The sequence below is a fragment of the Pseudonocardia yunnanensis genome (assembly GCF_039534065.1).
Classification (GTDB): domain Bacteria; phylum Actinomycetota; class Actinomycetes; order Mycobacteriales; family Pseudonocardiaceae; genus Pseudonocardia; species Pseudonocardia yunnanensis.
In genome coordinates this window covers 113191-224177 of the sequence record NZ_BAAAUS010000024.1, presented here as the reverse complement: position 1 = coordinate 224177, position 110987 = coordinate 113191, and the positions used below count along the sequence as shown (strand labels likewise).

Below are 110987 nucleotides of genomic sequence, written 5' to 3'. Positions count from 1 at the left end.
GGCTATGCCGTGGGCGGCCTCGGTGGCGTGTTCGAGGGCCCTGCCGTCTTCGGCATGCCCGGCAGCGGAGGGACCGCCGCGTTCGCCGACAGGGCGAGCGGCACCGCGGTGGCCGTGCTGAAGAACCGGAACACGATCGGCGACTTCACCACGATGCACCAGGTCTCTGCCGCCGTCGCAAAGCGGCTGTAGACCTTCGCCTCAGCCGGTGACCACCTCGTCGTGCCCGAGCGAGAGCCGCGGGGCCAGCGCCCCCGAGCCTGCGGTGATCAGGGCGATCACCACGAGCAGCAGCGCCGGCGTCCACGACCGCCCACCGCTGACGGCGAGCAGCGCAGTGGCGACCAGAGGGACGAAACCGCTGATCACGCTGGCGATGTTGGCCGACAGCGCCACCCCGCTGTAGCGCAGCCGGGCCGGGAAGAGGTCGGTGAGCAGTGCACCGGACACGGCGTAGGGCAGCGAGAGGCAGGCCACGGCCAGCGTCACCCCGAGGATCACGAGCGTGGTCGACGCCGTGTCGATGAGCCAGAACGCGGGGAACGCGACCAGCGCCGACACCAGGCCGCCCACCACCGTCACGCGGCCGGGGCCGTGCCGCTCGGCCAGCCGCCCGCCGACGAGCAGCACGACGATCTCGACGCCTGCGGCGACGAGCGTGCCGCTGAGCAGGACTGAGCTGTCGACCCCCAGGTACTCGGTGCCGTAACTGATCACGAAGGTCGTGGAGAGGTAGAAGCCGCCCACTCCCAGCAGCGTGGAGCCCGCGCCCACCAACAGCTGCGGGAACGCCCGGCGAAACACTTCGGTGACGGGGGAGCGCGCCAGCTCGTCCTCGCGCAGCAGCTGCTCGAACAGTGGCGACTCCTCCACCCGCCGCCGGATCCAGAGCGCGATGCCGAGCAGCGGAAACGCGGCGAGGAACGGCAGGCGCCAGCCCCACGAGTTGAAGCTCTCGGGCGGCAGCAGCGACACCGCGAGGAACGCTCCGGAGGAGAGCAGGGTGCCGATCGGTGAGCCGATCTGCGGCATGGCCGCGTACCGGCCGCGGTGCTCCTTCGGCGCGTGCTCGACGGCGAGGGTGACCGCACCACCCCACTCGCCGCCGACCGCCACGCCCTGCAGGAGCCGCAGCAGCGTGAGGAGCACGGGCGCGGCGACGCCGATGGAGAAGTAGGTGGGCAGCAGCCCGATCACGCCGGTGACGAAACCGATCAGGGCGACCGTGATGATCAGACACGTCCGCCTCCCGATCCGGTCACCGAGATGGCCGAACAGGATCGCGCCGAGCGGCCGGGCGGCGAAGCCCACGGCGAAGGATGCGAACGCGCCCGCCGTGGCCACCACGGGGTCGTCACTGGCGAAGAACAGGTGGTTGAACACCAGCGAGGCGGCGGTGCCGAAGAGGAAGAAGTCGTACCACTCCAGGGCGGTGCCCACGAACGCGCCGAACGCGACCTTGCGGGCGTCCGCGTCGTTGACGGTCACCGGCCCGGCTGGTTCGGCCATGGTCACGCCTCCGGGTCGAGACCGACCGCCGCGGCTCTGTGAATGCAGCGCCCGCCGACGAAGGTGGCGACCACGCCGGTGGATCCGATCCGGTCAGCAGGCACCGTGCGCTCGTCGGTGATGTCGTCGGTGAGCAGCACGAAGTCGGCGAGCTTGCCGGGGGTGAGGCTGCCCCGCTCGGCCTCCTCGCCCGCGATCCACGCCGCGTCGAGGGTGTAGGCGCGCAGGGCCGTGGTGGCGTCGACACGCTCGTCGGGGCCGATGACCACGCCCGACGACGAGAGCCGCTGCACCATCGACTGCATGCCGAGCAGCGGTGCCCCCGCCGCGACCGGACGATCGGAGCTGCCGGGAACGCGCAGGCCTGCCCGCAGGAAGCTCGCGTGCCGGTAGAGGCCGTCGGCGCGGTCCGGCCCGATCGCGGCGGCCATCGTGTCGCCGATCTCGTACAGGAACCGGCACTGGGGCACAGGTGTGACGCCGAGCTGCGCCATCCTCGTGATCTGCGCGGGCGTGGTGACGGCGGCGTGCTCGATCCGCGGCCGCGCGTCCGGGCGCGGGTGGCGTGCCTGTGCCTCGGCGAGCACGTCCAGGGCCAGGTCGACCGCACGGTCGCCGATCGCGTGCGCCGCGATCCGCCAGCCCGATGCGTGCGCGTCGAGGATCCGGGCGCGCATGACCTCGGGGTCGTCCTGGAGGTAGCCGTGTGAGTGCCGGTCGCAGAACGGGTCGAGCATCGCGGCGGTGCGGGCCACCAGCGACCCGTCGAGGAAAATCTTCATCGGCCCGATCCGCAGCCGGTCGTCGCCGAACCCGGTGCGCACGCCCAGGTCCAGGCCGAACCGTACGGCGTCGTCGGCGTGGCCGGACAGCGGCCGCAGCGCATCCACGGTCGGCATCAGCTGCACCCGCACACCGAGCTCACCGGCCTCGCGAGCCTGCTGGTAGGCAGCCAGCTCGAGCGGTGACCGGCCGACCCAGCCGGCCCCGATCCCGCACTCGGTGACGTGGGTCAGGCCCTCCCCGGCGTAGACGGCCGACGCGCGCCCGATCGCCCGCGCCAGCTCGTCGACGGGGTAGGGCACCACGAGATCCACGACCAGGTTCTGCGCCTGCTCCTCGAGCACCCCGGTGGGCTCGCCGGCGCCGTCGGTGACGACCACCCCGCCGGTCGGCACCTTCGCCGAGCCGTCCAGCAGCCCGATCCGCTCCAGCAGCGGACCGTTCACCGTGCACACGTGCCCCGACCTGTGCTGCAGCCAGACCGGGCGCCCCCCGGCCGCCCGGTCCAGCTCGCGGCGGTGCGGGTGCCCGCCGATCTTGGTGTCGTCGTATCCCGTGCCGACGACCATCGCGCCCGTGTCCAGTGATGCGGCGCGGGTGGCCACGCGCTCGTAGAGCGTGGCGAGGTCGGTGAGTCCGGACAGGTCGAGGGCCGCGAGCCCTTGTCCGAACCAGGCCATGTGGTTGTGTGCGTCGCCGAAGCCCGGGACGAGTGCGGCGCCCTGTGCGTCGATCTCGGTGCGCCCGCGCAGGCCCTCGGCATCGAGGGCGAGCACGCGCCCGTGATGCACGGCGAGACTGCGGGCGCGCGGACGCTCGTCGTCCACAGTCACGACGGAGGCGTTGCGCACCACCAGATCGACATCCATGTAGGCGCGTCCTCATCCCAGGTGGTGCAGCCGCGTCAGCGGCAGCGTCGGCGATCGGTGCAGCGGGATCTCCCGGCCGTCGGCGCGCACCGGCACCGGCTCCGGCGCGATCTCCACCTGCGGGGTGGCGGTGTTGTACAGCATGTCCGCGCAGGTCAGGCCGCGGGTGCCGGCGATGGGTGAGTACCGGTGACCGGCGGGGAGCGCAGCTCGCGCGCCGGCGTCGTCGAGGCACGCCTGCGAGACGAACACGTGCGCGAGCCGGGCGGGTGCGGCGCCCAGCCCTCCGTAGAAGGGGCGCATCCGGCGGGGCTGGGTGAGCCGGGTGGACCCGGAGCCCGAGCCGGCCGCGCCCCAGGCCACGAAGCCGGACTTGATCACCAGCTCCGGCTGGGCCCCGAACCACGCCGGGTTCCACAGCACGATGTCGGCCAGCAGCCCGGGTTGCACGGACCCGACGTGCGCCGCCAGCCCGTGCGCGACGGCGGGGTTGTGGGTGAGCTTGGCCAGGTAGCGCAGGACCCGGGCGTTGTTGACGACGTCCGGGCCGGTCTCGCCGGCGAGCGCGGCCTGCACGTGCGCGAGCTGCCACGTACGGCGGGCGGTCTCGGCGACGCGGCCCATGCCCAGCGAGTCGGAGTTGACGATGCTGATGGCGCCCTGGTCGTGCAGCCAGTTCTCGGCGGAGATGGCGTGCTCGCGGATGCGGCTCGCGGCGATCGCCGCGTCGCTGGGCACGTGGGGGTGGCCCCGGTGCACGGTGAACGTCATCGGACCGAGCTCCGCCACCGTGGACGGCGTGAGCGGCAGCGTCGGCGTGGTCGACGAGGTGAGCACGTTCTCGCGGGAGACGATCGAGAGCAGGTCGGGGTGCCCGCCGCCGCCCTCCACGTGGTAGGCGTGCACCGCGCGGCCGTCCACTGCAGCGAGGGTGTCGGCGAGGTAGCCCGCCTCGTTCAGCGTGTCGGTGTGCAGGGCCACCGGCAGGTCGACCTGCTCGGCCACCGTGAGGCAGGTGTCGATCGCCGGGGGAGTGGCGCCCCAGTCCTCGTGCACCTTGAAGCCGCCGCAACCCGACAGCACCGCCTCCTCCAGCAGCTCGCCCGAGGTGGACGAGCCGCGTGCCAGGAACGCGGCGTTGACCGGAACGCCCGCCCAGCCGTCGATGAGGGAGTGCAGGTTGTGGCGGGGGTTGGCCCCGACGTCCCAGACCCCGCCGATGCCCATCCCGACGATCGTCGTGACGCCCGCCGACAGCGCCGCAGGCGCCAGGTCGGCGTTGGACAGATGGACGTGCGAGTCGACGATCCCGGGTGTCGCGATCATCCCCTCGCCGGTGATCATCGCGGTCTGCGCGTCGACCTCGAGCTCGACACCGTCCTGCACGTCGGGGTTGCCGGCACGCCCGACGCCCACCACACGCCCGTCCTTGATGCCGATGGACGTCTTGCGGATCCCGAGCACGGGATCGAGCAGCACGACGCCGAGCACGATCATGTCCAGCGCCGAGGCGCGGTCGGCGGAGCTGCTCACCAGCGCGCCGTGCCGGGCGGTCTTGCCGCAGCCGCCGATGAGCTCCTCACCGGGCTCGGTGTCGTCGGCCTCGACCTCGATCCAGAGGTCGGTGTCGGCGAGCCGGATCCGGTCGCCGGTGGTGGGTCCGTAGAGCTGCGCATACTCGGCCCGGGGGAGTGAAGTCATGCATCGCCGCCGATCCGGACGACCGCGACCTCACGCTGCGCTCCCGGGTCCACGCGCACCGCGGAGCCTGCTGCAACGTCGAGCCGGTAGCGGCCCGATGCGGGGAGCTGCACGTCGAGAGCGGGGTTGAGCCGGTCGAGCGGAACGTGCGAGGACACCCAGATCACCGACGGGCCGGTGTTGCGCAGCACCGCGGCGGCCCGTTCCCGCCCTGGCGCCAGCTCGATGTCCCCGGCGGCGGGCCGGACGGCCCCGGGCCCGTCCGCGGGCGGCGGACCGAACGGCGCGTCGACGTGCACGAGCACGCTCCCGTGTGGGAACAGCGCCTCCACCTGCAGCGCCGGGACCGCGGAGGGCACACCGTCGACGAGCTGCCCGGGGTGGACCACCTCACGAGCGCAGGCGACGACCTCGTCGTAGGGGAGACCGTCCCAGGCGAGCTCGCAGATCTCGTCGCACACCAGCGCCACCGCCTCGGGCGCGCCGAGCCGGGCGCCGCGCGCGAGCCGACGACGGGCCAGGTCGGCGCCGCTCGCCAGGAGCAGACGCTCCTGCTCCCGCGGCGTGAGGTGCATCGGATGAGCATGCGCCCTTTGGAACGGCGTTTGTAGCGTGATTCTGCACGGAAATCGCCGGTTACGTTGTGCAGATGCACGGTGGCGACCCTGAGGACGTCCAGCGGGAGCGCTGGACCGCGCTCATCGGCAGGCTGCGCGACGACGCGTCGGCGTTGGTGGTGGCGTTCATCGAACGAGTGCAGGTGATCCCGCCCTACGGGCGCGGCGTCGTGCCGATGGACCGGCTGGTGACCGACGCGACCCTCACCTTCGACGTCCTCCTGCGCAGGCTGGCCGGCCAGACCCTCCCCGACCGGATGCGCTCCATCGCGCCGTCGATCGGCCGTGACCGGGCCCGGCGCGGCGTGCCGCTGGACGACCTGCTCACGGCTGTCCGGCTGGACTTCCGTGTGCTCTGGTCGGCACTGCGCGATCGCGCCACCCCGGCCGACGAGGCACTGCTCGTGGCCCACGCCGAGGACGTCTGGAACGTCGTCGAGGACTACTCCACCCAGGTCCAGGTGAGCTATCAGGCCGAGGCAGCGCTGCTCGCCCGCGAACTACTGGGTGAGCGCACGATGCTCGTGGCGGCGCTGCTGGACAACGCGACACCCACGCGCGAGGAGGTGGCAAGGGTGGCCGTCGCCCTCGATGTGGATGTCGACGCCGATCTGCTCGTGGCGGCCGCCCCGCCGGCGTCGGGGCAGCTGCTCCGGCGCGCCGCCGACGGGCTCGGCGCCGGCGGCCGGGCGGTGCACGTGCAGTCGACCGGCCGGCACGTGGTGCTCCTCGCCCGCTGGGAGGGGGGCACCGGCGCACCGGTGCGGGCGGTGCTCGCCGGGGTGCCGTGCGGCGTTGGCCCGCTCGCGCACGGGGTCGCGGACGTTCCGCGCAGTGCGCGGCTGGCGGGCGAGCTCGCCGACGTCCTGCCCGGCCTCGACGGGCCGCGCGAGCTGCCCGACGCGTGGCTCCCGCTCGCCGCAGCGAGGCTCGCCGACACCGCCGACGAGCTCGTGCGAGCCGAGCTGGCCGGGCTCTCGCTCGCGCCGGTGCGCGAGCGGGACCGGCTGGTGGAGACCGTGCTCGCCTACGCCGCCACCGGCTCCGTCGCCGACGTCGCGGCGCGCCTGTACTGCCACCGCAATACCGTGCGGAGCCGGCTGCAGCGCTTCGCCGAGCTGACCGGGCGCGACGTCACGGTGCCCACAGACGCCGCGGTCGTTCTCCTCGCGATACAGGCTTCGGGGGACCACGGACGTCGACCGGCGTGACATCGATGCTGCGCGGAGACAGGACGCGTGGTCGACTCGGCGGTGGACGCCGGAGCGCGTCCGGAGATCGAGGAATGAACGTGACAGGAGCGAACGTGACGGAACTGTCCCCCTTCCACCTGGCCGTCCCCGTCGACGACATCGCGCGTGCCCGCGAGTTCTACGGCGGCGTGCTCGGTCTCGCCGAAGGCCGCTCGGATGTCCACTGGGTGGACTGGGACCTCGACGGCCACCAGTTCGTCACCCACCGGGCGCCGGGCTCCGGGCCCGTCGGCCACAGCGATGTGGACGGTCACCGCGTGCCGGTGCCGCACTTCGGGCTCGTGCTCACCGTGGAGCGGTTCCACGAGATGGCCGAGCGGCTCCGCGCGGCGGGCACGGAGTTCGTGATCGAGCCCTACCTGCGGTTCGCCGGCGAACCGGGCGAGCAGTGGACGATGTTCCTGCTCGATCCCGCCGGCAACGCGCTCGAGTTCAAGGCCTTCAAGGACCGATCACAGCTGTTCGCGAGGTAGGCGGCAGATCGCGGGGTTCCGCAGAGAGTCCGGTATCCGACCCGAGGTAGGTGTGTCCCTTCGCGGGTAGGGTGATCACGCATGAGCGATACCGGGACGGACACCGCTTTCTGGCACCCCTTCGCCCCGATGGGCGCGGTTCGCCACTCCGAGTTCGTGATCACCCGCGGCGAGGACGTGTGGCTCTTCGACGAGCAGGGGAGCCGCTACCTGGACGCCACGGCGAGCCTGTGGTGCGTCAACGCCGGGCACGGGCGCGCCGAGATCGTCGAGGCGGTCGCGGCCCAGATGCGCGAGCTCGCCACGTACCAGACGTTCGGCGACTTCGCGAACCGTCCGGCCCAGGAGCTCAGCCGCCGTCTTGCCGCGCTCGCGCCGATGCCCGGGGCGAAGGTCTTCCTGGCCAGCGGCGGCGGGGACGCGATCGACACCGCGGCCAAGATGTCCCGGGAGTACTTCGCGCGCACCGGTGAGCCGGAGCGCACGGTGCTGATCAGCCGCGAGTACGCCTATCACGGCACCCACGGTTTCGGCACGTCGCTCGGTGGCATGTCGGCCAACCGGCTCGCCGCGCCGTTCGTACCGGACGTCGTCCGCGTCGCCTACGACGACCCGGCCGCGCTCGAGAAGGAGATCGAGCTGATCGGGGCGAACCGGGTGGCCGCGTTCTTCGTGGAGCCGGTGATCGGTGCGGGCGGTGTGCTTCCACCGCCTCCTGGCTATATCGAGCAGACCCGCGATATCTGCAGCCGCCACGGCGTGCTGTTCGTGGTCGACAGCGTGATCTGCGGTTTCGGACGGCTCGGCGACTGGTTCGGCGTCGACCGTTTCGGTGTCGTCCCCGATCTCGTCGTTTTCGCCAAGGGCGTGACGAGCGGGTACCTGCCGCTGGGCGGAGTCGTGGTCCACGAACGCGTGGCCGCTCCGTTCTGGGAACCGGGCGCAGCCGCATTCCGGCACGGCGCCACCTACGCCGGGCATCCGACGGTCTGTGCCGCCGCCCTCGCCAACCTCGACGTCCTGGCCGACGAGGGCCTGCTCAAGCGGGCCGAGTCGTTGGAGACCACGCTGCACGCGGCTCTGCGTTCGCTGGGTGACCATCCGCTGGTGGCGGAGGTCCGCGGTGGCACCGGGGTGCTCGGGGCACTGGAGTTCGACCCCGAGCGGCTGGCGGCGGAACCGGGACTGCCTGCCGCGGTCGCACGCCAGGCGCGTGAACGGGGCGTCCTGATCCGACCCATGATCAGCACGGTCGCGTTCTCGCCGCCGCTCACCCTCACCGACGATCACCTCGACCTGCTCACCGCGGCCGTTCGCGGAGCACTCGACGCCGCCGCTTGATCGCTGTGATTACCCGGAGCGAACGACACGCCGAAGGGGCCGGTTCTGTCGTGGGTTGACGATCACATCGGGTGAGAAAGGTGGGACATCGCGCCCCGGGAATCGCCACAGGTGGTACCGGGTCTCACTCAGCCAGGCACCCTTCCGCCGGGACCGCGCCTTTTCTCGACATCGGGTCGTTGACCTGAGTGAGAAAAGGCCGGATGGCGGCCCTGGATGGGGAGTGTGCGATGGCCGGTGAGGTGGTAAGTGGACGGCCCTTGGCCCGGCACGCCGCGACCGATGACGGTATGAGCGGTGTGCTGGGTGACGGCCGCGAGAGCGTTCTGACCGAAGATCGTCCGTACATGGGGGATCTCCTCAGGACACCGCCCGTGAGCATGGAAGCGCTCGACGAGCTCGCCCGCAGGCGGGCCGCCGCGGAGCAGGCCGCCATGGTGGCCGAGATCGACGCCGCCGCCGCGGCGGCCAGGGCTGCAGCGGCCATCGCGGCAGCCGCGCGGGCGGCTGAAGAGGCGGAGGCCGCGGCGGACGCCGCCGGCCGGGCGTCCGACGAGGCGACGGCCGCGGCTGCGGCCGAGGAACGGACCAGCGCGGCGCTGCATGCCGGTCTCCGGCCGGGAGCACCTGCCGGACCAGGGCAGGCCTCGTGGGTGCTGGCCGGCGGGCCGGACGAGGGCCCGCGGTCATGGACCGTGATGCCGGGCGCGGCTCCGGGTATGGGTGCGCTGCCTCCGGGCCGTCCGATGCCCCCCGGGCCGGCATCGTCGTACCCCTCGATGTTCCCGGTCGGCCACCCCGAGCGGGCTCCGTGGGACGTGCCGCCGGACGAGACGCCCACGGTGGAGGGAGCGACGGGCGGTCGCCGTGCGGCTCGCCGGCACTCGGCCGAGGCCGCCGAGGCGGAGACCACCGTCTTCCCCGTCGACGACGGCGAGTACGACGCGGAGTATGCGGAGGACATCGACGTCGACGAGTTCGACGACGAGCCGGAGTCCGACGAGGACGCGGTCGAGGACCAGCGGGTGCGGCGGCTCGACCGCAAGCTCGCCGAGCAGCAGCCGCGGCGCTTCGGCCGGCGGCCGGTGCTGGTGGTCGTCGGGGTGGGTGCCGTGCTGGCGATCGTGGCCCTACTCGCCGCGCTGGTCAGTGCCGGGCCTGATCGCCGGCCTGCCGATGTCGGCTCGCCGGTTCCCACGGTGGCTCCGCAGGCTCCGGCAGTCCAGGTGCCGCCGCCCGCACCCGGCCCGGGTGCAGGCCCCGTCGAGGTCGACCCGACGAGCGAGAGCGCCGTGACCTTCCTGCGGGCGCTGCGTGCCGCCGAGATCCCGACGAGCCGGTCCGGCCGCGCGGAGATCGAGACTGCCGCAGTGATCTGCGAGGAGCTCGGCCAGGGCGTCACCGCGGACAAGATCGCGAGGACGGTGCCCGCCGCTCTTCCGTCGGTGCCGCGCAGGCAGGCGGCCGAGGTCGTCGACCTCGCGAAGGATCTCTACTGCTGAGCCTGGGGGGTCGGCGCGCTCTGCTCCCGTGGGGGGATCACGGGGGGCAGAGCGTTCCGGCTTGGGGGATGACCCCGTCCACCAGCATGGCGTCCACGACCGAGCTGACGCAGGGGGTGCGTGGATAGGCCCCCGTGCCGGAGCCCTGCCACCCGAGGAAGCGGGCGGATGCCAGGGAGTCGGCGGTGCGCCGGGAGCCGTCCTGCGGGCCGCGAGGATCGGCCGCCGTGCCGATGACCAGGATCGGGGGTGCGCCGTCGGCCTGGCCGGTGGCACGCATCGGACCGCCCGCCGGCCATGGGGCGCAGTCCAGCAGCCGGAGCGCGAACATTCCGCCGAAGATCGGGTACGTCGTGCGCCACCGCTGCGCGAGATCGCTGATCTCCCCCGGGGACAGTCGCCGCCGGGCATCGTTGCAGCTGGCCGCGAGCATGCCGTCGAACTGCCCTCTCGGCCCGACCAGCGGTGCGAGCCGGGTGAGCAGGGGAGCGGGGTCACCGGTGTTCGCCGCGGCCAGCGCACGGCCGAGCTCGGGCCAGTCCCGGGGCTCGGCCAGTCCGGCGAGCAGTTCCGTGACGGTGGCACCGGCGGTGAGCCGTTCGCCGTCGGCGCCCGCGAGGGGTTGCGTGCGCAGCCGCTGGAGCAGCGCGATGACCGTGGCACGCGGGTCCTGGCCGAGCGGGCAGTCGGCACGGGCCGTGCACGCAACGGCGAACGCCCCGAACGCCGCCTCGGCGGCCCCGGCTCGGCTCTCGCTGAGGTCGGGCTCGTCGAGCGTGGGGTGCGTGGGGCCGTCGAGCACGAGCCTGCCGACCGTCGTCGGTGTGGTTCGCGCCCAGTCGGCGAGCGCCGATGCCCCGTCGCCCACACCGATCGCGGACAGCCGGTCGACGCCGAGCGCGTCGCGGAGGAGTTCGATGTCCGACGCCGAGGCCGATGTGCGGTAGCCGCTGAGCCCGCCGTCGAGCGCGAGGTTGCACTCCTGCACGACCGCCCGGGCTTGCTCCAGCAGCGAGTCGAGCGTCGACTCGTCCGACTTCCCGGGATCGGCGTCGACGAGGGCGGCGCGGGCGTTGTCGGGCGCGCAGTCGAGCAGATCCTCGCCCGCGCCGCGGCGGTCCAGCCCGATCAGCGTGTACTGCTGGAGCACCTCGGGCGCCACCTGCTCCGCGAGCCGCACGGCGTTGCGGGCCGAAGGCACGGTCGCGGAGTCGCCCAGCGCGAGCAGCGGCGGGTTGTCCAGCGGGGACGAGGCCAGGCCGACGCGCACCACGCCGAGCGAGGCGGCGCCGAGTCCCGGCTGGTCGGGGTCGGCCGGCACCGTGAGCTCGCTGCACTCCACCCGTAGCGTCCGGTCCGCGGGGACGGGCGTGGGCAGCATCGCGAGCTCGTCCTCGGTGCAGTCGGTGAACGGCATCGAGGAGTGCTGCGGCTGCGGCGCGGGCAGCGAGACGTCGGGGAGCGGTGGCTGATCGGCCGGGCTCGTCGGCGCGGCCGGCATGTTCTCGCCGCGCACGGCCACCGGCGGGCGTTGTGACGGGCCGACGGTGCAGCCCGCGATGAGCGCGGCCAGGCAGACGAGCACTGCGGCGACCGCGTGCCGCGGTGGTCGTGCCACGTGCCCTCCCGATCCTGCTGGTCGGCGCACAGACTGCCCCACCAGCGGTGTGGGGAGAGTGAACAGAGGGTCAGGCCACCCGGGGATGGGGTGTCGAGGTGTCGAGCTCCAGCCGTACGGCGGTGGGCAGCGCCGCGATCCCGAGCGAGTCGCGGGCTACCCCGAGCACCTCGTCGTGGAGCCGGGCGAGCACGGATCGCACCTCGGCGTCGTCCGCCAGCCACAGCGTCAGGCGCAGGGCCGGCGCTTCGTCGGTGCCGACCAGCCGTGCCCTGGCCCGTCCCACACCGGGGATGGCGCTCACCTGGGCACTGATCGCGTCGGCAATGGCCGAGGAGCTGATGACGATCGCGGTGTCCGGTCCGCCGTCGAGCACGAGGTCGGGGTGCCGCTCGGGGCGCAGCGACCGCGCTGCCCACATCAGCCCGAGGAGCACCAGCAGCACGCCGGCGCCGAGGACCACCAGGCGCGCGACGTCGGGCTGGACGCGCATCGCGTCGACGATCAACGGGTCGAGGATCGGCCGTCCGGCCCGGGCGACGCCGAAGACGCCGTAGGACAGCAGAGCGACGAGTACACCCGCGGCCATGAGCACGAACCCGATCAGCACCGCGAGGGTGCGGTCGACCGCTGCCGACCTGGTCAGGGCTGCGCGGGCGCGTCTGTGCAGCACCGCGTCCGAGGGCGTCGGGCGTGCGGGACGCTCGGCCGGGACGGTGCCGTTCTCCGGCGCGACGGGCGTGGTCATCGGGTTCCCTGCCGTTCCTGGACGAGGACGGACACCCGCGGGCGGCGGTGCAACGGAAGCTCGTCGAGCAACTCCTCGACGCGGGCGCGGACGATATCGCGCAGCTCCGGATCCGCCGCGCCCCACGCCTGCGCGATCACCGACACGTGCCGCGGTGAGACGGTCACCGAGGCGCTGAAGATGTCGTCGGTGCCGCGGACCCGCCTGCCCACGAGCCGGGCCAGCACACGGGGTGCGGTGACGGCGGTGATCTCCGGCGCCGGGCCGTCGAGGTTGATGTGGGAGCGCCGGGCCAGCAGCCCGACCAGCAGCAGCAGGAGGCCGAGCACGGCGACCGTGATCGCGATCCCGGGAACGGGAGCCTCGTTCCACGACGTCATCTCGACCTGGGGCCGCCAGAGGTGCCACGGCACGACGAGCCCGGTGACCACGTTGCGGCGCAGCCACGCGGCGATCACCTCGATCACGATGAGCACCCCCGCCGCGGCCATGGCGAGACCGATCAGCAGGCCGAGCAGACGAAGCAGCATGCGCATGGCGTTCCTCCTGGCCTGGGGCTACCGCGGCCGTGGCCCGAGGTGATGGGCACCGCGCAGTCCGGACACGACCACCGTGCAGGCCCGCATGTGGTGCCCGGCGAGGCGGTCGAGCTCCTCGCTCACCCGCTCACGCACGGCGCTCACCACCGTGCGTACGGCTGCCGGGTACTGCAGGTGGAGTTCGAGCCGCACGTCGACGGCGGACGGGTCACCGGACCCGGTGGTGATCTTCGCGCTGGCCCCCGCCTCGCCGACGTCGATCCCGGCGAGCCGCCGCTCGTGGCGCAACGTGCCCGGCACCTGGTCCGCGGCGTGCTCGACGATCTTCCGCAGGACGACCGGGTTGATCTCGAGCCGCCCGCGCTCCTCGACCGCCGGGAGCGTCCGGCCGTTCACCGGTCCCGACCTCGGCCGAGCATGGTGTTGATGTCGAGCCTGCCGTCGACCACCGAGCCGATGAGGAGGCCCAGCACGCCGACGACCAGCACGATCAGGAAGACGCCGAAGCCGCCGAAGGCTCCGGCGAGGCCGAGGACGAGACCGGCGAGCAGGCCGGTCTGGGTGTAGTTCATCTGCTTCTCCTCACGGGTGCTACTCCACGCGGCGACGGCGCTGGCGGTGCCAGGTGCGGATCAGTGCGACCCCGACCCGGACCGCGAACGGTAACGGCGGGACCACCTCGACCGGTGCGTCGTAACGAGCGTCGGGATCGGTGGCGGGACTCGGTGGTACGGGGGCCGTGACGCCGAACCGGGCGAGCCCCGCCTTGAAGACCTCGGGATCGCCACCCCGGTCGGGATGGTGCTCGCGGACGAACGCGCGGAACTCCGACCTCTCCTGCTCGTTCACGGTGCCGCGGGCTCCGTCTCGCCCGGGAGCACCGCGTCGCCCACGGTGATGTCGACCGGTCCGCCGCCGCACATCGTCGAGACCTTCCGCCGCAGTTCGCGCACGACCTCCGGGATCGGCCGGTCGAGGCGGAGCACGACACCCAGCTCGACGGGCTCCTCACCCATGCCGATGCGCACCCCCGTGAGCTTGCGCCCCGGTAGGTAGGTGGCGACGTCACCGAACACCCCACCGTGCAGCCGCACGACCGACGGGTGCGAGGTCACGACCGCTGCCACCTGCTCGGCGAGCGACGAGGCCTCGGTTGTGGTCGGGACTGTCACGAGCACCTCTCCTGCGGGGGCGGGACGGATCACTCCACGCGCGCGGTCTGCACGGTCGGGATCTCCTCGTCGCCGTCGATGTCGGGCAGGTGGATGTCGTTGACGGCGATGTTGACCTCGATCACCTCGAGCCCGGTCATGCGCTCGACCGCAGTGATCACGTTACGGCGCACGGCGCGGGCCAACTCGACGATCGACGCGCCGTATTCGACCACAATGTCCAGATCGACGGCCGCCTGCTTCTCGCCCACCTCGACCTGCACACCGGCGATGTTGGCGGCGCCGCCGGCTCCGCCGCCGGGGATCCGCTCACGGATCGCGCCGAACGCTCGGGACACACCGCCGCCCATCGCGTGGACACCGGAGATCTCGCGCGCGGCGATGCCCGCGATCTTCTGGACCACGGAGGCGGCGATCGTGGTGCGGCCCTGCGACGACTCGTCCGCCAGCCGGGCAGGCGAGGAGACGGTGCTCTTCGGGGTGGCGGTGGTGGGGGTAGCTGTGCTTTCGGTCATGGTCCCTCCGTGCTCGACTGTGCGGGAGTGTTCGCCCGTCTGATGTCTGTACCCGCGCACACCTCACGGGAAGTCACCCGATCGGGGCAGCTCGGCAATACCGCAGGAGGAGAGTGCCGGCCTCGTGCAGGGCCCCGGCCAGCTCCATGGCACGCGGCTCGGTCCCGGGCGGCCCGGAGGAGATGCGCCCGGCGGTGCCGCCGGCCAGCAGCGGGCTGATGGTGAGGCAGAGCTCGTCCACTGCGTCGGCGGCGATGAGGCTGCCGAACAGCATCGGGCCGCCCTCGCAGAGCACCCGGTGCAGGCCGCGGCGGGCCAGTTCGGCCAGCACGAGGTCGGGGGTGAGCCGCTCCAGCACGACCACGTCGCCACCTGCCGCCGCCAGCGCATCGCGGCGCTGCGCCGGGGCTGCGGCGAGGGTGAGGATGATCGGGGGCACGACGGTCTCCGTGAAGAGCCTGCTCGCGGGATCCAGGTCGGCCGATCCCGTCACCACGGCGATGGGCGGCGGGGTGTCCCTCCCCATCGTCGGCTTCCGGGCGCCGCCGTAGTTCTCGGAACGCACGGTTCCGGCGCCGGCCAGCACGACGTCCGCGAGCCGGCGGAGGACTCCGAAGACCCGGCGGTCGGCGGCCGAGCCCAGACCGCCCGACCGGCCCTCCACGGACGCCGCCCCGTCGGCGCTGGTCACGAAGTTCACGCGCACGTAGGGCGCCGTGAGCCCGTCGGGATAGGCGTAGTGGGCCGCGAGCGCGGTGTCGTCGGGCGGGGAGGGCGTGGTGGCGTCGAGCGTGCCGGGGGAGGACGGCAGGAGGCGGTGCACGCCGTCATCCCAGCACGGGACGCGGGCCGTGGCAGCCCGACCCGCGGCACCCGGCGAGGCGGATCACGAGGCAGTCACAGATCACCCGCGCCCGATTTGCCAAGGCGAGCCTCACCTATGGTGATGCGGCATCGAACCGGTGCATGATCGGAACGCGGAGGACCATCTTGGGCGAGCACAGCGTGCTGACCCCTCCCGCGCCGTCCCCTGTACCCGGCGCCCTGCGGCGCCGCCGGCTGCTGGGGCTCGCGCTGCTGGTCGTCGTGCTCGTGGCCGGCTGCCTCGCCAGCATCGCCATCGGCACGAAGGCCATCCCGCTGGACGCCGTCTGGCACGCGCTCGTCGCGCCCACCGGCACCGAGGACGACATCGTGGTCCGGTCGCTGCGGATCCCGCGCACCGTCCTGGGCGTGCTGGCGGGCGCCGCTCTCGGGCTGGCAGGCGCCCTGATCCAGGGCCACACCCGCAACCCGCTCGCCGACCCCGGCCTGCTCGGCATCAACGCCGGGGCCGCGCTGTTCGTCGTCACGGGGATCTACGCCTTCGGCGTCACCGGCCTGCTGGGCTACGTGTGGTTCGCCTTCGCGGGGGCGCTCGTCGCCAGTGTCGCGGTGTTCGTTCTCGGGTCGGTGGGGCGGGGCGGCCCCACCCCGGTCACGCTGGCGCTCGCCGGGGCCGCGGTGTCCGCGTTGCTCGCCGCGCTCACCTCGTCGATCATCCTGATCGACGTCCAGGCGCTCGACGCCTACCGGTTCTGGGCCGTGGGCTCGATCGCCGGTCGTGACGCCGCGGTTGCGGGCCAGGTGCAGTGGTTCCTGCTCGCCGGGCTGGTGATCGGGCTGGCGAGCGCGCCCGCGCTCAACGCGCTCGCCCTCGGCGACGACGTCGCCCGCTCCCTCGGCCACTCCGTGCTCCGCACGCGGGTGCTCGGCATCGTCGCGATCACCCTGCTGGCGGGCTCGGCCACCGCGGCCTGCGGACCCATCGCGTTCGTCGGGCTCGTGGTGCCGCACATCGTCCGCATGGTCACCGGGCCCGACTACCGCTGGCTGCTTCCGGCGTCGGCGCTCGCGGGCGCCGCGCTGCTGCTCGTGGCGGACGTCATCGGGCGGGTGGTCGTGCGGCCGGGCGAGCTGCAGGTCGGGATCGTGCTGGCGCTCGTGGGCGGCCCGTTCTTCGTGTGGCTGGTGCGGCGGCGCAAGATGGTGGCCATCTGATGGCCGTGCTGGACAAGGCCTCGCCGTCCCGAACCGCCCGGGAGCGCGTCCCCGGTCGCCCCGCGCTGCGGCTCGGGCCCTTCTCGGTGGTCTGGCGGCCCCGCACGGTGCTCGTGCTCGGCATCGGACTCGTGGTGCTGCTGCTCGGCATGGCGCTCAACATCGGCCGTGGCGACTTCCCGATCAGCGTCGGGGAGGTGCTCTCGGTACTGGCCGGAGGCGGCGACCAGGGCCAGCGGTTCATCGTCATGGACCTGCGGCTGCCCCGCTCGCTCACCGGCCTGCTCGTCGGTGCAGCGCTGGCCGTGGCGGGTGCCATCACGCAGTCGATCGCGCGCAACCCCCTGGCCAGCCCCGACATGATCGGCTTCACGGCAGGGGCGAACGCCGCCGCGGTCGGCGTGATCGTGCTCGGTGGCTCCGGCTGGTTCCTCGGGGCCGTGGGCCTGCCGGTGGCCGCCCTCGTCGGTGGGCTGGTCAGCGCCTTCGCGATCTACGGGCTGGCCTGGCGGCGGGGAGTGCAGGGGTTCCGGCTGGTGCTGGTGGGCATCGGCATCGACGTGACCCTGACCGCCCTCGTCCACTGGCTGACCATCGTCGCGGGCGTCACCGAGGCCGCTCGCGCCTACGTGTGGCTCAACGGCAGCCTCAACGGCCGCGGGTGGGAGCACGTCGTGCCGGTGGGGATCGCGCTGGCCGTCCTGGTGCCGGCCGCACTGGTGCTCGCCCACGTGCTCGGAGGCCTCCAGTTCGGGGACGACACGGCACGCGGGCTGGGCATCCCGGTCGACCGCGCCCGCACCGCGCTGCTCGTCGTCGCCGTCGGGCTCGCGTCGGTGGCCACTGCCTCGGCCGGCCCGATCGCGTTCGTGGCCCTGGTGGCCCCGCAGATCTCGCAACGCCTCGTGGGGTCGGCTCGTCCGCCCATTGCGGTGTCCCTCGTCGTGGGGGCCACGCTCACCGTGCTCGCCGACCTGATCGCCCGCACCGCCTTCGGCGCCACCGAACTGCCGGTCGGCATCGTCACCGCCGTGCTCGGAGCTCCCTACCTGCTGTTCCTGATCGCCCGTTACGGCCGGGAGGCCCGCGCATGACCCAGGTGCACGTCTCATCGGAGGCCGGGATGCAGGTGGACCCCACCGTCCGGCTACGGGCGGAGCAGGTCCGGCTGGGCTACGGCGACCGCACCATCGTCGACGGGCTGGACCTCGACGTCGTCGCGGGCACGATCACCGCGGTGATCGGGCCCAACGGCTGCGGCAAGTCCACGCTGCTGCGGGCGCTCGGGCGGCTGCTCAAGCCGACCGCGGGGCAGGTCGTGCTCGACGGCAAGCGCATCGACCGGGTCCCCACCCGCGAGGTCGCGAAGGTTCTCGGGCTGCTGCCGCAGGCCCCGAGCGCACCCGAGGGACTCACGGTGGCCGACCTCGTCGCCCGGGGCAGGCACCCCCATCAGGCCTGGTACCGGCAGTGGTCGGCCGACGACGAGGACGCCGTCGCCCAGGCCCTGGACTGGACGGGTATCGCCGACCTCGCGGAGCGGCCGGTCGACCAGCTCTCCGGCGGCCAGCGGCAGCGCGCCTGGATCTCGATGGCGCTCGCCCAGGGCACCGACCTGCTGCTTCTCGACGAGCCCACCACGTTCCTCGACCTCGCCCACCAGGTGGACGTGCTCGAGCTCGTGCGGCGCCTGCACTCCGAGGCGGGCCGCACGGTTGTGATGGTGCTGCACGACCTCAACCTCGCGGCGCGCTACGCGGACCGGCTCGTCGCCATGCGGGAAGGACGGATCGTGGCCGCCGGGAAGCCTGCCGAGGTGATCACCGAGGAGTTGCTCGAGGAGGTCTTCGGTCTCGCCGCGAGGGTGATCCCGGACCCTGTTGCCGGCACTCCGCTGGTCGTTCCGATCGGCGGTTACCTGCGGTCGTCATGATGTCGCCCGATCGGGCGTGCCACCATGTGCGCCCGAGCACCGGGTGACGACCGAGAGGTGGGGGCTGTGGATCCTGCAGTGTTCGACCACGAGGGACCGTGGACCGAGGACGTGTTCCTGGACCTTCCGCACGACGGCCATGTCGAGGTGGTGGACGGCACCCTGTTCATCGGGCCGATTGCCACCGAGCAGCGCGCCGACGTGGTGAGCCGGGTGCGGGAGGCCGTCGAGTCGGCGTTGCCCGACGGGTTGCAGGTACGGGGGCAGGTACCGCTGCGCCTCGGCCCGGACTGCGTGCTGGTGCCCGACCTGGTGGTCACCGCCGCCGCTACGGAGAGTAAGAGCAAGGATGCCGACGGGGTGCTCGAAGCCGCGGCGGCTCTGATGGTGATCGAGGTGGTCGGACGGGACCACGGCATCGCCGACCGCTCGTTCAAGCCGCAGCTCTACGCCCGCAGCCGCATCCCGTACTCGCTGCTGATCGACCACGACGGCCCCACAGCGGTGGCCGACATGATCATCGGTGGCCGGTACCACGAGTACGCGCGGGCCGGGGCGGGGGAGCAGCTGCGCATCGAGGAGCCGTTCGTCCTCGAGCTCGACCTGGTGGCCGTGGCCGGGCTGGACGAGGGGCCGGAGGCTCGCGCCGGCGCGTAGCCACCGGGTGGCGGGGGCCGCTCGGACGACCACCACTCCAGCGACAACAGGCATGACACCGGGTCCGGCGGCCTACCCTCCACCCATGGGGACATCCGTCCGTGAGGCCTTCCGTGTCGTGCCCGCCGGGCCAGGCCTCTCGGGGATCGACCCCCGCGGCCGCCCGCTCGGCCCGAAGGACAAGAGCGCTGCCGCGGAGAGCACGGTCGATCTCGGTGAGCGTCTCGACGGCCTGCAGGAAGCCCTCTATGCGGAGGCGACCGCCGGGGGCAGGCGCGCGCTCCTGCTCGTGCTGCAGGGAATGGACACGTCCGGCAAGGGCGGCACGATCCGCCACGTCGGTGGGCTGGTCAACCCGCAGGGCCTGCACATCGCGTCGTTCAAGAAGCCCACGCCCGAGGAGCTCGAACACCACTTCCTCTGGCGGATCCGCCGGGAGGTGCCCCGTCCGGGCTTCATCGGCGTGTTCGACCGCTCGCACTACGAGGACGTCCTCGTTCCGCGCGTCGAGGGCGTGATCACCGAGGACGCCCTGCGCGAACGCTACGACGAGATCAACGCGTTCGAGGCCGAGCTCGCCGGTCAGGGGGTCACGGTCATGAAGTGCATGCTGCACATCTCGCCGCAGGAGCAGGCCGAGCGGTTGCTCGCCCGGCTGGACGACCCCACGAAGCGCTGGAAGTACAACCCCGGCGACCTCGTCTCCCGTGCGAAGTGGGGCGACTACCAGCAGGCCTACACCGACGCGCTGCACCACTGCGACTCCGACGCCGCGCCCTGGTACGTCGTGCCGTCGGATCGCAAGTGGTACCGCAACTGGGCGGTCGCCGCGCTGCTGGCCGAGACCCTCGCCGAGATGGACCCGCAGTTCCCCCAGCCCAACATCGACATCGACGCCGAGCGGGCCCGCCTCGCAGCGAGCAAGGTCTCCTGACCGTCGGAGCCGGGCTCGCGAGTGCCGCGATCGGGGGCGTGAGCACCCGCGCGATCGTCCTGCCCGAGCTGTTCAGCCGACGAGTGCGCGTCCGATGATCTCCTTCATGATCTCGTTGGTGCCGCCGTAGATCGCCTGCACGCGCGAATCGACGAACGCCTTGGCGATCGGGTATTCGAGCATGTAGCCGTAGCCGCCGTGCAGCTGCACGCAGCGGTCCACCACGCGCTTCTGCACGTCGCTGGCCCACCATTTGGCCTTCGCGGCGTCCTGCACCGTCAGGCGCCCGGCCACGTGCTCGGTGATGCAGCGGTCGACGAAGACCTGCGCGACGGTCACCTCGGTGTCCATCTCGGCCAGCTCGAAGCGGGTGTTCTGGAAGTTCGCGACCGGCCGGCCGAAGGCGGTGCGCTCCTTGGTGTAGTCGAGCGTCAGCTCCAGGGCGCGCGCCGCGCCCGCGACGCTGCCCACGGCGATCGAGAGCCGCTCCTGCGCCAGGTTCTGCATGAGGGACACGAATCCGCTCCCCGGTGCGCCCAGGACGTTCGCCGCGGGCACCCGTACGTCGGTGAACGACAGCTCGGCGGTGTCCTGCGCCTTCAGCCCGACCTTCTCCAGCCGCCTGCCGCGCTCGAAGCCGGGCATCCCCCGCTCCACGACGAGCAGGCTGAACCCGCGGCTCCCGGCGTCCGGGTCGGTGCGCGCGACGACGATCACCAGGTCGGAGAGGATGCCGTTGGTGATGAAGGTCTTCGAGCCGTTGAGCACCCAGTCGTCGCCCTCGCGGCGGGCGTGGGTCTGGATGCCCTGGAGGTCGGATCCCGCTCCCGGCTCGGTCATCGCGATCGCGGTGATGATCTCGCCGGAGCAGAACCCGGGCAGCCAGCGCTTCTTCTGGTCCTCGTCGGCCAGACGCAACAGGTACGGCGCGACGACGTCGTTCTGCAGCGGGAAGCCGATGCCGGTCGCACCCGCCCTGGTGAGCTCCTCGAGCAGCACGGCGTTGTACCGGAAGTCGGGCACCCCGCCGCCGCCGTACTCCTCGGGCACGTCCGTGCCGAGAAGCCCGGCGCGGCCCGCCGCCAGCCACACGTCCCGGCTGACCTGACCGTCACGCTCCCACTGGTCGTGGAACGGCGTGATCTCCTTCGCGATGAAGGTGCGCGCCAGGGAGCGGAAGGCATCGTGTTCGGCATCGAAGATGTCGCGCTGCATGGCGGGAGTGTCACACGATCGTCTCGACCCCGGCGTTAGCGCAGGGTTCTTCGCGGGAACCCGGGGGAGCGAGCCGCGGAGGTCACGGTCCACATCAGACCATGACCGGCCGGGTCGGAGGCCACTGTGGATTGGACGAACCGGACAACTTGTGTGCGCCTGGGCAACTCCTGTGACGAAAGCCCTATCTGAGCGGTTGGGCAGCATCCGTTCGCCGACTAGCGTCCCCGTCATGACCGTGGCCGGATCATCCGCCCCACCTGCGGTGTCACCTGAGGCGCACGCCGCTGCGGTGAAAGACCTCATCGGCAAGTACCGGGCACTGCCCCCGGGTGCCCGCGTGCGGCTCGGAAAGAAGTCGTCGAACCTGTTCCGGTTCGGCGCGGGAGCAGCAGCCGACACCACCCGGCTCGACACCTCAGCGCTGACCGGCGTGCTCGGCGTCGACGCGGAGTCCCGCACCGCCGAGGTGCAGGGTATGACCACCTACGAAGATCTCGTCTCCGCCACGCTGGCGCGCGGGATGATGCCGCTGGTCGTGCCGCAGCTGAAGACGATCACGCTGGGTGGCGCGGTCACGGGGCTGGGCATCGAGTCCACATCGTTCCGCCATGGCCTTCCGCACGAGTCCGTGCTCGAAATGGACATCCTCACTCCCGGTGGCGAGATCGTCACGGCCACGCCGAACGGTGAGCACGCCGACCTCTTCCAGGGCTTTCCCAACTCCTACGGCACGCTCGGCTACGCGCTGCGACTGAAGATCGAGCTGCAACCGGTGGCCCCGTACGTGCGGATCGAGCACCGGCGCGTGGCATCGTCCGATCTGGCCTCGGTGATCACCGAACTGTGCGATCCCGACGCCGCGGGCGGTCCCGATTTCGTCGACGGCACCGTCTTCACACCGGGAGAGCAGTACCTCACCGTCGGTAGGTTCACCGACGACCCGGGGCCGGGGCCGAGTGACTACACAGGACAGCAGATCTTCTACCGGTCGATCCGCGAGCGCACTGTCGACCATCTGACGGCGCACGACTACATCTGGCGCTGGGACACCGACTGGTTCTGGTGCTCGCGGGCCTTCGGAGTGCAGCACCCGCTGGTGCGCCGGGCGTGGCCTCGGCGCTACCGCCGCTCCGACGTCTACCGCAGGATCGTGGCCTACGACCGGCGCATCGGGTTCAGCAGCCTGGCGCACCGGCTCACCCGCACGCCGCAGGAGGAGCCGGTCATCCAGGACGTCGAGATCCCGGTGGAGCGGCTCGCGGAGTTCCTCGACGCCTTCCACACCGATGTCGGGATCACGCCGGTGTGGCTCTGCCCGCTACGGTTGCGCGGGAAGCAGCGTTGGCCGCTGTATCCCATGGAGCCGGGCGAGCTCTATGTCAATGTCGGGTTCTGGTCCACCGTCCCGGAGGTTCCCGGGCGGCCGGACGCGCACAACCGGCGCGTGGAGGAACTCGTCGCCGACCTCGGCGGACACAAGTCGCTGTACTCCACAGTGCACTACGACGAGGGTGAGTTCTGGAAGCACTACAACGGGCCCGCCTACCGTGCGCTCAAGAAGCGCTACGACCCGCACGGCCGGCTGCCCGACCTTTTCTCCAAGGTCACCGGTTCAGGGAGGGCATGATGCAGGTCGCTGAAATCATCTCGGACGTCCTCGGCCAGGACGTGCCGATTCGGGTCGTGGCGTACGACGGCAGCAAGGCCGGACCGGACAGCTCCGACGTCGCCCTGCGCATCCTCACGCCGCGGGCGCTCGCCCGGCTCGTCACGGCACCGGGGACGCTGGGGCTCGCCAGGGCCTACGTCACAGGTGAGATCGAGGTCGACGGTGACGTCTACGAAGTGCTCGACGCGATGGCCGACCTCACGCTGCACGACCTGACGCGCGCCGAGCAGGTGCGACTGGCCCGGCGTCTGCTGCCGCTCTGGCTCCGGCACCGCCAGCCGCCGCCCCCTCTCGAGTACCGGCCGCCGGGTCGCCTGCACTCCAAGGCGCGGGACCGGAAGGCGATCTCGCACCACTACGACGTCTCCAACCGGTTCTACGAGTGGGTGCTCGGCCCGTCGATGGCCTACACCTGCGCGGTCTTCCCCACGGCGTCAGCCACCCTGGAGGAGGCGCAGGCCGCCAAGCACGAGCTGGTGGCGCAGAAGCTCGGTCTGCAGCCCGGCATGCGGCTGCTGGACGTGGGCTGCGGATGGGGCGGGATGGTCATGCACGCCGCCGCCGAGCACGGCGTCAAGGCTCTGGGTGTGACGCTCTCCCGCAACCAGGCCGAGTGGGCCCAGGCCGAGATCGTCCGGCGTGGCCTCAGTGATCTCGCCGAGGTGCGCCACCTCGACTACCGCGACGCGCCGGAGTCCGAGTTCGACGCGATCAGCTCGATCGGGCTCACCGAGCACATCGGCAAGGACCAGCTGCCGAACTACTTCCGGTCCCTGTACGAGCGGCTCCGCCCGGGCGGGCGGCTGCTCAACCACTGCATCACCCAGCCGCGCACCCCGCTGACCCGCAGGCTCGACCCGTTCATCGCCCGCTACGTCTTCCCGGACGGGCAGCTGGAGCCGGTCGGGCACCTCATCTCCGTGATGAACGACTCGGGCTTCGAGGTCCGGCACGAGGAGAACCTGCGCGAGCACTACGCCCTCACGCTCGCCGGGTGGTGCGCCAACCTCGAAGCGCACTGGGACGAGGCCGTGGCCGAGGTCGGTGTCGGGCGGGCCCGGGTGTGGCGGCTCTACATGGCCGCGTCCCGGCTCGGGTTCGAGCGCGACAACATCCAGCTGCACCAGGTGCTCGGGGTGAAACTGCTCGATCAGGGACGGTCCGGCTTCCCGCTCCGGGGCTGGTAACCGCTCCCCTCGTTCGTGTGCGGGCATGCGTGCTGCAGCACCCATGCCCTTACACGATCGTGCTGGTCGGAGACAATGAACACCGTGCCGGATCGTCTCTCACCGCTCGACGCGTCGTTCCTCTTCGCGGAGCATCGCACCGCAGCGATGCACGTCGGCGCCGTGATGACGTTCGAGCCGCCGGAGCACGGGCGGTTCGACGCCGATGCGTTCACCGAGCTCATCGGCAGCAGGCTCGCGCTCGTCCCGCGTTATCGCCAGAAGGTGCGGGACGTGCCGGGCCGGCTCGGGCTGCCCGTGTGGGTGGACGATCCGGATTTCGACCTCGGCTTCCACGTGCGACGGTCGGCGCTGCCCGCCCCGGGCACCGAGGACGTGCTGCGCGATCTCGTCGGCAGACTGCTGGCGCGCCAGCTCGACCGCTCCCGTCCGCTCTGGGAGGTCTACCTCGTGGAGGGTCTGGCCGACGGACGCTTCGCCGTGGTCACCAAGACCCACCACGCCATGGTCGACGGGCTGGCGTCGATGGACATCGGGGCCGCGCTGCTCGATCTCACCCCGCAGCCACGCGAGAGCCCGCCCGACGACTGGTGCCCCGCGCCGGAGCCGTCGGCGCTGGAGCTCGCGGCGATGGCCGCGGCACACTCGCTGCGCCGCCCGCGCGCCGCGCTCGACGTCGCCGGCCGGGCGGTGGCCGACGTGCGGGAGGCCGCCTCGGCGGTCGGGCGCACGGTGGAGGCGGTGGTCGCCGCAGGGCGCAGCGCGGCGGCGACACGCCCGGTACAGCCCCTGAACGGCGCCACCGGTGAGCAACGCCGCTACGGCATGGAACGCACCACGCTGGCCGACCATCGGGCCGTCCGCAAGGCGTTCGGCGGCACCGTCAACGATGTGGTGCTCGCGGTGGTCGCAGGCGGGCTGCGCCGCTGGCTGATCAGTCGCGGGGAGCCGTTGACCGCCGACACCAGCGTCCGCGCGATGGTGCCCGTGAGTGTCCGGGCCCGCAGCCGCAGCGAAGGCTCGGGCAACAGCATCTCCGCCTACCTCGTGGACCTCCCGGTCGCCGAGCCCTACCCGCTGGCCCGCCTCATGGCCGTGCGGGACGCCATGGAGATCCACAAGCGCAGCGGCCAGGCCGTCGGCGCGTCCACGCTGGTCGGGCTCGTGGGCCTCGCCCCGCCGATCCTGCACAGCCTCGGTGCCCGGCTGGCCAGCCAGTTCTCCAGCCGCCTCTACAACGTGCTGGTCACCAACGTCCCCGGCCCGCCTCGCCCGCTCTACGCGATGGGCGCGCGGATGCTCGACATGTACCCGGTGGTGCCCCTCGCAGGCGGCCAGGCCGTCGCGATCGGGGTCACCTCCTACGACGGCGGCGTCCACTACGGCCTCACCGCCGACCGCGACGCGATGCCCGACGTCGACGTGCTCGCCGCGGCGATGGGCGACTCGCTGGCCGAACTGGCCGACCTGGCCTGACGCGGCCCCCCGTGCGTGAATTGCACCGTTCCGGCCCATCGGACCGGCCCGCGGGGGTCACAAAATCGCAAATGGACTAGCCCGATGCTCCGCTCGGCGGAGCGACGCGCCATCCTTTCGTGGTGCAGATCGAGGTGCGGCCGCTCCTCCAGGCCGAACTGGACGATGCGGACGGCATCCTGCGTGACGCGTTCGGCACCCTCCTCGGCATCGACATGAACGACGACACCGAGGTGTTCCGCACGCGTTTCCGCGCTCAGCACACCGTCGCGCTCGCCGGCCTGGTCGACGGCGTGCTGGTCGGCTCCACGCTGGTGACGCTGTGGGGCAGCGTGGGTTTCCTCGGGCCGTTGTCGGTGACGCCGCGCATGTGGAACAGCGGTGTGGGCACGCGGCTCGTCGGGGCGGCCACGGAGTTGCTCGACGCGCGGGGCGCCACCCACCAGGGCCTGTTCACGTTCCCGCAGAGCCCGATGCACCACTGGCTCTACCACAAGTTCGGGTTCTGGCCGCGGTATCTCACGGTGATCATGTCGCGCCCGGTGGGCGGGGAAGAGCCCGTGCTGGGCTGGCGTATGTCGGCTGCGGCGCCCGCGAGCCGTCAGGCGCTGCTGGACGCCTGCGCCGCCGTGACCGACTCGATCCACCCTGGGCTCGACGTCCGCGGAGAGATCACGGCCGTGCTCGACCAGGGTCTCGGCGAGGTCGTGCTCGTCGGCGCGCCCGACGCGCCGAGCGGGTTCGCCGTCTGCCATTCCGGAGCGGGCACGGAGGCGGGCAGCGGCACGGTCTACGTGAAGTTCGCCGCCGTACGGCCCGGTCCGCACACCGCCGCCGTGTTCGCCGCACTGCTCGGCGCCTGCCAGGGCTTCGCCGCGGGTGCCGGTGCTCGCCGGCTCACCGTGGGGGTGAACACCGCTCGCCACGAGGCCCACCGGCATCTCCTCGGCGCCGGATTCCGCGTCGACACGGCGGGCGTCTCCATGCACCGCCCCAACGAGCCTGCCTACGACCGCGCGGACATCTACGTTCTCGACGACTGGCGCTGAGCGCCCGCGCACCGAACGAGCGGCACTCTCGTCCGATAGGTCTGGGTGGACGTGTCGTTCGTCCGGAGTGGGCGGCTCAGCCCAGGCGTAGCGCCGCCCGTGCCGCCGCCACGGCCTGCCCGGCGTAGCCGCGGCCGAACAGCACCACGTGCACGAGCAGCGGGAAGAGCTGGTGAAGCGGCACTCGTTCGCGCCATCCCGCGGCGAGCGGCGCCGCCTCGTCGTACGCGCGCAGCACGGTGTCGAGCTGCGGGCAGCCGAACAGCGCGAGCATCGCGAGGTCGGTCTCGCGGTGCCCGCCGTGGGCGGCGGGGTCGATCAGCCATGCGCCGCCGGGCGACCACAGGACGTTGCCCGACCACAGGTCGCCGTGCAGCCGGGCGGGTGGCTCTGCCGGACCGGCGAGCGCGGGGAGCCGGTCGCACACCCGCTCGATGACCGCGGCCTCTTCCCCTGTCAGCTCCCCGGCGTCCGACGCTGCACGCAGATAGGGCAGCACGCGGTCGGCCGCGTACCACTCCGGCCAGCTCGGGGACGGCTCGTTGCGCATCGGTGCCCGCCCGATCCAGGCCGCGGAGGGCCCATCGGGCGGCGCGGCGCCGAAAGCAGGGGCCCCGCTGCCGTGCAGGTGGGCGAGGCTGCGGCCGAACGCCGCCGCGGCGCCGGCGCCGGGTGAGCCGCGCGGGACGAACTCCGTGACGAGCCGTTGCCGGTCGACGTCCAGCACGGCGGGCACGGATGTCCCGCCCGGCACCCGCAGCCAACGCAGCCCGGCCGCCTCGGCGGCGAGGGAGCTCTCCTCCGCGTTCTTGACGACGACGGTGCGCCCGTCGGCGAGTTCCGCGCGCACGGCCCCGCCACCGAGCGGTGTGCTGGTGCGCACCACGACGCCGAGGACGTTCACACCCGACTCCGCACCCAATCCAGCATTCCCGGCATGGCCGCCCGGATCATGGTGAGGACCTCGGTGAACCCGTCGGCGTTGCCGTAGTAGGGATCCGGCACCTCGGCCCCGGCGGGCGCGGCGGGGTCGAACGAACGCAGCAGCCGCACCCGCTCGGGCTCGCGGACCATCGACTGCAATGCGCGGCGGTGGGACTCGTCGAGCGCGACGAGCAGGTCGGCCGAGAGCAGCTCGGCGTCCACCTGACGGGCCGTGTGCTCGTCGGGGTAGCCCTCGGCGCGCAGCAACGCCGCGGCGCGTTCGTCGGCGGGTGATCCGATGTGCCAGCTGCCGGTGCCCGCGCTGCCGACCTCCACGGCGTGCGCCAGGCCGGCGCGCTGCAACTCGTGAACGAACACCTTCTCGGCGATGGGGGAGCGGCAGATGTTGCCGGTGCAGACGAAGACCACACGCAGCGGGCTCTTGGCAACGCTCATAGGACGAGTCTGGCCGGGCGACATCCTGGCCGTCCTCGCAGGGGCGCTGTCGTCCTCGCAGACCGCCCGGCGTCTGCGAGAAGACCGAAGACTCTGCGAGGAAGGGACGAAGCGGCCCGTAGGCTGCTGTGATGGATCACGCGCCGGATGGCCTCGCTGCGGATGGTGTCGCAGCGGATGGTGTCGCAGCCTTGCGTCACCACGGCGACGTCGACGCCGAACCCGGCCTGCTCGACTTCGCCGTGAACGTCCAGGGCACCGGACCGCCTGCGTGGTTGCGTGACCGGATCGCGGCGACGCTGGACGGGCTGGGCCGCTACCCCGCGGCCGCACACGACGCCCTCGCCCGCGAGTCCGTCGCGGCGCGGCACGGGCGCAGTCCTGACGACGTGCTGGTCCTCGCGGGCAGCGCGGAGGGGTTCGCCCTGTTGCCGGCCCTGCGCCCTCGGTTGGCAGCGGTGCTGCACCCGGGGTTCACCGAGCCCGAGGCCGTGCTGAGGGCTGCGGGAGTGCCGGTCGTGCGGGTCCTGACCAGCGAATACGACGGCCATCGGCTGCATCCCGGCGACGTCCCGGCCGAGGCCGATCTCGTCGTGGTCGGCAACCCCACCAACCCAACCGGCGTGCTGCATCCGGCCGCTGACGTCCGGGCCATGGCGGCGCCGGACCGGGTGCTGCTGGTGGACGAGGCGTTCGCCGACGCGATCCCGGGGGAACCGGAGTCCCTCGCTGGTGAGGCGGACGTCCCCGGGCTGCTCGTGTTCCGCAGCCTCACCAAGACCTGGGCGCTCGCGGGGCTGCGCGCCGGATACGCGCTCGGCGAGCCCGGCCTGCTGGCCCGGCTCGCCGCGCCCCGACCTCCGTGGCCCGTCTCGACGCCCGCGCTCGAGGCCGTGATCGCTTGTGCGGGCCCGGAGGCCGTCGCCGAGTCCCAGCGGGCCGCGGAACGGCTGGTCGCCGCCCGCGCCGAGCAGGCTGCTGCGCTCGCCGCTGTTCCGGGGGTCACGGTGCTGCCGGGCCGCGCGCCCTATCTGCTGCTGCGACTGCCCGAGGGAAGAGGGGAACGGGTGCGCGCCGTGCTGCGTGAGGCTGGTGTCGCGGTGCGTCGCGGGGATACCTTCCCGGGTCTCGGGCCGGACCACGTCCGTGTCGCGGTGCGTCCCGCGGCGCAGGTCGCCCGGCTCGCCGCCGCCCTGGCCGATGCGCTCATGGAGGTCGGCGCATGACCGCAACAGTCGCCGATGTGATCGCCGCGTTGGAGACCGCGTACCCGCCGTCGCTGGCGGCCGACTGGGACGCGGTCGGCCTTGTCTGCGGTGACCCCGCCGATCCCGTGTCGTCGGTGCTCTTCGCCGTGGACCCGGTGCCCGAGACGGTCGCCGAGGCGCTCGACGGCGACGAGGGCGGCGCCCAGATGCTCGTCACCCACCATCCGTTGCTGCTTCGTGGCGTGCACGGCGTAGGCGCGGACACCCCGAAGGGGGCGCTGCTGCACCGGCTGATCCGTTCGGGCACCGCGCTGTACACCGCGCACACGAACGCCGACTCCGCCGACCCCGGCGTCTCGGACGCGCTGGCCGCAGCGATCGGCCTGGAGGTCACGGGTCCGCTGGTCGGTGCCCCGGCCGAGCCGCTCGACAAGATCGTCACCTTCATCCCGGTGGGTCCGGCGATCACCGAGGTGCACGAGGCACTGTCCGCGGCGGGCGCGGGACTGGTCGGCAACTACAGCCACTGCTCCTTCGCCACGGCCGGCACGGGACAGTTCCGGCCCCTCGAGGGCGCCCAGCCGACGATCGGGTCGGTCGGCAAGCTGGAACGGGTAGCCGAGACGAAGCTCGAGATGGTGCTCCCGCGCAGCCGACGGGCGACCGTCGTCGCCGCGCTGCGAGCGTCGCATCCGTACGAGGAACCCGCGTTCGACGTGCTCGAGCTCGCCGACCTGCCCTCGGCGCTCGGCCTCGGCCGGATCGGCACGCTGCCGGCGGCGGAGTCGCTCGCGACGTTCGCCGAACGCGTGGCCGCGGCGCTCCCGGCCACGGCGTGGGGCGTGCGCGCCGCGGGAGATCCCGATCGCGTGATCGAGCGGGTCGCGGTCTGCGGCGGGGCGGGGGATTCCGCACTGGACGCCGCGATCCGCGCGGGCGTCGATGCCTACGTCACCGCCGACCTGCGCCACCATCCGGCGTCGGAGCACCTGCTGGCCGGCACGCTCGCGGGCCGCCCGACGCCGGCGCTCGTCGACGTCGCCCACTGGGCGTCGGAGTGGCCCTGGTGTTTGCAGGCGGCGGACATCGTCGGTAAATCGCTTGGCGGTAGCGTCGAGGTCCGCGTTTCGCACCACTGCACCGATCCCTGGTCGGTGGCGCCCCTGACCGGGAGGCAATGACAAATGGATGGGATGGATGTGATGGCCGCGTGAAGGCCGACCCTGCCGTCCAACGCCGGCTGCTGGATCTCGCCGAGATCGACGCCGAGCTGACGAGGCTCGCACACCGGCGCCGCAACCTGCCGGAGCACACCGAGCTGACCGACGCCGAGACGGCGGTCCGCACGGCCAAGGACAAGCTGGTCGAGGTGGAGACCGCCGCGGGCGACCTCGACCGCGACATCCGCCGCATCGAGCGTGACGTCGACGGCGTCCGCGCGCGCACCGAGCGCGACAACCAGATGCTCACCGGCGCCGGGATCGGAGCCAAGCAGGCCAACGACCTGCAGCACGAGCTGGAGACCCTGGCCCGGCGCCAGAGCGTCCTGGAGGACGAGCAGCTCGAGATCATGGAGCAGCGCGAGGCCATCGGCGCCGACGTCGACCACTCGCGTGCGGCGCTGGCCTCGGCGGAGCAGAAGCTCTCGGAGATCACCGAGCGGCGCGACTCGGCAATCTCCGACATCGACGCCGCGGAGACCGGGCGGCGCCGGGCCCGCGACGAGGCGCTCCCCGGCATCCCCGCCGAGTTGCTCGCCGCGTACGACAAGCGCCGCGAGCAGCGGGGCGTCGGCGCGGCGCTGCTGCTGCAGCGGCGCTGCCAGGCGTGCCGGTTGGAGCTGGACCGCACCGCCATCTCGGAGCTGCGGGCTGCGCCCGACGACCAGGTGGTGCACTGCGAGGAGTGCGGCGTGATCCTCGTCCGGACGAAGGAATCGGGTCTGTGAAGCTGATCGTCGAGGCCGACGGCGGTTCGCGCGGCAACCCCGGTCCCGCGGGCTACGGCGCGGTGGTACTCGATTCGGCCACCGAGGAGGTGCTCGCCGAGTGCTCGGAGGGGCTCGGGGTCACCACCAACAACGTCGCCGAGTACAAGGGCCTCATCGCCGGGCTGAGGGCGGCGATCGAGCTCGGCGCCACCGAGGTGGATGTCCGGATGGACTCGAAGCTGGTCGTCGAGCAGATGTCAGGGCGCTGGCAGGTCAAGCATCCGGCGATGAAGCCGCTGGCGCTCGAGGCGGGGCGGCTCGTACACGAGGTCGGCTCGGTCCGGTTCGGCTGGATCCCCCGTTCCCGCAACACCCGGGCCGACACGCTGGCCAACAAGGCAATGGACGCGCAAGCGGCCCGGTTGACGGGACCGTGAGCGAGCCCGCTCCCGGCGTCGCCACAGCTCCGGCGTCGGCTTCGTGGACGGGGCAGGTCGGCGCCCCGTCGCGGCTTCTGCTCCTGCGGCACGGACAGACCGCCCTGTCCGTGCAGCGCCGCTACTCCGGGCACGGCGACCCCGAGCTCACCGAGCTCGGCCTGCGGCAGGCCGCTGCGGCCGCTGTCCGGCTCGGCGCACTGCCCGACGTCGCCGCCGTGCTCAGCTCGCCTTTGCTACGCGCCCGGCAGACCGCGGCCGACGTCGCCGAGGCGACGGGTGCGCCACTCGTCGTCCGGCCGGGGTTGATCGAGACCGACTTCGGGGCCTGGGAGGGCCTGACGTTCGCCGAGGCCCGGGAGCGCGACCCCGAGCTGCACGCGTCGTGGCTCGGCTCCGAGGACGTGGCACCACCCGGCGGGGAGAGCTTCGCCGCGGTCGGCAGGCGGATCACGGAGGAGCAGGCCGCCGTGGTGGAGGAGTTCCCGGGCTCCACGGTGGTGGTGGTCAGCCACGTGACGCCGATCAAGATGCTGCTGCGCCATGCCCTGCAGGGCGGCCCGAGCATCCTCTACCGCCTGCATCTCGACCTGGCCGCCCTGTCCATCGTGGACTTCTACCCGGACGGCGGCGCCAGCGTCCGGCTGGTCAACGACACCAGCCACTACCCCCCGGGCTGATCACCGACGGTTTTCCGCTGCGGGTAGAATCGCTGCGCGGACGAGCTGGCCGGGCGGCCGCGTCGATGGCCTTCGGGCCACCGGCGAGGAAAGTCCGGACTCCGCAGGGCAGGGTGGTTGTCAACGGCAACCCGGGGCGACCCGCGGGACAGTGCCACAGAGAACAGACCGCCTCGGCCCGGACCCACGTCCGGGAACGAGGTAAGGGTGAAACGGTGGTGTAAGAGACCACCAGCACCCCGGGTGACCGGGGTGGCTCGGTAAACCCCACCCGGAGCAAGGTCAAGAGGCTCTCCGTCTTCGGACGGGGAACTGCGCAGGCGTTCGAGGACGGCCCGTCCGAGCTTGCGGGTAGACCGCTAGAGCCTGTCGGCGACGGCAGGTCCAGATGGATGGTCGCCGAACGGTGCGCCGCAAGGCGCCCGGGAACAGGATCCGGCTTACAGGCCAGCTCGTCCCACTTACCCGGTCTGAGCTGCGGAAACGCGGCTCAAGATCGCTAGAATGGCACACAGATGGCACAAGGACCCGCGATCTTGATGTAGCAAGATCAGTTAAGTGGTGCGCGCATCCACCATGGTCGATCTCCGCTCGTAATCGCGAATGACCGCTATCAAAGGGGAGCGGTCGGGCGTCGGTCCAGAAGATTCGCGCGCCTGGAATGACGGTGGGCGGGCAGCACGGCTCTGACGGGTTGGTGGTCTCCCGTTGGGCCTGGCGACGGGCCGGTCGCACTCGCGGCGAGGAGATGGGTGGCGGAGCCGCAGTACACGTGGGCGTCGGACTAGGAGCCCGCCTACCGCGAACTTTCGCTGGGGCGAAGCGTCATTCTCTACATCGAGAGGAGCGTGTTCAGGATCCGTGCGGCCTCGGCCATGGTGGCCGGTGCGAAGCGGATCAGGTCGGCCTCGCCTAGTTCGTGAATGCTTCTCAGCGCGCTGTGCCTGCCGTAGAGGGGAGTGCCGTCTCGGCCGGTGCCCGTCCACAGCTTGGCGGCTGGGTAGACGACGGAAGAGACAGTGGCGGTGAGTGCGCGCAATGCCGGGTCGCCGGGAGTCCAGAGCTTGCCGGTCTCGTTCTCGTAGGCGAAGACGATCCCGTTGCCTGTGCGCCAATCGGACATCTTGACGTTGTCACGACCGAGCGCGCCGTGCCGGACCAGGTTGGGGTGGTCGTTGAGGTGCTCTCGGATCGCTGCGTGCAGACCGATGGGCCCGACGGTGACTCGTGCGGCGGTAGGGCGCGGCCGTGGGGGCGCGGAGCCGGGAGTCCTGGCGGTGTCGGCGGACGCGCTGGGCGGGCAGACGCCGAGAGCGAGGCGAACACCAGCGGTGGCGTCGGCACGCTTGCGATGGGGCTCGTCGCTGATCCATGTGCGGAAGTGGTTCTCCGACAGGCGCGACGGGTGTTGGAGAAACGTCCAGACCACTCCAGCGGCGTGCACAGTGGTGGCATTGACGGCGCGAAACGTGGTCGGGTGTATGTCCCGGAGCCGAGCCGTGACCGCGGTGACGTAGCTGTCGGTTAGCCCGAGCAGTACGACGAGACGAAGCCGCGGATTGGGATGGATCAGCCAGCGCTGCATGCAGTTGCGCACCCACCGGTCAGCCGGTGTCGATCGCATTGCCCGCCCGAGTGGGGATCCGGAGCTCTTACCGTCGACAGTGCTGAGGCTGCACCGGACGAGCGAGGCGAACCCGAAGTACTCCTCGCTGGCAGTGAACCGGCTGTCGAAATCGGTGGTTCCCACCGGCACACCGACTTTGGTGAGAATGGCGCTGAGCCGGTCACGGATCCCCGCGAAGGCGACCGCATCGAAGTGGCCAGTCAAGGCCTGCCATTGGGTACGACCCTTGGATTGCCCGAGGACGAGGACGACGGGGTCAGGTGCACCCCAGTAGCCCGGGTCGTTGACGCGCCGAAATCCGTCAGTGTTGATTGCGTTGATGGCTGAATCGTGGCCGATGAAGCAGAGACGGCAGCTCAGCGGACCGTGCTGGATGGTGGTCATTGCGGGGTGGTCGCCCCCTTCGCGTCGTCTCTGACGGCTGTGCACGGTGGTCGTCGGACACTGGCGCGTCCGCGAGAGCTCTGACCGACCGCGGACCAAGCCGTGATCACCGAGGATGCCGCGACCATGTTAAGCCACGTGCAGGTGGGCGGGCGTTACTCAGTGGATTTGGTCGAGGCCGGGTTGTCCTGCGCGTGATCGACTCATGGCCGGGCCGCCGCGGGTCGGCCGTCCGTCCGCGGCGCGGCCGCCGGATGTGGCGTGGTCCGTGCCGGCGTGGTCGGTCGGAGGACGGCGTCGATCGCAGCGCGCGTGCGGTCCTAGGAGTCCGGCCACAGGTGAGCGTAGGTGTCGAGCGTCTCCGCCCCGGGACGCCACCCCCGCCGCAGTCGTAAGCGGAGCAATCTCCTTCGGCTGCTTCCTCGGGAGCTTCGCGCACCCGCACGGACGCTTTGACACGCCGATCCGAATTGCCACCGCGAAGATCGCGGCAAGAATGCCGGTCACCCAAACCTATGAGTGGGATCGTGTATATGAGTCGCTCTATCAGGGCCTCTGACTGAGAAGACCCCGTCACTCAAGAAATCTACCAGCGGGCCAAAGCTGCGTCGATGTTCGCCAGGGCAAGGTTGTTTCTCCACGGACCACAGCTTGCCGACTATCGCCCGGAACTCGGCTCGCGGTTCCTCGTTCAGTTAGGCGTACTCGGGCTCGGGGTGGGGTATCGGCACGACGAGGAGTGGGTGCCCTGTCGAGGCCACTGCATTGGCGTCGGCGACGAAGAAGAAGTAAGGGGCGCCCGTGTATGGTTCCGAGAGAAAACGGTGGCCAGAAAATCGTCCTCCGATGGAGCCCTGATGCCTGCGCAGAGGGCTTCCCGCGATCGCTCGTCTACTGAAGTCGGTGCGTATGAGAAGCGCGCACCCGGAAGGTAGCAGCGGGCGCGGTGCAGCAGGGTCACCGGGCGGCGGACCGCCGGTGAGACGCTCGGCAGATCATGACGTGGCCGTGCTCTCGGTGTTCGCCGACTTGACGCTGAGAACCGTGTGGAGGTAGTCGGCGATCGCGTCTCTGTTGCGGGTCAGGAACTCGATGCGTTCGGACAGCCGGGCTTGTTCGCGTTGCATTGTGGCGATCATTTCGGGTGTCACGTAGGGGACGTAGATGGTGTGCGGCTTGTCCAGGCACGGCAGGAGCTGCTGAATGATGCGGGTAGGTAGTCCGGCATCGAGCAGTCCCTTGATCTGCAGCACGGCGTCTACGTGTGACTCTCCGTACTCACGGTAACCATTGGGAGCGCGGCTGGGTGTGATCAGCCCCTGCTCCTCGTAGTAGCGCAGTAGCCGACGGGATACGCCGGTCCGCGCCGCGAGGTCTCCGATTTTCATGTGTTCAAGCCTACACTTGACCCTCACATCAGTGTGAGTGTTCAGGCTCGCTGGTGGACCGAGAACAGCCGAGATCTGCACTCTGCCTGGAAAGCGGGTGTATGTCTCAGGCTCGGCTCAGTTCCGGCGGCGCCACGACAATCACGACATCGGAGGTTTCACATGAAGCTCGGCCTTCGTCTTCCCCAGAGATTGGGAGTCGACCTGCAACACGACCTGGTCGAGGCAGCCAGAACGGCCGAAGCGGCCGGATACGCCAGTTTGTGGACGTACGAACAGCTGCTGTTCGCGGAGACGCCCGTCGAACCCTATGCCCCGCCGAACGTGCCGTGGCCGGAAAGCGGGCGGCAGACCGCCGACCCCCTGGCGGTCCTCACGGCAGCGGCGGTGGCGACCGAAAGGGTGCGCCTCGGTACGGCCGTTCTGATCGCTGCCCTCCACACGCCCGTCCAGCTTGCGAAAGCACTGGCCACGGTCGATCAGATCAGCGGCGGCCGCATCGTCGCAGGTATGGGCGCCGGCTGGTCCACCGACGTACTCCAGGCCACTGGCGCCACCCGAGCGGATCGCGGCGGCTTCCTCGACGAGACGCTGGACGTCTTCGATGCCGTGTGGGGGCCCGACCCCGTGACCTTCCGGAGTCCTCGCGTCATCATCAACAACGCCTCGATCCTGCCCAAGCCCGCCTCGAAAATCCCCGTGATGCTCGGCGGCGGTGGCAGCAACCTGGGCCGTAGCACCAGTTCCAAGGCCGTGCAGCGCATCGCCCAGCGGGCAGACGGCTGGCTGCCGCTACTTACCACCACCGGGCCGGCCGGAGCCGCAGAACTGCGCGCAAGCTGGGACCGTATTCGGGGAATGGCTTCTGAGTACGGCCGGGACACGAGCCGGATGGAGATGGTGGTGGTGGGAAACGTCACCTTCACCGACCGTCCGGCAGGGCCTGACCGGTCGGCTTTCGTCGGCACTCTCGACCAGATCATGGACGACATCCACACGGCCGCAGAAGCGGGCGCAGACGAGCTCATCGTGGATCTGAATCTGCAGGACTGGTTCACCAGCACTCGGCAGATGCTCGAGACAGCGGTGGAGATCCGCGAAAGGGTCGCAGCCGCATGACCGATGTCGCCATCGCCGTAGACGGCGGGCAGTACTCGGGAGGCTGCCGGACTGAGCAGGGGGAACCCGCCTAGCCCTCGCCCTGGCTGACGTCGGTGGTCCAGGCCGGCGCCGCGGCCCACGGCATGACCCGCTGCTGGGCCGGCGCGTACGGGGTCGGGTTCTCTTGCATGCTCCGGTCCATCGGCACGAACAGGCGCCCGAAGGCTCCCATGTCGGAGGTGAGGTCCCTGCGGTTGAACAGCTCCGTCAACTCCCGCCCCAGGTGCTTGGTGTCGCTGCGGCTGGCGAGGAAGTAGTTGAGGACGGGAACCATGTTGTCGGCGTGCCGGGCCACCCGCTCGCGGGAACCGCGGCCCAGGTCCTTGTTGCCTGCAACGTCCCTATCGGCGTGAGTAATAGCGCTCACCATTCTGGCGAGACTCGATAAAGGGGAATGTTGACAAGCGGCCGCAACGCTGCCATGGCGTATCCCGTCCCGCGCCTCGATCAGCTCGTCCGGTCACGTGCCGGCAGAGGGCCAGGGGCCGCAACGGCCCGGTGGATGCGCAGCAGCGCCGGGACGTCCTCAGGGGGCCTGCGGCCGAAGCCGCACTCCGTCGCCACGCCGAACGCGTCGAGGTACCGGCTCGCGGCGCGGATTCGCTCGCGCGTGCCTTCCGCGCCGTCGGTCAGGTGGACGAGTCCCAGATAGAGCTCGGTCTCCGGATGCAGCTGCAGACCGGTGAGCGGCGCGAAGTACTCATCGTCGGTGCGGTCGCGCGGCACCGGGAGGTGCAGCCAATTGATCGGTCGGGCCACGACCTCCGCGATTGCGTTGGCGAGGGCGACAGCGATGCCGGTGTCCTTCGGCTGCACGAAGTGGCGGTGCTGCGCGTCCCCGTAGCACAGGTGGAAGCCGAGCTCCGCCTCGTCGGGAACGGCAGCCGCCAGCCGCGCGAGCCGCGCGACGGTCTCCACCCGGGGATCCCCGTCGAAGAATGGCTGGAAGAAGCCCTCCCACGTCCCGATCTCGTGGGGGGCATCCCACTGGACCGCCAGATCCTCGTGTGGGACGGCCGCAGCGATCGTCGCGAGCTCGGTCAAAATCGCCGCCTCGTACGCCGGCTCCAACGCGGCACGGTGGTCGGCCTCGATGAACCGGTTGATCGGCGCCAACGGCGTCGGCATCGCCACCATGAAGCGCCAGTGGCGAGGGACGAAGCCTGCGTCCCTGGCGGCTCGGAACTCCGCGTACGAACGCAGCGCATGACTCGCGTAGCCCAGCGCGCCGAACCGTAGCTGGGCCGGGTCGACGCCCGGCCGTGGGAAGAAGCGGGTGCGCAACCACGACCCGTACTCCCCGTCGGCACCGGTCGCCTCGGTCTCCACGAGGCCGGGCTGGCTCCTGAAGACCGACGCTTGCCAGTCGATCCAGCCACTGCGAACACCGGTCTCCCCATCGGAGACGCGCCGGAGGTGCTCAGGTAGAACCTCGCCGGCGGCAAGGAACACCGCAGCGGCGCTCTGCAGCGGAACACTTCCGACCAGGTGAGCTCCCCGGGCCCGGCTTCCTTGCGGAGAAAGCTCTGGCATCGGTGAAGGCTTGGGCATCGTGACGACTCCTTATTCGGGGTCCCGTTAGGGTTCTCAGCTTCGGCCCGCGAATTCCGATCGGTCTGGTGCTGCTTCTACTCGTGCTCGGGCCGACGTTCTCGGTCGGCGAGTTCGCCGCGAACCTCCAGTCACCACGGCGACGATGCGTTCGAGCAGGTCAAGCCGGTCCTCAGCTTGCCGGCGGCCACGTTGCACGGCCACGCCGAGCCCGAACGAACAGCTTTCGACTCCGGCCACGCGGGGCAGGGAGCAGCGGGCGGACCGGTTTCGTTTCATAACGCTGACGATGCGTTCTATGCGTGCTCCGAGAATTGGCCCGAAATCGCCGCACCTGATGACTCCGGGTCTGCGATGCCGATCTCTGTATCGGTGCAGTGGTCGACGGTCGCCGTGCGGCGATCCCCGAGCGCTGCCCGAGGTGCCGGGATGCCTCACGAGAGCCGTTCGCGCAGGTCGCCGATCGTTTTCGGGCGGGAACAGACGTTCGATACGGGCACTGGACCGAGGGGGTGAGATGCGGCCGAGTTTCTTGTTCTGTAACGCCCAGGATGGAAGATGGCCAGATGCTGTTCATCGGGCCTTGTGACGACGAGCCTGCGGACGGGCACGAGGGTTACGTGGCGGGTCGGTACCGCAACGGAACGTACAGCGACAGCTGGACGGATGTCGCGCGGTGCGCAGAGCAGACATTCACGGCATACGCGCCTGCCTGCAAGTGTGGATGGCGTGGCCCCGCTCAGGAGGCCACTGACGTCGGTTATGCGGCGTGTCAGCGCGTCCTGCTCCGTGATCACCTCAAGCTTCTTGATGGAGGCCGCCCGGTCCTGGGCAAGATCGACAGACCGATCCGGGTGGCCGACTTCCTGCCCTGAAACCTCGGAGAGCAGCGTCGCGTCAGAGATCGCTGGGGAGTCCGCCGCGACAGAGGTCGAGGACGTCGTTCGTCGCTTCGAGGGCTTCGATGACTTTCGGGCTGGGAGCGGTGAACAGCCGGTGGTAGTCGCGTTCGCCGAGTTCCGGGCGGACCGGCCAGGCCAGGCGTTCTTCGCCGAGTGAGAACTGGGCGTCGATGCCGGGCTTGTTGCCACGGGCGTCTTGCCGGTGCCAACTCCCGTCGAGGAACACGGCGACAAGCCCGTGCAGCATGAAGGTGGCTCCGTCGTCGGTCAGCCGCTGGTAGCAGAAACCGGTGGGTATGCCCTGGGATCGAAGGATGGCGGCCAACAGGTGGGACTTGGCGAAGCAGAGGCCGGTGCCGTGGGCGAGCGTGTCCGATGCACTGATGGACATGCGGGTGTCCTGCACGTCCCACGAGTGCCGGATGTTGTCACGCACGTGCTCGAAGGCGGCTCGGGCGAAGTCCACGTCGTCCGTGTGGCGCGAGCGGAGGCCGCTCGCGAGCTCGCTGATTGCGGGCCGGCCGAAGTCGACGACCGCGTCCTGGCCCAGGTAGGCCTCCGGGGCGTCCGAGTCCACTGTCACCGGCGGATGGTAGGCAGCCACCGGGTCGTGTCGCCTGTGATTAATCGATGCCGGTCGCCGAGCTCCACACGACAACATGCGCGCAGCATGGATCCCGCGGAGCCGGCCATGCAGTTGATGTCGGGCTACCTCGGGCGATTGTTCGAAGTGGCTGACAAGCGCACCGCGCCGCAGCGGCTGGACGCCAGGCGGACCGCGATCGAATTGCTCGCGATGGTGCTACGGGACGTGATGCCTTCCGTGCCGGGCGGAGACGGCCCGGAGGAGGTGTTGCTCGAGATGATGCGAACGCACGTCCGCGAGCACCTGGCGGACCCGGACCTGCGGGTCGGGATCCTCGACCGCGGGACGTTCGAACGGGCATTCCGGCGGCAGTACGGGACGACGCCGGCCGGCTGGCGGCGCGAGTACCTCTACGCGGGATCCGCTCCCGCAACCCTGGCGTAGGGAATGCCTCGACGCCGAGCGGGAAACATCCCGGCGAAAAGTGGACCTGCGTCGGTCGTCGAGCGCTGAGGCGGCCCGATGGTCACCGAGTTGCGCGCAGCGTCTCGCCCGGCAGTTCTCCGAACTCCCCTTCGTGCGCGGCGGCGAAACGGCCGAGGTGGGTGAATCCCCACTTGTGCGCGACGGTCGCGACGGTTGTGTGGAAGGGGTCGGCCGTGCGGAGCTCGTCGTGTGCCCGGTGGAGCCGGATCCGACGCAGGTACGTCGTCGGCGACATGCCGACATGGCGCTGGAAGCCCTCCTGCAATGTGCGGACGCTGACGTGGCATCTCGCCGCGAGCACCGAGGTGGTCAGCGGTACCTGTGGATCGGCCTCCATGATGTCGATCGCCGCGCGAACCGCGGACGGACGGCAGGGCGACGCCGGCGTGCTCAGTTCCTTCGAGTAGGGATGCTCGGCGGCCAGCAGGAACCCTCGCACCACGCTCTCCGCGAGGGGGCCGGCGACCAGCGGTTGCCGCACGATGCTGTCGCTCCACGCGAGTTGGTCGTTGAGCGTCAGGAGCAGCTGTGCCCAACTTCGGGCGGCGCCGCTCCTGATGTCCATGGCCGCGGCGAAGGCGATCCGTCCGGGGACCGGACGCCCCAGCAGGGCTTCCAGGGTGTGGTCGACCGCTGCCCGGTCGAGCTTCACGCACAACTGCCGGCAATCAGCGGCCCAGCGGGTGAGGATGACCTCGCCGTCGGGCCGGTACACCGCGGCCCGCTCCCGCGTCGCGACCACGTCCACCCCCCGGTGCCGGGACTCCAGACAGCCGGCGACCGGCAGGTTCACGTGGTAGCTCGAGCCGAGCTCGTCGAGCTCGAGTCGGACGTCCCGGCCGTAGGTGATGTCACCCATCGTGATCGGCCCGATCCAGCTGAAGCGATGTGCCTCGCCAGACCGGCGTTCACCGAGAATGTCGAACCGCGCCGGATAGAAAGCGGAACGGCATTTCTGTGCCAGGTTCGCCGAAGCTTCGACGGCCGGCGGCGAACCTGCTCGCCCGACATCGTGCGGCGATTTCTCGCTCATGTGCCAACCAGGGTCCGGTCCGGCTCGACGTGCGCTCTTGCCGCCCATGTTATGACCGTGATCGTGGTTCGGGTCCGGGTGACCTATGATTCCTGTCACGACAATGTCGGATTCGCTGAATGTCCGGCCTGCGGGGTTTGCGCCGCCCTGCCCCGTACGCTTATGCGAAACCCTGCATGAGCGGCGAATTCAAGGCTCTGCGGCGCACATCACTGTGAGCTGTCGGAAAGCTGTTGATCTCCTGTGAAGTTTCCGAGGGCGGCAACGGACAGACGTTGCCCAACGTCATCAAGGTGTGGAGGGAAAACGTCGACGCGCACCTAAGAGGTCAGCCCTGCTCGTGGTGCTTCTGGCCGTGTTCCTGGGGGCGGGCGCCTTCTTGGCGGAGGGCAGCACGGACGCGGGTGCAAGCCCGGAATCAGTCGTGTCGCGGGCCAACATGGCGCCCGCGGCGATGCCCGCTCTCAAGGCCGGCAACGCCGCCGGGATAGCGGCGGCCTCATCGGCCGCGGTGAACAGTGCGGTGCAGGCGGTCGATGCCGTCCACGCGGCCAACCCGGGCACTCAGATCGGGGCGGCTGTACTCGACCGGAAGACCGGGATGCTTGCGCTCGGCACCGACGGGACCACCCGGTTCTATTCGGCGTCGGTGGTGAAGCTCTACACCGTGGTCGCGATCCTGCACCGGGTCGACGCGGGGGAGTTGACGCTGTCGGCCACCGATCGTGACGACATCCAGCGGGCCCTCGTCGCCAGCGACGACAATGCGATGGATGCGCTCTGGGTGAAGTTCGGTGGCGCTCAGACGGTGTCGCAGACGATCAGCCTGGTCGGCCTCAAGGACAGCAAGCCGCCGGCCGATGCGTCGCAGTGGGGCGAGACCAAGATCTCCGCGCGCGATGTGACCGCCGTCTACAACTACGTGCTGCAGTCGATGTCACCGGCCAGCCGCAACATGATCATGGACGCTCTCGGCCATGCGCAGGACAAGGGGGCCGACGGGTTCGACCAGGCCTTCGGCCTGATCGCACCCCCGCGGCAGTCGAACGTGGCGGCGAAGCAGGGGTGGATGTGGATCAACTCCGACTTCGACCTCCACACCACCGGCGTGCTGGGCAGCGACGACCGGTACGTCGTGGTGATCCTCAGCAAGAACCCGGCGAACTCGGGTTCCGCTGCCGCCCGGACGATCGTGAACAAGGCGACGGCCGCTGCCGAGGCCGCGATTCCTCAGCCGCGATGACCTCGGGCACTCGCGGCCCCGGGTCACGTGCGACTCGTCGAGCGCGCGCTCGAGGTGCTCGCCAGTTCGCCCGCGGCCTCCAGTTCGGCGCGCATCGCACGCAGGCCGTAGTAGAGCCGTGACTTGACGGTGCCCTCGGGCACCCCGAACTCCCGCGCGGCTTCCCGCACCGTGTGGCCGTGGAAGTAGCACGCGTGCAACGCCGTGCGGTGCTCCGGTGACAGGCGGTTCAGCGCCGCGGCGACCGTCCAGCTCTGGACGGCCCGGTCGATCGTGTCCTCCGCGATCACCTCGGGGACGACGTCCACGGTGAACTCGACGAACTGCCCACGTGACCGCCACTCGTCGATGGAGATCCGCCGCGCGACCGTGAACAGCCAGGTGCGCTGAGAGCCGCGGCTCTCCTCGAGCGCGTCGAGATGGCGCCAGGCACGCAACATCGTCTCCTGGACGACATCCTCGGCTTTACCGGTATTACCCCTGGTGAGCCGCATGGCGAACGACCAGAGCGCCCGGCCGTGCTGATCGTGGATGTGCCGCATGAGCGCCGCCGCGGCTCTCGGATCTCTGTTCTGAAGACGATTATCGCTCCGGGTGGCGTCTTTCTTGGCCGGCACGTGCACAGTCTATCCACAATATCGACACCCGCCCCGAAGAAAGTCCGGAGCGACGGAGTTCGTTAGCTCGCGGTATGTAAATCGGAGCCATCTTCGGGTGTGTGCGACGTATAGCTCGGGAGAGTTCTGGGTAAATCTCGATCATTGTTCTGCCGAAGTAGTCCTGTTTGTCTGTTGCGTGTAGATCTACGTCCATTCATGTACTTTTTCTTCCTGAGTGCAGCGATGATTCACCCGAGATTTCCGAAGGATCCCCCGAGGAGTCGGACGGGATTGCGAGCCCCGCGCCTCGGCAGCGCGCTTTGACAGGCCGGGGGGATCACGATCTGCGGCGATGGCCTGGGCCACATGCGGGGATCACGGTGAACCGGACGACACCGGGAACCGTCAGGGGGCACGTGGTGCGGTCAGAGGTCTTCCGCGGAGCGGTGACGTGGTGAGCGGAGAGGATGACGACGTCTGCCTCTCGCTGGGCGCCTACCTGGTAGGCAGTCTCGTGAAGTCGGAGCGTGCCGCGTTCGACCGTCATCTCCCCGATTGCGCGGACTGTCGCCGGGAGATTGCGGAGCTGATGCCCTTGTTGAGCCTGCTGCGCTGCGTCGATCCCACTGAATGGTGCAACCAGGCGCCCCGTCGGGACGTGACCGGGCGCCGCGGGTCGTCGTCGCGGCCGGTCCCTGGCAGGAAGCCCGGTGACGTGGGCGGATGCGGAGAACGTCGGCGGCTCTGGTGGTGGCGGTGGTCGCGGGGCTGATCGCCTGCTGTCAGAGGTTCTTTGCCGCATGTTCGACGCCACCGAAAGGCATCGGGCGCAACGATCCCGCCTTCGGGCTGTGAGTTGCATCATCGCAGGCGACTCTGATCGGCCCGGTGTCTCCCCGGCACTGACCACGGCTTCTGTCCTTTGCCGATGGGATCCGAAGCACATTAGGTTCCGATGAACCTTCCGACTCGGAACTTCGTGATCACATGTGGGATGCAAGGCGCCGCCGGGCGCCCCGGCGATCAGGAGGGTTCAGATGCATCGCGCCCAACTTGGTGTCCTCTCCATCTTGGCAGGAGGGACCTTGCGGCGCGCCCTCGCCTGTCCAGCGCGCCGCGCTGCAGTCGGATGACCGCCGTGTCCTGGCTGTCGTCGACCGGCGAACCGGAACCGCGGGAGCCGGAGGAGCTGGCGCGACCGTGGTGCGGCACCGCCAACCCGATGGATCGGCTCGTCCTGCTCATCGGCCGCGGACTGAGCGCCGCGCTGCTCCTTGCGGTTGGCGGCAGTCATCTCCTGCTCTGGTTCGTCGGATATGGGTCGATTCCGCGGATCGGTGTGTCGTTCCTGGCCAATGCTGCCGGGGCGCTGTTTCTGGCGGCCGCGATGGTCGCTGTCCGACCGCGGCATGTCCCGTTGACCGCCGCGCTGGGCGGCCTGTTCATCGCCGGCACCCTCGGGGCGCTCACGCTCGCCCTGACCGTGGGTCTCTTCGGGTTCGTCGACGAGCTCACGACGCCGTTGGTGCCGACCACGCTGGTCCTGGAGCTCGCCGGGGTTGCGGTGCTCACTGCGACGGCTGTCGTCACGACGCGCATCCTCCGCGTTCACTGACCGCGCCACGGGCGGCCGTTCACGTCTCCGGCGTATATTGTTCGTAATGCTAACGAACTCCACGGCGGGCCACTACAAGTGGGTGGCCCTCTCGAACACCACGCTCGGTGTGCTGATCGTGACGATCAACATGTCGATCCTGCTCATCGCGTTGCCGGACATCTTCCGCGGGATCGGCATCGACCCGCTCGCACCGGCCAACATCAGCTACCTTCTCTGGCTGATCATGGGCTACCTGGTGGTCACCGCTGTACTGGTGGTCAGCTTCGGCCGGCTCGGTGACATGTTCGGGCGCACTCGCATGTACAACCTCGGCTTCGCGGTCTTCACGGTGTTCTCCGTGCTGCTCGCGGTCACCTGGACCCATGGCGACGCCGCCGCCATCTGGCTGATCGGCATGCGCGTGCTGCAGGGCGTCGGTGGCGCGCTGCTGCTGGCCAACTCCACCGCGATCCTGACCGACGCCTTCCCCGCCGACCAGCGCGGACTCGCGCTGGGGGTCAACCAGGTGGCGGCCATCGCCGGGTCGTTCCTCGGGCTCGTCATCGGTGGGGTGCTAGCGCCGCTGAACTGGCACTGGATCTTCTTGGTGTCGGTGCCGGTCGGCGTCTTCGGCACGGTCTGGGCCTACTACAAGCTGCGCGAGACGGGTGTCCGCGTCCCCGCGAAGCTGGACTGGTGGGGCAACGTCACGTTCGCTGTCGGGCTCGTCGCGCTCCTCACCGGCATCACCTACGGCATCCAGCCCTACGGCACACATGTCATGGGCTGGACGAGCCCGTCGGTGCTCGGCCTGATCATCGGCGGCATCGTGGTGCTGACCGGCTTCGTGGTGATCGAGAGGCGCGTGCCGGACCCCATGTTCCGCATGTCGCTGTTCCGGTCACGCGCCTTCACCGCCGGCAACGTGGCCAACCTGCTCGCTGCGCTCGGCCGTGGCGGCCTTCAGTTCATCCTGATCATCTGGCTGCAGGGGATCTGGTTACCCGAGCACGGCTACGACTTCGAGCAGACGCCGTTGTGGGCCGGCATCTACATGGTGCCGCTGACCGTGGGCTTCCTCGTGGCCGGTCCGGTGTCCGGAATTCTGTCGGACCGGTTCGGGGCGCGCGCCTTCTCGACCGGCGGGATGGTGCTCGCCGCCCTCAGCTTCCTCGCGCTCGACCTCGTGCCCGTCGACTTCGACTACCGGGTCTTCGCGCTGCTCCTCGTGCTGAACGGGCTGGCGATGGGGATGTTCAGCTCACCGAACCGGGCCGCGATCATGAACAGCCTGCCGGCCGCGCAGCGCGGGGTCGGCGCCGGTATGACCTCGACCTTCCAGAACGCGGCGACGGTGTTGTCGATCGGGGTGTTCTTCTCGCTGCTCATCATCGGCCTGGCCGGGACGCTGCCGGGCGCGCTCTCCACCGGTCTCATCGCGCACGGTGTGCCCGCCGACGTCGCGAACCGCGTGGCCGGTCTACCGCCCGTCGGCACGCTCTTCGCCGCACTGCTCGGTGACAACCCGATCCAGAACCTGCTCGGGCCGCAGGTGCTCGGGGCGCTGCCGCCTGCGGACGCTCAGTTCCTCACCGGACGCGCGTTCTTCCCGGAGTTGATCTCCGGGCCGTTCGCGGCAGGCCTCACGCTGGCCCTCGGGTTCGCTGCGGCGGCGTGCCTGGTGGCCGCGGTCGCGTCGGCACTACGGGGCGGGAAGTACCGCTACCAGGAGCCCGACCAGCCCCTGCCGGCCGCAACGAGCGCACGGGTCTGACCTCGGTCACCGAACGGGCGCACGGGTCCTCGTCGCCGTCCGGGACGGGCAGCGGGCGCAGGTCCGGCTGCTGGGTGAAGAGCACGCCGACCGATTCGTGCGTCTCGCGCTCGTGCCGCAGCGCGACCTGGAACAGGCCGGTCGCGCTGGGCAGCCGGCGCCGGTCGGCGGGCACCAGCGTGCGCACGAGCACGTGGCGGCGTCCTCCCGGACTGTGCAGATGGGCGGTCACGAGGATCGCGGCGGAGTCCTGCTGCTCGACACCGCAGAGGTAGTCGAAGGACGAGCAGCCCAGATCGTCGCGGGCCCATCCCAGGGCGTGGCACCACGCGCCGGGCTCGACGATGACCGTGACGAGCCGCTGCCCGATCTCCGGTTCGCCCATCGCCAGTGCGGCGCCGACCAGCACGGCGAGGTCGTCGGCGGCGGTGTTCGCGCCGGCGCCCGCACCGTCCCGCAGCCGAGCGGCCGGGCGGCGACCGTCTCCCGTCACAGGCACCCTCACCATCCCCTCGCCCGGGGAGGGCTGCCCCGGCGCTGCTCCACCATGGGGCCCGGACCTGCCGCCGTCCATCAAGAGTCGTCAGCAGACCGTCAACCATCTGCTCAAGGTTCCGCGACGTCAGGCGCCGCTACCCGGGGGTACCGCAGTGGCCGTTCCGCGGGGACCATGCGGGAGTGACCACGAACGCCAGGTTGCGGGCCCTGGTCGAGCTGGCCGACACCGGCTCGGTTCGGGCAGCCGCACAACGCCTGGTGGTCACGGAGTCCTCCGTCTCGGCCGCGGTCAGCGCACTCGCCGCGGATGTGGGAGTGCCGCTCGTGCGCCGCAACGGCCGGGGCGTGCTGCTCACCCCGGCGGGCGAGCGGTACGCGAGCTACGCCCGTCGGATCCTGGGGTTGCACGACGAGGCGATGGCGGCGGCGCGCGGCGAGGCCGATCCGGAGCGGGGGCTGCTGCGGCTGGCCGCCGTCACCACGGCGGGGGAGCACGTGCTTCCGGCCATGCTCGCCTCGTTCCGGGGCAGGCACCCGCAGGTCACGCTGCGGCTGGAGGTCGCCCACCGGGCCCGGGTGTGGCCGTTGCTCGCCCATCACGACGTCGATCTCGTGCTCGCCGGACGTCCCCCCGACGAACTCGCGGCCGGGATCCGGGCCGTCAGCCCCAACACGCTGCTGGCGGTGGGCCCGCCGTCGCTCGCCGCCGGCTTCTCGCCTGCCCACACGACCTGGCTGATGCGTGAGCCGGGCTCCGGCACCCGCGAGACGTGCGAGGCACTGCTCGCGGCGGCGGGTGCCGACCCTCCGCGGCTCGTGCTCGGTTCGCCGGGCGCGGTGATCGCCGCGGCCGAGGCAGGCCTGGGTGTCACGCTCGCGTCCCGCCAGGCCGTGGCCCGCCAGCTCGAGGCCGGGGGCCTGGTGGAGCTGCCGATGCCGGGCACTCCGTTGAACCGCCCGTGGCACGTGGTGAGCCACCCGCACGCCACGGCGGGCACCGACCTGTTCGTGACCCACCTGCTGGCACGGCCCGAGCTGGGGTGGAGCGCTCCGCCGCCCGGACGCTGAGCGTCAGATGGGGACGGCCGGGGTGGCCGGGACCGTCACCGTCACGGTGGTGCCCGATCCGGGCCGCGAGCGCACCGTGAGCGTGCCGCCCACCAGTTCGGCCCGCTCGGTCATGCTGCGCATCCCGTAGCCGGAGGCCTCCGGCTGCAGGTCGCGACCCGAGAACCCGCCCACCCCGGTGTCGAACCCGCACCCGTCGTCGCTGACCTCGAGCCGGACCGTGCCCTCGCGCACCGCGAACCGCAGCTCGACACGGGTGGCCCTGGCGTGCTTCTGCACGTTCTGCAGGGCCTCCTGCGCGATCCGGTACAGCGCGATCTCGACGTGTTCGGGCAGGCGCTCGTCGCCGAGGATCAGCTCGCAGTCGAGGTCGGGCACCGTGCGGGAGAGGCTGGTCAGGCCCCCGGCGAGCCCCAGGTCGTCCAGCACCGGGGGCCGGAGGCCACCGATGGCGATCCGTGCCTCGTCCACGGTGATGTCGGCGAGCTCGCGGGCCAGGATCAACTGCTGCTCCGCGTACGCCGGATCGCTGCGCAGCGTGCCCGCCGCGGCGTCGAGGTGGTAGCCGAGGCTCACCAGGCGCTGGGAGATGCCGTCGTGGATGTCGCCCGCGAGTCGTCGCCGTTCGGTCTCCTGGGCGGCGATCACCTGCTCGGTGAACCGCTCGTTGGCACGCTCCCGGGCGACGAGCCTGCGATGCAGCCGCGCGGAGTGCAGGGCTCCCGCGACGAGCCTGCCGATCGAGGTGAGCAACCGGATGTCCCGGGCGGTGAACTCGCGACGGACCACCGTGTGCACGTTGAGCACACCGACCAGGCCGGCGAGATCGCTGGTCATCGGCACCGAGGCCATGGAGGTGTAGTCGACGCCGCGCAACGCCGCGATCGGCACGTAGCGGGGGTCGGCGTGCTTGTCGTCGACGATCACGGCGGGCTCGCCGTGCTCCGCGACCCACCCGGCGACCCCCGTGCCGATCGGCAGCCGCACGCGGCCCACCTGCCCGTTGAACGGTGGGGTGGCACCGGCGAGGGTGAGCGAGCGCCCGGCGTCGTCGAGCACGTGCACGAAGCAGACGTCGGTGGCGGTGGCCTCGACGATCAACCGCGCGACCGCGGCGGCGAGGGGCTCGACGTCCGGTCCCGACGACGTGGCCTCCACGATGGCGAGCAGCAGTGCGTTCTCCGCCTCCAGGTCGGCGAGATCGCCCAGGGTGGGACGCCGTGTGCCCGTCATTGGAAGATGCCCTCGCGCAAGGCCGCGGCCACGGCCCCGGCCCGGTCGTTCACCGCGAGCTTGCGGTAGATCGAGCGCAGGTGGCTCTTCACGGTCTCGTCCCCGACCGTCAGGCGGGTGGCGATGGCCCGGTTGGACAGGCCGCTGACGATCAGGGAGAGCACCTCGCTCTCGCGGTGGGTGAGGCCGTGGCGGGCGCCTGGCCAGAACTCACCGCTGTGCAGGCGCGCCGCGGAGGCGACCGCGCGCCCGGCCATCCCCGGGTCGATCACGGTCTCGCCTGCGTGCACCAGTTCGAGGTGGCGTACCAGGTCCTCCCCGGTGATCCGCTTGATCAGGTACCCCGCAGCTCCGGCGCGCATGGCCTGGAACAGGTACTGCTCGTCGTCGTACACCGACAGCAGCACCACCCGCCGCTCGGCCCGCTCCTCGCGCAGCCGCCGGCACAGGTCGAGGCCGCTCGCCCCGTTCAGCCGGACGTCGGAGAGCACGATGTCCGGGTCCAGCCCCGTGACCAGCGGGACGGCGTCATCCGCGCCCTCCGCCTCGCCGACGACCTGGACACGGGTGCGGAACGGCGCCAGCATCGCCTTGAGCCCATGGCGCACCATCTCGTGGTCGTCGACCAGGACGATTCGCAAGGGGCCGGGCATCACATGACGATAGGGCCCCGGCATCCGGGCGAACACCTCTTCAGAGGCGTCATCGCGACGGCATCCCCCGCCGTACCCCCAGCGCGGGGGACCCGGAGCAGCCGTGATCCGCCTAACGTCTTCCTACTGCGGCATCGGCGCCGCCATTCCAGGGTGGTGGCGCGGCGGAGGGGCAGGTGGATGCGATGGTGGACAAGGCACTCCGGATCGTGCGGGCCGGTGCGGTGTCGCGCCCGGTGATGATCGCGATCGCGGGGGACAGCGCGTCGGGCAAGACGACCATCACCCGCGGCCTGGTGCAGGCTCTGGGCCCGGACAACTGCGTGTCGATCTGCGTGGACGACTACCACCGCTACGACCGGGCCGAGCGGCGCGACCTGCCCTTCACGGCGCTGCACCCCGACTGCAACCACCTCGACATCATGGAGCAGCACCTGCAGCTCCTGGCCAGCGGACAGCCGATCCTCAAGCCCGTGTACGACCACCGCACCGGGGAGTTCTGCCGGTCGGAGCGGGTGGAGCCGAACCGGTACATCATCGTCGAGGGCCTGTTCCCGCTGTACAGCAAGCTCTCGAGGGCGTGCTTCGACGTCACCGTGTACCTCGACCCGCCGGAGCGGATCCGCCGCCGCTGGAAGCTGACCCGCGACGTCCGAGCCAGGGGCTACACGCGGCCCGAGGTGCTCGCCGAGATGAACCGCCGGATCGCCGAGTCGGAGGCCTACATCCAGCCGCAGCGCAGCCAGGCCGACATCGTCGTCCGGTTCGCGCCGATCCCGTCACGGGACGACCTGCCGGCCACCTCGCTCTCGGCAGAGCTCGTGCTCCGGCCGACCATCCGCCACCCCGACCTGAGCAGCGTGCTGGCCGACCACCCCTCGATGCGCCTGAAGCTGTGCCGCGACACCGACGGCAGGCCGGTCGACACGCTCCACGTGCACGGTGACGTCGCCGAGGAGGAGAGCCGCACCCTCGAGAAGGCGATCTGGGCGCTGCTCGACCAGCCTGGCGATGTTCCGGACAGGCTGGGCATGCTCAGCTGGGGCAAGCGCAGCGGGCCGCTGGCGGTCACCCAGCTCCTGCTGCTCTTCCACATGCTGGATGCCGCGTAGCGAGCGGCTCCGGCGGCGTCCGACGTGCGCTGCGCGATCGTGGTTGTCTGGTCGGTGGGAAGGCCGGCCAGCGAAAGGACGCAGAGAGCATGCACGTACTCGACGCCGAGGAGTCGGCGATCGTCGACACGGTCCGCGACTTCGTGGACCGCGACGTCCGGCCGGTGGCGCGCGAGCTGGAGCACAGCAACACCTATCCCGAGAAGCTGATCGACCAGATGAAGCAGCTGGGGATCTTCGGGCTGGCGATCCCCGAGCCCTACGGGGACGTGCGCGTGTCGACGCCGTGCTACGCGATGGTCACCGAGGAGCTGTCGCGCGGCTGGATGAGCCTGGCCGGCGCGATGGGCGGGCACACCGTCGTTTCGAAGCTGCTGCTCGACCACGGCACGGAGGAGCAGAAACAGCGCTACCTGCCGCGGATGGCGACGGGCGAGCTGCGGGCCACGATGGCGCTCACCGAGCCGGGCGGAGGGTCGGACCTGCAGGCGATGCGCACGGTCGCGCGCCGCGACGGCGACTCCTACGTGATCAACGGCGGCAAGACCTGGATCACGAATGCCCGCCGCGCGGGTGTGGTCGCGCTGCTGTGCAAGACCGACCCGCAGGCGCAGCCCGCCCACAGCGGGATCAGTGTGCTGCTCGTGGAGAAGGTCCCGGGGTTCATCGTCTCCGCGGATCTGCCCAAGCTCGGGTACAAGGGCGTCGAGAGCTGCGAGCTGTCCTTCGACGACTGCCGGGTGCCGGCGGACGCGCTGCTCGGCGGGGTGGAGGGCCGTGGCTTCGCGCAGATGATGCGCGGGCTGGAGATCGGCCGGATCCAGGTGGCCGCCCGGGCCACCGGCGTCGCACGCGCGGCGTTCGACGACGCCCTGCGCTACGCCCAGGAGCGGGAGAGCTTCGGCAAGCCCATCTGGCAGCACCAGTCGGTGGGGAACCTCCTCGCCGACATGGGCACCAAGATCACCGCGGCCCGTCAGCTCCTCCTGCACGCCGCACAGCGCTACGACTCCGCCGAGCGGGCCGACCTCGAGGCCGGGATGGCCAAGCTCTTCTGCTCGGAGACGGCGATGCAGGTGGCCATCGACGCCATCCGGGTGCACGGCGGCTACGGCTACTCCACCGAGTTCGACGTGGAGCGCTACTTCCGCGACGCCCCGCTGATGATCGTGGGTGAGGGCACCAACGAGATTCAGCGGAACGTGATCGTGCGCCAGCTGGTGTCGCGCGGCGGGCTCTGAGCGGGTCCCGTCAGCCGATGCCGCCCCGTTCGTGCGCCTCCTCGATGGCGGCGAGCGTGGACCGCAGGTGCTGCAGGGTGAGCTCCACGGCGCCGTCGGTGTCCCGCTCGCGGTAGAGCTTGATCAGCTCGTCGTGTTCGTGGTTGGCCTGGGGCACCTGCTCCGGCCGGGCCTCGAGCGACAGGCTGACGTAGGCGGAGGCGCTGTCGCGCAGGCTGGCGAGAATCCCGGCCAGCCTGCTGCCCTCACCGATCTCGCTGAACACGGAGTGGAACTCGCGGTTCAGCTCCACCCAGGTCGACAGGTTCGTCTCGATGCGCATGCGCGCGGCGAGCCCGTCGGCCCGGTCGAGCTGCTCGTCGGTGATCACCTCGGCGACCCGGCGCACCATCAGCGGTTCGAGGGTGATCCGCAGCTCGTAGATCTCGCGGACCTCCTCCATGTCGAGGGGCCGCACGATCGCGCCACGGTGCGGGTCGAAGACCACGAGTCCCTCGCTGGCCATGTCCCGCAGCGCTTCGCGGACGGGTGTGGTGCTCACGCCGAGCTGGCTGGCCAGCTCGGCCTGCACGAGACGGGTGCCCCCGGCGAGAGTGCCGCCCAGGATCGCCGAACGCAGTGTGCCCAGTACGTACTCATGCGCTGTCCTGGACCGTCCGACCGGCCTCAGGTTACTGAGAGTCACGCTTCCTCCACCTGTCCATCGTGGAGTCTAGTTCTGATCCGGACCGCTGGGATGCCCGCCTCTGGCGGCCACCACCTCGCGGATGCGGCGCAGTGGGGAACCGGTGGCGATCAGCGACCAGAGCAGGATGCGCGCCTTGTGTGCGTCCAGCCAGCCTGCCGACACGACCCCGCGGGCGAGCAGGTCCTGCTCCGAGCCCGTGAACCCGTACGTGCGGGAGAGCACCGAGCCGCTCCCGGTGCGGCTGGTGAGCAGCACCGGTACGTGCTCGACCGCCTTGGAGACGGCGGCAGCCATCGTCGCGGACACGTGACCGGCGCCGAAGGCGGAGAGCACGACGCCGTCGTATCCGGCGTCGCACACGGTCTCGAGCAGGGCGCCGTCGTCGCCGAGGCTCGCCTCCAGCAGCGCCACCCGCGGCACGTGTGCGGCGGTGGGCCGGGGTAGGGCAGCCCACCGCCGGGGCCGGTTCGCGTACACGACCGCCCCCTCGTGGATGCGGGCGAGCGGTCCGAACGGCGCCGAGGTGAAGGCGTCGAGCGCGGTGGCGTCGGACTTGCGGATGCGCCTCGCGGCGTGCACCTCGTCATTGATCGTGACCAGGACCCCGAGGCCCCGCGATGACGGCGCGGTCGCCACCGCCGAGGCGGCGAGGATGTTCGCCGGGCCGTCGGCCCCGGGCTGCCGGGGTGGGCGCATCGCACCGGTGAGCACGAGCGGCTGCTCCCGGTCCCAGTGCAGGTCGAGCAGGTAGGAGGTCTCCTCCAGGGTGTCGGTGCCCTGGACGAGAACCGCTGCGGCGGCACCGTCGTCGACGGCTTGGCGAGCCCAGTCCATCGCGGCGAGCACGTCGGCGAAGCCGAGCGAGGCACCTGGCGCGGTGGCGAGGGTGCGGGTCAGCAGCTCGGTCGAGTTCGCCAGGCCCGGGACCGCCGCCAGCAGGTCCGCGACGGTGAGGGACGGCGTGACGCCGCGCCCGTCCCCATCGTCTCGGGTCATCGTGATCGTGCCTCCCAGTGAGCCCACTGCCAGACACGGCTTCGTCATCCCATCTCCCACCTAGTTGACGCTCTGTACCCTGCACTTTATAGGATGCATTGTTGCCTCGCGTTGATAGGGAAGAAGTGGTGGTGTCGTGGCCCGTCCCGACGTGCAAGAACCGGCAGTTCGTCCTCCGTCCGACGCCGCGCGGTTGTCCAGAACGGTCGCCCTCGTCGGCCTCGTCGTGCTGGCAGGCTCCTACGTCGTCAATGCGATGGATCGACAGGTCTTCCCGGTCCTGCTGACGCCGATCAGCCACGACTACGGGTTCACGCTCGCACAGGGCGGGTTGCTATCGACGATCTTCACGCTCGGGATCGGCCTGTCCGGCGTGCCCGCCGGCTACCTGCTGGACCGGCTGTCGCGCAAGTCGGTGATCATCCTCGGCGTCTTCATCTACTCGGTGTTCACGCTGCTCACCATGGTTGCCGCCGGCTTCTGGGACATGCTGGCCTACCGGGCGCTGTCCGGGGTGGGCGAGGCGCTGCAGAACGCAGCGCTGTTCTCGGCGGTCGGGGCCTACTTCTTCGCCAGGCGCTCCCTGGCGCTCGGCAGCCTGAACTTCGCCTACGGGCTCGGCGGATTCGTCGGCCCGCTGGCCGGCGCCAAATTGGCCGGCACCGGCCACTGGCAGATGCCGTTCCTCGTCTACGGCCTGATCGGCCTGGCGTTCTGCGTGCTCATCGCGGTGGTGATCCGCAGGGCCTTCACCGAGCGGCAGGAGGTGGCCGGTGACGTGGACCGGCCGCTGGACGTCTCGCACGTGCCGCAGCGGCTGTACAACCGCAACACCGTGCTGCTCGGCGTGACCGCCGTGGTGGTGGGGATGTCCATGTACGGCTACATCGGGCTCTACCCCACGTTCCTGGTCACCCAGCTGCACTGGAGCAGCGGGCAGGCCGCGCTGGCCGCGAGCATGTTCGGGCTCGGCGCGCTGCTGGGCATCCCGGCAGGCTGGCTGGGCGACCGCGTCAACCAGCGCGTCCTCATGACCGTGGCGTTGCTGATCGGCGCGGTGGTGGGTTACCTGCTGTTCAACGGGCCCACCGGAGCCGCCGCCCAGTACGTGCTGTCGTTCGCCGAGGGGGCGATCGCCAGCGGCTTCCTGTTCGTCAACATCTACTCGGCGATGCAGCGCGCTGTCCGGCCACATCTGATCGGGCGTGCCTCCGGCGTCTACGTCAGCGCGTTCTACGTCCCGGCGGCGTTCGCCGGGTACCTGTTCTCGGCGCTGGTCGCCGGCACGGGCTGGGGCGGGGCCGCGATCTGGCAGCTCACGGTGCTGCCGCTGGTCGGGGTGGTCGCCCTGCTCTTCGTCGATGTCGGCAGGTTCGCGAACGCGCGGACCCGGACCGCGTCCTGAAACCGCCCGTGGAGGGGACTGTGACGATGGATCACGAGATCGGCCCGCGCCGGTGGCGCGAGCAACGCTGGATCACCGACTCCGTACTGCGCACCGACGGCCTCGAGTGGGACCAGCCGCGGGTGGCCTACACGCTGCGGCCCATGGGCGTCGACGCCACGCCGGACTTCCGGGTGGCGGAGTCGCGGATCAACAAGTTCGCCGACATGGTGCCGGTCTTCACCGAGCTCGCCGAGCGTCGCGAGCGGATGGCCCGGGCCGCCACGAACGCCGTGACCGCTCGTGAGCACTACTTCCACGCCGCGCTGCTCTACGTCACGGCGGAATGGCCGATCTGGCACGACGGTCCCGATCTCGTCGCGCTCGACGACCGCAAGAACGCCTGCTACCAGGCGTACGCCGAGCTCGCCGACCACCACGTCGAGCGGGTGGAGATCCCCTTCGGGGACAGCTTCATCCCGGCGTGGTTCCACCTGCCCAGCGGTGACACCGGCGACCCGCTGCCGACCGTCATCTCCTGCGGCGGGATGGACGCGCCGAAGGAGCTGAACGTCAACCTCTACGGCGACAAGTTCCTCGAGCGCGGGTTCGCGGTGCTCGCGTTCGACGGGCCGGGGCAGGGCGAGGCCCCGGTACGCGGGGTGAAGTTCACGCCCACGGCATGGGTCGAGGCGGGGGAGAAGATCGTCCAGTGGTGCCGGCAGCGCCCGGAGGTGGACGCCGATCGCATGGTCGGTTTCGGCCTCTCCTTCGGCTCGTACTGGATGAGCCAGATCGCCGCGACCCAGCCGGCACTGCGGGGGTCGGCGGTCGGGCTGGTCTGCCACGAGCCGGGCTGTCACATGATCTTCGAGATGGCCTCCCCGTCGTTCAAGGCCCGGTACATGTGGATGTCGGGCCTGGAGCGTGACGAAGCCGCCTTCGACAAGATGGCGCAGCAGATCGACCTGCGCCCGCTGATCGGCGGGATGTCGGCGCCGTGGCTGGTGATCGCGGGCGACGAGGACGAGCTCTCGCCCATGGAACACAGCTACGACCTGGCCAGGCGCTGTCCCACTCCCGCTCCGATGCTCGTCTACCAGCAGGGCAGGCACGCGCTCTCGCTGCCGACCCCGTCGGTGGCGCTCGGGCCGAACTGGGTCACCTACGCCGCCGACTGGCTCCGCGACCGCGTCGACGGCAAGCCCGCCGAGGACGTCGTGGACTACGTGCTGCCCACGGGGCAGATCGAACGCCGTTCCCACCCCAAGGAGGCCGCTTCCGTATGACCCTCCCACTGTCCGGTCGCCGAGCCGCCGTCGTGACCATCGACCTGCACCGTGGCCATCTCGATCCCGAGGTGGCGACGATGCCTCTGCCCGCCGACGCCGCCGCGCGTGTCACGAAGGCCAACGCCGAGTTCCTGCGCGAGGTGCGCAACCAGGGCGTGCCGGTGGTGCACGTCGTCACCTCCTACCGGTCCGCCGCGGAGATCGCCTCCAACCCGTGGTGGGCGGCCGTCGCGGACACCGGCGCCAGCCGGTCCAACGCGATGCGCCACCAGTTGCCGGGGAGCCCCGGGCTGGAGCTGATGCCGGAGGTCTACGAGGCCGACTACGACCTCGTGGTCGACAGCAAGAAGCGCTACGACTGCTTCGTGGCGACCGACCTGGACCACGTCCTGCGCTCCCGATCCCTCGACACGGTGCTGCTCACCGGTGTGAACACCAACAGCTGTGTGCTGGCCACCGCCGTCGCGGCCAACACCCGCGACTACGCGCCGGTGGTGGTGGAGGACTGCGTGGACACCATGGACCGGCAGCTGCACGACGCCGCGCTGGCCGTGATCCGGCAGGCCTTCGGCTGGGTCGCGCCTGCCCAGGACGTGCTGGAGGCTCTGGGAGAGTCCCGGTGAAGGTCGTCGACACGCACGCCCACGTCATCCCGCAGACCCTGGTCGACGCGATGTACGACGGCGGCGCCCCGGACGGCATCACGATCGCGGAGCACGAGGGATCGCCCTGGGTGGTGCACCGGCAGGGCTACCGCTACCCGCTGCTCGCCGAGTTCCACGACGTGCAGATGCGGCTCAAGGCCATGGACGCCTGCGGCATCGACAGTGCCGTCCTGTCCGTCGCACCGCCGCTGTTCCTGTACTGGATCGAGCCGGCCGGTGCAGCTGCGGCCGCCCGGATCGTGAACGACGCGATCGCGGGCATGGTGGCGGCGGCACCGAACCGGTTCACCGCCATGGCGACGCTGCCGCTGCAGGATCCGCGTGCGGCGGTCGACGAGCTGCGTCGGTGCGTGATCGAGCTCGGGTTCCGCGGAGCCGAGGTGGGCCCGCACGCCGAGGGTGTGCCGCTCGACGACGAGACGCTGCGGCCGGTGCTCGCCGCGGCGGCCGAGCTGTCCGTGCCGCTGATGGTCCACCCCTACTACGTCGGTTCGACGCCCGGTCCGCTGAGCGACTTCTACCTGACCAACCTGCAGGGCAACCCGTGGCAGACCGCGGTCTGCGCGTCCCGCCTGATCTTCTCGGGAACGCTGGACGCCCTGCCCGGACTCGACCTCGTCCTGGTGCACGGTGGCGGACACCTGCCCTACCAGATGGGCAGGCTCGATCACGGGCACCGCGTGCGTCCCGAGGCGCGGGGTTGCGCGCATCCGCCCAGTGAGTACCTGCGGCGGTTCCACTACGACACCCTGACCCACGGCAGCGCCGCGGTCCGCTTCCTCGTCGACCAGGTCGGCTCGGACCGGGTGGTGCTGGGCACCGACATGCCGTTCGACATGGGCGCCGGCGGGCTCGACGAGCAACTGGGCGAGCTGCAGCTGTCCGCCCGCGAGCTCGAGGCGATCGCGCACGGCAACGCCGAACGACTCTTCGGCAGGCATCAAGGAGATGACGAGCTGTGACGGACTCAAGCATGCCCGCGCGCATCATGCTGCACATCGACGGGAAGCAGGTCCCGGCGGCGGACGGCGCGACGTTCCCGCTGAACAACCCCGCGACGGGCGAGCACCTCGGCGAGGTCGCGAACGCCGGTGCCGCTGACGTCGACGCCGCTGTCGGCGCGGCCAGGTCCGCGTTCGAGGACCGGCGCTGGAGCGGCATGCGCCCCCGCGACCGGGCCCGCATCCTCAACCGTGCGGCCGCACTGCTGGCCGACCGCATCGACGAGTACGCCCGGATGGAGACGCTGCAGATCGGACGACCGCTGCGGGAGATGCGCGCCCAGCTGCGTCGTCTGCCGGAGTGGTTGGAGTACTTCGGTGCGGTGGCGCAGTCCGCGGAGGGCACGGCGCCGGAGTTCGGCACCGGCTATCTGAACGTGGTGCGGCGGGTCCCGCTGGGTGTGGCCGGGTTGATCACCCCCTGGAACCACCCGCTGCTGATCACGATGAAGAAGCTGTCGGCCGCCCTCGCCGCAGGCAACTCCATCGTGGTGAAGCCGAGCGAGCTCGGCCCCGCTGTGCCCTCGGCGCTCGTGGCTCTGCTGGAGGAGGCGGGTGTGCCGCCCGGCGTGGTCAACTCCGTCACCGGGTTCGGCGCCACGACCGGCCGGTTCCTCTCCGAGCACCCGGGGCTCGACAAGCTCGACATCACCGGCGGCACCGAGACCGGCCGCGTGGTGGCGGGCAACGCCGGACGGTCCCTGATCCCGGTGACCGCGGAGCTCGGTGGGAAGGCGCCGGTCATCGTCTTCGACGACGTGGACGTCGACGACGCCGTGGCCGGCGCGCTCTTCGCAGCTTTCATCGCGACGGGCCAGACCTGCGTGCAGGGAGCCCGCGTACTGGTGGCGGAGAACATGTACGACGCGGTGGTCGACCGGCTCGTCGACCGCACCCGGGCGCTGCGGCTGGGCGACCCCCTCGACACAGAGACCCAGATCGGCCCGCTGGTCTCGGGGCCGCAGCGGGACAGGGTCGCGGCGGCGGTCGACCGCGCTCGCGAGCAGGGCGCCACCGTGCTGTGCGGAGGCCGCGTGCCCGAGGACCCGCGGTACGCCGACGGCTTCTTCTACGAACCGACGATCGTCGCGGGCATCACCCCGGCACACGACCTGTGGTACGACGAGGTCTTCGGGCCGGTCACGCTGGTCCGTCCGTTCCGGGACGAGGCCGACGCGGTCGAGCAGGCGAACGACTGCGAGTTCGGGCTCGCAGCCTCGGTCTGGACCAGGGACGTCGGACGCGCCATCCGGGTCGCCGACCAGCTCGACATCGGCATCGTGTGGATCAACGACCACCACCGGATCGACCCCGCGTCCCCCTGGGGCGGCTCGAAGGACAGCGGCATCGGCTCGGAGAACGGATGGGACTCCTACCGCGGCTACACCCGCACGCAGAGCCTGATCGTCAACGCCGGGGCGGGTTCCTCCGACTGGTTCGGCAGCAGCGCCGATCTGCGCTACTCGTAGCCGGCCCGGTAGAGCTCGATACGGCAGAAGGGGAGGAGCACGAGATGCCCGACATGGACCTCGTCATCGCGGGCGGCACCGTGGTGACCGCACAGGGACGCAAGAGGCTGAACGTCGCCGTGCAGGACGGCCGGATCAGCTATGTCGGACCGGAGCAGCCCTCGGCCCGTGAGACCGTGGACGCCGGGGGGCTACTGGTGCTTCCCGGCGGGGTCGACACGCACGTGCACCTGATGGACCCGGGGAGCACGGAGCGGGAGGACTTCCCCACGGGCACCAGCGCGGCGGCCGCGTCCGGGGTCACCACGATCATCGAGCACAGCCACGGCCAGCCGGTCGTGAGTGTGGACGACCTGAACGCCAAGCGGGAGTACCTGCGCGACCGGTCGAACGTCGACTACGGGCTCGCCGCGCACGCCTGGCCGGGCCGCTCGTCGGTCGTCCCGGAGCTGGCGGCCGCGGGCGTCGCCTTCTTCAAGGTGTTCACGTGCACCACCCACGGCGTGCCGGGGCACGACGCCGCCGCGCTGAAGGAGCACCTCACGCAGACCGCGCTCGTCGACTCGGTCAGTCTGATGCATTGCGAGGACGAGTCCCTGACAGGAGCCGCGGAGAAGATCCTGCGGGAGGCCGGTCGCTACGACGGCGGGCTGGTGCCCGAGTGGCGCAACCGGGACGCCGAGGTGGTGGCGGCCGCGGTCGCGGCACTCCTCGTCCGGCGTACCGGCGCCCGGGCCACCATCGCGCACGTCAGCCATCCGGAGGTGGCAGAGTACGTCGCCCAGGAACGGGCGCGCGGGGCACGCCTGGCGGCCGAGACCTGCCCGCAGTACTTCCTCCTGCGCGAGGACGAGGTGCTCGAGCAGGGAGCGCTGCGCAAGTTCACCCCGCCGGCCAGGGCTCGTACCGACGACGACGAGAAGCTGATGTGGCAGTTGCTGCGCGGCGGCACCCTGACCCACATGTCGACCGACCACGCACCGTCCACGTTGGAGCAGAAGCGCGAGGGCGACATCTGGAACGTCCATTTCGGACTGCCCGGGTTGGACAGCACCATGGCGCTGTTGCTCGATGCGGCCGCCCGTGGCCATCTGTCCTATGAGGACGTAGCCAGGGTCTACGCGGAGGTGCCGGCGCGCACCTACGGACTCTGGCCGCGCAAGGGCCGGGTCGCGCCGGGAGCCGACGCCGATCTCGTGCTGGTCAACCCCTCGGGCGAGCACGTGTTGCGCAACCAGGACGTGCTCTCCAAGGCCGGGTGGACACCGTTCGACGGGCGGCGGGTGCGCGGCCAGACCGTGCGGACGTACCTGCGTGGCGCGCTGGTCGCGGAGGAGGGCAAGCCGGTAGGTGCCCGCGGAGGCCGCTTCGTGCCGGGCCGGAGTGCTGCGGCCGGCTGACCGCGTGAGCTCCCGTCGAAGCGGAAGAAGGAAACGTGAAGGTCTGTGACGCCGTCGCGCGGTGGTGCGCCGATGTGGAGACGCCCTTCGTGGCCGGAATCCCGCGCAACGGGATCCTGGAGATCATCGACTCGGTGTCGACCGCGACGGATGTGCCGTTCATCCTGACGCGCCACGAACAGAGCGCGTCGATGATGGCGTACTCGTACGCCTTCCAGACCGGCCGGCCCGCCGTGGTCGTCGGCGCCAGCGCGCCGGGCACGACCATCCTGACCATCGGCGTCATGGGGGCGCACGTGGAGTCGCTGCCGATGCTGGTGGTCACCGCCCAGGGCAGCAACGCCCATGAGGGTTGCGAGGCCTTCGGGGAGATCGATCTCTCCGCTCTCTTCGAGCCCATCACGAAGTGGTCCGTGCAGGTCGACGACCCGGGCCACACCATCGAGATCCTCAACGAGGCCTACCGGCGCACGCTCACCGGCCGCCCTGGGCCGGTCCACGTCGCGATTCCGTACGACTTCATGCAGCGGGGGGCCGGTCCGTACGTGCGCCCCACGCGGCCGGTCAGTCCGATCGCGCCGCAGGGCTCCCTCGACGGGATCGTCGAGCTCATGCGCTCGGCGCAGCGACCGCTCATCATCGCCGGAGGCGGCGTACCCCCGCAGAACGCGGACGACCTGCTCGCTGTCGCCCGCGGCTTCTCCGCTCCGGTGGTGCAGTCGTGGCTTCGCAAACCGGTGCCCGACCGCGACCCGCACTGCATCGGGATGGCCGGTATCGGCGGCTCTCCGGCGGCACGGCGGGGCATCCAGGACGCCGATGTCGTGCTGGTGCTGGGATGCCGGTTCTCCGAGCAGATGACCGAGCAGTACGCGATGAGCTTCGCCGCGGACGCGAAGCTCGTGCACGTCGACCTCGACCCCGCCGTCATCGGCCGCGTCTACCCGGTGCATCTCGGGGTGCAGGCCGACCTGGGCGACGTCCTGCCGGGGCTCCGGGCGGCCGTCCAGGCGGCACCGCCCGCCGACCCGTCGGGCTGGTTGACGATGCTGCAGAAGGAGCAGGCCGGTTACGTGCAGGAGCTGGCCTGTTACCGGCGGGACGACACGACACCGCAGAGCCGGTACGTGGTGGAGCAACTGCGCGAGCTCCTCGACGCGGACACGCGCCTGGTGCTCGACTCGGGCAACTACATGCACTGGGCGGAGCAGTACTTCCCGGTCGAGCACGCGGGGCTCTTCCACTATCCGATGGCGGGCACGATGGGGTTCGGGGTTCCGGGCGCGATCGGGGCGAAGATCGCCCACCCCGACGCGTTCGTCTGTGCCCTGGTCGGCGACGGCGGGTTCGTGATGACCATGGGCGAGCTGGAGACCGCGGTCCGGCTCGGCACCCCGCTTCTCGTCGTCGTGATCAACAACAGCACCCTCGCCCACATCCGTATGCGGCAAGAGGCCGACTTCGGGGGGCGCAGCGTCGGCGTGAACTACGGCGAGCAGCACTTCTCGCACGTCGCTGCGGCGTTCGGCGTATTCGGTGCCGAGGCCAACTCGACCGCGGACGTACTCCCGGCGCTGGAGGAGGCGGTCGAGGTGGTTCGCGGTGGTGGCTGCGCCGTCGTCGACGTCCACGTCTCGGCCGAGATGGCCGCCGCTCCGCTCGTACGGTGGTGGCCCCGGAGCGTGTGACATGGTCCGCGCATGTCGGGTGAGGACAGTCGGGTGATACTGCAAGCGCGCGGGACGCTCGTCCAGCAGACTGGTGGAGGTGAATGTCGTGACCACTCCACCGGCTGAGCAGGTGGTTCTCCTCGATGATGGCGGCCGTCCGATCGGGGTGGCCGACAAGGCCACCGTGCACGGCGCGCAGACACCTCTGCATCTCGCCTTCTCCTGCTACGGCTTCGACGAGGCCGGGCGGCTGCTCGTCACGTGGCGGGCCCGGGACAAGCGCACGTTCCCCGGCGTACGCACCAACACGTGCTGTGGCCATCCCGCTCCCGATGAGGCGGGCGAGGCCGCCGTGCGGCGACGGCTGGCCGACGAGCTCGGGATGACCGCGGTGGACCTGCAGCTGGTCCTGCCCGACTTCGCCTATCGCGCATCGGCGGGCGGTGTGGAGGAGAACGAGCTCTGCCCCGTGTACGTGTGCAGGCTGGTGGGGGAGCCCCGACCGCGCCCCGACGAGGTGGACTCGTGGGAGTGGTACAGCTGGGACTCGTTCGTCGCCGACGCCCGCGCCGTTGACAGCGACATCTCACCGTGGGCCCGCTTGCAGGCGCCGTTGCTCGATGCGTGCCGCGACACATGGATGCCACGCCCCGCTTGACCGGTTCGCGTGAAAGGCTCGCCTCACAACCAGCTGGGGGAGCAGCGAATGCACGAGATCACCATGTTCAGCGGGTCGGCGCACAGGGAGTTGGCCGCGGCGATCTGTCATCACCTCGACATACCTCTGGCCCCGACGCGCGTCACGAGATTCGCGAACGACTGCCTCGAGGTACAGCTGCTCGCCAACTGCCGTGAGCGTGACGTCTACATCGTGCAGCCGCTGGCGCCGCCCGTGCAGGAGCACCTGGTCGAGCTGCTTCTGATGCTCGACGCCGCTCGCGGTGCGTCGGCCGCGCGGATCACCGTGGTGATGCCGCACTTCGCCTACGCGCGTTCGGACAAGAAGAACGCGCCGCGGATCTCGATCGCCGCCCGGCTGATGGCCGACCTCATGCAGACCGCAGGCGCCGACCGGGTGCTGACCATGACCCTGCACTCGCCTCAGGTGCACGGGTTCTTCGGCGTTCCCGTCGACCACCTGCACGCCCGGCACGAGTTGGCGAAGCACTTCCGGCGTGGCGACCTCGGGAACTCCGTCGTCGTCTCTCCGGACCTGGGCTACGCCAAGGAGGCCGCGCGGTTCGCGCGGCTGCTCGGGGTGCCGGTCGCGGCGGCCGCCAAGGAGCGGCTGGCGGACGACAAGGTGGTGATCAGCGAGATCATCGGCGACGTCAGGGGGCGCGACGTCGTGGTGCTCGACGACGAGATCGCCCGCGGCACCACCATCCTGGAGCTGCTCGACCGGCTCGCCGAGCACGACGTGGCGTCCGTACGGGTCGCCTGCACCCACGGCCTCTTCACCGACGGCGCGCTGGCCCGGATCGGGGAGCGCGAGGACGTCACGGAGATCGTCTGCACGAACACGGTGCCGGTGCACGACGCGGATCGCGCCTCCAAGCTCACCGTGCTCTCGATCGCACCCGCGCTCGCCGAGGCGGTGCGGCGGATCCACAACGGCGAGTCGGTGAGCGTTCTGTTCGAGCAGATCTGACGGGCGCGGAACCGGATATGACGGCCAGGTACTCCTCCAGGTAGGGAAACCAGCACGAGGAGGCCCGGTTGGGACGCGACGACGCGGGATTCCGGGCTTTCGTCACCGCGCGGTACGGGCCGCTGGTCCGGGCGGCCGTGCTGCTGGGCTGCAGCCGTCCGGACGCCGAGGACGCCGCGCAGGACACACTGAGCCGCTGTTACGCGGCATGGTCGCGGGTGCGTGCTGCCGACGACCCGGAGGCCTATGCCTACCGGGTGCTGGTCAACGGGATCTCCAGGGGCAGGCGCAGGCGGTGGTGGGGTGAGGTGCCGCACGCCGAGCCGCCCGAACCGGCAGGGCAGGCCGGTCCCGAGCCCGAGGTCCTGCTGCGTACGGCCGTCGGCGCGGCGCTGGCGAAGCTCCGGCACGAGCACCGGCAGGTCGTCGTGCTGCGCTTCTTCGCCGATCTGAGCGAACGCCGCACCGCGGCCGTCCTCGGTGTGCCGGCCGGCACCGTGAAGAGCCGGACCGCCCGGGCCATCGCCCTGCTGGCCGCGGACACCACGCTCGCGGACCTGCTGCCGACCGCGGAGACGGAGCCGGGATGACGCCAGACGACATCAGCCCAGACGACATCGGCACGGACGACATCGGCACGGACGACATCAGCGTGCTGCTGCGGCGCACCGCATCGGGGCTCGACGTGCGGGACGCCCCCGTGGAGGAGATCGTCCGCGCGGGCCGTCGCCGCGCCCGCCGACGGGTCGTGGCGCAGGTGGCCTGCACCGTTGCGGCGGTCGCGGTGGTGGTCGTGCTCGTGCCGCTCGGGATCGGGGCACGTCCCACCTCGCCGGCCGCGCCGCCGGCATGTGCGGCCGAAATCGCTCCTGCTGTGCTGCCCGAATGGGCCAGGACCGGCTTCTCCGCGCCCGAGCCGACGATGCCCTACGTGCTCGGCGACGGCGGGCACATCGCGGCGATCCTGTTCGGCCCACTCACCTCTCCGCCCGAGCCGGGGCGGAACAACAAGATCCTCTGGGTGGCCCGGGAGCCGGCATCCCCCGGCCCGCTGCTGATCACCGCGCGCCGAAGCCCTGACGCCCCGCCTGTGGTCCGCGAGGTGCCGGGAGGACCAGGGCCGTCGGGGATCGACCTGCCCACCCCCGGTTGCTGGACGCTCGACCTGCGGTGGGGCGAGCGCACCGACACCGTCCGGCTGAACTACCTCCCCGGCTGACCGCCGCGGCCTGCGGATGCCGCGACGATGGGCGAAGATCCGGCCGTGCACAGCAAACTGGTCGCCGTGGCGGTCGACTGTCTCGACGCCGAGCGGTGTGCCGCGTTCTGGTGCGCGGCGCTCGGCGTCGAGGTGCTCGGCCGGTGGCGGGACGCCCATGAGGTGCAGTACGTGGAGATCGGCACGCCGGACAGGCCGATGCTGGTCTTCCAGCCCGTTCCCGAGGGCAAGGCCGGGAAGAACCGCCTGCACCTGGACATCGCGCCGGCAACCGGGTCGCAGGAGGACGAGGTGGAGCGGCTGGTGCGGCTCGGTGCGATGCGGGTCGCGGACGAGGCCGAGCACCCATGGGTGGTGCTCGCCGATCCCGAGGGCAACGAGTTCTGCGTGCTACCCCCGCGCTCCGGCTGAGCGCCGGGGGTAGCACGCGGTCGGGCGAGCGCTCAGCCCGGCGTGCCCTCGACGCGGCAGGTGTTGCGGCACTCGCCGATGCCCTCGACGCGTGTGACGACCTGCGAGCCTGCTCCGAGGTAACGCTGGGGCTTGCGCGCGTGGCCGACGCCGCCGGGGGTGCCGGTGGCGATCAGGTCGCCGGGTGCCAGCGTGATGATCGAGGACACGTACTCGACCAGCGCCGCGGGGTCGAACACGAGGTCGCTCGTGTGGGCCTTCTGCATCAGCTCGCCGTCCACGCTGCACGTGAGCTCGCCGGGCACCGCCCCGTTCTCGGTGGTGACCAGCCAGGGCCCGACCGGCGTGCTCGCCTCGAAGGTCTTGCCCTGCAGCCACTGCAGAGTGCGGTACTGGAAGTCCCGTGCGGTGATGTCGTTGACCACGGTGTAGCCGGCGATGGCCGCCGCGGCCTGCTCCCGGGTGGCGTGGCGCACCTCGGCCCCGACCACGACGCCGAGCTCGGCCTCCCAGTCCACCTGCTCCGACCCGGCCGGCAGCGTGATCGGGTCGTAGGCGCCGATCAGCGACCGCCCGTACTTGGCGAACAGCGTGGGGACGTCCGGGAGCTCGCGGCCCATCTCCAGGATGTGCGCGCGGTAGTTCAGCCCGACGCACACGATCTTCTCCGGGAACGGCACCACGGGCGCGTAGTCCAGGGTGGCCAGGTCGTGGCGGATGCCGTCGGCCGCGGCCGCCTCGGCACGCCAGTCCGGCCTGCGCAGGAGAGCGCCCAGGTCCGGGTGGCCGAGGTCGACGGCGTCGTCGTCCTCGACGCGGACGGCGCGGGTGCCCTCGGCGGTGCGGACGGTGGCGAGTCTCATGCGTGTTTCCCTGCCTGTTCCTTCTCGACGGTGCTGCGGGCGAGGCCGAGAGCCTCGAAGACCGGGTCGTCGCTGAACCGGAAGGCGTCGAGGCCCTCGTCGGCCGTGATCGTCACCGGGGCCCAGGACGGCACGGCGAACAGGTCGCCCGTCGCGACCTCGTACCGCTCTGCGCCGACCGTGACGACGCCGGAGCCGGAGAACACCTGCCACACAGCCGAACCGGCCACGCGCGAGGTGGCCGACCGGGCGGCCGGGGCGAGCCGGTGCATCTCGCAGCGGATCGTCGAGAGCGCGTCGCCGCCGGTGGCCGGGTTGCTGAACCGGATGGCGGCGTGCCCGGGGGAGATCACGCCGGGGTGCCCCTCCCGCTCCAGCTCGAGCTGGGCCGTGAGCGCGGCGTCGGTGTGCTCCCAGCGGTAGGCCATGAGCGGCGACGCAGGGGTGCGCGGCGCGCCGATCGGCCGCAGCCCGGGGTGCGCCCACAGCCGCTCGTTGCGCGATGCCACCGGCGTCTCCCGGGTGGCGAGCTGGTCGGGGCCGAACTCGAAGAACCCGGCGTCGAGCTGGCGGACCAGCGGGATGTCCAGTCCGTCGACCCAGGCCATCGGGTGATCGGTGGTGTTGTGATGCTCGTGGAAGTGCATGCCCGGGGTGAGCAGCAGGTCGCCGCGGCGCATCGCGACCGGGTCACCCGCCACGTTCGTCCAGACGCCCTCGCCCTCGACGACGAACCGGAACGCGGTCTGCGTGTGCCGGTGCGCGGGCGCCTCCTCGCGCGGGCCGAGGTACTGGATGGCCGCCCACAGGGTCGGGGTGGCGTAGGCGGTGCCGGGCAGACCGGGGTTGGCCAGCGCGATGGCCCGGCGCTCGCCGCCGCGGCCCACCGGCACCAGCTCGCCGCTCCGCGCGGCCAGCGGGTACAGGGTGGACCAGCGCCAGAGCATCGGGACGGCAGCGGGCTCCGGGGTCTCGGGCATGAGCCCGGCCCGCTGGGTCCACAGCGGCGCCATGTGGGCTGCGGCGAAGTCGGCGTAGAGCTGTTCGAGCGCCGCCGCTTCCTCCGCGGTGGGCTCGGCGACCGGCCGCGTGTCGGTGCTGGTCATCGAAGCACTCCTTTCCGAAGATCTGTCTCTCCCGAAGCTAGGAACTTCCGCCGGACCCGTCTCGTCCCGCGCACGACATTCGGTCATGCAGAATCTCGGGGATGCCGACACCGACCGGCTCGACCTCCGCCGACCGCGTGTTGGACCTGCTCGCACTCCTGCATGCCCGCGGCCGGCTCCGGGTGCACGAGGCGGCACTGGTGTTGGACGTCGCCCCGTCCACGGCGCACCGATTGCTCACGACCCTCGTCCGGCACGACTTCGCACGCCGGGACGTCCGGCACGAGTACTTCCCCGGACCGGCCCTCGACGTCGTGGCCGTGCCGCCGGTCGAACCCGTGGACCTGGTGGCCTGCGCCCGCCCGCACCTGGAAGCACTCGTCGCGCAGGTGGGGGAGACGGTGCACCTGGTGGTGCTGGAGGGCACCAGCGCCCGGTTCGTCGCGGTGGTCGAGGGCAGCCCGGCCCGGCGGGTCGCTCCCCGGGTCGGGCTCCTGATGCCCGCGCACCTGACCTCCGGCGGCAAGGCGTTGCTCGCCGAGCTCACCGCCGACGAGCTGGGCGAACGCTATCCGCGCGGCCTACCGCTCACTCCGGACGCCGCGGGCCCGGCTCTCGCCGCGCTGCGCCGTGAACTCGCCGGGATCCGGCGGCGCGGCTACGCGCGCAACGTCGAGGAGACCGAACGCGGCGTCAGCGCGGTGGGCGCGTGTGTGCGCGACCGGCGTGGCCGCGCGGTCGCGGCGGTCGTCATCGGCGCTCCCAGTTCGCGGGTGCACGGGCGTGCCCTCGACGAGCTCAGCGCGCCCCTGCTCGCCGCCGCGGCGGCTGTCACGGAGGCGATCTCCGCTGGGTAGCCCCTGCGGGAGAGCGATCCCGACCTGACCGCGCTCGCTGTGCCGACGGCACAAGTTCCGCAGTACGGAACATCGTCGTCATATTCTTCCTATCAGAGGAACAAGCTCGTAACCTTCCGCTCGCCCCTGGCGTGGGCATCGGAGCGAGCGGGAGACCTGCATGAGCAACGGCGCGGACGGACGAACGCTCGTGTGGACACTGGCGCCATGAGCACACTGCTGGACCGAAAGGTCCCGCCCGCCCTGCGCGCGGTGCTGGACCAGGACGACAACGAGGGCTTCACGATGGCCCTGCTGACCGTCACCGAACAGGCGTTCCCGCACCAGGCGCTGATCAGCGTCGGTGAGATCGTCGTGCTCGACGAGGAGCACGTTCGGCTCGCCACCTGGCCGTCGAGCACCACCACCCGGAACATGGCGCGGACCGGGCGCTGCGCACTCACCGCGGTGGTCGACGGCGTCTCCTACACCGTGCTCCTGGCCCTGGCCTCGCACGGCGAACTCGCCCTCCCCGGAACCGCGCTGACCGTCGTCGACGGGCGCGTGGTGGAGGCGAGCGCCGACACGGCGCCGTATGCCGTGCTCGAGTCGGGCATCCGGTTCCGGCTCACCGACCCCGCATCCGTGCTCGACCGATGGGTCACCACGCGCCGCCTGCTGCGCGAGCTCGGCCCGTCCGTCTGGTCAACCCGAACGACAGGAGATCAAGCACCACCATGACCGCAACCAACCGCCCCGAGATCGTCATCGTCGGTGCCGGAGTCGCCGGGCTCGTCCTGGCCCTGGAACTGCACGACGCCGGGATTCCGTGCCGCGTCTACGAGTCGGTGTCCGAGATCCAGGCGCTCGGGGTGGGGATCAACGTCCTCCCGCACGCAGGGGCCGTCCTCGGGCAGCTCGGTCTCGAGGCCGACCTGTCGGCGGCCGCGGTGCTGACCAGGGAATCGGTGTTCTTCACCCGGTTCGGCCAGCTCGCCTACCGCGAGCCCGCGGGCCGTGACGCCGGCTATCCCGACCCGCAGTACTCCATCCACCGCGGCGACCTGCAGGCCGTGCTCCTCGCCGCGGTACGCGAGCGGCTCGGGCCCGACGTCGTCGTGACAGGACACACCTGCACCGGCGTTCGCGACGAGGAGGGCCACGTCACGGCCGAGTTCCGTACCGCGGACGGTGCGGTCGTGCGGGTCCGGGGCGATGCGGTGATCGCGTGCGACGGGGTCAACTCGGTGATCCGCAAGCAGCTGCACCCGAAGGAAGGCGAGCCCCGCTACTCGGGCGTCACGATGTGGCGCGGGGTGACCGTGTGGGAGCCGTTCCTGTCCGGCGGCAGCATGGTGCGCATCGGCTGGCTCGACAAGGGCAAGCTCGTGATCTACCCGATCCGCAACAACGTCGACGCGCAGGGCCGCCAGCTGGTCAACTGGGTGGCCGAGCGGGAGACCCCACAGCGCACCGACCGCGACTGGATCCGTCAGGGTGAGCTCGCGGACTTCGCCTCCGCGTACGCCGACTGGCACTTCGACTGGCTGGACGTGCCGGCGTTCCTCGAGGCGACGGACACCGTCCTGGAGTACCCGATGGTCGACCAGGAGCCGCTGGACTGGTGGACGGCCGGGCGCCTGACGCTGCTCGGCGACGCCGCACACCCGATGGTGCCGCGCGGCTCGAACGGGGCCGGGCAGGCTGTGCTCGACGCGAGGGCGTTGCGGATCGCCCTCGTCGAGGAGCCGGATGTGCACAGCGCTCTGCAGGCCTACGAGAACAAGCGCAGGCCCGCGACGGCCGCGGTGGTGCGCACCAACCGCGCCAACCCGCCGGACGCGATCCTGCGGGAGGTGAGCAGGCGCAGCGGTGACCGGCCCTTCGCCCGCATCGAGGACGTGATCAGCCACAAGGAGCTCGCTGCGATCTCCGACGGCTACAAGAACGTGGCGGGTTACGCGCTCGGCACCTCCGGAGCGCGTTCCTGAGCAGCCGTTGACCTGACTGTATTCAACACTGTATTCAGAAGGGGCCCCAGCGTCGCGCAAGAGCGAGGGACCCGATGCCGACCACCACGAGCTCCACGGCGAGTCTCGCTGAGCGCGCCGTCCTCGCGGTCCGTGAGCTGATCCACGACGGAGGGCTGCTGCCCGGCCAGCCCATCCGTCAGCTCGCGCTTGCGGAGCAGCTGGGCATGAGCCGGGTTCCGCTGCGGGAGGCGTTGAAGAACCTGCAGGCCGACGGGCTGGTCACGGCGTCCCCGACCGGCGGGTTCGAGGTCACGCGGCTCTCGGCCGACGAGCTCGGGCAGTTCTACCTGATGCGCAGGTTGCTCGAGTCCGAGCTGCTGCGTCGCATCGAGGCGGTGCCGGAGTCCGAGCTGGAGCTGCTCGCGGGGCTCAACGCCCGGATGGCCGAGATGGTCGACCAGCCGTCACGAGAGCTCCGCGCGCTCAACCGCGAGTTCCACTTCCGGATCTTCGGACTCGCCGCCGGGCTGGGTCACGTCGTGGCCGAGGTCTCCCGGCTCTGGGACCGCACCGTCCCCTACCGCGCCGTCTACAGCTCGGAGCGCTCGGCCCGCGCCCTGATCGTCGCGGAGCACGACGCACTACTCGCCGCGCTCGGCGACCGGGACGTCGAACGGCTGGTCGCGGTGATGGACGGCCATCGCTCCGCCAGCGAGCGCGACGTGGTCCACGTGCTCACCCGGCCGGGCCCCGTGCTCGGTTAGCGCGCACGTCGACGCCCGGCACACCCACGCCGGCGCCGTACCCGCACGTCATCACTGGAACGTCATCACTGCGCTCGATGAGGAGGAACGCACGATGACCGCTTCACAGACCCCCGCCGGGGACGTACCGACGGCCGCGTCCGCTCCACCGTCCCGGCGCTCCGGCTATGTCGCCTTCGTGGTCATCGTCAGCTTCCTGGCCTGGGCCCTGGTCTCGATGGACCAGACCATGCTCGGTGTCGCGGTGCCGTCGTTGTCCGATGCGCTCGGCGTGTCCCTGTCCACAATGGAATATCTGGTCGGAATCTTCGCCTTCGTGACGTTCGCGGCGCCCGTGATCGGCGGGCGTCTCATCGACCGACTGGGCAGACGCTGGGGCTTCCAGGTGTCGCTGCTGGGCACCGGGATCTTCGGTGGGCTGACGGCGGTGGTCGGCGCGGCCTGGCAGTTCGTGCTGGTGCGGATCGTCGCGGCGACGTCGTACGGCCTCACCGAGCCGGTGGTGAACACCGTGGTGGCCGAGGAGGCGCCCGCCCGCCGCCGCGGGCTGATCATGGGCTTCGTGCAGGCCGGCTACCCGCTCGGCGCCGCCATCGCGGGCACGCTCGCCGCGGTGCTGCTGCCGTCGTCGGGCTGGCGGCCGCTGTTCCTGATCGCCTTCGCCCCGGTGCTCATCGTGCTGGTCTCCGCGCGGTTCCTGCGCGAGTCCCGCAGCTTCACGGCCGTGCGCGCAGAGACCGAGCGTCGACAACTCCACCACCGCCCCGGCTGGCGCCAGCTCTTCTCCCCGGAGCTGCGCCGGCAGACCATCGTCACCAGCCTGTTCGGGTTCTGCATCAACGGCGGGATCGGCCTGATCATCGGCGTGGTCACCACCTACCTCGTGCACGTCGACGGGATCGGGATCGGCGCGGCCGCGTTCCTGTTCGGCCTGAGCAACTGGGTCGCCCTCGGCAGTCAGGTCCTCGTGGGTTTTCTCGCCGATCACCTTCCGGCGAAATGGCTGATGACCGGTTACTCGGTGCTCGCCGCCGGCGCGTTGGCGCTTCTGGTGACGCCGCACCTGACCTACTCGATGGCGCTGGTCAGCCTCGTCGCCTTCGGGTTCTTCGGGAACGGAACTTTCGGCTGCTACACCCGCTACACCGCCGAGTCCTTCCCCGCGGAGCTGCGGGGCACCGGCACGTCGTTCTCGCTCGGCTTCTCGTTCCTGACCCTGTCGTTCATGCCGATCATCGGCGGTGCGTTGATCGAGTCGAGCACGCCCGCGGTGATTCCGGCGATCTCCGCGGCGCTGGTGCTGGCCGGTGCCGTCGTCATGGCTTGCGGGCGCAACCTGCCGCCGCAGCGCGAGCTCGACCAGCTCACGCCGTCGCGGTTACTGGCCCCCAACTGATCAGTACAGATTGAGAGGAGGTGTCCCGTGGCGGATCTGGAGTACACCGTCGCCGACGGCATCGGCACGATCCTGCTGAACCGGCCGCATCGCAAGAACGCCTTCACGATGGACATGATCGATGTGTGGGCGGAGGCGCTCCGCGAGGCGCGTACCGATCCGGACGTGCGGGTCGTGGTGCTCACCGGCGCCGGTGACGCGTTCTGTTCGGGAGTCGACCTCGACCGGCGCGACGGCGCCGCACCCCCGACGCCGTTGCAGCGCAAGGAGAGCCTCACCGAGCGGATCCACCGGATCCCCTACGCGCTGGAGGACCTCGACAAGCCGGTGATCGCGGCGATCAACGGGGTGGCCGTCGGCGCCGGGATGGACATGGCGCTGATGTGCGACATGCGGATCATGGCCCGCTCGGCACGGCTGTCGGAGGGATACGTCCGCGTCGGCCTCGTCCCCGGCGACGGTGGCTGCTACTACCTGCCGCGCCTGGTCGGCACGGCGAAGGCGCTGGAACTGCTGCTCACCGGTGACTTCATCGACGCCGAGGAGGCGGGCAGGCTGGGGATCGCCAACCACGTCGTCGACGACGCGGACCTCGCCGATGCGGTCTCCACTCTGGCCCGCAAGATCGCCGACGGTCCGCCGGTGGCGATCCGGACGATCAAGCGTGCGGTCTACCAGTCGGCGCGGTCCGACCTGCGCACCGCGCTCGACCTCATCTCCTCGCACATGGCGGTCGTCACCTCCACCGAGGACTCCGCCGAGGCGCTCGCCGCCTTCCGCGAGAAGCGCCCCGGCCGGTTCGTCGGGCGCTGACCAACAGTGGGCCCGGGGAGGGCCCGGAAAGGAGGAACGCATGACGTTCGCAGGATTCGACCTGCCCGACGACCTGCGGCTGCTCCGGGACACGGTCGCCGACTTCGTCCGGGAGGAGATCGTCCCCGTCGAGGCCGGCGTGCCTGGTGACGCCCGGGGACTGCCGGTCGACGGGCTCAGGACGCTGCAGGCCAAGGCCCGCGACGCCGGGTTCTGGTGCCTGGAGGCGCCGGAGGAGTACGGCGGCGGAGGACTCGGCGTGTTCGAGGGAGTGGTACTGGCCGAACAGATGGCCAAGCACCGCTACAGCTTCCCGCGGCCGGGGGCGGGCGTCTTCGGCTCCGAACCGCCGAACGTCCTCTACAAGGGCAGCCCGCGTCAGATCGAGAAGTACGTGCGTCCGACGATCGAGAACGCCTGGACGGCGTTCAGCGCGATCAGCGAGCCGACGGGTGGATCGGACCCGGCACGGGCCATCCGCAGCGTCGCCACGCGCGACGGCGACGTCTACCGGATCAACGGCCACAAGATGTGGACCAGCGGCGCGGACACGGCGCGGTACGGCATCGTCTACGCGCGCACCGACCGCGACGCCGGGCGGCGCGGGATGAGCGCCTTCATCGTCGACTCCGGAACGCCCGGGATGACGATCACCCCGGTACCCGTACTGCGCGACCACTGGACCACCGAGGTCGTGTTCGACGACGTCGAGGTTCCGGCGGAGAACCTGGTGGGCGAGGAGGGGCAGGGCTTCGGCCTGGCCCAGGAGTGGCTGGTCCGCGGCCGGCTGCGATATGCGGCGCAGGCGGTGGGGGTGGCCGAGGAGTCGGTGCGTATCGCGCTGGAGTGGGCCAAGACCCGGGAGACGTTCGGGGCGTTGCTCGCCACCCGGCAGGCCGTGCAGTTCCCGCTGGCCGACGCGCGCATGCAGATCGCGGCGGCACGCCACCTGACCTGGGAGGCCGCATGGGAGGCCGACCAGGGCCGGGACGCCCGCACGAAGGCGTCGATCGCGAAGGTCTACGCCACCGAGGCCGGGTACCAGGTCGTCGACGCGATGATGCAGATCCTCGGCGGGATGGGGATGACCAAGGAGATGCCGCTCGAGCACTGGTTCCGCGGGCTGCGGGTGGCCCGGGTCGTCGAGGGACCGAGCGAGATCCAGCGCTTCCTCGTCGCGCGGGACATGCTGGGTGCCGCCGCCCTGGGCAGGGCGTCGTGACCACGGCGTCGGACAGGACTTCAGCCGGCGGCCCTGCGGGGCCCACGAGCCCGCTCACCTCCCGGCCGCTGGACGTCGAGCGGCTGCTGCGGCCGGCGTCGGTCGCGATCGTCGGCGCCTCGGCGAACGACGGGGTGATCAGCGGGATCCCGCAGCGGGTGCTCGCCCAGCACGGCTACACAGGCGCGGTGTACCCGGTGAACCCCCGCTACGACGAGATCGACGGCGTGCTCTGCTACCCGGACATCGAGTCGGTACCCGGGCCGGTCGACGTCGTGCTCGTGGTGGTGAACGCGAGTCGCGTGGTCGAGGTGCTCGACGCCTGCGGGCGGGCGCGCGTCCGGTTCGCCGTGGTGATCAGTTCAGGGTTCGCCGAGCAGGCCGACGCCGCCGAGCGGCAGCAGGCGCTCGCCGACGTCTGCGCGCGCCATCCCGACATGCGCGTGCTCGGCCCCAACGCCGAGGGGCTGATCAACGTCGTCGACGACGTGCCGCTCGGGTTCAGCCCCACGATCGACTACCGGCGCGGGCTGGTCCAGCTGCGCCGCGGTGACGTCGCCGTGGTGGCGCAGAGCGGCGGGCTGGGGTTCGCGCTGTTCAACGACGGGCTCAGCCGCGGTCTCGGGTTCAGCCACGTGGTCACCACGGGCAACGAGGTGGACGTCGACCTGACCGACCTCGCCGAGGCGCTGCTGTACGACCCGGAGACACGGGTGCTGCTGCTCTTCGTCGAGGGGGTGGCGGAGCCGGAGCGGCTCGCGGCGCTCGGGGACGCGGCCCTCGCGGCGGCGAAGACGGTGGTCGTCGCGAAGGTCGGGAACACCGAGGCGGGCCGGCGCGCGGCGCTCGCCCACACGGCGCACGACGCAGGCGACGAGGCGCTCTACGCCCAGGTGCTGGACCGGCCCGGGATCCTGCGTGCTCACGACCAGGAGCACATGATCGATCTGGCCCTTGCGCTGTCCCGCACCCCACGGCTCGCCGGCCCACGGGTCGGGATCGTCACCGTCTCCGGAGGCGCCGGCACCTGGCTCGCCGACGACCTCGTGTCGGCCGGGCTTCAGGTGCCGCTGCTCTCCGACGGGCTGCAGGCGCGCCTGCGCGAGGGGATCCCCCCGTACGGCAGCCCGGCCAACCCGGTGGACGCCACGGCGCAGGTGCTCGGTCTCGGCGGGATCAGCCCGGTGGTGCGGCTGCTCGCCGAGAGCGGCGAGGTCGACGCGGTGGTGCTGGTGGCGACGCTGGCCGATCAGAAGCAGCTCGAACGCGAGCGCGAGCACCTCGTCGCGCTGGCCAGGGCGGTGCCGCTCGTGATCTACAGCTACACCAGGCCCGCCCAGGCCAGCATCGACCTCCTCGAGGAGCTCGGGATCGCCTACTTCACCAGCACCGCCCGCGCGGCAGGCGCGCTGGCAGCGTTGGCGCCTCGCGATCAGCCGAGGTAGGGCGGGGCCTCGCCCCAGCCCCACCGCGGGGTGGGCGCGTTCTGCATGGGAGTGGCGCCCGGTGCCGCGTTCTCCCGGGCGATGCGCGTGCCCCACTCCACGTAGGCGACGAAGGCGGAGCGGAACTCGGGGTCCTCGGGGAGACCCGCCTCGTCCGCGCTCGACGCGATGAGGCTTGCCCACCGCACCCGCTGCTCCTCGGTGATGCCGAGGCCGATGTGGTGGCTCAACATCGCGGGGTAGCCACCGAGCTCGTCGGTGTAGTCGGTGGGGCCGCCGAACACCTCGCCGAGCCAGCGGGCCACATGGTCGCGGTGGTTCGGGCCCATGTGCCGGAACACGGGTTCGAGCACGGGGTCGGCGAGCACGCGGTCGTAGAACACCTCGGTGAGGCGGTGCAACGCGGCGGATCCGCCGCACCAGTCGTAGAGCGTCGGGACGGTGTCTGTCACAGAAGGGCTCCTGCAATTACTTCATTACGGTGTTGATGGGCGACCATCCTCGCGCGCTTCCGTCAGGAGCGCCAGTGCCGCCGCCCGGAGAATCGCGGCCTCGGACTGCAGCGCGAAGAAGGTGAACCCCAACTCGCGGAAGCGGTGCACGTGCGCGGGGGTGCCGCAGTAGATGCCCACCGGAAGGTCGCGGTCACGGCAGCCGGCGACGACCTTGCGCAGCATCTGCTCGTAGTCCGCGTCGTCCTGGGCGCGCGGCAGCCGGCCCGAGCTGAGGGCCAGGTCCGACGGTCCGACGAACACTGCGTCGAGCCCGTCGACCGCCGCGATCTCGGGAAGTGCCTCGACCGCCGCGACCGTCTCGACCATGACGATGCACTTCGGGTCGGGCCGGCCGGGTGACCAGGCCGCCCGCGTGGGGCCGTAGCTGCGCCCGCCACGGGGCGGGTAGTGGCATGCCTCGACGGCGCGCGCCGCCTCCTCGGCCGTGTCGACCAGCGGCACGATCACCGCGGCGGCCCCCCGATCCAGGGCCCGCCCGATCGCACTGGGCTCGTTGCCGGTGACCCGCACGACGGCCGGGGTGCCGGTGGCGTCCAGCGCCTGGAGCATCGGGAAGAGTGCGTCGTCGCCGATCAGGCCGTGTTGCTGGTCCACGCACAGGAACCCGAAGCCCACCGAACCCATGAGCTCGGCGGATGCGGAACCGGGCAGCTGCAGCCAGCCGCCGACGATGTCGGCCGTCAGGTCGAGAGGGGGAGCGTTCACAGCGCGAACTCTGCCACGCCGCCCCTGGCCACGAGATGAACGAGCGAGTACAGAGGGGGACAACCGCGCGCGTCCGTTGCGTATGCAACCACGGTCACCGGGATGACGGGAGAACGAGGATGAGCGACATCGCTCCGCACGGTCTGCATCACGTCACGGCGATCGCGTCGGACCCGCAACGCAACGTCGACTTCTACACGCAGGTACTGGGGCTGCGGCTGGTGAAGCGAACGGTGAACTTCGACGCCCCCGGCACGTACCACCTCTACTACGGCGACGCGCAGGGCACGCCGTCCACACTCCTGACGTTCTTCCCGTGGCAGGGCGTGCCCCCCGGGCGCCAGGGCAGCGGGCTGACCACGGCCACCGCGTTCAGCGTGCCGCCGGAGTCGATGGGCTGGTGGCAGCGCCACCTCACCGGCCTCGGCCTCGAGATCGACGGCCCGCACACCCGCGACGGCGAGGAGGTGCTGACCCTGCGCGACCCCGACGGCCTGGTCATCGACATCGTCGCGGCGCCCGGTGACACCCGGTCGGGCTGGGACGGAGTCGCTCGTGTGCCCGCCGAGCACGCCGTGCGCGGCCTGTACTCCCTGACGCTGTCCGAACGGCTGCCGGAGGCCACCGCCGAGATGCTCGGGGGGCTGCTCGGGATGCGTCTGCAGGGCGAGAACGGCGACCGGGCGCGCTTCGCGATGGCCGACGGGGGCGCCGGTGCGGTCGTCGACGTGGCAGCCGACTCCGGCCCGCGGGGCCTCCAGGCGGGCGGCACCGTGCACCACATCGCCCTGCGCGCGCCCGACCAGGCCACGCAGGCCCGATGGCGCGAGGAGTTGATCGACGCCGGGCTGCGGGTCACCGAGATCTTGGACCGGCAGTACTTCACGTCCATCTACTTCCACGAGCCCGGGGGAGTGCTGCTGGAGATCGCGACCGACCGGCCGGGCTTCACCGTCGACGAGCCGCTGCTGGAGCTGGGACGTTCGCTGAAGCTGCCACCGTGGCTCGAGCCCGACCGCGATCAGATCGCGGCCGCGCTCCCGAAGCTGCGGGTGGACGAGCCGGCCTCGTCCTCCTAGACCGACCCGTCCGACGAGTTCAGGAAGGCCACCCCCGGTCCGCCCGGCGATGGCCTTCCTGAACCGCAGGGGAGCGGTTGCCCGGGACTCAGCCGGAGGCCGGCACGGTCGGAATGCCGTTGGCCGGTGGTGCTGTCTCCTGCTGCGTCGCCTCGGTGATCGGTCCGTCACCGTTGTCCGTCACCAGCACGGGGGTGAGGCTCTCCGTGGTGCCTCCCTTGATGCGGGTGACCTCCACTCCCGAGATGCCGGCGTGCCGATCGGCCGAGAACCGGAACGGCGCCATCCACGGTCCCTGGAACTGCGCGCCCGACCGCTCGATGGCCTGCACGATGCTCTCGCGCGTGGGGTCGGCGCCGGCCGCCTGCAAAGCCTGGACGAACGTGTAGGCCTGGGACATGCCGTAGATGCGGTAGTTCGTCAGGTCGCCGTCGCCGCCGTACTGGTCCCACACCCGCTGGAACAGCTGCGTCCACGGGTCGTTCGGAGCGTCCACACCGGGCAGGTACTCGGTGGTGATCACGCCGTCGAGCATCGCCGCGTCGGTGACGGCGCCCTCCGAGAAGCGGGCAAGGAGCGACCCGACCAGGCCCGGGTCGGAGCCGACGTTGGAGTAGATCCACTGTGGCTTGTAGTTCAGCCGCAGCGACTGAAGCTGCGAGAGCGCCGTGTAGGACGGCACGTTGAAGCCGATCACGAGGTCCGCGCCCGACGCCTGCAAGGCCGCGATCTGCGGGGCCACGTCGGTGTTGCCGGGGGTGTAGCGCTCCGCCGCAACGATCTGCTTGTCGAGGAACCGGCGGGCGCCGAGCTCGCCGTCGCGACCGAAGTCGTCGTCCTGGAGGAAGAGGCCGACCTTCGCGTTGGGGAAGTTCTGCGACACGTACTGCCCGACGATCTTGCCCTCGATCTCGTAGTCGGGCTGCCAGCCGAAGGTCTGCGGGTTCTTGTCGGGCTGGTCCCACAGCAGCGAGCCGGAGGAGACGAACAGGTCGGGCACGCCCTCGCTGTTCAGGTAGTCGAGCACCGCGGAGTGCGTGGGGGTGCCGAGACCGCTCAGGATCGCGAACACCTGGTCCTGCAGCACGAGCTCGTTGACGACCTGGCTGGTCTGCGTCGGGTTGTACGCGTCGTCGCGGTAGACGTAGTCGATCTTCCGCCCGTTCACGCCGCCCGCGGCGTTGACGAAGTCGAAATAGGCCTTCGTCCCGGTCGGGATCTCGCTGTAGCCGGGCGCGGCGACACCGGTGAGCGGGAAGTGCCCCCCGACCTTCACCGACGTCTCCGTGATCCCGACGGACGGCGCCGCGCCGTCTCCGGACCCGCCGTCGGGCCGCCCACCCGCTCCGCACGCGGTGAGAACCAGCGCTGCTGCGACCGCTGCCGCGGCCGGCGCCCAGCGCCTGCTTCTCCTGATCATCCTGACCTCCTCGTCGAGGGTTCCCGGCGGTTCGTCCGGCTTCGGTTCCAGATCTGTTTCACCACGCCGACGGCCCCCGACGGCGCGAGCAATATCACGAGCACGAGCACCACGCCGTAGACGAACGGCGCGAGCTGTGCGGCCTGGGTGCCGTCGAGTCCCGCACCGATGCCGATGTTCGTGACGGCGGGCGGCAGGAACACCAGCAGCGCGCTGCCGAGCAGGGCGCCGACGAGGCTGCCGAGCCCGCCGACGACCACCGCCGTGAGCAGCCCCAGCGACAGCACGATGGTGAAACCACTGGGCGCGGCCAGCCGCACGACGATGCCCAGCACCGACCCCGCCAGCCCGGCACAGACCGCGCTGACGACGAACGCGAGCACGCGGACGCGGCCCAGCCGGATGCCGGCCAGCTCCGCCGCGACCTCGTCGTCGCGCACGGCACGCCAGACCCGTCCGGTGCGCCCGGCCATCAGGTTGGCCAGGAGCAGCAGCACCAGCAGCAAGGTCCCCCAGCCGAGGTAGGCGAGGTACTTGGCGGTGGGCGTCTCGTTGGCGGAGAGGAAATAGACGGCGTCGGAGAACCAGTCGGGGACGTCGGGCGATGCGACCGGGAGGCCCTGTTCGCCGCCGAGCGTGTGGTCGAAGTAGATCGCGAGCCCCGGCACCGCGACGGCCAGCGCGAGCGTGGCGCCTGCCAGGTAGGGCCCGTGCAGCCGGGCCGCGGCCGCGCCGACAACCGCGCCGACCAGCGCGGTGACGACGGCCGCGATGACCATGACCAGCAGCAGCGGGAGGCCTGTGCCGTCGTCGCCGAGCAGCAGCCCTGTGGTGTAGGCACCGACCGCCATCAGCGCGCCGTGACCGAGCGAGATCTGCCCGTTCAGCCCGGTGAGCACGGTGAGGCCCGCCGCGGCGATCGCGTAGTAGGACATCGTGGCGAACTGGGAGTTGCGGAACGGGCTCGTCAGCTCCAGCACGAGCACCACGGCGACCAGCGCCACGACGACGATCAGCGCGTGCCGGCCGAAGGTGGAGCGCGGCAGCCTGCGGCGCAGGGCGTCCAGGCGGCGGGGCTGCGAAGCCTCGGTGGTGAGCGGGGAGGACGCCTGTGCGGCGGCTGCGGGCTCGTCGGTCTGCTGGGACATCAGACCCTCCGCGCCGCGGTGCGGGCGAACAGGCCCTGCGGACGCGCCAGCAGCACCGCGACGAGGATGACGAGTGCAGCCAGCGCCACCAGTTCGCTGCCGAGGTAACCGCTCACATAGGACAGCAGCAACCCGATCGTCAGGCCGCCGACCACGGCGCCCGCGGGCGAGTCGAGCCCGCCGAGCACAGCCGCGACGAACCCGTAGACGATCACGGCGTCCATGTAGGCGGGGAAGACGAGGCTCCCGCCCGCGATCAGCAGGCCCGACAGCGACCCGACCCCCGCGGCCAGCGCCCAACCGAGCGTGAGCATGCGACCGACGCGCACGCCGAGCAGCCGCGACACCTCCTGGTTGAACGCGGCGGCCCGCATCTTCAGGCCGAGGTCGGTGAAGCGGAAGAGCGCCACCAGGCCGAGCATCACCACGACGACGGCCACGATGATGTAGATGCTGTTCGGGGTGAACGCGATGTTGACCCCTCCCACGGTGAACCCGCGCAGGTCGAACGGCGCGGGGAAGGACTGGAACGTGGAGCCGAACAGGATGGCGGCCAGCGCCTGCAGTGCCACGAACAGGCCCAGCGTCACGATCACGGCGTTGAGCTCGGGGCCGCCCTCGACCGGCCGGATCACCAGCCGCTCGATGCCGGCGCCCAGCACCAGACCGGTGACGAGCGCGACCACGAGCGCCACCCAGTAGGACTGGCCGCCCTCGATCACCGTGAGCGCGAGGTAGGTGGTGAACATGGCCATCGCGCCCTGGGCGAAGTTGACGATCCGGGTGGACCGCCAGATCAGCACCAGGGCCAGCGCGAAGGCCGCGTAGACGGCACCCTGGCCGAGCCCGGTCAGCGTGACGTTGAGGAACTGCTGCACTGCTCTCCTCTCCAGAGATTCGTGACCGTGCGCATCAGAAGCCCAGGTACGCGTGGCGCAGACCGTCGTCGGCGGCGAGGGCGTCCGCGCTGTCCCGGGCCACCACCCGGCCCAGGTTGAGCACGATCCCGACGTCGGCGATGGAGAGGGCGCTGCGCGCGTTCTGCTCGACGAGCAGCACCGTGACCCCGTCGCTGTCGACCAGCTCGCGCAGCAGTCCGAAGATCTGCGCGACGATCCGGGGCGCCAGCCCGAGCGACGGCTCGTCGAGCAGCAGTACGTCGGGCCCGGACAGCAGGGCACGTCCGATCACGAGCATCTGCCGCTCGCCGCCCGAGAGCACGTGCGCGTCGCGGCGGCGGCGCTCCGCGAGCGCCGGGAACATCTCGTACACCCGGGCCAGGTTGTGCTCCGTGCGCTTGCGGGAGGCGCCCAGCAGTGCGCCGAGGCGCAGGTTCTCCTCCACCGTGAGCTCGGTGATCACGCCGCGGCCCTCGGGGACGTGCGCGATCCCGGCGCGGGCGATCGCCTCGGCGGGGGCGCGAGTCAGGTCGGCGCCGTCCAGGAACACCGTCCCCGACACCGGCCGGACCAGCCCGGACACCGTGCGCAGCAGCGTCGACTTGCCGGCCCCGTTGGCGCCGAGCACGGCGGTGACCTGCCCCCGCTCGGCGGTGATGTCGACGGAGTCGAGCGCGGTGACCGGACCGTAGGCCGTGGTCAGGCCGGAGATCTCCAGCGTCCCCGTACTCATGAGTGAGTGGCCTCCTCGCCCAGGTACGCGTCGATCACCGCGGGGTCGTCGCGCACCTCGTCGGGGGTGCCGTCGGCGACGACCTTGCCGAAATCGAGCACGGTGATCCGGTCGCAGACCGACATCACCAGGTCCATGTGGTGCTCGACCAGCACCACCGACATCCGGCTCGTCAGCCTCCGGATCAGCTCGCCGAGCTCGCTCATCTCGTCGCTGCTCAGGCCGCTCGCAGGCTCGTCGAGCAGCAGCAGGTCGGGTTCGGTGGCGAGCGCCCGCGCGAGCGCGACCCGCTTCTGCACCGGGTACGGGAGGCTCCCGGGCAGCCGGGTCGCGTAGCCGTCGGCCCCGAGTTCGGCGAGCGCGGCCATCGCGCGCTCGCGCAGCGCCCGCTCGTCGCGGTCCGACGTGCGCAACGCGAACAGCGTGGCGGCGAAACCTGCCCGGCGGTGCCGGTCGGCGCCGACCATCACGTTCTCCACGACAGTGAGCCCGCGGAAGAGCCCGACCCCCTGCAGGGTGCGCGCGATGCCCATCCCCGCGAGCCGGTGGGGCCGCAGGTCCCGCACGGGCCGGCCGTGGCGCAGCACCGTGCCCGTGTCGGGGCGGACGAAGCCGCAGCAGACGTTGAAGAGAGTGGTCTTGCCCGCGCCGTTCGGCCCGATCACGCCGTGCACCTCGCCCGGGCCGACGGTGAGCGACACGTCGTCCAGCGCGACGAGGCCGCCGAACCGGACCCCGATTCCGCTGACCGCGAAGACGGCCGACGCGTCCGGGGACGCCGTCGGCCCGGTGGGCGATGTCGACACTGACACGTGGGCGTCTCCCGGGTGGCGGGCGGCGGTGACCCCGATCACCGGGGTGGCCCAACTTTGGGCGCTGCGCCCAGTCCGCACCATGTGCTCAGAGCCCAAGATCCCTTCCGATCGACTGGGCAGTGCGCCCGCAGTAGTGGACGGCGCTGTGCGGTCTGTTGCACAGTGCCGGGATGATCCCCACCCGGCGGACCGCCGGCGAAGGCCGCCGGGCCACCGGTGCGCGCACGGGCGTCGCGCGGCGCCCCCTCCCCGAGGAGTCCGCCGAGGCGTTGCGCGTCCTGGGGGGCGTGCTGATCGGCGAGGTCGACGGCCTGGCCGACCGGCTCACGGTGATGGTGCTGCAGCGCGAGCCGATCTACGCCGAGCTCGACATGGTGGAGGAGCTGCGCAGCGCGTGCCGCGCGAACATGGAACGCGGGGTGCAGACGCTCGCCGAGCAAGTGCCGGGCGGCGTGGACCCCGAGGACACCTCGCGGCGGACCGGCCGCCTCCGTGCGCGCCAGGGCGTGCCGCTCGAGGTGGTGCTCAAGGCGTACCGGCTGGGCGGGCGCGTCATGTGGGAGGCCCTGCTCAACACCTCCCGCGGCCGCTTCTCCGGGCGCTACGACAGCGCGCTGCTCGACGCGGCGAGCTACGTCTGGCGCGTCAACGACAGCAGCGCGACGGCGCTGGTCGAGGCCTACCGGCTCGAGGAACTGCGCCTGCAGAGCCACGACCTCAGCAGGCGCCACGCCGTGATCGACGGCCTCATCGAGGGCCGCGGGAGCGACCCGGCGTTCCTCCGGGAGGCGGCCACCGTGCTCGGGATGCCGGAGCGCGGCCCGATGCTGTGCGTGGTGACGCCGCTCGAGCCGACCGGCGAGGATCCGCTGCGGTCGCCGCTGGAGGCGCTGGCGGCCCACGGCATCGTCTCGGCCTGGTTCATGCGCCCGCGCGACGAGGTCGGCCTGGTGGCGCTGGGGTCACGACCGCTCGAGGTGGCCGTCGAGGCGTTGCGCCCGTGCGCCGAGGGCCGGGTGGGCGTCTCCCCGGTGGTCGACGGCCTGGGCGCGATCGATGCGGGCTACCGGATGGCCCACACCGCGGCCCGCACCCTGGTCGAGCCCGGTCTGGTGGTGCTCGACGAGCGACTGCCCGAGGCGCTGCTGGTGGACAGCCCGGAGCTGGTGCCCCGGGTGGTGCGAAGCGCGCTGGGCGGCCTGCTGGACCTGCCCGCCGCCGACCGGGACATGCTGCTCGACACCCTGCAGGAGCTACTGGCGAACGGAGGCTCCCCGACCCACGCCGCGGCGGCGCTGTTCTGCCACCGCAACACCGTGATCTACCGGATGCGGCGGATCGAGGCGGCCACCGGCCGCTCCATCGGCGATCCCCGCGACCGGCTGCTGCTCACACTCGGGGTGATGGCGGCGCGGGCGGGCGGCTTCCCGGCCGACCGCTGACCTGCGGCAACGCGGTCAGGAACTGACGAGCTCGCGCTCCAGCGGCGTGCGGAACCGCGGCGTGACCCGGACGCCGCCCACCCGGCCCGCGAGGCGCTCGGCCGCCGCGTGCACGGCGGCGGTCGCCTCGGCACCGATGTCCTCCAGCAGCCGCAGCGCCACCGTGCCGTCCGCGCGGTGTGCCCAGCCGCCGACGATCCTGCCGTCGCACCACACCGTCGGGCCGATGTTGCCGCTGCGGTCGAACAGCGGGGCCTTGTGCTCCCCGAGGAACCAGCCGCGCTCCTGCCAGCCCATCGGCGTCGGGTCCAGCCCGGGGAGCAGGGCCACCCACGGCTCCGGTTCCGCCACGGGCTCGATGTCGTCGGGCAGCACCACTCCCGGGACGCCGTCGAGATCGACGGGCACGGCACCCACCGCGGCCAGCGCGGCGCGGGTGCGCGCCATCGTCCAGCCCGTCCACCACTTCAGGTCGGCAACCGGCGCGGGACCGAACGCGGTGAGCCACCGCCGCGCCAACTCCGTGCGCGCGGCGTCCGGCTCCAGCGCGGGAAAGCCGTCCGGCCACCACGCCGACACCGGTGACCAGCGGTACTGCGTGGACGTCCAGCCGCCGAGGGGACGGCCGCGGACGATGTGGCCGTCCGCCGCCATCACGAGCAAGGCTCGGCTCGTCATGTTCTGCGGGGTGTCGTCGGGAGGCACGACGATCTGCGTGCGCAGCCGGGGCTCGTCGGCCACCAGTTCCACCGCCGTGGCCTCGCCACGCTTGACCAGCGCCTGCAACGCCGAGGCTTCGACGTCGGCGAGCCACGTCGCCCCGTCCTGGATCACGCCCGCCCGCTCGATGTGCTCCACGAGCCGGCGGCGCTGCACGGCGGCGACGTCGAGCGTGCACGCGGCCTGCACCACCGGGGCGACGTCGAGCGCCACCACCCACACCGTGCGCCGCATCGACAGCATCCGCACCAGCGCGCGCTCGTCGTGCAGCGCCCGCTCGACCGTCGGGACGTCGGCGGCCGACCGGGCGAGCACGGCGAGCACGACGGACGCGGGGTCGGTGGCGTGCAGGGCGACGAGAGCGTCGGCCACTTCGACAACCCCGGACACCGAGCCCGGTGCGGAACGCCCGGGGGTGAGGAGATGGCGCTGTCCGAGCCGTGCGCGCCGCTGTGCTGTGGTGATGACCGGATCAGCCGCCATGGCGAGGATGATGGACCATTCGTCGCCCAGGAAAACCGGTGGGCGGTCGCATGACTGGGGCCGGGTAACGTTGCAACCGCACTGGCGACGTGGGAGATACAGTAGTTCCGCACTGCCGGGCCACAATCACCCGGTTCTCCTTTGCAGGCATCCATCAGTGAGCGGCCCGCTCCTTTCGCGGTTTCGCGCGGGCTTCTCGACGTCCAAGGAGTCGGCGTGTCAACCGACCTCAGCAGCTCCGATGAGCAGTCCGGGGTGCGTCCCGACAACCCTCTCGAAGAGCGGGCGCACACTGCGACCGTTGCCGGTTTTCGGGTTGCCCGGAGAACTTTGGCGTGGACGATCGCCGGGATAATCGTTGCCGCGCTCAGTGGGATTTTCACTTTTCTGCAACTGGTCGACGACAAGCCTGCGCAGAATGTCGAAGGTAGTTCCAACCAGGTCGTCCAGGGCGACGGGACGATCACCAACAACTACTTCCGCGAGGTCGACGAATTCAAGGGTGCCCTGCCTCTGAACCCGGGTGCGGAACAGATTCGGAAGTCGGCCGAGCAGTACGCCGAGAAAAATCCTGACGGCACGGGACCGTGGCCGTTCGTGGTGGTGGCGGACCCGAACCTGGGGTTGAAGGTCCGCACGACCGGTACCGCCGACGGTGTGCAGGTCGGAACAGCCGCGTACAACACATCTGTTTGGGTCGAATGCCGGAAGGACACCGGTTTCAATCCCACCCCCGGCGATCCGAACGGTGCGATGTGGTACAGGGTCAACTGGCCGTCCGATCAGCCGACCAGCAAGTTCTACAATTCTTCTCCCGGTGACCGCTTCGATCAGTGGGTCTACGGGGGATTGATCGTTCCGATCGGGCAGAACGGAAAGGTGCCTGCCTGCCTCTGACACGAGCGGCGAGCGCCTCAGTGCGCCACCGTCGTGCGCTCCAGGGCGTGCTCCACCAGTGTGATCACCGTGGAGAGGCAGGAGTCGCCGTTGCGGGCGTCCATTCTCACGATCGGGACCTCCGGGGAGAGGGCGAGTGCGTCGCGCACGATCTCGACCGGGAAGGTGGACGTGCCGGGGAAGAGGTTCAGCGCGACGACGAACGGCAGTCGCCGGTTCTCGCAGTAGTCGACGGCCGGGAAGCACTGCTCGATCCGGTGCAGGTCGACGAGCACGACGGCTCCGACGCAGCCGCGGGCGAGCTCGTCCCACATGAACCAGAATCGTTCCTGCCCCGGTGCGCCGAAGAGGTAGAGGATCAGCGCGTCGTCGACCGTGATCCGGCCGAAGTCCATCGCGACGGTCGTGGTGCGCTTACCCGGCAGAGCCGTGACGTCGTCGACCCCCACCGACGCGGAGGTCAACGCCTCCTCGGTCAGCAGCGGCGGGATCTCCGACAGAGCACGCACCAGCGTCGTCTTACCGACGCCGAACCCGCCGGCCACGACGATCTTCAGCGGCACCGGGCCGGCGTCATCGGGCACGGAGACCGTCCAGCAAGCGCTGCAGCATCGCGGTGGCAGGGCCACCGTCCCGGCCTACCGGTGGCGGGGTGTGCACCATGAGGAACCCGGCGTCGGCGAGGTCGCTCACGAGCACCCTTGCCACCCCGACCGGTACGCCCAGCCGCGCACCGACCTCCACGAGCGACACCGGACGGGTGGCCAGCTCGATGATCATCCGGTGCTCCTTCTGCAGGTCGCCGGCCCACCGGTCGGTCGCGACCACGAGCGACTCGACCGGGAGGTCGGGCCCCGCGGAGCGGGTGCGGCCTCCCGTCACGGCGTACACCGGGACGACGCGGTCGTCGTGGCGCTCCTGGGCGGCGTTCCCCGCCGCTCCGCCCGGCCGCGTCACGAACGGTTCCCGGCTTCGGCGCGGGTCGCCGGGGTCAACGCGTGTCCGACTCGGGCGGCCAGCAAGGTCATCTCGTAGCCGATCATCCCGATGTCGCAGCGCCGCGCGGCGTGCACGGCGAGGGTGGAGCCCTGGCTGATCGTGGTGACGAACAGGTAGCCCTCCTCCATCTCGAGGATCGTCTGGGTCACCGGTCCGGCGTCCAGCAGCTGCGCCGTTCCCCGGGCGAGGCTGACGAGCCCCGACGCCGCTGCCGAGAGCTGGTCGGCGAGGTCCTCGTCGACTCCGGGGGACGTGGCGAGCCGCAGCCCGTCGCCGGAGACGACGACCACCTGCTCGACGCCGGGCGTCTCCCGGGCGAACTCGACGAGCATCCAGTTGAGCGTCCCGTCGGTCACGACAGTCCTCCACTCCCGTTCTCCGCGACGGCCAGCGCGGCCTGCCGGCCGGCCTGGTAGCGGGAGAGCGCGTTCGCGGCGTCCGCGCTGCCCGTCGTCGTGTGGTGATCCGCGGGTACGACCCGGTGATCGGGCTCGCGCAAGCCCGGAGCCAGGCTCGCCTGGGGGACGCGCCGGCGAAGGGTGTGCCGGCCCGCCGGATCGTGGTCGAGCCGGGCCGGAGGTGACAGTGCGGCGCCTGGTGGGCCCACCGGCTCGGCAGGTCGAGGCGCCGGCACCCGGGCGACAGCGGTGATATCCCGGGGGGTCGGCGGGATGGCCGCATGGTTGTCATCCGGGGCCGGCGGGCTCTCGGCTGGGGAACGGTCAGGGGCCGGCGTGCCGCCGGCGGGGGTGGGACAGCGAGGTAACGGCACCGCCACGGCCGCCGGCGGGGCATGCTCGGCGGGGGTGACGGTGCCGCTGGTCTGGAGGTGGTCCGGCGGGGTGGTGCTGGCGGGACCGGCGAGGGGCCGGTCCCACCAGCCGGGCCAGGTGGTCTCGGCGGCGGGCACTGGTTCGGGCGGGCGGCGCCGCACCGGCGACCCGTTCCGTGTGGTGCCGACTGACGGCGTCGATCCGTTGCGGGTCGTCCCGGGCCGGACCGACCCGTTCCGCCGGGACGTCGCCGGTGCGGACTGTGTCGGCAGGTCACGGGTCGGTGCGGCCGACGCCGGCTCGGACATCGACGGCGCGAACAGCTCTGTCTTCGGGGGTGGGACGTCGAACGGCGGGGCCTCGAACATCCCGGCGGGCAACGCCACCATCGCGGTCAGCCCGGATCCGGGGAAGGCGGTCAGCGACACGCGAATGCCGTGCCGCACGGAGAGTCGGGCGACGACGTGGAAGCCGAGACGTTGCGCGACCGAGAGGTCGACCTCCGGAGGGTCGGCGAGGAGGTGGTTGGCAGCGACCAGCTCGTCCCGCGGCATCCCGACGCCCCAGTCCTCGACGGTGATGAGTTGTCCACCCCGGGCGGCTCGGTCCGGGCACGATCGGATCGTGACCATGGTGTCCGGCGGCGAGAACCGCACGGCGTTCTCGGTGAGCTCGGCGATGAGGTGCGTCAGGTCGGTGACGCTGCTCCCGGAGACGGCCGGGCGCTCGTCGACGACGAGGATGACGCGCTCGAGGTGCTCGATCTCCGCGACGGCCGCTCGCACGACGTCACGCAGCGGCACCGGCGCACTCCACGTACGGGATGGCTGCTCGCCCGAGAGCACGAGCAGGCTCTCGGCGTTGCGACGGACACGGGTGGCCAGGTGGTCGAGCTTGAACAGCTCGGCCAGCGCGTCCGGGTCGCGCTCGGACTCCTCGAGCTGGTTGATGATGTCGAGCTGCCGGTAGAGCATGCTCTGGTTGCGCCGTGCGAGGTTGGTTCACCAGCAGATCCGAGGCGAACTGGCGGCGGCCGATCTCGGCGTCGGAGAGCCGGCGCGACATCGTGTCCTTCTCCCGCTGCGATTCCTCCGTGACCCGCCAGAAGAGCGTCATGCCCACACAGGCGAGAAGGACGGCCACGCCGTGGATCGCCGACCAGAGCCACGGATTCGCCTGCGCCGCGGGGTGGTTGAAGATCAATGTCGGGTGCCACGCCGAGCCGATCCCGTGACTGATCACCGTAAAAATGATGTTGAACAGTAAAGGCGCCCAGTCCTGGTACAGGGAGATGAATCCGATGATGATGAAGAAATGGAAGTGCGCCTCGATGGTGCCTCCGGTCAGCCCCACCAGGGCGGCCGACGAGTACACGAGCCCCGCGGTCACGAGCACCGCCGCCGTGCGGCGCCTGCTCCGCAGCCAGTACCCGAACGCCAGGCACACACCGGGTGTGACCAGCACGTATGCCACCGTCAGCAGTGGGTGTCCGAGGAGTAGGCCGAACAGTGCGAGCCCCGGAACGTGCGTGGCGAGGACCCCCAGGAGGAGCCGGTGCCGGCGTTGCCAGTCCCTCTCGTCGAGGGAGTAACCGCGGGGGAGCGTATCGAGGACCGATCTCCACATCGTGTGTCGCACCGTTCCTGAGACCTCGTCACTGGGGAGTGGTGGCGAGGCTACAGCGATCTGACGCAGTGTGAAGAACCGCTCACGGAATGACAGAAAATTGCACGCGGCCGGCCTATCGGTGGACACTCGATGGTGTAGTGGGTTACGAGGAACGGGGGAGGGCGGCGGGTTCCCGGCGCCCCGGTCAGCTCCAGATCGTCACATACACAGGGGGCCGGAACCGCGACGGCGGCACTCCCGCTCCGGGAGATCGCAGTAGCTTCATCGCCTCGGGGGTGCCGAGGAAATGGCGAAGCGAGGCCGCCGCGGCCGAGCGCCGGTCGACCGGCGGGGTGGTGGCGTGCCAGCACAGCTCCAGCGGGGTACCCGGAACGTCCACCACCTGCAGCTCGCGGCGGCGCAACTGGTGCACGGCCAGGTGGGCGATCCCCGGGGCGACACCCGCCCCGCGGGCCGCGGCCTCCCACGCCGCGATCTGGTTGGGGAAGACGCTCAGGCGCGACTCGGGCACGCCGAGCCCGCGCAGCAGCCGGCTGACGTCGCTGCCCGGGTCGGTGGCCGCAGGCTCGACCAGCCACGGCCACTGAGTGGGCGAGCCGCGCAACCGCGCGTCGGGCGACGCGAGCACCACGAGCCTGCAGCGGAAGATCGGCTCGCTCACCAGTCCCAGGCTGCGGTCGGCGCCCAGATACGGGCCCAGCGCCACGTCGGCGAGACGCTGCGAGACCAGCACGGCCATCTCCGCGGTGGCCGACACCCCGGCCGACACCTCGATCGATCCGGCCGAGCGTGCGGTGAACGCATCGGCCAGCGGCCCCGCGACGAACTCGACGATGGCGCTCGGCGCGACCAGCCGCAGCTGCTCGGCGGCGCCCTTCGCCGACCGGACGGCCGACTCGGCCTCGGCTCCGAGGGACACCATCTGCGCGGCGATCGTCAGCAGCCTGCTCCCGCCGGGCGTCATCGCCATCCCGCCGCCGCTGCGCGTGAGGAGGGGATCGTCGAGGTACTTGCGCAGGGCGGCGAGCGCCTGGGAGACGGCGGGCTCGCTCACCCCGAGCGCGCTCGCGGCTGCCTTCACCGAGCCGAGCCGGGCGACCAGCACGAAGGCGCTCAGCTGCGTCAGCGTCATAGCTGAATTGTGACCCAGCACACGACTAAGCAAAGGGTTATTCACCGATTGCCCCTTGTCCCGGGGCCCAGCAGCATGGTCCGCGACTAGGCTGATGTCTTCCCGCAGTGCGGCGAGGAGGGTGCGGACATGGCCCACGAGAGCGACGCCCCCGAGAGCGAGGCGCTGCCGGTGCTGCGCGGCATCTGGAAGGCCCAGAGCCAGTCCGCCGCCGACATCGATGCGCCCAGCACCACCAAGGTGTGCAAGAACATGAAGAACATCGGCTTCGGCGGCATCGCGAACGGCGGCGCCGACACCGACTCCACCGCAGGCCCCGTCGGCGACGATCTCCGCAGCGCATGGCGCGACCGGCTCGCCCGCGAGGGCAAGATCGTCCCCGGCGCAAGGAGCGTGCGTGACCTCGTCATGGGGCCGGAGCAGAACGAGCGCTGAGCCCGCACCCGGCAGCTGGAGGACCCCGACCGTGAGCTCACCCACCAGCGTCGCCGAGCTGACCGAGACGCTGCGCCGGGGCCAGTACCTCGCCGACCGAGGGCTGTCGACGGCCGTGTTCGTCGCGCTGTCGCTGCAGCGCCCGCTCCTGCTCGAGGGCGAGCCAGGGGTCGGCAAGACCGAGATCGCGAAGGTGCTGGCCGGTGTACTGGGACGCGACCTGATCCGTCTGCAGTGCTACGAGGGCATCGACACCAGCCAGGCGCTCTACGAGTGGGACTACGCGCGGCAGCTGCTGCACATCCGAGCCATGTCGGAGCGCGCGACCGTCGGGGAGAACGAGGATCCAGGAGACGACACAGCCGTCGACAAACTGTTCGGGCCGCGGTTCCTGCTGGAGCGGCCCCTGCTGCAGGCGGTTCGGTCCGGCGATCGCGCCGTGCTGCTGATCGACGAGATCGACCGCGCCGACGACGAGTTCGAGGCCTTCCTGCTGGAGATGTTGTCGGACTTCCAGATCACCATCCCGGAGGTCGGCACGATCGCCGCGCCGGCCCCGCCCTTCGTCGTGCTCACCTCCAACCGCACGCGCGAGTTGCACGACGCCCTGAAGCGACGGTGCATGTACCACTGGATCGACTACCCGTCCCTCGATCGGGAGGTCGAGATCGTCCTGGTCCGTCGGCCCGGGGTGAGCGAGGCGCTCGCCCGCAAGGTCGTGGCCGCGGTGCACCGGCTGCGCGAGCTCGATCTCGCCAAGCCCCCCGGCGTCGCGGAGACGATCGACTGGGCCCGCACGCTGGACTTCCTCGGCGAGACCACGCTGACCGCCGACGCCGCCGACCTCACGCTCGGCTCGGTGCTCAAGGAGCGGGAGGACATGGAACTGGCCCGCGACAACCTCGACGAGATCACGTCCCAGGCGTGACCGGCACACGGATCGCAGGCCACGAGCTCGTACGGGTGCTCGTCGCGTTCGGCCGCGCGCTGCGGGCACGGGGGATCTCGGTCGGCTCGGGGGACATCTCCACGTACTGCGCGGCCATGGTCCCGCTCGACCCCACCGACCTCGTCGACCTCTACTGGGCCGGACGCACCACGCTGATCAGCCGGCACGAGGACATCCCCGGATACGACGACGTCTTCCGCGAGTTCTTCCTGGGCGAGCGCAACCCCGTCGAGGAGCTGCTCCAGCTCACCGCCAGGTCCACCGCCGAGTCCGAGGCCGTTCTCCAGGTCCCTGCCGTCGACCCGGCCGGCTCGGAGCAGGAGGAGGACGAGGCGCTGCTCGGGCTCCTGGCGTCGAACGTCGAGACGCTGCGGCACAAGTCGTTCGCCGCCTGCACCCCCGACGAGCTCGCTTCGTTGCGGCGGATCATGGAGCGGATCCGGCTCACCCCGCCGCGTCGCCGCACCCGCCGCACCCGTCCGTCGTCGCGTGGCCGCCGTCCCGACCTGCGCCGGACCGTGCGGGAGTCGCTGCGGATGCACGGCGAGCCGGTCCACCTGCGGTGGAAGCGGCGGCGACACAAGCTGCGCCCGCTCGTGCTCATCCTGGACGTCTCCGGCTCGATGGCCGACTACTCGCGCGCGCTCCTGCAGTTCGCCCACTCGGCGCGGCGGGCGACGCAGCGGGTGGAGGTGTTCTGTTTCGGCACCCGGCTGACGCGGATCACCGTCCCACTCCAGCGCCGCAGCCCGGACCAGGCGTTGGCGGAGGCCGCCGAGCTGGTCGTCGACTGGGAGGGCGGCACCCGCATCGGCGACTCGCTCGACGAGTTCGTGCGCGGCTGGGGCCGCCGCGGCGTCTGTCGCGGGGGCGTGGTGGTGATCTGCTCCGACGGCCTGGACCGCGGTGCCCCCGACACACTCGCCACCGCCATGGAACGGCTGAGCCGGCTGTGCCACCACATCGTCTGGATGAACCCGCACCGGGGCGACGACCCCGGCCACCGCCCGCGGACCGTCGGGATGATGGTGGCCGAGCCGCACATCGACGTCCTGTTGTCCGGGCACGACCTGAGCAGCCTCGCCGAGCTCGCGGAGCTGCTCCCGACGCTGGCCCGGTGAGAGGGGAGCAGATGACCAGGTGGAGCGTCGGCATCGAGGCCGAGGGCGACCGCGTCATGCAGCTGGAGGAGGTCGTCGAGCTGGCCGACGCCGTCGCGCCCAGCGGCGGGATCGCCACCGGGATCGGCACCACCCGCTACGGCGCCCAGCTCGTCGTTGTCGCCGACACCCGCGACGAGGCCGTCGAGAAGGGACGCGCGGAGTTCGCCGCCGCGGTGGCCAGGGCAGGCCTCCCCGACTACCCGGTCGTGCGGGTGGAGGCGGTGAGCGAGGACGAGGACCGGGAGATCGACGCCGACCCGGACCTGGCGCAGGGATGATCCGCCTCGGCTCCCTCGCGGGGTACGCCTTCTCCGGTCCCCGCGTGCTCGGCGGCTGGACCCCGCCCGCCCGGCCAGGGGTCTACGCCATCCTCTACAAACCCGACCCCGAATCGAAGCCCGAGACGTACGCGGTGATCTACGTCGGGCACGCCGACGACCTCGCGGCCGAAGGTTTCCCGTTCACACACCGGCGGGCGCGGTGCTGGACCCAGCGCGCCGGGTCGAAATGGAAGGTGCACATCGCGTTCCTGGAGGTGCCCGGGGGAAACCGGCCGCACCGGGAGATGATCACCAACGAACTGGTGGCGGTGTACCACCCGTTCTGCAACGAGCAGCAGTACGACAACGCCTGGCGTGACGAGTGGATCGGCGAGTACTCCGACGCCCCGAACACGGCACCCCTGCCGCCGCACCGGCGGGACGGTCCTTGATCACCATGAGATCCGGATATGCGCCCTCGCGAGGGCGGATCGGCCGAACTCGCAGCGATCACCTCACCGGAGGAACCGTCATGACGTGGCGGTAGGTGACGGTGTCGGCAGGCTCACCGATGGGCCGGCCGCCGACCTCGACCCAGGCGTGCGCGGCGAACGGCGGTGTGCGCACGCCCGTGCACCAGGTGGGCCAGACACCGCGCATCCGGCACACGAGCGCAGTGGCGAGGGAACGCTGCAGGCAGTACCGGCCCGAGCAGAGAACGCTGACCGCGACGACGTCCTGGCGGGCGGCGAGGGCCTGCTCCGGTGTGGCGGCAGCGGCTCCGCGCCTGAGCAACTCGAGCACCCGCCGGATTCGCCCTGGTGGGAGGCGGGCCAGCATCCGGGCGGCGCCGACGGCGAGGTGGACGGCGACGCGACGGCCCACCGGTGGCCGGCTTCCGCGGTGCAGCGCCTGGCTCGCGCCGCCTGACGGTTCGCTCGCAGGCTCGATCACCGTGCCTCCTCGCTAGCGCTCGTCGGGGGCGTTCGCGGTGCTGCTGTGGCATTGGTTCGCTCGCAAGCTCGCTCACGCGACCACCAGTCCGGCCGAGCGGAGCCGCTCCAGCAGGTCGGCGACGTCGGCCGTGGCCTGCGCGGGGGCGACGGCGTAGACCTCGGTCAGGCGCCGGGCCGCGTCCTCGTCGGCGAGCACTGCGTCGAGGATGAGCGCCCCCGACCGGTTCAGCTGGAAGTAGCGGCCGGTGCGCTCGTCGAGGAGCACGCGCGCGTCCTCCGTGTCCACGGCGACGACGTCAGTGCGCAGTCGCATGGTGCTCCTTCAACAGGTAGGCGGGCGTCGGATGGGCTTCGAGGTCGCGTAGCCACATCTCGTGGCCGAGCGTCTGTTCCAGTGGCTGCGCCGGCACGGTGGAGAGCTGCGGGCTGAGCAGCGCCCGCCGTAGCGGATCGGCATCGACCAGGCCGTGCCGGACGAGCAGGGAATCCTCGGCCAGTGCGGCGAGCGCCGGGCGCTGCAGCTTCAGGCCCGAGAACCACTCGTGGCCCGAGTGGTCCTTGGTGGTGCGGGTCAGCACCTCGTCGGGGACCAGGCCGCGCATGGCGCGGACCAGCAGCGGCTTGTACGCCCACGGCGAGGCGGTCGCCTCGGCGCGGACCCTCAGGCAGGCCTCGATCACCTTGTCGTCGCAGAACGGAGAGTCGGTGACCAGCTCGCGCATGGTCATCTGGCGGCCGAGCCGGCCGACGGTCTGTGCCTGGTGGATTCGTGCATGACGACCGCGCGCAGGGTCGAGCGGCTCGGCCTCGGTCCGACGCAGCAGGGCCGCGACCGCGGCGACCGCGTCGCCACTTGCCCACGGGGGCATCCTCGGCGACGTGCCCCATGGCTCCGGCCAGTCCGTCGGCGGAGCGGTCAGCGAGTCGCTCGCTGCGGTCAGCCACCGGCTGTACGGGGTGCGGTCCAGCAGCATCCGGGCGGTGGCGGCCGCAGGCCACCGATGCCGCGCCCGGTAGCCCATCGCGTTGCGCAACGCCTCGGCCGGGGAGCGGCGGAGCAGGTCGTGCACGTAGGAGGCTGGGGATTGCACCACGTGGTCGCCGCCGTGACCGCCCAGCCGAAGGCGCACGCCGCGCGCCAGCAGTTCCTGGTCGATCGCGTCCTGCTGCGCGTCTTCCCGCACGCTCATCGTCGGTTCGTCCTCCGAGCGGCCGTCGCCGAGCGACCCGACCCCCGTGAAGAAGGGCGGCAGTTCGTCCGGTCCGTAGACCAGGCGTTCGCAGCCGGGCAGGTGGGCGGCGGCCCGGTCGGCCCAATCCGCGTCCTCGTTGCCGGCCGCGGCCCACCGCAGCGTCACCGTCACCAGCTGGGCGCCGGTCCGGGCGGCCAGGAAGCACAGCGAGGTGGAGTCCAGCCCACCGGACAGATCCATGCCGAGCACCCCGCCGCCGCGGGTCCGCAGCTCCACCGCCTCGAGCAGCGCCTCGCGAAGCGCGTGCGCCCCCTCCTCCAGCGGCAGCTCCGGCTCGGGCGCCTGCCACCAACGCCGGACGTGGGCGGCGCCGGTCGGGTCCACGGTCAGCACCGATCCACCGGCCAGCGCCTCGACGCCCCGCCACACCGCGGTGTCCTCCAGCGGGTGCGGCGGCTGCGGGTACGCCATCCGCACCGCCAGCCGGCCCTCGTCCAGCGGCGCGCCCGTGAGCCACGCCAACGTCCTGGCCCGGTCGGCGGCGACCGTCACGCCGTCCACCAGCGCGTGGAAGACACGGTGGGTGCCGGACATGCTGCCGCGTACGCGTACACGCCCGTCGAGGGAGGCGATCAGGTGGAGAGCCCCCGCCGGCTCCGGCTCGTCAGCTCGTGCCGCCCACCGCGAGAGGTCCGCTTCGGTTGCCGAGAAAGTGCCGATCGCGGCCATCCGGTTCGCGTCCGAGGAGCCGACAGCGATCCCGTCGCCGTCCCAGCAGCCCATCAGCCAGGGACGGCCCGACGCATGCGCTATCGACTCGCACACGAACGGCTGCACGCGGCGCGCGATCGTGAGCGCCTGCTCCGAGTCGGGCAGGACAAGGAACCAGCGCCCGCTGTCCACGGGAACTCCCCCCTCAGAGTTCGGCGACTGCGTACAGATCGGCGGCGAGCGCCGGCTCCCGAGTCGAGACGACCAGGAGCCGGCGCCCGCCGCACGAATCGGCCTGCGGAGCGCCTGGTTCAGGAACCGAGGTACCGCATGGCGGGGCGGCCCTCGGGGTAGACGTAGCCCGCCCCCATCGTCTGCTCCGCGAACCCGCCGACCTCGACGAACGCGGGCGGCTCGTAGGTCTCCTTGACGGGCACAGGCGACTCGTAGGTCTCCGTGATTTCCATTTCCATGGGATCCCCTTCCCTGGGTGGATGATCACGGTATGTCTACTACATACAGTATGTCAATATTGTCCGTTTCTTGCGTCGGCACATAACTCTCGCCTGACGCTGCTCTTTCTTTCTGATCCCGGACGCCCGAGCGCCCCTTCACGACCGGCTGTGAAGGGGGCGCTCGGCGAATCTGCTGTTCGTGAAACGACCGTCAGTGGCGCGGCGAGGCGAACCCGACGGCGTCGAGCAGTCGGGAGCGGCGACTTCCGGTGGCCGGCGTCGCGACCTTCGGGCGCTCGGGGTTGGGCGAGGACTTCCGGATGATCTGCTCGGCGAACCCGTAGAGCAGCGGGAGGGCGCCCGCCACGACGCCGCCGGAGCGGTTGATGTGTTCCAGGCCGGGCTTGATCACCGTGGCGTCGTCGACGATCTGCCGGACGAGCCCGTCGCCGGCCTCGAGCGTGGTGGCGATCTTCGCCAGCAGCGAACCCACCCAGTACAGGAAGAACGCCAGGCCGGCGATGAGCACGACGATCTCGACGACGGTCAGGACGATCAGCGTGGTCTCCGACATGGCCTAGGCACTCCCTTCCGAGCGCGGGGCACTCGCGGCGGGCGTGGGGATGCTGTCCACGACGCGCCCGAGGAACAGGTGATGCTGCAGACCCTCCGCGAGCACGAGGTCGAGGCCGTCGCCGGTGGCCGGGATCAGCTTCGTGTCGGCGGTGTTGGCGGTGATCGCGGTGAGGGTGCCACCGATCGCGGTGGTGTGCCGGTCGATCCGCTTGACGTACGCGACGAGCATGCTGAGCAGCATGACCACCGCGACGATGACGACCAGACCGATCAGCAGGATCACCGACCAGTAGGTGATCTCACCCGGGGAGAGCGACATGGGTCAGCCTCCCAACCGCGCGCGACCGCGCTGCAGGCCACCGATGATCGCGGTGGCGTGGTCGATGGTCTCGTTCAGTCCCGCAAGCCCTGCCGTGTGGACGCGCGCGCGGTCCAGCTCTGCGTCGAGCTCCTGGGCCTGCGTGCCGATCTTGTAGGCCAGCACCAGGATCGGCGTGACCAACGCGACGACCACCACGACCACCACCAGCCCGATGATGAGGCCGAGGGTCCATCCGAAGGGAACCATCACAACTCCGCTCCTCACACCGTCTCGGTCCAGGCCCGCACGGGGGCGAGGTTGGCGTTCACCGACGGCACCACCTCGGGCACCGTGCGAGTGCTGTCCGCAACCGCCCGCACGCCGCCGAGCAGGGCGCCGAGGGTGGTGTGCACGTGGCGCAGGTGCAGGATCACCCGCAGCAGCCCGACCGCCGTGACGGCGATGATCAGGGCGGCGATCACGATCGTGACCCAGGCGACAGCAGGCATCGTCCCGTCCCCTCTACTTCGCCGGGAGCAGCGCCGCGACGCTGCCCGCGTACCTCGTGGCGCCGACCGCGATCTGCTCGACGGTGGCGTCGGTCGTCGCGAGCAGTTCGGGGACGCCGTCCACCTCGCCGACCAGTTCGACGCCGTGGACGAGGAGGTCGTCGGCCGCGGCCCGGATCCGCTCCACGGCCGCGAGCACCCGGTTGAGCAGGGCGATCACCACGGGCAGCACGACGAACAGCAGCAGTGCGTTGCCGATCCACCAGAGCACCACGTCGAACTCCTTTCAGCGCAGGCGCGACGCGTCGTAGGGCAGGAAGAAGCGGGCGAAGACGCGCTTGAGAGCCATCACGGCGGCTCGCAGCCCGATGGCGAGCCCGCTGGCGGGTGCGGCGGCCCGCACGGCCGTGGCGGTGGCGCCGCCCCGGCCCTGGTTGTCGATGTTGTACTGCAGGCACTCGGCGAAGCTGTTCATGAGCACGCTGGTGACGTCGGAGATCATTCCGCGCCCGAACTGCGCGGCGGCTCCGGAGACCGTCAGATCCTGTGCGACGTGCACGCGCGTGCCCCGGCCGGCGGCCCGCAGCGTGGCGGTCACCGTCATCTCCGCGGTGCCCTTGCCCCGGTCCTCGGAGCCAGACGCTTCGAGCACCATCCGGTGGGCGGTCTCATCGGTATCGATGATCTTCGCCGTGCCGCTGAAGTTCAGCCGCACCGGGCCGAGTCTCGTGGTGACCTTGCCCTGGTAGGTGCCGTCACCGTCGTCACCGACCAGCTCCGCGCCGGGCAGGCACGGGGCGAGGTTGGGCACGTCGAGCAAGTAGGCCCAGACCTTGTCGACGGGAGCGGCGACGTCGAACTCGTTATCGATAAGCATTCGTCACCTCCTCCTCGGCACTGCGGATCGGCGGTGCCCCGGACACGTCCTGACCGTCCTGGATCGCTTGCCAGACCCGGTCCGGCAGCAGCGGCATGTCGATGTTGCGGACGCCCGTGTCGGACAGGGCGTCCAGCACGGCGTTGACGTACGCGGCCGGGCCACCGACCGCCGCGCACTCTCCGACGCCCTTGGCGCCGATGGGGTGGTGCGGGCAAGGGGTGACGACCTCGTGGAGCTCGAAGCCCGGCGTCTCCCAGGACGTCGGGAGGAGGTAGTCCATGTAGTTCGAACCCACGATGTTGCCGTCGGCGTCGTAGGTCTGGAACTGCATGCTCGACACCGCGTAGGCCTCGGTGAGCCCGCCCATGATCTGCCCCTCGACGACCATGGGGTTGATCCGCACCCCGCAGTCGTCGACGGCGACCACCCGCAGCACGTCCCACACACCGGTCTCCGGGTCGACCTCGACCGTCACGATGTAGCAGGCGAACGGCCAGGTCAGGTTGGGCGGGTCGTAGTAGGCGTTGAACTCGAGGCCGGGCTCCATCCCGTCGGGCATGTTGGAGTACGCGGCCATCGCGCACTCCTGGATGGTGGCGCCACGGTCGGGAGCGCTGCGCACGAAGAACCGCCCGAGCTCCCACTCGATGTCCTCTTCGGACACCTCCAGCAGGTGCGCCGCGAGCTTGCGGGCCTTGGCACGTACCTTGCGGGCCACCATCGAGACCGCGGCGCCCGCCACGGGCGTGCTGCGCGACGCGTAGGTGCCCATCCCGAACGGTGCCGTGTCGGTGTCGCCCTCCTCGACGACCACGTCGGCGGCCGGGATGCCGAGCTCGTGGCTCACGATCTGCGCCCAGGTGGTCTCGTGTCCCTGGCCCTGCGTCTTCGCGCCGGTTCGCAGAATCGCCTTGCCGGTCAGGTGGACCCGCAGCTCGGCGGAGTCGAACATCTTGATGCCGAGGATGTCGTACTCGCGGCTGTTGCCCGCCCCGAGCGGCTCGGTCATCGTCGAGATCCCGATACCGAGGCGGCGGCCCCGTGAGCGGGCGATCTCCTGGTCCTTGCGGAACTCGTCGTAGCCGATCGCGTCGAGCCCGAGCCGCAGGCATTTCCCGTACTGGCCGGAGTCGACGAGGAACCCGAACGCCGTGCGGTGCGGGAACTGGTCGTCGCGCAGCAGGTTGATACGGCGGAACTCGGCCTGGTCGATGCCCAGGTCGGCTGCCGCGGCCGCCACCATGCGTTCCTGGAAGTACATCGCCTCGGTGACGCGGAACGAGCACCGGTAGGCGACGCCGCCGGGGGCCTTGTTCGTGTAGTGGCCCTGCGCGGTGATGTGGCCGGTGGGGATGTCGTAGCAGGCGAACGCCGAGTGCAGCAGCCCGATCTTGAACTTGCTGGGCTGCGCGTCGGCGAAGAACGCACCCTGGTCGGTGTCGGCGCGCAGGCGCACCGCGAGGATCTTCCCGTCGGCGCGCAGGGCCATCTCGCTGTCGAGGTACATGTCCCGGCCGAACCCCGTGGAGCTGAGGTTGCCGGACTTGTCCTCGATCCACTTGACGGGTTTGCCGAGCAGGATCGAGCAGAGGATCGACGCGACGTAGCCCGGGTAGACGGGCACCTTGTTGCCGAACCCACCCCCGATGTCGGGCGAGACGATCCGGATCATGTGTTCGGGCAGCTCCGCCACGAGCGCCACCGCGGCCCGGATGATGTGCGGGGCCTGCGTGGTCATGTAGACGGTGAGCTTCTGGGTGGCCGGGTTGAAGTCGGCGATCGATCCGCAGCACTCGATCGGCGACGGGTGGCTGCGCGGGTAGTGCAGCTTCAGCCGTGACACGTGGTCCGCCTCGGCGAACGCACGCTCGGTGGACTCCCGGTCGCCGACCTCCCACCGGTAGCAGGTGTTGTCGGTCTGGCCTTCTTTGTCGTCACGGATCAGCGGCGCGCCGGGCGCCTGGGCCTGCTCCGGGCTGACGATCGGTGGCAGCGGCTCGTACTCGACGACGATCGCTTCGCAACCGTCCTTGGCGATGTACGGGTCGTCGGCGACGACGACGCACACCTCCTGGCCCTGGAAGCGCACCTTGTCGGTGGCCAGCACCGCCTGGGTGTCGTAGGACAGCGTGGGCATCCAGGCGAGGTTGCGCTGGGCCATCATCTCGCCGGTCAACACCAGGCGGACGCCCGGGATCTCCCACGCCTTGCTCGTGTCGATCGAGGTGATCCGCGCGTGCGCCAGCGGGCTGCGCAGGATCTCCATGTGCAGCATGCCGGGCAGCTTGATGTCGTCGGTGTAGTTGCCGCGGCCCCGGACGAACCTGCTGTCCTCGACCCGGCGCCGGCTCGCGCCGAGCCCGCCGATCTTGACCTCGTCGAGTGCGGTCATGACTCAGCCTCCCGGCCCGACCCGTTGGTGCTCGCCCCGTTGCCTGCGGGGGCCTGCTTCCGCGCCGCCCACAGCACGGCCTTGACGATGTTCTGGTAGCCGGTGCAGCGGCAGAGGTTGCCCGACAGCGCCCAGCGCACCTCGTCCTCGGACGGGTCCGGGTTGCGCTCCAGCAGGGCCTTCGAGGTCAACATCATCCCCGGGGTGCAGAAGCCGCATTGGAGCCCGTGCTCGATCGAGAACCCCTCCTGAACGGGGTCGAGCTCGCTCGGTGTGCCCAGGCCCTCGACCGTGGTGACCTCGTGTCCGTCGGCCTGGACGGCGAGCATCGTGCAGGACTTCACCGGCGTGCCGTCCACCAGCACGGTGCACGCGCCGCAGCTCGTGGTGTCGCACCCGAGATGGGTGCCGGTGAGCCCCAGACCCTCGCGGATGAGATGGGCGAGGAGCAGCCGTGGCTCCACCTCCACCGCCCGGCGCCGCCCGTTGACCGTGAGCGTGATCCGGCGCTCGTCCTGCACGACGTCGCTGACCTCGTCGACCGGCTCGCCGTACCTCATGCCGCCACCGCCTCTCTGCGGGCGAGCCCGCGCCGGACGAACGTCGCCACGACGTGGCGCTTGTAGGCCGCGCTGCCGCGGTGGTCGCTGCGCGGTTGCGCCGCCTCGGCGGCGAGCGTGGCCGCCTCCTCGATCGCGTCGGTGTCGAGCAGCCGCCCGGTGAGCGCCTGCTCGGCCGCGACGGCCTGGATGGTGCTGGGCCCGACTCCGGTGAGCCCGATGCCGGCCCGGAGGACCCGGCCGCCCGAGGTCTCGAGTGCGACGGCCACGCCCGCTGTGGCGAAGTCGCCCACACGGCGTTCGAGCTTGAGGTAGCGGCCCGACCTCGCTCCGACCGGCGGCGGGACGACGGCCTCCACCGCGATCTCGTCGGGCTGCAGGGCGTTCTGGAACGGCCCGACGGAGAAGTCGGCGGCCGGGATCGTCCGGCGTCCGGACGGTCCCTGCGCGACGACGTGCCCACCGAGCGCGAGGAGCACCGAGGCCCAGTCGCCCTGGGGGTCGGAGTGGCAGAGCGAGCCGACCAGCGTGCCGCGGTTGCGCACGATCGGGTCGGCGATCAGCGGGGCGGCCGAGGCCATCAGCGGGTGCTTCGACGCGAGCAGCGCGGATCGTTCGAGGGTGGCGTGCCGGCAGAGGGCGCCGACGTGCAGCGTGCCGTCCGGGTCCTCGTGGTGGTGGTCGAGGCCGGGGACACCGTTGATGTCGACGAGCAGGTCGGGCGAGGCGAACCGCAGCTTCAGCAGCGGCACGAGGCTCTGCCCGCCCGCCAGCACCTTGGCCTCGTCACCGGACTGCCGCAGCAGCGCGAGTGCCTCGTCCAGGGATCGGGGGGCCTCGTAGCGAAAACGGGACGGATACATCCGGGTCTCCTGCCCTGTCGGCGGTCTACGGGCGGGGGCGGCGTTCGGGCTCGGCCACGGCGACGGGGAGCGACTCGTCCACGGGGTCGGGGCGCGGCTCCTGGTGCGGCGGCCACGGCCCGGCCACCGGCTGGCCCGCGATCTTGAGGTACTCGGTGATCTGCGGCCAGGCCCAGATCGTCGGGCTCTTCCCGGTCTTCGGCGCGCCCTCGATCAGCTCGTACATGCGCGGGTTGTCCTGGCTGTGCCCACTCGACTCGATCGCCATCCGTCCTCACTCGCCTCGTTGCGGGAAGTGCCGGTCTGTCAAGTGCGGACATGCTGCACCCGATCGGCGCATCCGGCGCCCCTGGCCTAAGCGAAGACTTAAGAGGTCTTGCCGGGTGATGTGACGGGAGACACGATGGCTCGCACCCAGCGTCGGGAGCGACATGCAGGTGCCTGCGCAGTTCGAGTACCAGCGCGCCACGAGCGTTGAACACGCCATCGCGCTGCTGAACCGGCACGGGCCCGAGTCGCGCGTGGTGGCCGGTGGCCACAGCCTCATCCCGATGATGAAACTCCGGCTCGCACAGCCCGAGATGCTGATCGACATCAACGACCTGACCGAGCTGGCCGAGCTCCATTTCCAGGAGGGTGTCCTGCGGCTGGGCGCGTTGCTGCGGCACGCCGACCTGCTGGCCTCACCCGAGGTCGGGCTGCTCTGCCCGATGCTGCACGACGCCGAACGCGTGATCGCCGACCCCGTCGTGCGCAACCGCGGCACGGTCGGCGGCTCGGTGTGCCAGGCCGATCCCTCCGAGGACCTCTCCGGTGCGTTCTGCGCGCTGCGTGCAATGGCCGTCATCCGGGGGCGCTCGGACGGGGGTGAGGCGTACACCCGCGAAGTACCGATGCGCGAGTTCTTCACGGGCCCGTACCAGACGGTGGTTGCGGACGCCGAGCTGCTGGTGGAGCTGCGGGTGCCGATCTTCCCGGACGCCGGAAGCGCCTATGTGAAGGTGGACCGCCGGTCGGGGGACTGGGCGGTCGCCGCCGCGGCGGCGGTGGTGCGGCTCGACGGCGACACGATCACCGACGTCGGGATCGGGCTCACGGCCGTCGGGGCGCGGAACTTCGTGGCGCGGGAGGCGGAGGAGTACCTGCGCGGTCGCGCGGCGTCGCCCGAGCACTTCGCGGAGGCGGGCCGGATCGCCGCGGAGCACTGCTCGCCTGCCGACGACCAGCGCGGCCCGGCCGACTACAAGCGGCACCTGGCGGGCGAGCTGACCGTGCGAGCGCTGGAGCAGGCGGTGGCCCGGGCGGGCCGGGGGGTGAAGTGGAGATCACGGTGACCGTCAACGGGCAGGAGCACACGCGGGAGGTCGAACCGCGGCTGCTGCTCGTGCACCTGCTCCGCGACGAGCTCGGCCTGACCGGCACGCACTGGGGCTGCGACACGTCGAACTGCGGGGCGTGCACCGTCTGGATGGACCGGATCCCCGTGAAGTCCTGCACCGTGCTCGCCGTGATGGCCGACGGGCGGGACGTGCACACCGTCGAGGGGCTGGAGACGCCGTTCGGGCTCGACCAGCTGCAGGTCTCGTTCATGGCCTGCCACGGGCTGCAGTGCGGATTCTGCACGCCCGGGATGCTGATGACCGCGCGCTGGCTGCTTGACCAGAACCCCGACCCCACCGACACGCAGATCCGCGAGGCGATCTCCGGGCAGACGTGCCGGTGCACCGGCTACGAGAACATCGTGCGGTCGGTGCGGCACGCGGCCGACGCGGAAGCGGAGAGGGCGTCGTGAGCGCGCTCCCGGCGGACTCCTCGCCGATCGGCCACGGGCGCATGCTCCGCAAGGAGGACGCCCGGTTCATCAGGGGGCGCGGCACCTTCGTCGACGACGTGCGGCTGCCCGGCATGCTGCACGCAGCCGTGCTGCGCAGCCCGTACGCCCACGCCCGGATCCTGTCGGTCGACGCCAGCGCGGCCGAGTCGCACCCGAAGGTGCGCGCGGTGATCACCGGTGACCTGCTCGCGGAGCGGGGCCTGGCCTGGATGCCGACGCTCTCGCACGACGTTGCCGCTGTGCTCGCCACCGACAAGGTGCGCTACCAGGGCCAGGAGGTGGCGTTCGTCGTCGCGGAGAACCGGTACGCCGCGCGCGACGCCCTGGCGCTGATCGACGTCGAGTACGAGCCGCTGCCCCCGGTGATCGACGCCCGCCGCGCGCTGGATCCCGGCGCGCCGCTGGTGCGCGACGAGATCGACGGCCGCGCCGACAACCGTGTCTTCGACTGGGAGTCCGGGGACGCCGCCGCCACCGACGCGGCCTTCGCCGCGGCCGAGCACGTGAGTGCTCTCAACCTGCTCTACCCGCGGGTGCACCCGGCGCCGCTGGAGACGTGCGGCACCGTGGCGAGCGTCGACCGGGTGAGCGGCAAGCTCACGGTCTGGGGCACGACGCAGGCTCCGCACGCCCATCGCACCCTGTACTCGACGATCGCCGGAATCCCCGAGCACAAGATCCGGATCATCGCACCCGACATCGGCGGCGGGTTCGGCAACAAGGTCGGGATGTACCCCGGCTACCTCTGCGCGGTGGTCGGCTCCCGGCTCACCGGTGCGCCCGTGAAGTGGACGGAGGACCGCTCGGAGAACCTCATGAGCACGTCCTTCGCCCGCGACTACCACATGAGCGGCGAGATCGCGGCCACGAAGGACGGGCGGATCCTGGGCCTGCGGGTGCGGGTGCTCGCCGACCACGGGGCGTTCAACGGCACGGCTCAGCCGTCGAAGTTCCCGGCCGGGTTCTTCCACATCTTCACCGGCTCCTACGACGTGCCTGCGGCGCACTGCCAGGTCACCGGCGTGTACACGAACAAGGCGCCCGGCGGTGTCGCCTATGCCTGCTCGTTCCGCGTGACCGAGGCGTCCTACCTGGTGGAGCGGCTGGTGGACGTGCTGGCCCACGATCTCGGGCTCGATCCTGCTGAGGTCCGGCGGCGCAACCTGCTGCGTCCCGAACAGTTCCCCTACCGGTGTGCCACGGGCTGGGAGTACGACTCCGGCGACTACCCGCGCACGCTCGAGCTGGCCCTGGACCTCGCCGGGTACGACGAGCTGCGGCGCGAGCAGGCGCAGCGGCGGCAGGAGCACGCGGAGACCGGGAACGGCACGCTCATGGGCGTCGGGATCAGCTTCTTCACCGAGGCCGTCGGCGCGGGCCCGCGCAAGCTGATGGACATCGCCGGTCTCGGCATGGCCGACGGCGCCGAGCTGCGCGTGCACCCGACGGGCTCGGCGGTGCTGCGGCTGTCGTGCATGTCGCAGGGCCAGGGCCACGAGACGACGTTCGCGCAGATCGTGGCCGAGGAGCTGGGGATTCCTCCCGACGAGGTGGAGGTCGTGCAGGGCGACACCGACCGCACCCCGTTCGGGCTGGGCACCTACGGCTCGCGGTCCACACCCGTCTCGGGAGCGGCGGCGGTGCTGGCCGCGCGCAAGGTGCGCGAGCGCGCACGGCTGGTGGCGGCCGCCGTGCTGGAGGTCGCCGCGAACGACCTGGTGTGGGAGAAGGGCCGGTTCCACGTGCGCGGCGACCGCGCCGCCGGCGTCACGATGCGCGAGATCGCGTTGGCCGCCCACTCCGACCTCGATCTCCCCGACGGCGTCGAGGGCCATCTGGACGCCACCTGCGTCTACAACCCGCCGAACCTGACGTTCCCGTGCGGTGCCTACATCTGCGTCGTGGACGTCGACCCGGGCACCGGGCGGGTGAAGGTCCGCCGGTTCGTCGCGGTGGACGACTGCGGTGTGCGGATCAACCCGATGATCGTCGAGGGGCAGGTGCACGGCGGCCTGGCCGACGGGATCGGCATGGCGCTGATGGAGCTCATGGCGTTCGACCGTGACGGCAACCATCTCGGTGCGTCGTTCATGGACTACCTGCTCCCGACGTCCATGGAGTGCCCGTCGTGGGAGCTGGGGGAGACGGTGACGCCGTCGCCCCACCACCCCATCGGGGCCAAGGGCGTGGGGGAGTCGGCCACGGTCGGTTCGCCCGCCGCCGTCGTGAACGCGGTGCTGGACGCGATCGGGGTGCGGCACGCCGACATGCCGCTCACCCCTGCGCAGGTGTGGCGGGCCCTGCAGGGCACACCACTGAGGACGGATCTGGCGATCGGAGAGCGATCATGAGAGCCGACCTGTTGTCACGTGTGGACGGACTGCGGTCCGGCCGCACCCCCTTCGTGCTGGCCACGGTGGTGCGGGCCGAACGGCCGACGAGCGCGAAACCCGGCGACTGCGCGCTGGTGCTGGCCGACGGCACGATCGACGGCTTCGTGGGCGGCGCCTGCGCCGAGTCGACCGTGCGGCTGGAGAGCCTGCGGTTGTTGCAGGCGGGGGAGTCGGGGCTGCTGCGGATCACCCCGCGCGCCGGGGACGGCGGAACTGCCGAGGAAGGCGTGCGCACCGTCGGCAACCCGTGCTTGTCCGGCGGCACGCTGGAGATCTTCCTGGAGGCGATGATCCCGCCCGTGCTGGTCGTGGTGCACGGGGAGGCGCCGGTGGCCAGGGCGCTGGTTCGGGTCGGGCACGCCCTCGACTGGGACGTGCGGACGGGCGTCGATCCCGCCGCACCGATCGCCCCGGACACCGCGGCCGTCGTCGTCGCCTCGCACGGGCGCGGCGAGGCGCCTGTGCTGCGGGCGGCGCTCCGCGCAGAGGTGCCGTATGTGGCATTGGTGGCGAGCAGGCGCCGGGCTGCGGGAGTGCTGGACGACCTGGCGGCGCAGGGGGTGCCCGCCGGGCAGCGCGAGCGGATCCACGCCCCCGCAGGCCTGGACATCGGGGCGCGGACGGCCCAGGAGATCGCGCTGTCGGTGTTCGCGGAGATCGTGGCGCAGAGCCCGCGGGTGGTGCTGCCGGCGAGCAGTCCCGCAGACGTGCCTCCGGCCGGGGAGCCTGCGGTGGCGATCGACCCGGTCTGCGGGATGGAGGTGGCCGTGACCACGGCGAGCATCTCCGCCCAGCACGACGGCGAGACGGCCTACTTCTGCGGCACCGGCTGCCGGCAGGCCTTCCTCGACGATCCGCAGCGGTTCGCCCGGTGACCGACGGGGGCGGGATCACCGACGTCGACGGCCTGGCCGCCGCGCTCGACCACACCGCCTACCTCGCCGACGAGGCGCTCGCCACCGCGCTGTTCCTGGCTGTGCGGATGCGCCAGCCGATCCTGCTGGAGGGTGAGCCGGGGGTCGGCAAGACGTCCGCGGCCGTGGCACTCGCGGCCGCGCTCGACACGCCGTTGCTGCGGGTGCAGTGCTACGAGGGCCTCACCGCGGCCGAGGCGCTCTACGAGTGGAACTACCCCCGTCAGCTGCTGGCCATCCGGCTGGCGGAGGCCCGCGGCACCGACCTCGCCGACGCCGACCTGTTCACCGAGGACTACCTGCTCGCCCGCCCGCTGCTCGCCGCGATCACGCATCCGGGCCCGGGACCGGCGGTGCTGCTCGTCGACGAGGTCGACCGCGCCGACGACGAGTTCGAGGCGTTCCTCTTCGAGGCGCTCGCCGAGTCGGCCGTGACGATCCCGGAGCTGGGGACGCGCCGCGCCACCGTCGCGCCGGTGGTCGTGCTCACCTCGAACCGCACCCGCGACCTGCACGACGCCCTCAAGCGCCGCTGTCTCTACCACTGGATCGGCTATCCCGACCGGGAGCGGGTCGAGGAGATCGTGCGGCGCCGCGTGCCGGAGGCGGCGGGCTGGCTGGCGGCGGAGGTGACCGGTGCGGTGCACCGCCTGCGCAGGCTGGACCTGCAGAAACAGCCAGGTGTGGCGGAGGCGATCAGCTGGACGAGGGCTCTGGACGCCCTCGGCGTCGACCGGTTGGACGCGGTGGCGGCCGAGCGCACCCTCGGCGCGGTGCTGAAGTACGAGGAGGACGTCCGGCTCGCCCGTGCGACGGGCCTCGACACCCTGATCAGCGGTGCTGGATGACCCCCGGCGACCTCCCCGCGCTCGTGGCCCGCTTCACCGCGGAGTGCCACGCCGCAGGCCTGCCGGTGGGGCCGGAGCGGGCGCAGCGGCTCGCCCGCGCCGTCGTCGAGGTGTCCCCATCCACCACACAGCGGCTCTACTGGTGCGCTCTGGCCACTTTGGTGTCCGACCCGGCGCAGATCCCAGTGCTCGACGCCGTGTTCGACAGGGTCTTCCGCGGCAGCGATCCGCGGGTGTTCCGCGGGGATCCCAATGCCCCGCCGCTCCGTGAGGATCCGCCGGTCACGCCTGTCGCCCGCGGAAGCGAGGGCGCCGCCGGGCCTGCGCGGGTCGGAGGCGGCACAGCGTTCGGGTCGGATGCGGCGCCGTCCGAGGTGCCCGTGCCCGCCCTCGCCTCGGCGACCGAGCGGCTCGGCGGGCGGGAGTTCGACGCGCTGTCGCCCGCCGAGCTCGCCCGGCTCGCCGAGGCGATGCGCGCACTGCGTGTCGCCACGCCGGTACGCCGCTCACGCCGCACCCGCGGCGCCGCCCACGGCGACCGGCTCGATCTTCGCCGGACCCTGCGGTC

117 protein-coding genes, 1 other RNA gene and 2 pseudogenes (2 of these 120 only partly in view) are annotated in these 110987 nt (G+C 71.2%); 63 read left to right on the top strand and 57 right to left on the bottom strand.

Going from position 1 to position 110987, the window contains the following annotated elements; translation table 11 throughout:
* On the top strand, window positions 1-192 hold the 3' end of the coding sequence (locus ABD743_RS22695) for a serine hydrolase domain-containing protein (protein ID WP_344724160.1). 927 nt of this gene lie to the left of the window's left edge; 192 of the gene's 1119 nt are visible here — the last part of the coding sequence; its start codon lies off the left edge, out of view; its stop codon occupies window positions 190-192.
* 9 nt (window positions 193-201) lie between these two features.
* On the opposite strand, the gene ABD743_RS22690 is transcribed toward ABD743_RS22695, so the two are convergent.
* The 4 genes from ABD743_RS22690 to ABD743_RS22675 are packed head-to-tail and all read right to left on the bottom strand — an operon-like array spanning window position 202 to window position 5437.
* Window positions 202-1509: an MFS transporter gene (locus ABD743_RS22690; protein ID WP_344724159.1), complete on the bottom strand. Its 1308-nt coding sequence runs from the start codon at window positions 1507-1509 to the stop codon at window positions 202-204.
* Window positions 1510-1511: 2 nt separating this feature from the next.
* Complete coding sequence (locus ABD743_RS22685; RefSeq protein WP_344724158.1) at window positions 1512-3161, bottom strand: amidohydrolase; 1650 nt, start codon at window positions 3159-3161, stop codon at window positions 1512-1514.
* Window positions 3162-3173: 12 nt separating this feature from the next.
* On the bottom strand, window positions 3174-4862 hold the full coding sequence (locus ABD743_RS22680; protein WP_344724157.1) for an urease subunit alpha: 1689 nt from the start codon (window positions 4860-4862) through the stop codon (window positions 3174-3176).
* Window positions 4859-5437: an urease subunit gamma gene (locus tag ABD743_RS22675; protein ID WP_344724156.1), complete on the bottom strand. Its 579-nt coding sequence runs from the start codon at window positions 5435-5437 to the stop codon at window positions 4859-4861. Before ABD743_RS22675 ends, ABD743_RS22680 begins: the two co-directional genes overlap by 4 nt.
* Window positions 5438-5511: 74 nt before the next feature.
* Between ABD743_RS22675 and ABD743_RS22670 the strand changes: the two genes are divergently transcribed.
* The 4 genes from ABD743_RS22670 to ABD743_RS22655 all read left to right on the top strand — a co-directional run bounded on the left by ABD743_RS22670 (window position 5512) and on the right by ABD743_RS22655 (window position 10048).
* Window positions 5512-6690, top strand: coding sequence for a PucR family transcriptional regulator (locus ABD743_RS22670; RefSeq protein WP_344724155.1), 1179 nt, complete (start codon window positions 5512-5514; stop codon window positions 6688-6690).
* Window positions 6691-6785: 95 nt separating this feature from the next.
* Window positions 6786-7205, top strand: a complete 420-nt coding sequence (locus ABD743_RS22665; protein ID WP_344724154.1) for a VOC family protein — start codon at window positions 6786-6788, stop codon at window positions 7203-7205.
* 81 nt (window positions 7206-7286) lie between these two features.
* Window positions 7287-8546 (top strand): aminotransferase family protein, encoded by a 1260-nt coding sequence (locus ABD743_RS22660; protein ID WP_344724153.1) that lies wholly within the window; start codon window positions 7287-7289, stop codon window positions 8544-8546.
* A gap of 380 nt (window positions 8547-8926) precedes the next feature.
* Window positions 8927-10048, top strand: a complete 1122-nt coding sequence (locus ABD743_RS22655) for a DUF732 domain-containing protein (protein ID WP_344724458.1) — start codon at window positions 8927-8929, stop codon at window positions 10046-10048.
* A 37-nt stretch (window positions 10049-10085) separates the two neighbouring features.
* On the opposite strand, the gene ABD743_RS22650 is transcribed toward ABD743_RS22655, so the two are convergent.
* The 9 genes from ABD743_RS22650 to ABD743_RS22610 all read right to left on the bottom strand — a co-directional run bounded on the left by ABD743_RS22650 (window position 10086) and on the right by ABD743_RS22610 (window position 15463).
* Complete coding sequence (locus ABD743_RS22650; RefSeq protein ID WP_344724152.1) at window positions 10086-11666, bottom strand: alpha/beta hydrolase; 1581 nt, start codon at window positions 11664-11666, stop codon at window positions 10086-10088.
* A gap of 70 nt (window positions 11667-11736) precedes the next feature.
* Window positions 11737-12414, bottom strand: coding sequence for an Asp23/Gls24 family envelope stress response protein (locus tag ABD743_RS22645; protein WP_344724151.1), 678 nt, complete (start codon window positions 12412-12414; stop codon window positions 11737-11739).
* Window positions 12411-12950 carry a DUF6286 domain-containing protein gene (locus ABD743_RS22640; RefSeq protein WP_344724150.1) on the bottom strand — a complete coding sequence of 180 codons (540 nt, stop codon included), beginning with the start codon at window positions 12948-12950 and terminating at the stop codon, window positions 12411-12413. Before ABD743_RS22640 ends, ABD743_RS22645 begins: the two co-directional genes overlap by 4 nt.
* Before the next feature lie 21 nt (window positions 12951-12971).
* The gene (locus tag ABD743_RS22635; protein WP_344724149.1) at window positions 12972-13349 is read right to left on the bottom strand and encodes an Asp23/Gls24 family envelope stress response protein; all 378 of its coding nucleotides are present in this window, start codon (window positions 13347-13349) and stop codon (window positions 12972-12974) included.
* Window positions 13346-13525, bottom strand: coding sequence for a hypothetical protein (locus ABD743_RS22630; protein ID WP_241039218.1), 180 nt, complete (start codon window positions 13523-13525; stop codon window positions 13346-13348). Before ABD743_RS22630 ends, ABD743_RS22635 begins: the two co-directional genes overlap by 4 nt.
* Before the next feature lie 19 nt (window positions 13526-13544).
* The gene (locus ABD743_RS22625) at window positions 13545-13802 is read right to left on the bottom strand and encodes a hypothetical protein (protein WP_344724148.1); all 258 of its coding nucleotides are present in this window, start codon (window positions 13800-13802) and stop codon (window positions 13545-13547) included.
* Window positions 13799-14125, bottom strand: a complete 327-nt coding sequence (locus ABD743_RS22620) for a hypothetical protein (protein WP_344724147.1) — start codon at window positions 14123-14125, stop codon at window positions 13799-13801. The genes ABD743_RS22625 and ABD743_RS22620 overlap by 4 nt, the downstream gene beginning before the upstream one ends.
* Before the next feature lie 29 nt (window positions 14126-14154).
* Window positions 14155-14640 (bottom strand): Asp23/Gls24 family envelope stress response protein, encoded by a 486-nt coding sequence (locus tag ABD743_RS22615; protein WP_344724146.1) that lies wholly within the window; start codon window positions 14638-14640, stop codon window positions 14155-14157.
* A gap of 73 nt (window positions 14641-14713) precedes the next feature.
* Window positions 14714-15463 (bottom strand): pyrimidine reductase family protein, encoded by a 750-nt coding sequence (locus tag ABD743_RS22610; RefSeq protein WP_344724145.1) that lies wholly within the window; start codon window positions 15461-15463, stop codon window positions 14714-14716.
* Window positions 15464-15630: 167 nt separating this feature from the next.
* Here ABD743_RS22610 and ABD743_RS22605 point away from each other — a divergent pair, with 167 nt between their 5' ends.
* From ABD743_RS22605 to ABD743_RS22585, 5 genes are all read left to right on the top strand, one after another.
* Window positions 15631-16680 (top strand): FecCD family ABC transporter permease, encoded by a 1050-nt coding sequence (locus ABD743_RS22605; RefSeq protein ID WP_344724144.1) that lies wholly within the window; start codon window positions 15631-15633, stop codon window positions 16678-16680.
* Window positions 16680-17774: a FecCD family ABC transporter permease gene (locus tag ABD743_RS22600; protein ID WP_344724143.1), complete on the top strand. Its 1095-nt coding sequence runs from the start codon at window positions 16680-16682 to the stop codon at window positions 17772-17774. Before ABD743_RS22605 ends, ABD743_RS22600 begins: the two co-directional genes overlap by 1 nt.
* Window positions 17771-18613: an ABC transporter ATP-binding protein gene (locus ABD743_RS22595; RefSeq protein ID WP_344724142.1), complete on the top strand. Its 843-nt coding sequence runs from the start codon at window positions 17771-17773 to the stop codon at window positions 18611-18613. Before ABD743_RS22600 ends, ABD743_RS22595 begins: the two co-directional genes overlap by 4 nt.
* Window positions 18614-18679: 66 nt before the next feature.
* Window positions 18680-19270, top strand: coding sequence for a Uma2 family endonuclease (locus ABD743_RS22590; RefSeq protein ID WP_344724141.1), 591 nt, complete (start codon window positions 18680-18682; stop codon window positions 19268-19270).
* Between the two features lie 85 nt (window positions 19271-19355).
* Window positions 19356-20204: a PPK2 family polyphosphate kinase gene (locus ABD743_RS22585; protein ID WP_344724140.1), complete on the top strand. Its 849-nt coding sequence runs from the start codon at window positions 19356-19358 to the stop codon at window positions 20202-20204.
* A gap of 72 nt (window positions 20205-20276) precedes the next feature.
* On the opposite strand, the gene ABD743_RS22580 is transcribed toward ABD743_RS22585, so the two are convergent.
* Window positions 20277-21419 carry an acyl-CoA dehydrogenase family protein gene (locus ABD743_RS22580; RefSeq protein ID WP_344724139.1) on the bottom strand — a complete coding sequence of 381 codons (1143 nt, stop codon included), beginning with the start codon at window positions 21417-21419 and terminating at the stop codon, window positions 20277-20279.
* A gap of 232 nt (window positions 21420-21651) precedes the next feature.
* Between ABD743_RS22580 and ABD743_RS22575 the strand changes: the two genes are divergently transcribed.
* From ABD743_RS22575 to ABD743_RS22560, 4 genes are all read left to right on the top strand, one after another.
* Window positions 21652-23049, top strand: coding sequence for an FAD-binding oxidoreductase (locus ABD743_RS22575; protein WP_344724138.1), 1398 nt, complete (start codon window positions 21652-21654; stop codon window positions 23047-23049).
* Window positions 23049-24278, top strand: coding sequence for a class I SAM-dependent methyltransferase (locus tag ABD743_RS22570; RefSeq protein ID WP_344724137.1), 1230 nt, complete (start codon window positions 23049-23051; stop codon window positions 24276-24278). Before ABD743_RS22575 ends, ABD743_RS22570 begins: the two co-directional genes overlap by 1 nt.
* 84 nt (window positions 24279-24362) lie before the next feature.
* On the top strand, window positions 24363-25754 hold the full coding sequence (locus ABD743_RS22565; RefSeq protein ID WP_344724136.1) for a WS/DGAT/MGAT family O-acyltransferase: 1392 nt from the start codon (window positions 24363-24365) through the stop codon (window positions 25752-25754).
* Between the two features lie 122 nt (window positions 25755-25876).
* Window positions 25877-26803 carry a GNAT family N-acetyltransferase gene (locus ABD743_RS22560; protein ID WP_344724135.1) on the top strand — a complete coding sequence of 309 codons (927 nt, stop codon included), beginning with the start codon at window positions 25877-25879 and terminating at the stop codon, window positions 26801-26803.
* A gap of 76 nt (window positions 26804-26879) precedes the next feature.
* Here the strand turns inward: ABD743_RS22560 and ABD743_RS22555 are convergent, their stop codons facing one another.
* Window positions 26880-27707 (bottom strand): fructosamine kinase family protein, encoded by an 828-nt coding sequence (locus ABD743_RS22555; protein WP_379659263.1) that lies wholly within the window; start codon window positions 27705-27707, stop codon window positions 26880-26882.
* On the bottom strand, window positions 27704-28183 hold the full coding sequence (locus ABD743_RS22550) for a low molecular weight protein-tyrosine-phosphatase (RefSeq protein WP_344724134.1): 480 nt from the start codon (window positions 28181-28183) through the stop codon (window positions 27704-27706). Before ABD743_RS22550 ends, ABD743_RS22555 begins: the two co-directional genes overlap by 4 nt.
* A 131-nt stretch (window positions 28184-28314) precedes the next feature.
* Here ABD743_RS22550 and cobC point away from each other — a divergent pair, with 131 nt between their 5' ends.
* The 5 genes and pseudogenes from cobC (at window position 28315) to rnpB (ending at window position 32897) form a co-directional block, all read left to right on the top strand.
* Window positions 28315-29409: an Rv2231c family histidinol phosphate aminotransferase CobC gene (cobC, locus tag ABD743_RS22545; RefSeq protein ID WP_344724133.1), complete on the top strand. Its 1095-nt coding sequence runs from the start codon at window positions 28315-28317 to the stop codon at window positions 29407-29409.
* Entirely contained in the window at window positions 29406-30572 is a 1167-nt protein-coding gene (locus ABD743_RS22540; RefSeq protein ID WP_344724132.1) for a Nif3-like dinuclear metal center hexameric protein, read from the top strand. Before cobC ends, ABD743_RS22540 begins: the two co-directional genes overlap by 4 nt.
* Window positions 30573-30601: 29 nt before the next feature.
* Window positions 30602-31339 carry a zinc ribbon domain-containing protein gene (locus ABD743_RS22535; protein WP_344724131.1) on the top strand — a complete coding sequence of 246 codons (738 nt, stop codon included), beginning with the start codon at window positions 30602-30604 and terminating at the stop codon, window positions 31337-31339.
* 2 nt (window positions 31340-31341) lie between these two features.
* Window positions 31342-32438 (top strand): annotated as a pseudogene (locus ABD743_RS22530) (bifunctional RNase H/acid phosphatase).
* Between the two features lie 41 nt (window positions 32439-32479).
* An RNA gene (rnpB, locus tag ABD743_RS22525) (RNase P RNA component class A) lies at window positions 32480-32897 on the top strand.
* Between the two features lie 373 nt (window positions 32898-33270).
* Here rnpB and ABD743_RS22520 read toward each other — a convergent pair.
* Together ABD743_RS22520 and ABD743_RS22515 are read right to left on the bottom strand one after the other, a co-directional pair.
* The gene (locus tag ABD743_RS22520; protein WP_344724130.1) at window positions 33271-34188 is read right to left on the bottom strand and encodes a hypothetical protein; all 918 of its coding nucleotides are present in this window, start codon (window positions 34186-34188) and stop codon (window positions 33271-33273) included.
* A gap of 1256 nt (window positions 34189-35444) precedes the next feature.
* Window positions 35445-35837 carry a MerR family transcriptional regulator gene (locus ABD743_RS22515; RefSeq protein WP_344724129.1) on the bottom strand — a complete coding sequence of 131 codons (393 nt, stop codon included), beginning with the start codon at window positions 35835-35837 and terminating at the stop codon, window positions 35445-35447.
* Window positions 35838-35999: 162 nt separating this feature from the next.
* Between ABD743_RS22515 and ABD743_RS22510 the strand changes: the two genes are divergently transcribed.
* Window positions 36000-36956: a TIGR03619 family F420-dependent LLM class oxidoreductase gene (locus ABD743_RS22510; protein WP_344724128.1), complete on the top strand. Its 957-nt coding sequence runs from the start codon at window positions 36000-36002 to the stop codon at window positions 36954-36956.
* 70 nt (window positions 36957-37026) lie between these two features.
* Here the strand turns inward: ABD743_RS22510 and ABD743_RS22505 are convergent, their stop codons facing one another.
* From ABD743_RS22505 to ABD743_RS22495, 3 genes are all read right to left on the bottom strand, one after another.
* A complete protein-coding gene (locus tag ABD743_RS22505) occupies window positions 37027-37368 on the bottom strand; it encodes a hypothetical protein (RefSeq protein WP_344724127.1) in 342 nt (113 codons plus the stop codon).
* A gap of 77 nt (window positions 37369-37445) precedes the next feature.
* Window positions 37446-38327, bottom strand: a complete 882-nt coding sequence (locus tag ABD743_RS22500) for a uroporphyrinogen decarboxylase/cobalamine-independent methonine synthase family protein (protein ID WP_344724126.1) — start codon at window positions 38325-38327, stop codon at window positions 37446-37448.
* 1119 nt (window positions 38328-39446) lie between these two features.
* Entirely contained in the window at window positions 39447-40034 is a 588-nt protein-coding gene (locus tag ABD743_RS22495) for a transglutaminase-like domain-containing protein (RefSeq protein WP_344724125.1), read from the bottom strand.
* 108 nt (window positions 40035-40142) lie between these two features.
* Here ABD743_RS22495 and ABD743_RS22490 point away from each other — a divergent pair, with 108 nt between their 5' ends.
* Window positions 40143-40481, top strand: a complete 339-nt coding sequence (locus ABD743_RS22490; protein WP_344724124.1) for a helix-turn-helix domain-containing protein — start codon at window positions 40143-40145, stop codon at window positions 40479-40481.
* An 82-nt stretch (window positions 40482-40563) separates the two neighbouring features.
* On the opposite strand, the gene ABD743_RS22485 is transcribed toward ABD743_RS22490, so the two are convergent.
* Window positions 40564-41655: an AraC family transcriptional regulator gene (locus tag ABD743_RS22485; RefSeq protein ID WP_344724123.1), complete on the bottom strand. Its 1092-nt coding sequence runs from the start codon at window positions 41653-41655 to the stop codon at window positions 40564-40566.
* A 241-nt stretch (window positions 41656-41896) separates the two neighbouring features.
* On the opposite strand from ABD743_RS22485, the gene ABD743_RS22480 reads away from it, so the two are divergent.
* On the top strand, window positions 41897-42799 hold the full coding sequence (locus ABD743_RS22480; protein WP_344724122.1) for a serine hydrolase: 903 nt from the start codon (window positions 41897-41899) through the stop codon (window positions 42797-42799).
* A gap of 23 nt (window positions 42800-42822) precedes the next feature.
* Here the strand turns inward: ABD743_RS22480 and ABD743_RS22475 are convergent, their stop codons facing one another.
* Entirely contained in the window at window positions 42823-43416 is a 594-nt protein-coding gene (locus ABD743_RS22475; protein ID WP_344724121.1) for a sigma-70 family RNA polymerase sigma factor, read from the bottom strand.
* Window positions 43417-43750: 334 nt separating this feature from the next.
* On the opposite strand from ABD743_RS22475, the gene ABD743_RS44540 reads away from it, so the two are divergent.
* The 3 genes from ABD743_RS44540 (at window position 43751) to ABD743_RS22465 (ending at window position 46769) form a co-directional block, all read left to right on the top strand.
* Window positions 43751-44170: an anti-sigma factor family protein gene (locus tag ABD743_RS44540; RefSeq protein ID WP_379659265.1), complete on the top strand. Its 420-nt coding sequence runs from the start codon at window positions 43751-43753 to the stop codon at window positions 44168-44170.
* 357 nt (window positions 44171-44527) lie between these two features.
* Window positions 44528-45013 carry a hypothetical protein gene (locus ABD743_RS22470; protein WP_344724120.1) on the top strand — a complete coding sequence of 162 codons (486 nt, stop codon included), beginning with the start codon at window positions 44528-44530 and terminating at the stop codon, window positions 45011-45013.
* 46 nt (window positions 45014-45059) lie between these two features.
* Window positions 45060-46769 (top strand): MFS transporter, encoded by a 1710-nt coding sequence (locus tag ABD743_RS22465; protein WP_344724118.1) that lies wholly within the window; start codon window positions 45060-45062, stop codon window positions 46767-46769.
* A gap of 46 nt (window positions 46770-46815) precedes the next feature.
* Here the strand turns inward: ABD743_RS22465 and ABD743_RS22460 are convergent.
* Window positions 46816-47154 (bottom strand): annotated as a pseudogene (locus ABD743_RS22460) (NADH-quinone oxidoreductase subunit C); the annotation flags it as partial.
* A gap of 293 nt (window positions 47155-47447) precedes the next feature.
* Between ABD743_RS22460 and ABD743_RS22455 the strand changes: the two are divergent.
* Window positions 47448-48335, top strand: a complete 888-nt coding sequence (locus tag ABD743_RS22455) for a LysR substrate-binding domain-containing protein (protein ID WP_344724117.1) — start codon at window positions 47448-47450, stop codon at window positions 48333-48335.
* 3 nt (window positions 48336-48338) lie between these two features.
* Here the strand turns inward: ABD743_RS22455 and ABD743_RS22450 are convergent, their stop codons facing one another.
* Both ABD743_RS22450 and ABD743_RS22445 read right to left on the bottom strand, forming a co-directional pair.
* The gene (locus ABD743_RS22450; RefSeq protein WP_344724116.1) at window positions 48339-49568 is read right to left on the bottom strand and encodes a GAF domain-containing sensor histidine kinase; all 1230 of its coding nucleotides are present in this window, start codon (window positions 49566-49568) and stop codon (window positions 48339-48341) included.
* Window positions 49565-50221 (bottom strand): response regulator, encoded by a 657-nt coding sequence (locus ABD743_RS22445; protein WP_241039248.1) that lies wholly within the window; start codon window positions 50219-50221, stop codon window positions 49565-49567. Before ABD743_RS22445 ends, ABD743_RS22450 begins: the two co-directional genes overlap by 4 nt.
* Window positions 50222-50406: 185 nt before the next feature.
* Between ABD743_RS22445 and ABD743_RS22440 the strand changes: the two genes are divergently transcribed.
* Window positions 50407-51333: a phosphoribulokinase gene (locus tag ABD743_RS22440; RefSeq protein WP_344724456.1), complete on the top strand. Its 927-nt coding sequence runs from the start codon at window positions 50407-50409 to the stop codon at window positions 51331-51333.
* Between the two features lie 89 nt (window positions 51334-51422).
* Window positions 51423-52574 carry an acyl-CoA dehydrogenase family protein gene (locus ABD743_RS22435; protein ID WP_344724115.1) on the top strand — a complete coding sequence of 384 codons (1152 nt, stop codon included), beginning with the start codon at window positions 51423-51425 and terminating at the stop codon, window positions 52572-52574.
* Between the two features lie 10 nt (window positions 52575-52584).
* Here ABD743_RS22435 and ABD743_RS22430 read toward each other — a convergent pair whose 3' ends face one another.
* Window positions 52585-53259 (bottom strand): GntR family transcriptional regulator, encoded by a 675-nt coding sequence (locus tag ABD743_RS22430; protein ID WP_344724114.1) that lies wholly within the window; start codon window positions 53257-53259, stop codon window positions 52585-52587.
* 27 nt (window positions 53260-53286) lie between these two features.
* Window positions 53287-54306 (bottom strand): asparaginase, encoded by a 1020-nt coding sequence (locus ABD743_RS22425; protein ID WP_344724113.1) that lies wholly within the window; start codon window positions 54304-54306, stop codon window positions 53287-53289.
* A gap of 88 nt (window positions 54307-54394) precedes the next feature.
* Here ABD743_RS22425 and ABD743_RS22420 point away from each other — a divergent pair, with 88 nt between their 5' ends.
* The 12 genes from ABD743_RS22420 to ABD743_RS22365 all read left to right on the top strand — a co-directional run bounded on the left by ABD743_RS22420 (window position 54395) and on the right by ABD743_RS22365 (window position 66420).
* Entirely contained in the window at window positions 54395-55663 is a 1269-nt protein-coding gene (locus ABD743_RS22420) for an MFS transporter (RefSeq protein ID WP_344724112.1), read from the top strand.
* Window positions 55664-55689: 26 nt separating this feature from the next.
* Entirely contained in the window at window positions 55690-56931 is a 1242-nt protein-coding gene (locus ABD743_RS22415; protein WP_344724455.1) for an alpha/beta hydrolase family protein, read from the top strand.
* Window positions 56928-57557 (top strand): cysteine hydrolase family protein, encoded by a 630-nt coding sequence (locus ABD743_RS22410; protein ID WP_344724111.1) that lies wholly within the window; start codon window positions 56928-56930, stop codon window positions 57555-57557. The genes ABD743_RS22415 and ABD743_RS22410 overlap by 4 nt, the downstream gene beginning before the upstream one ends.
* Window positions 57554-58561, top strand: a complete 1008-nt coding sequence (locus ABD743_RS22405) for an amidohydrolase family protein (RefSeq protein ID WP_344724110.1) — start codon at window positions 57554-57556, stop codon at window positions 58559-58561. The genes ABD743_RS22410 and ABD743_RS22405 overlap by 4 nt, the downstream gene beginning before the upstream one ends.
* Before the next feature lie 11 nt (window positions 58562-58572).
* Window positions 58573-60069 carry an aldehyde dehydrogenase family protein gene (locus ABD743_RS22400; protein ID WP_344724109.1) on the top strand — a complete coding sequence of 499 codons (1497 nt, stop codon included), beginning with the start codon at window positions 58573-58575 and terminating at the stop codon, window positions 60067-60069.
* Window positions 60070-60113: 44 nt separating this feature from the next.
* Window positions 60114-61469, top strand: a complete 1356-nt coding sequence (locus tag ABD743_RS22395; RefSeq protein WP_344724108.1) for a dihydroorotase — start codon at window positions 60114-60116, stop codon at window positions 61467-61469.
* A gap of 35 nt (window positions 61470-61504) precedes the next feature.
* A complete protein-coding gene (locus ABD743_RS22390; RefSeq protein WP_344724107.1) occupies window positions 61505-63157 on the top strand; it encodes a thiamine pyrophosphate-binding protein in 1653 nt (550 codons plus the stop codon).
* An 88-nt stretch (window positions 63158-63245) separates the two neighbouring features.
* Complete coding sequence (gene idi, locus ABD743_RS22385) at window positions 63246-63797, top strand: isopentenyl-diphosphate Delta-isomerase (RefSeq protein ID WP_344724106.1); 552 nt, start codon at window positions 63246-63248, stop codon at window positions 63795-63797.
* A 48-nt stretch (window positions 63798-63845) separates the two neighbouring features.
* Window positions 63846-64790: a ribose-phosphate diphosphokinase gene (locus ABD743_RS22380; RefSeq protein WP_344724105.1), complete on the top strand. Its 945-nt coding sequence runs from the start codon at window positions 63846-63848 to the stop codon at window positions 64788-64790.
* Between the two features lie 68 nt (window positions 64791-64858).
* Window positions 64859-65380 (top strand): SigE family RNA polymerase sigma factor, encoded by a 522-nt coding sequence (locus tag ABD743_RS22375; RefSeq protein WP_344724104.1) that lies wholly within the window; start codon window positions 64859-64861, stop codon window positions 65378-65380.
* Window positions 65377-66009, top strand: a complete 633-nt coding sequence (locus tag ABD743_RS22370) for a hypothetical protein (RefSeq protein WP_344724103.1) — start codon at window positions 65377-65379, stop codon at window positions 66007-66009. Before ABD743_RS22375 ends, ABD743_RS22370 begins: the two co-directional genes overlap by 4 nt.
* 27 nt (window positions 66010-66036) lie before the next feature.
* On the top strand, window positions 66037-66420 hold the full coding sequence (locus ABD743_RS22365; RefSeq protein WP_344724102.1) for a VOC family protein: 384 nt from the start codon (window positions 66037-66039) through the stop codon (window positions 66418-66420).
* Between the two features lie 32 nt (window positions 66421-66452).
* Here the strand turns inward: ABD743_RS22365 and ABD743_RS22360 are convergent, their stop codons facing one another.
* The gene (locus ABD743_RS22360) at window positions 66453-67283 is read right to left on the bottom strand and encodes a fumarylacetoacetate hydrolase family protein (RefSeq protein WP_344724101.1); all 831 of its coding nucleotides are present in this window, start codon (window positions 67281-67283) and stop codon (window positions 66453-66455) included.
* A complete protein-coding gene (locus tag ABD743_RS22355) occupies window positions 67280-68389 on the bottom strand; it encodes a cupin domain-containing protein (protein ID WP_344724100.1) in 1110 nt (369 codons plus the stop codon). Before ABD743_RS22355 ends, ABD743_RS22360 begins: the two co-directional genes overlap by 4 nt.
* 101 nt (window positions 68390-68490) lie before the next feature.
* On the opposite strand from ABD743_RS22355, the gene ABD743_RS22350 reads away from it, so the two are divergent.
* The 8 genes from ABD743_RS22350 to ABD743_RS22315 all read left to right on the top strand — a co-directional run bounded on the left by ABD743_RS22350 (window position 68491) and on the right by ABD743_RS22315 (window position 76838).
* The gene (locus ABD743_RS22350; protein ID WP_344724099.1) at window positions 68491-69246 is read left to right on the top strand and encodes an IclR family transcriptional regulator; all 756 of its coding nucleotides are present in this window, start codon (window positions 68491-68493) and stop codon (window positions 69244-69246) included.
* A 207-nt stretch (window positions 69247-69453) separates the two neighbouring features.
* A complete protein-coding gene (locus ABD743_RS22345; RefSeq protein WP_344724098.1) occupies window positions 69454-69966 on the top strand; it encodes a hypothetical protein in 513 nt (170 codons plus the stop codon).
* On the top strand, window positions 69963-71216 hold the full coding sequence (locus tag ABD743_RS22340) for a flavin-dependent oxidoreductase (RefSeq protein WP_344724097.1): 1254 nt from the start codon (window positions 69963-69965) through the stop codon (window positions 71214-71216). Before ABD743_RS22345 ends, ABD743_RS22340 begins: the two co-directional genes overlap by 4 nt.
* A gap of 74 nt (window positions 71217-71290) precedes the next feature.
* A complete protein-coding gene (locus ABD743_RS22335) occupies window positions 71291-71962 on the top strand; it encodes a GntR family transcriptional regulator (protein WP_344724096.1) in 672 nt (223 codons plus the stop codon).
* A 94-nt stretch (window positions 71963-72056) separates the two neighbouring features.
* Complete coding sequence (locus ABD743_RS22330) at window positions 72057-73358, top strand: MFS transporter (protein WP_344724095.1); 1302 nt, start codon at window positions 72057-72059, stop codon at window positions 73356-73358.
* A 27-nt stretch (window positions 73359-73385) separates the two neighbouring features.
* Window positions 73386-74171 (top strand): enoyl-CoA hydratase/isomerase family protein, encoded by a 786-nt coding sequence (locus tag ABD743_RS22325; protein ID WP_344724094.1) that lies wholly within the window; start codon window positions 73386-73388, stop codon window positions 74169-74171.
* Between the two features lie 40 nt (window positions 74172-74211).
* A complete protein-coding gene (locus ABD743_RS22320; RefSeq protein ID WP_344724093.1) occupies window positions 74212-75393 on the top strand; it encodes an acyl-CoA dehydrogenase family protein in 1182 nt (393 codons plus the stop codon).
* Window positions 75390-76838, top strand: a complete 1449-nt coding sequence (locus ABD743_RS22315; RefSeq protein ID WP_344724092.1) for a CoA-binding protein — start codon at window positions 75390-75392, stop codon at window positions 76836-76838. The genes ABD743_RS22320 and ABD743_RS22315 overlap by 4 nt, the downstream gene beginning before the upstream one ends.
* Here the strand turns inward: ABD743_RS22315 and ABD743_RS22310 are convergent.
* Window positions 76826-77290, bottom strand: a complete 465-nt coding sequence (locus ABD743_RS22310; RefSeq protein WP_344724091.1) for a group II truncated hemoglobin — start codon at window positions 77288-77290, stop codon at window positions 76826-76828. The genes ABD743_RS22315 and ABD743_RS22310 overlap by 13 nt on opposite strands.
* A 24-nt stretch (window positions 77291-77314) precedes the next feature.
* Window positions 77315-78058, bottom strand: a complete 744-nt coding sequence (locus ABD743_RS22305) for an HpcH/HpaI aldolase family protein (RefSeq protein ID WP_344724090.1) — start codon at window positions 78056-78058, stop codon at window positions 77315-77317.
* Between the two features lie 119 nt (window positions 78059-78177).
* Here ABD743_RS22305 and ABD743_RS22300 point away from each other — a divergent pair, with 119 nt between their 5' ends.
* Window positions 78178-79137 (top strand): ring-cleaving dioxygenase, encoded by a 960-nt coding sequence (locus tag ABD743_RS22300; protein WP_344724089.1) that lies wholly within the window; start codon window positions 78178-78180, stop codon window positions 79135-79137.
* 88 nt (window positions 79138-79225) lie between these two features.
* Here ABD743_RS22300 and ABD743_RS22295 read toward each other — a convergent pair whose 3' ends face one another.
* Genes ABD743_RS22295 through ABD743_RS22275 form a run of 5 tightly spaced genes read right to left on the bottom strand, consistent with a single transcriptional unit; the run spans window position 79226 to window position 84143 of the window.
* A complete protein-coding gene (locus ABD743_RS22295; RefSeq protein ID WP_344724088.1) occupies window positions 79226-80557 on the bottom strand; it encodes an ABC transporter substrate-binding protein in 1332 nt (443 codons plus the stop codon).
* Window positions 80554-81705, bottom strand: a complete 1152-nt coding sequence (locus tag ABD743_RS22290; RefSeq protein ID WP_344724087.1) for a branched-chain amino acid ABC transporter permease — start codon at window positions 81703-81705, stop codon at window positions 80554-80556. Before ABD743_RS22290 ends, ABD743_RS22295 begins: the two co-directional genes overlap by 4 nt.
* Window positions 81705-82583 carry a branched-chain amino acid ABC transporter permease gene (locus ABD743_RS22285; RefSeq protein ID WP_344724086.1) on the bottom strand — a complete coding sequence of 293 codons (879 nt, stop codon included), beginning with the start codon at window positions 82581-82583 and terminating at the stop codon, window positions 81705-81707. Before ABD743_RS22285 ends, ABD743_RS22290 begins: the two co-directional genes overlap by 1 nt.
* 34 nt (window positions 82584-82617) lie before the next feature.
* Window positions 82618-83337, bottom strand: a complete 720-nt coding sequence (locus ABD743_RS22280; RefSeq protein WP_344724085.1) for an ABC transporter ATP-binding protein — start codon at window positions 83335-83337, stop codon at window positions 82618-82620.
* On the bottom strand, window positions 83334-84143 hold the full coding sequence (locus ABD743_RS22275) for an ABC transporter ATP-binding protein (protein ID WP_344724454.1): 810 nt from the start codon (window positions 84141-84143) through the stop codon (window positions 83334-83336). Before ABD743_RS22275 ends, ABD743_RS22280 begins: the two co-directional genes overlap by 4 nt.
* Window positions 84144-84322: 179 nt before the next feature.
* On the opposite strand from ABD743_RS22275, the gene ABD743_RS22270 reads away from it, so the two are divergent.
* Entirely contained in the window at window positions 84323-85594 is a 1272-nt protein-coding gene (locus ABD743_RS22270; protein WP_344724084.1) for a PucR family transcriptional regulator, read from the top strand.
* Between the two features lie 15 nt (window positions 85595-85609).
* On the opposite strand, the gene ABD743_RS22265 is transcribed toward ABD743_RS22270, so the two are convergent.
* Window positions 85610-86797: a winged helix DNA-binding domain-containing protein gene (locus ABD743_RS22265; protein WP_344724083.1), complete on the bottom strand. Its 1188-nt coding sequence runs from the start codon at window positions 86795-86797 to the stop codon at window positions 85610-85612.
* 216 nt (window positions 86798-87013) lie between these two features.
* On the opposite strand from ABD743_RS22265, the gene ABD743_RS22260 reads away from it, so the two are divergent.
* Window positions 87014-87694: a hypothetical protein gene (locus ABD743_RS22260; protein WP_344724082.1), complete on the top strand. Its 681-nt coding sequence runs from the start codon at window positions 87014-87016 to the stop codon at window positions 87692-87694.
* A gap of 17 nt (window positions 87695-87711) precedes the next feature.
* On the opposite strand, the gene ABD743_RS22255 is transcribed toward ABD743_RS22260, so the two are convergent.
* From ABD743_RS22255 to ABD743_RS22240, 4 genes are read right to left on the bottom strand one after another with little or no spacing between them, the layout of a single operon-like run.
* Complete coding sequence (locus ABD743_RS22255) at window positions 87712-88278, bottom strand: GTP-binding protein (protein ID WP_344724081.1); 567 nt, start codon at window positions 88276-88278, stop codon at window positions 87712-87714.
* Window positions 88268-88651 carry a DUF742 domain-containing protein gene (locus ABD743_RS22250; protein WP_344724080.1) on the bottom strand — a complete coding sequence of 128 codons (384 nt, stop codon included), beginning with the start codon at window positions 88649-88651 and terminating at the stop codon, window positions 88268-88270. The genes ABD743_RS22255 and ABD743_RS22250 overlap by 11 nt, the downstream gene beginning before the upstream one ends.
* A complete protein-coding gene (locus tag ABD743_RS22245; protein WP_344724453.1) occupies window positions 88648-89025 on the bottom strand; it encodes a roadblock/LC7 domain-containing protein in 378 nt (125 codons plus the stop codon). Before ABD743_RS22245 ends, ABD743_RS22250 begins: the two co-directional genes overlap by 4 nt.
* A 20-nt stretch (window positions 89026-89045) precedes the next feature.
* Window positions 89046-90440, bottom strand: a complete 1395-nt coding sequence (locus ABD743_RS22240) for an ATP-binding protein (protein ID WP_344724079.1) — start codon at window positions 90438-90440, stop codon at window positions 89046-89048.
* A gap of 119 nt (window positions 90441-90559) precedes the next feature.
* On the opposite strand from ABD743_RS22240, the gene ABD743_RS22235 reads away from it, so the two are divergent.
* Window positions 90560-90700 carry a hypothetical protein gene (locus ABD743_RS22235; protein WP_344724078.1) on the top strand — a complete coding sequence of 47 codons (141 nt, stop codon included), beginning with the start codon at window positions 90560-90562 and terminating at the stop codon, window positions 90698-90700.
* Window positions 90701-91279: 579 nt separating this feature from the next.
* Here the strand turns inward: ABD743_RS22235 and ABD743_RS22230 are convergent.
* Window positions 91280-92227, bottom strand: a complete 948-nt coding sequence (locus ABD743_RS22230; protein ID WP_344724077.1) for a LysR family transcriptional regulator — start codon at window positions 92225-92227, stop codon at window positions 91280-91282.
* A gap of 129 nt (window positions 92228-92356) precedes the next feature.
* Here ABD743_RS22230 and ABD743_RS22225 point away from each other — a divergent pair, with 129 nt between their 5' ends.
* Genes ABD743_RS22225 through ABD743_RS22205 form a run of 5 tightly spaced genes read left to right on the top strand, consistent with a single transcriptional unit; the run spans window position 92357 to window position 95486 of the window.
* Window positions 92357-92662, top strand: coding sequence for a hypothetical protein (locus ABD743_RS22225; RefSeq protein WP_344724076.1), 306 nt, complete (start codon window positions 92357-92359; stop codon window positions 92660-92662).
* Window positions 92663-92693: 31 nt separating this feature from the next.
* Window positions 92694-93590 (top strand): AAA family ATPase, encoded by an 897-nt coding sequence (locus tag ABD743_RS22220; RefSeq protein WP_344724075.1) that lies wholly within the window; start codon window positions 92694-92696, stop codon window positions 93588-93590.
* Window positions 93587-94732, top strand: coding sequence for a vWA domain-containing protein (locus tag ABD743_RS22215; RefSeq protein WP_344724074.1), 1146 nt, complete (start codon window positions 93587-93589; stop codon window positions 94730-94732). Before ABD743_RS22220 ends, ABD743_RS22215 begins: the two co-directional genes overlap by 4 nt.
* 11 nt (window positions 94733-94743) lie before the next feature.
* Window positions 94744-95052, top strand: a complete 309-nt coding sequence (locus ABD743_RS22210; RefSeq protein ID WP_344724073.1) for a hypothetical protein — start codon at window positions 94744-94746, stop codon at window positions 95050-95052.
* Window positions 95049-95486, top strand: a complete 438-nt coding sequence (locus ABD743_RS22205) for a hypothetical protein (RefSeq protein WP_344724072.1) — start codon at window positions 95049-95051, stop codon at window positions 95484-95486. The genes ABD743_RS22210 and ABD743_RS22205 overlap by 4 nt, the downstream gene beginning before the upstream one ends.
* Before the next feature lie 58 nt (window positions 95487-95544).
* On the opposite strand, the gene ABD743_RS22200 is transcribed toward ABD743_RS22205, so the two are convergent.
* The 14 genes from ABD743_RS22200 to ABD743_RS22135 all read right to left on the bottom strand — a co-directional run bounded on the left by ABD743_RS22200 (window position 95545) and on the right by ABD743_RS22135 (window position 104698).
* Entirely contained in the window at window positions 95545-95988 is a 444-nt protein-coding gene (locus ABD743_RS22200) for a lasso peptide biosynthesis B2 protein (protein ID WP_344724071.1), read from the bottom strand.
* 72 nt (window positions 95989-96060) lie between these two features.
* A complete protein-coding gene (locus ABD743_RS22195) occupies window positions 96061-96303 on the bottom strand; it encodes a lasso peptide biosynthesis PqqD family chaperone (protein WP_344724070.1) in 243 nt (80 codons plus the stop codon).
* Entirely contained in the window at window positions 96287-98086 is a 1800-nt protein-coding gene (locus ABD743_RS22190; protein ID WP_344724069.1) for an asparagine synthase-related protein, read from the bottom strand. Before ABD743_RS22190 ends, ABD743_RS22195 begins: the two co-directional genes overlap by 17 nt.
* Window positions 98087-98205: 119 nt before the next feature.
* A complete protein-coding gene (locus ABD743_RS22185; RefSeq protein ID WP_241039295.1) occupies window positions 98206-98367 on the bottom strand; it encodes a lasso RiPP family leader peptide-containing protein in 162 nt (53 codons plus the stop codon).
* A gap of 193 nt (window positions 98368-98560) precedes the next feature.
* Window positions 98561-98923 carry a hypothetical protein gene (locus ABD743_RS22180; RefSeq protein ID WP_344724068.1) on the bottom strand — a complete coding sequence of 121 codons (363 nt, stop codon included), beginning with the start codon at window positions 98921-98923 and terminating at the stop codon, window positions 98561-98563.
* Window positions 98924-98926: 3 nt separating this feature from the next.
* Complete coding sequence (locus ABD743_RS22175) at window positions 98927-99244, bottom strand: hypothetical protein (RefSeq protein WP_344724067.1); 318 nt, start codon at window positions 99242-99244, stop codon at window positions 98927-98929.
* A gap of 3 nt (window positions 99245-99247) precedes the next feature.
* Window positions 99248-99493, bottom strand: coding sequence for a hypothetical protein (locus ABD743_RS22170; protein ID WP_344724066.1), 246 nt, complete (start codon window positions 99491-99493; stop codon window positions 99248-99250).
* 14 nt (window positions 99494-99507) lie between these two features.
* Window positions 99508-99735, bottom strand: coding sequence for a hypothetical protein (locus ABD743_RS22165; protein WP_241039299.1), 228 nt, complete (start codon window positions 99733-99735; stop codon window positions 99508-99510).
* A gap of 13 nt (window positions 99736-99748) precedes the next feature.
* Window positions 99749-100009 (bottom strand): hypothetical protein, encoded by a 261-nt coding sequence (locus ABD743_RS22160; protein ID WP_241039300.1) that lies wholly within the window; start codon window positions 100007-100009, stop codon window positions 99749-99751.
* 12 nt (window positions 100010-100021) lie between these two features.
* The gene (locus ABD743_RS22155) at window positions 100022-100612 is read right to left on the bottom strand and encodes an SRPBCC family protein (RefSeq protein ID WP_344724065.1); all 591 of its coding nucleotides are present in this window, start codon (window positions 100610-100612) and stop codon (window positions 100022-100024) included.
* Window positions 100599-103007, bottom strand: a complete 2409-nt coding sequence (locus tag ABD743_RS22150; protein ID WP_344724064.1) for an aerobic carbon-monoxide dehydrogenase large subunit — start codon at window positions 103005-103007, stop codon at window positions 100599-100601. Before ABD743_RS22150 ends, ABD743_RS22155 begins: the two co-directional genes overlap by 14 nt.
* Window positions 103004-103567 carry a (2Fe-2S)-binding protein gene (locus tag ABD743_RS22145; RefSeq protein WP_344724063.1) on the bottom strand — a complete coding sequence of 188 codons (564 nt, stop codon included), beginning with the start codon at window positions 103565-103567 and terminating at the stop codon, window positions 103004-103006. The genes ABD743_RS22150 and ABD743_RS22145 overlap by 4 nt, the downstream gene beginning before the upstream one ends.
* A complete protein-coding gene (locus ABD743_RS22140; protein WP_344724062.1) occupies window positions 103564-104430 on the bottom strand; it encodes an FAD binding domain-containing protein in 867 nt (288 codons plus the stop codon). The genes ABD743_RS22145 and ABD743_RS22140 overlap by 4 nt, the downstream gene beginning before the upstream one ends.
* A 25-nt stretch (window positions 104431-104455) precedes the next feature.
* The gene (locus tag ABD743_RS22135) at window positions 104456-104698 is read right to left on the bottom strand and encodes a hypothetical protein (RefSeq protein WP_344724061.1); all 243 of its coding nucleotides are present in this window, start codon (window positions 104696-104698) and stop codon (window positions 104456-104458) included.
* A gap of 163 nt (window positions 104699-104861) precedes the next feature.
* Between ABD743_RS22135 and ABD743_RS22130 the strand changes: the two genes are divergently transcribed.
* The 6 genes in view from ABD743_RS22130 to ABD743_RS22105 are tightly spaced (at most 41 nt apart) and all read left to right on the top strand, a layout consistent with a single transcriptional unit that may run on beyond the window.
* Window positions 104862-105764 (top strand): FAD binding domain-containing protein, encoded by a 903-nt coding sequence (locus ABD743_RS22130; RefSeq protein ID WP_344724060.1) that lies wholly within the window; start codon window positions 104862-104864, stop codon window positions 105762-105764.
* Complete coding sequence (locus ABD743_RS22125; RefSeq protein ID WP_344724059.1) at window positions 105749-106222, top strand: (2Fe-2S)-binding protein; 474 nt, start codon at window positions 105749-105751, stop codon at window positions 106220-106222. The genes ABD743_RS22130 and ABD743_RS22125 overlap by 16 nt, the downstream gene beginning before the upstream one ends.
* Window positions 106223-106263: 41 nt before the next feature.
* Window positions 106264-108615, top strand: coding sequence for an aerobic carbon-monoxide dehydrogenase large subunit (locus ABD743_RS22120; RefSeq protein ID WP_344724452.1), 2352 nt, complete (start codon window positions 106264-106266; stop codon window positions 108613-108615).
* Complete coding sequence (locus ABD743_RS22115) at window positions 108612-109532, top strand: XdhC family protein (RefSeq protein WP_344724058.1); 921 nt, start codon at window positions 108612-108614, stop codon at window positions 109530-109532. Before ABD743_RS22120 ends, ABD743_RS22115 begins: the two co-directional genes overlap by 4 nt.
* A complete protein-coding gene (locus ABD743_RS22110) occupies window positions 109529-110419 on the top strand; it encodes an AAA family ATPase (RefSeq protein ID WP_379659266.1) in 891 nt (296 codons plus the stop codon). Before ABD743_RS22115 ends, ABD743_RS22110 begins: the two co-directional genes overlap by 4 nt.
* Window positions 110416-110987, top strand: the beginning of a protein-coding gene (locus ABD743_RS22105; protein ID WP_344724056.1) for a vWA domain-containing protein. 631 nt of this gene lie beyond the right edge of the window; only the first 572 of its 1203 coding nucleotides appear in the window; the start codon lies at window positions 110416-110418; the stop codon falls past the right edge of the window. Before ABD743_RS22110 ends, ABD743_RS22105 begins: the two co-directional genes overlap by 4 nt.

Excerpts from the sequence above, each read along its gene's own strand:
- ABD743_RS22515 (WP_344724129.1), bottom strand. The coding sequence starts at position 35,837 with ATGAAAATCGGAGACCTCGCGGCGCGGACCGGCGTATCCCGTCGGCTA.
- ABD743_RS22140 (WP_344724062.1), bottom strand. The coding sequence starts at position 104,430 with ATGTATCCGTCCCGTTTTCGCTACGAGGCCCCCCGATCCCTGGACGAG.
- ABD743_RS22195 (WP_344724070.1), bottom strand. The coding sequence starts at position 96,303 with ATGCGACTGCGCACTGACGTCGTCGCCGTGGACACGGAGGACGCGCGC.
- ABD743_RS22175 (WP_344724067.1), bottom strand. The coding sequence starts at position 99,244 with ATGTCGCTCTCCCCGGGTGAGATCACCTACTGGTCGGTGATCCTGCTG.
- ABD743_RS22170 (WP_344724066.1), bottom strand. The coding sequence starts at position 99,493 with ATGGTTCCCTTCGGATGGACCCTCGGCCTCATCATCGGGCTGGTGGTG.
- ABD743_RS22360 (WP_344724101.1), bottom strand. The coding sequence starts at position 67,283 with ATGAGACTCGCCACCGTCCGCACCGCCGAGGGCACCCGCGCCGTCCGC.
- ABD743_RS22580 (WP_344724139.1), bottom strand. The coding sequence starts at position 21,419 with ATGCAGCGCGACATCTTCGATGCCGAACACGATGCCTTCCGCTCCCTG.
- ABD743_RS44540 (WP_379659265.1), top strand. The coding sequence starts at position 43,751 with ATGGCCTGGGCCACATGCGGGGATCACGGTGAACCGGACGACACCGGG.
- ABD743_RS22245 (WP_344724453.1), bottom strand. The coding sequence starts at position 89,025 with ATGCTCGTCGAGTTCGCCCGGGAGACGCCCGGCGTCGAGCAGGTGGTC.
- ABD743_RS22320 (WP_344724093.1), top strand. The coding sequence starts at position 74,212 with ATGACGTTCGCAGGATTCGACCTGCCCGACGACCTGCGGCTGCTCCGG.
- ABD743_RS22345 (WP_344724098.1), top strand. The coding sequence starts at position 69,454 with ATGAGCACACTGCTGGACCGAAAGGTCCCGCCCGCCCTGCGCGCGGTG.
- ABD743_RS22295 (WP_344724088.1), bottom strand. The coding sequence starts at position 80,557 with ATGATCAGGAGAAGCAGGCGCTGGGCGCCGGCCGCGGCAGCGGTCGCA.
- ABD743_RS22570 (WP_344724137.1), top strand. The coding sequence starts at position 23,049 with ATGCAGGTCGCTGAAATCATCTCGGACGTCCTCGGCCAGGACGTGCCG.
- ABD743_RS22120 (WP_344724452.1), top strand. The coding sequence starts at position 106,264 with ATGCTCCGCAAGGAGGACGCCCGGTTCATCAGGGGGCGCGGCACCTTC.
- ABD743_RS22435 (WP_344724115.1), top strand. The coding sequence starts at position 51,423 with ATGCACGTACTCGACGCCGAGGAGTCGGCGATCGTCGACACGGTCCGC.
- ABD743_RS22465 (WP_344724118.1), top strand. The coding sequence starts at position 45,060 with ATGCTAACGAACTCCACGGCGGGCCACTACAAGTGGGTGGCCCTCTCG.
- ABD743_RS22240 (WP_344724079.1), bottom strand. The coding sequence starts at position 90,440 with ATGCTCTACCGGCAGCTCGACATCATCAACCAGCTCGAGGAGTCCGAG.
- ABD743_RS22155 (WP_344724065.1), bottom strand. The coding sequence starts at position 100,612 with ATGCTTATCGATAACGAGTTCGACGTCGCCGCTCCCGTCGACAAGGTC.
- ABD743_RS22335 (WP_344724096.1), top strand. The coding sequence starts at position 71,291 with ATGCCGACCACCACGAGCTCCACGGCGAGTCTCGCTGAGCGCGCCGTC.
- ABD743_RS22145 (WP_344724063.1), bottom strand. The coding sequence starts at position 103,567 with ATGAGGTACGGCGAGCCGGTCGACGAGGTCAGCGACGTCGTGCAGGAC.
- ABD743_RS22165 (WP_241039299.1), bottom strand. The coding sequence starts at position 99,735 with ATGCCTGCTGTCGCCTGGGTCACGATCGTGATCGCCGCCCTGATCATC.
- ABD743_RS22115 (WP_344724058.1), top strand. The coding sequence starts at position 108,612 with ATGAGAGCCGACCTGTTGTCACGTGTGGACGGACTGCGGTCCGGCCGC.
- cobC (WP_344724133.1), top strand. The coding sequence starts at position 28,315 with ATGGATCACGCGCCGGATGGCCTCGCTGCGGATGGTGTCGCAGCGGAT.
- ABD743_RS22150 (WP_344724064.1), bottom strand. The coding sequence starts at position 103,007 with ATGACCGCACTCGACGAGGTCAAGATCGGCGGGCTCGGCGCGAGCCGG.
- ABD743_RS22130 (WP_344724060.1), top strand. The coding sequence starts at position 104,862 with ATGCAGGTGCCTGCGCAGTTCGAGTACCAGCGCGCCACGAGCGTTGAA.
- ABD743_RS22270 (WP_344724084.1), top strand. The coding sequence starts at position 84,323 with ATGATCCCCACCCGGCGGACCGCCGGCGAAGGCCGCCGGGCCACCGGT.
- ABD743_RS22230 (WP_344724077.1), bottom strand. The coding sequence starts at position 92,227 with ATGACGCTGACGCAGCTGAGCGCCTTCGTGCTGGTCGCCCGGCTCGGC.
- ABD743_RS22135 (WP_344724061.1), bottom strand. The coding sequence starts at position 104,698 with ATGGCGATCGAGTCGAGTGGGCACAGCCAGGACAACCCGCGCATGTAC.
- ABD743_RS22660 (WP_344724153.1), top strand. The coding sequence starts at position 7,287 with ATGAGCGATACCGGGACGGACACCGCTTTCTGGCACCCCTTCGCCCCG.
- ABD743_RS22645 (WP_344724151.1), bottom strand. The coding sequence starts at position 12,414 with ATGACCACGCCCGTCGCGCCGGAGAACGGCACCGTCCCGGCCGAGCGT.
- ABD743_RS22640 (WP_344724150.1), bottom strand. The coding sequence starts at position 12,950 with ATGCGCATGCTGCTTCGTCTGCTCGGCCTGCTGATCGGTCTCGCCATG.
- ABD743_RS22210 (WP_344724073.1), top strand. The coding sequence starts at position 94,744 with ATGACCAGGTGGAGCGTCGGCATCGAGGCCGAGGGCGACCGCGTCATG.
- ABD743_RS22440 (WP_344724456.1), top strand. The coding sequence starts at position 50,407 with ATGGTGGACAAGGCACTCCGGATCGTGCGGGCCGGTGCGGTGTCGCGC.
- ABD743_RS22655 (WP_344724458.1), top strand. The coding sequence starts at position 8,927 with ATGGAAGCGCTCGACGAGCTCGCCCGCAGGCGGGCCGCCGCGGAGCAG.
- ABD743_RS22370 (WP_344724103.1), top strand. The coding sequence starts at position 65,377 with ATGACGCCAGACGACATCAGCCCAGACGACATCGGCACGGACGACATC.
- ABD743_RS22575 (WP_344724138.1), top strand. The coding sequence starts at position 21,652 with ATGACCGTGGCCGGATCATCCGCCCCACCTGCGGTGTCACCTGAGGCG.
- ABD743_RS22400 (WP_344724109.1), top strand. The coding sequence starts at position 58,573 with ATGCCCGCGCGCATCATGCTGCACATCGACGGGAAGCAGGTCCCGGCG.
- ABD743_RS22225 (WP_344724076.1), top strand. The coding sequence starts at position 92,357 with ATGGCCCACGAGAGCGACGCCCCCGAGAGCGAGGCGCTGCCGGTGCTG.
- ABD743_RS22330 (WP_344724095.1), top strand. The coding sequence starts at position 72,057 with ATGACCGCTTCACAGACCCCCGCCGGGGACGTACCGACGGCCGCGTCC.
- ABD743_RS22600 (WP_344724143.1), top strand. The coding sequence starts at position 16,680 with ATGGCCGTGCTGGACAAGGCCTCGCCGTCCCGAACCGCCCGGGAGCGC.
- ABD743_RS22540 (WP_344724132.1), top strand. The coding sequence starts at position 29,406 with ATGACCGCAACAGTCGCCGATGTGATCGCCGCGTTGGAGACCGCGTAC.
- ABD743_RS22680 (WP_344724157.1), bottom strand. The coding sequence starts at position 4,862 with ATGACTTCACTCCCCCGGGCCGAGTATGCGCAGCTCTACGGACCCACC.
- ABD743_RS22470 (WP_344724120.1), top strand. The coding sequence starts at position 44,528 with ATGACCGCCGTGTCCTGGCTGTCGTCGACCGGCGAACCGGAACCGCGG.
- ABD743_RS22615 (WP_344724146.1), bottom strand. The coding sequence starts at position 14,640 with ATGACCGAAAGCACAGCTACCCCCACCACCGCCACCCCGAAGAGCACC.
- ABD743_RS22380 (WP_344724105.1), top strand. The coding sequence starts at position 63,846 with ATGCACGAGATCACCATGTTCAGCGGGTCGGCGCACAGGGAGTTGGCC.
- ABD743_RS22690 (WP_344724159.1), bottom strand. The coding sequence starts at position 1,509 with ATGGCCGAACCAGCCGGGCCGGTGACCGTCAACGACGCGGACGCCCGC.
- ABD743_RS22450 (WP_344724116.1), bottom strand. The coding sequence starts at position 49,568 with ATGACGGGCACACGGCGTCCCACCCTGGGCGATCTCGCCGACCTGGAG.
- ABD743_RS22675 (WP_344724156.1), bottom strand. The coding sequence starts at position 5,437 with ATGCACCTCACGCCGCGGGAGCAGGAGCGTCTGCTCCTGGCGAGCGGC.
- ABD743_RS22425 (WP_344724113.1), bottom strand. The coding sequence starts at position 54,306 with ATGACGAAGCCGTGTCTGGCAGTGGGCTCACTGGGAGGCACGATCACG.
- ABD743_RS22280 (WP_344724085.1), bottom strand. The coding sequence starts at position 83,337 with ATGAGTACGGGGACGCTGGAGATCTCCGGCCTGACCACGGCCTACGGT.
- ABD743_RS22510 (WP_344724128.1), top strand. The coding sequence starts at position 36,000 with ATGAAGCTCGGCCTTCGTCTTCCCCAGAGATTGGGAGTCGACCTGCAA.
- ABD743_RS22685 (WP_344724158.1), bottom strand. The coding sequence starts at position 3,161 with ATGGATGTCGATCTGGTGGTGCGCAACGCCTCCGTCGTGACTGTGGAC.
- ABD743_RS22585 (WP_344724140.1), top strand. The coding sequence starts at position 19,356 with ATGGGGACATCCGTCCGTGAGGCCTTCCGTGTCGTGCCCGCCGGGCCA.
- ABD743_RS22365 (WP_344724102.1), top strand. The coding sequence starts at position 66,037 with ATGGGCGAAGATCCGGCCGTGCACAGCAAACTGGTCGCCGTGGCGGTC.
- ABD743_RS22350 (WP_344724099.1), top strand. The coding sequence starts at position 68,491 with ATGCCGACACCGACCGGCTCGACCTCCGCCGACCGCGTGTTGGACCTG.
- ABD743_RS22300 (WP_344724089.1), top strand. The coding sequence starts at position 78,178 with ATGAGCGACATCGCTCCGCACGGTCTGCATCACGTCACGGCGATCGCG.
- ABD743_RS22290 (WP_344724087.1), bottom strand. The coding sequence starts at position 81,705 with ATGTCCCAGCAGACCGACGAGCCCGCAGCCGCCGCACAGGCGTCCTCC.
- ABD743_RS22340 (WP_344724097.1), top strand. The coding sequence starts at position 69,963 with ATGACCGCAACCAACCGCCCCGAGATCGTCATCGTCGGTGCCGGAGTC.
- ABD743_RS22205 (WP_344724072.1), top strand. The coding sequence starts at position 95,049 with ATGATCCGCCTCGGCTCCCTCGCGGGGTACGCCTTCTCCGGTCCCCGC.
- ABD743_RS22595 (WP_344724142.1), top strand. The coding sequence starts at position 17,771 with ATGACCCAGGTGCACGTCTCATCGGAGGCCGGGATGCAGGTGGACCCC.
- ABD743_RS22355 (WP_344724100.1), bottom strand. The coding sequence starts at position 68,389 with ATGACCAGCACCGACACGCGGCCGGTCGCCGAGCCCACCGCGGAGGAA.
- ABD743_RS22445 (WP_241039248.1), bottom strand. The coding sequence starts at position 50,221 with ATGCCCGGCCCCTTGCGAATCGTCCTGGTCGACGACCACGAGATGGTG.
- ABD743_RS22415 (WP_344724455.1), top strand. The coding sequence starts at position 55,690 with ATGGATCACGAGATCGGCCCGCGCCGGTGGCGCGAGCAACGCTGGATC.
- ABD743_RS22395 (WP_344724108.1), top strand. The coding sequence starts at position 60,114 with ATGCCCGACATGGACCTCGTCATCGCGGGCGGCACCGTGGTGACCGCA.
- ABD743_RS22505 (WP_344724127.1), bottom strand. The coding sequence starts at position 37,368 with ATGGTGAGCGCTATTACTCACGCCGATAGGGACGTTGCAGGCAACAAG.
- ABD743_RS22265 (WP_344724083.1), bottom strand. The coding sequence starts at position 86,797 with ATGGCGGCTGATCCGGTCATCACCACAGCACAGCGGCGCGCACGGCTC.
- ABD743_RS22410 (WP_344724111.1), top strand. The coding sequence starts at position 56,928 with ATGACCCTCCCACTGTCCGGTCGCCGAGCCGCCGTCGTGACCATCGAC.
- ABD743_RS22180 (WP_344724068.1), bottom strand. The coding sequence starts at position 98,923 with ATGTCGGAGACCACGCTGATCGTCCTGACCGTCGTCGAGATCGTCGTG.
- ABD743_RS22630 (WP_241039218.1), bottom strand. The coding sequence starts at position 13,525 with ATGAACTACACCCAGACCGGCCTGCTCGCCGGTCTCGTCCTCGGCCTC.
- ABD743_RS22185 (WP_241039295.1), bottom strand. The coding sequence starts at position 98,367 with ATGGAAATGGAAATCACGGAGACCTACGAGTCGCCTGTGCCCGTCAAG.
- ABD743_RS22670 (WP_344724155.1), top strand. The coding sequence starts at position 5,512 with ATGCACGGTGGCGACCCTGAGGACGTCCAGCGGGAGCGCTGGACCGCG.
- ABD743_RS22550 (WP_344724134.1), bottom strand. The coding sequence starts at position 28,183 with ATGAGCGTTGCCAAGAGCCCGCTGCGTGTGGTCTTCGTCTGCACCGGC.
- ABD743_RS22490 (WP_344724124.1), top strand. The coding sequence starts at position 40,143 with ATGCAGTTGATGTCGGGCTACCTCGGGCGATTGTTCGAAGTGGCTGAC.